Source organism: Kitasatospora sp. NPDC048662, assembly GCF_055587065.1.
Map to the genome: position 1 here is coordinate 56359 of NZ_JBVJHA010000011.1, position 113345 is coordinate 169703.

At 72.4% G+C, this 113345-nt stretch carries 104 protein-coding genes, 8 tRNA genes and 1 riboswitch (2 of these 113 only partly in view); of the genes, 77 read left to right on the forward strand and 35 right to left on the reverse strand.

What is annotated here, in order from left to right:
- Both ACZ6R9_RS25805 and ACZ6R9_RS25810 read right to left on the reverse strand, forming a co-directional pair.
- A protein-coding gene (locus tag ACZ6R9_RS25805; protein ID WP_465540614.1) for an NtaA/DmoA family FMN-dependent monooxygenase crosses the window boundary here: on the reverse strand, window positions 1–636 show its beginning. It extends 711 nt beyond the left edge of the window; the window shows 636 of its 1347 coding nt (coding positions 1–636); the start codon lies at window positions 634–636; its stop codon lies off the left edge, out of view.
- A 53-nt stretch (window positions 637–689) separates the two neighbouring features.
- On the reverse strand, window positions 690–1619 hold the full coding sequence (locus ACZ6R9_RS25810) for a ribokinase (protein WP_465540616.1): 930 nt from the start codon (window positions 1617–1619) through the stop codon (window positions 690–692).
- A 290-nt stretch (window positions 1620–1909) separates the two neighbouring features.
- Here ACZ6R9_RS25810 and ACZ6R9_RS25815 point away from each other — a divergent pair, with 290 nt between their 5' ends.
- Window positions 1910–2902, forward strand: a complete 993-nt coding sequence (locus ACZ6R9_RS25815; protein ID WP_465540618.1) for a LacI family DNA-binding transcriptional regulator — start codon at window positions 1910–1912, stop codon at window positions 2900–2902.
- 159 nt (window positions 2903–3061) lie between these two features.
- Here ACZ6R9_RS25815 and mgtA read toward each other — a convergent pair whose 3' ends face one another.
- The 4 genes from mgtA to ACZ6R9_RS25835 form a co-directional block, all read right to left on the reverse strand.
- A complete protein-coding gene (gene mgtA, locus ACZ6R9_RS25820) occupies window positions 3062–5719 on the reverse strand; it encodes a magnesium-translocating P-type ATPase (RefSeq protein ID WP_465540620.1) in 2658 nt (885 codons plus the stop codon).
- Between the two features lie 32 nt (window positions 5720–5751).
- Window positions 5752–6258: a universal stress protein gene (locus tag ACZ6R9_RS25825; protein ID WP_465540622.1), complete on the reverse strand. Its 507-nt coding sequence runs from the start codon at window positions 6256–6258 to the stop codon at window positions 5752–5754.
- A gap of 54 nt (window positions 6259–6312) precedes the next feature.
- A complete protein-coding gene (adhP, locus tag ACZ6R9_RS25830) occupies window positions 6313–7329 on the reverse strand; it encodes an alcohol dehydrogenase AdhP (RefSeq protein WP_380487237.1) in 1017 nt (338 codons plus the stop codon).
- A 150-nt stretch (window positions 7330–7479) separates the two neighbouring features.
- Complete coding sequence (locus ACZ6R9_RS25835) at window positions 7480–8352, reverse strand: universal stress protein (protein WP_465540624.1); 873 nt, start codon at window positions 8350–8352, stop codon at window positions 7480–7482.
- 319 nt (window positions 8353–8671) lie between these two features.
- Between ACZ6R9_RS25835 and ACZ6R9_RS25840 the strand changes: the two genes are divergently transcribed.
- Window positions 8672–9520 (forward strand): universal stress protein, encoded by an 849-nt coding sequence (locus ACZ6R9_RS25840; RefSeq protein WP_380487240.1) that lies wholly within the window; start codon window positions 8672–8674, stop codon window positions 9518–9520.
- A 586-nt stretch (window positions 9521–10106) separates the two neighbouring features.
- Window positions 10107–10568, forward strand: a complete 462-nt coding sequence (locus tag ACZ6R9_RS25845) for a hypothetical protein (protein WP_380487242.1) — start codon at window positions 10107–10109, stop codon at window positions 10566–10568.
- Window positions 10569–10625: 57 nt separating this feature from the next.
- Here the strand turns inward: ACZ6R9_RS25845 and ACZ6R9_RS25850 are convergent, their stop codons facing one another.
- The 5 genes from ACZ6R9_RS25850 to ACZ6R9_RS25870 all read right to left on the reverse strand — a co-directional run bounded on the left by ACZ6R9_RS25850 (window position 10626) and on the right by ACZ6R9_RS25870 (window position 13303).
- Window positions 10626–11744: a TolB family protein gene (locus ACZ6R9_RS25850; RefSeq protein ID WP_465540626.1), complete on the reverse strand. Its 1119-nt coding sequence runs from the start codon at window positions 11742–11744 to the stop codon at window positions 10626–10628.
- Between the two features lie 28 nt (window positions 11745–11772).
- The gene (locus tag ACZ6R9_RS25855) at window positions 11773–11895 is read right to left on the reverse strand and encodes a hypothetical protein (protein ID WP_465540628.1); all 123 of its coding nucleotides are present in this window, start codon (window positions 11893–11895) and stop codon (window positions 11773–11775) included.
- Window positions 11896–11918: 23 nt separating this feature from the next.
- Window positions 11919–12659, reverse strand: a complete 741-nt coding sequence (locus tag ACZ6R9_RS25860) for a VOC family protein (protein WP_465540630.1) — start codon at window positions 12657–12659, stop codon at window positions 11919–11921.
- Between the two features lie 119 nt (window positions 12660–12778).
- Window positions 12779–12880, reverse strand: a complete 102-nt coding sequence (locus ACZ6R9_RS25865) for a zinc-binding dehydrogenase (protein WP_465540632.1) — start codon at window positions 12878–12880, stop codon at window positions 12779–12781.
- Window positions 12881–12898: 18 nt separating this feature from the next.
- On the reverse strand, window positions 12899–13303 hold the full coding sequence (locus ACZ6R9_RS25870) for a nuclear transport factor 2 family protein (protein WP_465540633.1): 405 nt from the start codon (window positions 13301–13303) through the stop codon (window positions 12899–12901).
- Between the two features lie 92 nt (window positions 13304–13395).
- Here ACZ6R9_RS25870 and ACZ6R9_RS25875 point away from each other — a divergent pair, with 92 nt between their 5' ends.
- Window positions 13396–13983 (forward strand): TetR/AcrR family transcriptional regulator, encoded by a 588-nt coding sequence (locus ACZ6R9_RS25875; protein ID WP_465540635.1) that lies wholly within the window; start codon window positions 13396–13398, stop codon window positions 13981–13983.
- Between the two features lie 7 nt (window positions 13984–13990).
- Here the strand turns inward: ACZ6R9_RS25875 and ACZ6R9_RS25880 are convergent, their stop codons facing one another.
- Complete coding sequence (locus tag ACZ6R9_RS25880) at window positions 13991–15187, reverse strand: WD40 repeat domain-containing protein (protein WP_465540637.1); 1197 nt, start codon at window positions 15185–15187, stop codon at window positions 13991–13993.
- Between the two features lie 105 nt (window positions 15188–15292).
- Here ACZ6R9_RS25880 and argC point away from each other — a divergent pair, with 105 nt between their 5' ends.
- The 7 genes from argC to argH all read left to right on the forward strand — a co-directional run bounded on the left by argC (window position 15293) and on the right by argH (window position 23045).
- Entirely contained in the window at window positions 15293–16321 is a 1029-nt protein-coding gene (gene argC, locus ACZ6R9_RS25885; protein WP_380487256.1) for an N-acetyl-gamma-glutamyl-phosphate reductase, read from the forward strand.
- A gap of 14 nt (window positions 16322–16335) precedes the next feature.
- Window positions 16336–17490 (forward strand): bifunctional glutamate N-acetyltransferase/amino-acid acetyltransferase ArgJ, encoded by a 1155-nt coding sequence (argJ, locus tag ACZ6R9_RS25890; RefSeq protein ID WP_465540746.1) that lies wholly within the window; start codon window positions 16336–16338, stop codon window positions 17488–17490.
- Between the two features lie 22 nt (window positions 17491–17512).
- Window positions 17513–18445, forward strand: a complete 933-nt coding sequence (argB, locus tag ACZ6R9_RS25895; RefSeq protein WP_380487258.1) for an acetylglutamate kinase — start codon at window positions 17513–17515, stop codon at window positions 18443–18445.
- Entirely contained in the window at window positions 18442–19659 is a 1218-nt protein-coding gene (locus tag ACZ6R9_RS25900; RefSeq protein ID WP_380487260.1) for an acetylornithine transaminase, read from the forward strand. Before argB ends, ACZ6R9_RS25900 begins: the two co-directional genes overlap by 4 nt.
- 25 nt (window positions 19660–19684) lie before the next feature.
- Entirely contained in the window at window positions 19685–20230 is a 546-nt protein-coding gene (locus ACZ6R9_RS25905; protein WP_380487262.1) for an arginine repressor, read from the forward strand.
- A gap of 108 nt (window positions 20231–20338) precedes the next feature.
- On the forward strand, window positions 20339–21532 hold the full coding sequence (locus ACZ6R9_RS25910; protein WP_043908647.1) for an argininosuccinate synthase: 1194 nt from the start codon (window positions 20339–20341) through the stop codon (window positions 21530–21532).
- 91 nt (window positions 21533–21623) lie between these two features.
- Window positions 21624–23045 carry an argininosuccinate lyase gene (gene argH / locus ACZ6R9_RS25915; protein ID WP_380487264.1) on the forward strand — a complete coding sequence of 474 codons (1422 nt, stop codon included), beginning with the start codon at window positions 21624–21626 and terminating at the stop codon, window positions 23043–23045.
- 47 nt (window positions 23046–23092) lie between these two features.
- On the opposite strand, the gene ACZ6R9_RS25920 is transcribed toward argH, so the two are convergent.
- Both ACZ6R9_RS25920 and ACZ6R9_RS25925 read right to left on the reverse strand, forming a co-directional pair.
- Window positions 23093–24361, reverse strand: a complete 1269-nt coding sequence (locus ACZ6R9_RS25920; RefSeq protein WP_465540639.1) for a VanZ family protein — start codon at window positions 24359–24361, stop codon at window positions 23093–23095.
- 73 nt (window positions 24362–24434) lie between these two features.
- Window positions 24435–24920, reverse strand: coding sequence for a hypothetical protein (locus tag ACZ6R9_RS25925; RefSeq protein ID WP_465540640.1), 486 nt, complete (start codon window positions 24918–24920; stop codon window positions 24435–24437).
- Between the two features lie 348 nt (window positions 24921–25268).
- Here ACZ6R9_RS25925 and ACZ6R9_RS25930 point away from each other — a divergent pair, with 348 nt between their 5' ends.
- The 11 genes from ACZ6R9_RS25930 (at window position 25269) to ACZ6R9_RS25980 (ending at window position 40187) form a co-directional block, all read left to right on the forward strand.
- On the forward strand, window positions 25269–26633 hold the full coding sequence (locus ACZ6R9_RS25930; RefSeq protein WP_380487269.1) for an FAD-binding oxidoreductase: 1365 nt from the start codon (window positions 25269–25271) through the stop codon (window positions 26631–26633).
- A gap of 291 nt (window positions 26634–26924) precedes the next feature.
- The gene (locus tag ACZ6R9_RS25935) at window positions 26925–27416 is read left to right on the forward strand and encodes a GNAT family N-acetyltransferase (RefSeq protein WP_380487271.1); all 492 of its coding nucleotides are present in this window, start codon (window positions 26925–26927) and stop codon (window positions 27414–27416) included.
- 421 nt (window positions 27417–27837) lie between these two features.
- Complete coding sequence (locus ACZ6R9_RS25940; protein ID WP_465540642.1) at window positions 27838–28881, forward strand: methionine ABC transporter ATP-binding protein; 1044 nt, start codon at window positions 27838–27840, stop codon at window positions 28879–28881.
- Window positions 28878–29657, forward strand: coding sequence for a methionine ABC transporter permease (locus ACZ6R9_RS25945; protein WP_465540644.1), 780 nt, complete (start codon window positions 28878–28880; stop codon window positions 29655–29657). The genes ACZ6R9_RS25940 and ACZ6R9_RS25945 overlap by 4 nt, the downstream gene beginning before the upstream one ends.
- A gap of 69 nt (window positions 29658–29726) precedes the next feature.
- A complete protein-coding gene (locus ACZ6R9_RS25950; protein WP_380487277.1) occupies window positions 29727–30563 on the forward strand; it encodes a MetQ/NlpA family ABC transporter substrate-binding protein in 837 nt (278 codons plus the stop codon).
- A gap of 155 nt (window positions 30564–30718) precedes the next feature.
- A complete protein-coding gene (locus tag ACZ6R9_RS25955; RefSeq protein WP_465540646.1) occupies window positions 30719–31345 on the forward strand; it encodes a GNAT family N-acetyltransferase in 627 nt (208 codons plus the stop codon).
- Window positions 31346–31507: 162 nt separating this feature from the next.
- Entirely contained in the window at window positions 31508–32746 is a 1239-nt protein-coding gene (gene cbiE, locus ACZ6R9_RS25960) for a precorrin-6y C5,15-methyltransferase (decarboxylating) subunit CbiE (RefSeq protein WP_380487281.1), read from the forward strand.
- A 405-nt stretch (window positions 32747–33151) separates the two neighbouring features.
- Window positions 33152–37015 carry a nicotinate-nucleotide--dimethylbenzimidazole phosphoribosyltransferase gene (cobT, locus tag ACZ6R9_RS25965; RefSeq protein WP_465540648.1) on the forward strand — a complete coding sequence of 1288 codons (3864 nt, stop codon included), beginning with the start codon at window positions 33152–33154 and terminating at the stop codon, window positions 37013–37015.
- Between the two features lie 126 nt (window positions 37016–37141).
- Window positions 37142–38371: a uroporphyrinogen-III C-methyltransferase gene (cobA, locus tag ACZ6R9_RS25970; RefSeq protein WP_380487285.1), complete on the forward strand. Its 1230-nt coding sequence runs from the start codon at window positions 37142–37144 to the stop codon at window positions 38369–38371.
- Between the two features lie 195 nt (window positions 38372–38566).
- Complete coding sequence (locus ACZ6R9_RS25975) at window positions 38567–39370, forward strand: TrmH family RNA methyltransferase (protein WP_465540651.1); 804 nt, start codon at window positions 38567–38569, stop codon at window positions 39368–39370.
- Between the two features lie 64 nt (window positions 39371–39434).
- Window positions 39435–40187 (forward strand): hypothetical protein, encoded by a 753-nt coding sequence (locus tag ACZ6R9_RS25980; RefSeq protein WP_465540652.1) that lies wholly within the window; start codon window positions 39435–39437, stop codon window positions 40185–40187.
- Window positions 40188–40202: 15 nt separating this feature from the next.
- Here ACZ6R9_RS25980 and ACZ6R9_RS25985 read toward each other — a convergent pair whose 3' ends face one another.
- From ACZ6R9_RS25985 to ACZ6R9_RS26025, 9 genes are all read right to left on the reverse strand, one after another.
- Window positions 40203–40571 (reverse strand): hypothetical protein, encoded by a 369-nt coding sequence (locus tag ACZ6R9_RS25985; RefSeq protein ID WP_380487291.1) that lies wholly within the window; start codon window positions 40569–40571, stop codon window positions 40203–40205.
- A 71-nt stretch (window positions 40572–40642) separates the two neighbouring features.
- The gene (locus tag ACZ6R9_RS25990) at window positions 40643–41200 is read right to left on the reverse strand and encodes a hypothetical protein (protein WP_380487293.1); all 558 of its coding nucleotides are present in this window, start codon (window positions 41198–41200) and stop codon (window positions 40643–40645) included.
- Between the two features lie 80 nt (window positions 41201–41280).
- On the reverse strand, window positions 41281–43206 hold the full coding sequence (locus tag ACZ6R9_RS25995) for a serine/threonine-protein kinase (protein ID WP_465540654.1): 1926 nt from the start codon (window positions 43204–43206) through the stop codon (window positions 41281–41283).
- Between the two features lie 868 nt (window positions 43207–44074).
- Window positions 44075–44149: transfer RNA gene (locus ACZ6R9_RS26000), tRNA-Val, on the reverse strand.
- A 35-nt stretch (window positions 44150–44184) separates the two neighbouring features.
- Window positions 44185–44256 (reverse strand) — tRNA-Val (locus ACZ6R9_RS26005).
- Window positions 44257–44291: 35 nt separating this feature from the next.
- Window positions 44292–44363: transfer RNA gene (locus ACZ6R9_RS26010), tRNA-Val, on the reverse strand.
- A gap of 33 nt (window positions 44364–44396) precedes the next feature.
- Window positions 44397–44471: transfer RNA gene (locus ACZ6R9_RS26015), tRNA-Val, on the reverse strand.
- A gap of 37 nt (window positions 44472–44508) precedes the next feature.
- A tRNA-Cys gene (locus tag ACZ6R9_RS26020) sits at window positions 44509–44582 on the reverse strand.
- A 64-nt stretch (window positions 44583–44646) separates the two neighbouring features.
- Window positions 44647–44719, reverse strand: a tRNA-Gly gene (locus ACZ6R9_RS26025).
- 310 nt (window positions 44720–45029) lie between these two features.
- Between ACZ6R9_RS26025 and ACZ6R9_RS26030 the strand changes: the two genes are divergently transcribed.
- From ACZ6R9_RS26030 to ACZ6R9_RS26040, 3 genes are read left to right on the forward strand one after another with little or no spacing between them, the layout of a single operon-like run.
- Window positions 45030–46046, forward strand: a complete 1017-nt coding sequence (locus tag ACZ6R9_RS26030) for a chorismate-binding protein (protein ID WP_465540747.1) — start codon at window positions 45030–45032, stop codon at window positions 46044–46046.
- Between the two features lie 22 nt (window positions 46047–46068).
- Window positions 46069–46887, forward strand: coding sequence for an aminotransferase class IV (locus ACZ6R9_RS26035; protein WP_380488950.1), 819 nt, complete (start codon window positions 46069–46071; stop codon window positions 46885–46887).
- Window positions 46888–46936: 49 nt separating this feature from the next.
- Window positions 46937–47779 (forward strand): GNAT family N-acetyltransferase, encoded by an 843-nt coding sequence (locus tag ACZ6R9_RS26040; RefSeq protein WP_465540656.1) that lies wholly within the window; start codon window positions 46937–46939, stop codon window positions 47777–47779.
- A gap of 55 nt (window positions 47780–47834) precedes the next feature.
- Here ACZ6R9_RS26040 and ACZ6R9_RS26045 read toward each other — a convergent pair whose 3' ends face one another.
- From ACZ6R9_RS26045 to ACZ6R9_RS26055, 3 genes are all read right to left on the reverse strand, one after another.
- Window positions 47835–48323, reverse strand: a complete 489-nt coding sequence (locus ACZ6R9_RS26045) for a DsbA family protein (protein WP_380488948.1) — start codon at window positions 48321–48323, stop codon at window positions 47835–47837.
- A gap of 127 nt (window positions 48324–48450) precedes the next feature.
- Window positions 48451–49044: a CGNR zinc finger domain-containing protein gene (locus tag ACZ6R9_RS26050; RefSeq protein ID WP_465540658.1), complete on the reverse strand. Its 594-nt coding sequence runs from the start codon at window positions 49042–49044 to the stop codon at window positions 48451–48453.
- A 258-nt stretch (window positions 49045–49302) separates the two neighbouring features.
- On the reverse strand, window positions 49303–49716 hold the full coding sequence (locus ACZ6R9_RS26055; RefSeq protein ID WP_030056266.1) for an SsgA family sporulation/cell division regulator: 414 nt from the start codon (window positions 49714–49716) through the stop codon (window positions 49303–49305).
- A gap of 400 nt (window positions 49717–50116) precedes the next feature.
- Between ACZ6R9_RS26055 and ACZ6R9_RS26060 the strand changes: the two genes are divergently transcribed.
- Window positions 50117–50188, forward strand: a tRNA-Val gene (locus ACZ6R9_RS26060).
- Between the two features lie 213 nt (window positions 50189–50401).
- Window positions 50402–50473, forward strand: a tRNA-Val gene (locus tag ACZ6R9_RS26065).
- Window positions 50474–50544: 71 nt separating this feature from the next.
- Here the strand turns inward: ACZ6R9_RS26065 and ACZ6R9_RS26070 are convergent.
- Entirely contained in the window at window positions 50545–51318 is a 774-nt protein-coding gene (locus ACZ6R9_RS26070; RefSeq protein WP_465540660.1) for an exonuclease domain-containing protein, read from the reverse strand.
- A gap of 257 nt (window positions 51319–51575) precedes the next feature.
- On the opposite strand from ACZ6R9_RS26070, the gene thrS reads away from it, so the two are divergent.
- Both thrS and ACZ6R9_RS26080 read left to right on the forward strand, forming a co-directional pair.
- On the forward strand, window positions 51576–53555 hold the full coding sequence (gene thrS / locus ACZ6R9_RS26075) for a threonine--tRNA ligase (protein ID WP_380487994.1): 1980 nt from the start codon (window positions 51576–51578) through the stop codon (window positions 53553–53555).
- 132 nt (window positions 53556–53687) lie between these two features.
- Entirely contained in the window at window positions 53688–54245 is a 558-nt protein-coding gene (locus ACZ6R9_RS26080; protein WP_043908607.1) for an HIT family protein, read from the forward strand.
- A gap of 74 nt (window positions 54246–54319) precedes the next feature.
- Here ACZ6R9_RS26080 and ACZ6R9_RS26085 read toward each other — a convergent pair whose 3' ends face one another.
- Window positions 54320–55963 carry a hypothetical protein gene (locus tag ACZ6R9_RS26085; protein ID WP_465540662.1) on the reverse strand — a complete coding sequence of 548 codons (1644 nt, stop codon included), beginning with the start codon at window positions 55961–55963 and terminating at the stop codon, window positions 54320–54322.
- Between the two features lie 165 nt (window positions 55964–56128).
- Between ACZ6R9_RS26085 and ACZ6R9_RS26090 the strand changes: the two genes are divergently transcribed.
- Window positions 56129–56551, forward strand: a complete 423-nt coding sequence (locus ACZ6R9_RS26090) for a thiol-disulfide oxidoreductase DCC family protein (RefSeq protein ID WP_380487999.1) — start codon at window positions 56129–56131, stop codon at window positions 56549–56551.
- Between the two features lie 4 nt (window positions 56552–56555).
- Here the strand turns inward: ACZ6R9_RS26090 and ACZ6R9_RS26095 are convergent, their stop codons facing one another.
- Window positions 56556–58571: an elongation factor G gene (locus ACZ6R9_RS26095; protein ID WP_465540664.1), complete on the reverse strand. Its 2016-nt coding sequence runs from the start codon at window positions 58569–58571 to the stop codon at window positions 56556–56558.
- A gap of 127 nt (window positions 58572–58698) precedes the next feature.
- On the opposite strand from ACZ6R9_RS26095, the gene pgsA reads away from it, so the two are divergent.
- From pgsA to ACZ6R9_RS26180, 17 genes are all read left to right on the forward strand, one after another.
- Entirely contained in the window at window positions 58699–59355 is a 657-nt protein-coding gene (gene pgsA / locus ACZ6R9_RS26100; protein WP_380488003.1) for a phosphatidylinositol phosphate synthase, read from the forward strand.
- Window positions 59352–60257, forward strand: coding sequence for a phosphatidylinositol mannoside acyltransferase (locus ACZ6R9_RS26105; RefSeq protein ID WP_380488005.1), 906 nt, complete (start codon window positions 59352–59354; stop codon window positions 60255–60257). Before pgsA ends, ACZ6R9_RS26105 begins: the two co-directional genes overlap by 4 nt.
- Window positions 60254–61426 (forward strand): glycosyltransferase family 4 protein, encoded by a 1173-nt coding sequence (locus tag ACZ6R9_RS26110; RefSeq protein ID WP_380488007.1) that lies wholly within the window; start codon window positions 60254–60256, stop codon window positions 61424–61426. Before ACZ6R9_RS26105 ends, ACZ6R9_RS26110 begins: the two co-directional genes overlap by 4 nt.
- Window positions 61427–61453: 27 nt before the next feature.
- On the forward strand, window positions 61454–61816 hold the full coding sequence (locus ACZ6R9_RS26115) for an isomerase (RefSeq protein WP_380488009.1): 363 nt from the start codon (window positions 61454–61456) through the stop codon (window positions 61814–61816).
- A gap of 19 nt (window positions 61817–61835) precedes the next feature.
- The gene (locus ACZ6R9_RS26120) at window positions 61836–62381 is read left to right on the forward strand and encodes a hypothetical protein (RefSeq protein WP_380488011.1); all 546 of its coding nucleotides are present in this window, start codon (window positions 61836–61838) and stop codon (window positions 62379–62381) included.
- A 155-nt stretch (window positions 62382–62536) separates the two neighbouring features.
- Window positions 62537–63448 carry a pyridoxal 5'-phosphate synthase lyase subunit PdxS gene (gene pdxS / locus ACZ6R9_RS26125; RefSeq protein ID WP_380488013.1) on the forward strand — a complete coding sequence of 304 codons (912 nt, stop codon included), beginning with the start codon at window positions 62537–62539 and terminating at the stop codon, window positions 63446–63448.
- A 123-nt stretch (window positions 63449–63571) separates the two neighbouring features.
- On the forward strand, window positions 63572–64180 hold the full coding sequence (pdxT, locus tag ACZ6R9_RS26130) for a pyridoxal 5'-phosphate synthase glutaminase subunit PdxT (protein WP_380488015.1): 609 nt from the start codon (window positions 63572–63574) through the stop codon (window positions 64178–64180).
- A gap of 91 nt (window positions 64181–64271) precedes the next feature.
- Window positions 64272–65027, forward strand: a complete 756-nt coding sequence (locus tag ACZ6R9_RS26135) for a YebC/PmpR family DNA-binding transcriptional regulator (RefSeq protein ID WP_380488017.1) — start codon at window positions 64272–64274, stop codon at window positions 65025–65027.
- 122 nt (window positions 65028–65149) lie between these two features.
- On the forward strand, window positions 65150–65851 hold the full coding sequence (ruvC, locus tag ACZ6R9_RS26140) for a crossover junction endodeoxyribonuclease RuvC (protein WP_465540669.1): 702 nt from the start codon (window positions 65150–65152) through the stop codon (window positions 65849–65851).
- Between the two features lie 126 nt (window positions 65852–65977).
- Window positions 65978–66589 (forward strand): Holliday junction branch migration protein RuvA, encoded by a 612-nt coding sequence (gene ruvA, locus ACZ6R9_RS26145; RefSeq protein ID WP_465540671.1) that lies wholly within the window; start codon window positions 65978–65980, stop codon window positions 66587–66589.
- Window positions 66590–66648: 59 nt separating this feature from the next.
- A complete protein-coding gene (ruvB, locus tag ACZ6R9_RS26150; RefSeq protein WP_465540672.1) occupies window positions 66649–67722 on the forward strand; it encodes a Holliday junction branch migration DNA helicase RuvB in 1074 nt (357 codons plus the stop codon).
- A gap of 184 nt (window positions 67723–67906) precedes the next feature.
- Window positions 67907–68305, forward strand: coding sequence for a preprotein translocase subunit YajC (yajC, locus tag ACZ6R9_RS26155; protein ID WP_380488025.1), 399 nt, complete (start codon window positions 67907–67909; stop codon window positions 68303–68305).
- Between the two features lie 153 nt (window positions 68306–68458).
- A complete protein-coding gene (gene secD, locus ACZ6R9_RS26160) occupies window positions 68459–70240 on the forward strand; it encodes a protein translocase subunit SecD (RefSeq protein ID WP_380488027.1) in 1782 nt (593 codons plus the stop codon).
- Between the two features lie 3 nt (window positions 70241–70243).
- Window positions 70244–71344, forward strand: coding sequence for a protein translocase subunit SecF (secF, locus tag ACZ6R9_RS26165; RefSeq protein ID WP_380488030.1), 1101 nt, complete (start codon window positions 70244–70246; stop codon window positions 71342–71344).
- Window positions 71345–71368: 24 nt separating this feature from the next.
- Entirely contained in the window at window positions 71369–71923 is a 555-nt protein-coding gene (locus ACZ6R9_RS26170) for an adenine phosphoribosyltransferase (protein WP_380488032.1), read from the forward strand.
- 201 nt (window positions 71924–72124) lie between these two features.
- Window positions 72125–74416 carry a RelA/SpoT family protein gene (locus ACZ6R9_RS26175; RefSeq protein ID WP_380488034.1) on the forward strand — a complete coding sequence of 764 codons (2292 nt, stop codon included), beginning with the start codon at window positions 72125–72127 and terminating at the stop codon, window positions 74414–74416.
- Window positions 74417–74504: 88 nt separating this feature from the next.
- Window positions 74505–75296: a hypothetical protein gene (locus ACZ6R9_RS26180; RefSeq protein ID WP_380488037.1), complete on the forward strand. Its 792-nt coding sequence runs from the start codon at window positions 74505–74507 to the stop codon at window positions 75294–75296.
- A gap of 664 nt (window positions 75297–75960) precedes the next feature.
- Here the strand turns inward: ACZ6R9_RS26180 and ACZ6R9_RS26185 are convergent.
- Together ACZ6R9_RS26185 and ACZ6R9_RS26190 are read right to left on the reverse strand one after the other, a co-directional pair.
- A complete protein-coding gene (locus ACZ6R9_RS26185) occupies window positions 75961–77190 on the reverse strand; it encodes a DUF349 domain-containing protein (protein WP_380488039.1) in 1230 nt (409 codons plus the stop codon).
- Between the two features lie 206 nt (window positions 77191–77396).
- Window positions 77397–78146 (reverse strand): peptidylprolyl isomerase, encoded by a 750-nt coding sequence (locus ACZ6R9_RS26190; RefSeq protein WP_380488041.1) that lies wholly within the window; start codon window positions 78144–78146, stop codon window positions 77397–77399.
- Window positions 78147–78371: 225 nt separating this feature from the next.
- Between ACZ6R9_RS26190 and ACZ6R9_RS26195 the strand changes: the two genes are divergently transcribed.
- From ACZ6R9_RS26195 to rpsD, 8 genes are all read left to right on the forward strand, one after another.
- Entirely contained in the window at window positions 78372–79079 is a 708-nt protein-coding gene (locus ACZ6R9_RS26195) for an MBL fold metallo-hydrolase (protein ID WP_465540677.1), read from the forward strand.
- Window positions 79080–79090: 11 nt separating this feature from the next.
- A complete protein-coding gene (gene hisS, locus ACZ6R9_RS26200; protein WP_380488046.1) occupies window positions 79091–80362 on the forward strand; it encodes a histidine--tRNA ligase in 1272 nt (423 codons plus the stop codon).
- A complete protein-coding gene (aspS, locus tag ACZ6R9_RS26205) occupies window positions 80359–82149 on the forward strand; it encodes an aspartate--tRNA ligase (RefSeq protein WP_380488048.1) in 1791 nt (596 codons plus the stop codon). The genes hisS and aspS overlap by 4 nt, the downstream gene beginning before the upstream one ends.
- A gap of 178 nt (window positions 82150–82327) precedes the next feature.
- Window positions 82328–82834, forward strand: coding sequence for a GNAT family N-acetyltransferase (locus ACZ6R9_RS26210; RefSeq protein ID WP_465540680.1), 507 nt, complete (start codon window positions 82328–82330; stop codon window positions 82832–82834).
- A 164-nt stretch (window positions 82835–82998) separates the two neighbouring features.
- Window positions 82999–83775 carry a polyphosphate kinase 2 gene (ppk2, locus tag ACZ6R9_RS26215; RefSeq protein ID WP_380488136.1) on the forward strand — a complete coding sequence of 259 codons (777 nt, stop codon included), beginning with the start codon at window positions 82999–83001 and terminating at the stop codon, window positions 83773–83775.
- A 72-nt stretch (window positions 83776–83847) separates the two neighbouring features.
- The gene (locus ACZ6R9_RS26220) at window positions 83848–84453 is read left to right on the forward strand and encodes a hypothetical protein (protein ID WP_380488052.1); all 606 of its coding nucleotides are present in this window, start codon (window positions 83848–83850) and stop codon (window positions 84451–84453) included.
- A gap of 123 nt (window positions 84454–84576) precedes the next feature.
- Window positions 84577–85926 carry a replication-associated recombination protein A gene (locus ACZ6R9_RS26225; RefSeq protein WP_380488054.1) on the forward strand — a complete coding sequence of 450 codons (1350 nt, stop codon included), beginning with the start codon at window positions 84577–84579 and terminating at the stop codon, window positions 85924–85926.
- Window positions 85927–86243: 317 nt separating this feature from the next.
- Window positions 86244–86858: a 30S ribosomal protein S4 gene (rpsD, locus tag ACZ6R9_RS26230; protein ID WP_035860039.1), complete on the forward strand. Its 615-nt coding sequence runs from the start codon at window positions 86244–86246 to the stop codon at window positions 86856–86858.
- An 84-nt stretch (window positions 86859–86942) separates the two neighbouring features.
- Here the strand turns inward: rpsD and ACZ6R9_RS26235 are convergent, their stop codons facing one another.
- Entirely contained in the window at window positions 86943–89018 is a 2076-nt protein-coding gene (locus ACZ6R9_RS26235) for an ATP-binding protein (protein ID WP_465540682.1), read from the reverse strand.
- Between the two features lie 252 nt (window positions 89019–89270).
- On the opposite strand from ACZ6R9_RS26235, the gene ACZ6R9_RS26240 reads away from it, so the two are divergent.
- The 16 genes from ACZ6R9_RS26240 to nicT all read left to right on the forward strand — a co-directional run bounded on the left by ACZ6R9_RS26240 (window position 89271) and on the right by nicT (window position 106640).
- On the forward strand, window positions 89271–89747 hold the full coding sequence (locus ACZ6R9_RS26240) for a DUF948 domain-containing protein (RefSeq protein ID WP_380488058.1): 477 nt from the start codon (window positions 89271–89273) through the stop codon (window positions 89745–89747).
- A gap of 6 nt (window positions 89748–89753) precedes the next feature.
- Entirely contained in the window at window positions 89754–90188 is a 435-nt protein-coding gene (locus tag ACZ6R9_RS26245; protein WP_380488060.1) for a DUF6167 family protein, read from the forward strand.
- The gene (alaS, locus tag ACZ6R9_RS26250; RefSeq protein WP_380488062.1) at window positions 90188–92854 is read left to right on the forward strand and encodes an alanine--tRNA ligase; all 2667 of its coding nucleotides are present in this window, start codon (window positions 90188–90190) and stop codon (window positions 92852–92854) included. The genes ACZ6R9_RS26245 and alaS overlap by 1 nt, the downstream gene beginning before the upstream one ends.
- Window positions 92851–93342 (forward strand): Holliday junction resolvase RuvX, encoded by a 492-nt coding sequence (gene ruvX / locus ACZ6R9_RS26255; RefSeq protein ID WP_465540685.1) that lies wholly within the window; start codon window positions 92851–92853, stop codon window positions 93340–93342. The genes alaS and ruvX overlap by 4 nt, the downstream gene beginning before the upstream one ends.
- Window positions 93343–93430: 88 nt before the next feature.
- Window positions 93431–94624: an endolytic transglycosylase MltG gene (gene mltG, locus ACZ6R9_RS26260; protein ID WP_465540687.1), complete on the forward strand. Its 1194-nt coding sequence runs from the start codon at window positions 93431–93433 to the stop codon at window positions 94622–94624.
- 110 nt (window positions 94625–94734) lie between these two features.
- Entirely contained in the window at window positions 94735–96729 is a 1995-nt protein-coding gene (gene mltG, locus ACZ6R9_RS26265) for an endolytic transglycosylase MltG (RefSeq protein WP_465540689.1), read from the forward strand.
- 78 nt (window positions 96730–96807) lie between these two features.
- Window positions 96808–97632, forward strand: a complete 825-nt coding sequence (locus ACZ6R9_RS26270) for an ABC transporter ATP-binding protein (RefSeq protein ID WP_380488070.1) — start codon at window positions 96808–96810, stop codon at window positions 97630–97632.
- A gap of 443 nt (window positions 97633–98075) precedes the next feature.
- Window positions 98076–98900, forward strand: coding sequence for a shikimate dehydrogenase (locus tag ACZ6R9_RS26275; RefSeq protein ID WP_380488137.1), 825 nt, complete (start codon window positions 98076–98078; stop codon window positions 98898–98900).
- A gap of 181 nt (window positions 98901–99081) precedes the next feature.
- Window positions 99082–100266 carry a chorismate synthase gene (gene aroC, locus ACZ6R9_RS26280; protein WP_380488073.1) on the forward strand — a complete coding sequence of 395 codons (1185 nt, stop codon included), beginning with the start codon at window positions 99082–99084 and terminating at the stop codon, window positions 100264–100266.
- Window positions 100263–100784 carry a shikimate kinase gene (locus tag ACZ6R9_RS26285; RefSeq protein WP_380488076.1) on the forward strand — a complete coding sequence of 174 codons (522 nt, stop codon included), beginning with the start codon at window positions 100263–100265 and terminating at the stop codon, window positions 100782–100784. Before aroC ends, ACZ6R9_RS26285 begins: the two co-directional genes overlap by 4 nt.
- Before the next feature lie 71 nt (window positions 100785–100855).
- On the forward strand, window positions 100856–101944 hold the full coding sequence (gene aroB, locus ACZ6R9_RS26290) for a 3-dehydroquinate synthase (protein ID WP_380488078.1): 1089 nt from the start codon (window positions 100856–100858) through the stop codon (window positions 101942–101944).
- On the forward strand, window positions 101941–102390 hold the full coding sequence (aroQ, locus tag ACZ6R9_RS26295; protein WP_380488080.1) for a type II 3-dehydroquinate dehydratase: 450 nt from the start codon (window positions 101941–101943) through the stop codon (window positions 102388–102390). Before aroB ends, aroQ begins: the two co-directional genes overlap by 4 nt.
- A gap of 73 nt (window positions 102391–102463) precedes the next feature.
- Window positions 102464–103297, forward strand: a complete 834-nt coding sequence (locus ACZ6R9_RS26300; protein WP_465540693.1) for an AAA family ATPase — start codon at window positions 102464–102466, stop codon at window positions 103295–103297.
- A gap of 324 nt (window positions 103298–103621) precedes the next feature.
- Window positions 103622–104428, forward strand: a complete 807-nt coding sequence (locus tag ACZ6R9_RS26305) for an Fpg/Nei family DNA glycosylase (RefSeq protein ID WP_380488084.1) — start codon at window positions 103622–103624, stop codon at window positions 104426–104428.
- A 96-nt stretch (window positions 104429–104524) separates the two neighbouring features.
- On the forward strand, window positions 104525–105217 hold the full coding sequence (locus ACZ6R9_RS26310) for a DUF6445 family protein (RefSeq protein WP_380488085.1): 693 nt from the start codon (window positions 104525–104527) through the stop codon (window positions 105215–105217).
- 80 nt (window positions 105218–105297) lie between these two features.
- Window positions 105298–105493, forward strand: a riboswitch (cobalamin riboswitch).
- Window positions 105494–105545: 52 nt separating this feature from the next.
- The gene (nicT, locus tag ACZ6R9_RS26315; protein WP_465540695.1) at window positions 105546–106640 is read left to right on the forward strand and encodes a Nickel transporter NicT; all 1095 of its coding nucleotides are present in this window, start codon (window positions 105546–105548) and stop codon (window positions 106638–106640) included.
- A 7-nt stretch (window positions 106641–106647) separates the two neighbouring features.
- Here nicT and ACZ6R9_RS26320 read toward each other — a convergent pair whose 3' ends face one another.
- Window positions 106648–107493 (reverse strand): EamA family transporter, encoded by an 846-nt coding sequence (locus tag ACZ6R9_RS26320; RefSeq protein ID WP_465540696.1) that lies wholly within the window; start codon window positions 107491–107493, stop codon window positions 106648–106650.
- A 125-nt stretch (window positions 107494–107618) separates the two neighbouring features.
- Between ACZ6R9_RS26320 and ACZ6R9_RS26325 the strand changes: the two genes are divergently transcribed.
- Window positions 107619–108197, forward strand: coding sequence for a helix-turn-helix domain-containing protein (locus ACZ6R9_RS26325; RefSeq protein WP_380488091.1), 579 nt, complete (start codon window positions 107619–107621; stop codon window positions 108195–108197).
- Between the two features lie 129 nt (window positions 108198–108326).
- Here the strand turns inward: ACZ6R9_RS26325 and rpmG are convergent, their stop codons facing one another.
- Window positions 108327–108491 (reverse strand): 50S ribosomal protein L33, encoded by a 165-nt coding sequence (rpmG, locus tag ACZ6R9_RS26330; protein ID WP_380488094.1) that lies wholly within the window; start codon window positions 108489–108491, stop codon window positions 108327–108329.
- A 134-nt stretch (window positions 108492–108625) separates the two neighbouring features.
- On the opposite strand from rpmG, the gene ACZ6R9_RS26335 reads away from it, so the two are divergent.
- The 4 genes from ACZ6R9_RS26335 to ACZ6R9_RS26350 all read left to right on the forward strand — a co-directional run bounded on the left by ACZ6R9_RS26335 (window position 108626) and on the right by ACZ6R9_RS26350 (window position 111739).
- Window positions 108626–109732 (forward strand): aminopeptidase P family protein, encoded by a 1107-nt coding sequence (locus ACZ6R9_RS26335; protein ID WP_465540698.1) that lies wholly within the window; start codon window positions 108626–108628, stop codon window positions 109730–109732.
- 69 nt (window positions 109733–109801) lie between these two features.
- The gene (gene efp, locus ACZ6R9_RS26340) at window positions 109802–110365 is read left to right on the forward strand and encodes an elongation factor P (RefSeq protein ID WP_035859967.1); all 564 of its coding nucleotides are present in this window, start codon (window positions 109802–109804) and stop codon (window positions 110363–110365) included.
- 2 nt (window positions 110366–110367) lie between these two features.
- On the forward strand, window positions 110368–110805 hold the full coding sequence (nusB, locus tag ACZ6R9_RS26345) for a transcription antitermination factor NusB (protein WP_380488099.1): 438 nt from the start codon (window positions 110368–110370) through the stop codon (window positions 110803–110805).
- Window positions 110806–110917: 112 nt separating this feature from the next.
- Complete coding sequence (locus ACZ6R9_RS26350) at window positions 110918–111739, forward strand: thioesterase family protein (protein WP_465540700.1); 822 nt, start codon at window positions 110918–110920, stop codon at window positions 111737–111739.
- 22 nt (window positions 111740–111761) lie between these two features.
- Here the strand turns inward: ACZ6R9_RS26350 and ACZ6R9_RS26355 are convergent, their stop codons facing one another.
- Window positions 111762–112826 (reverse strand): 2,3-butanediol dehydrogenase, encoded by a 1065-nt coding sequence (locus ACZ6R9_RS26355; protein ID WP_465540702.1) that lies wholly within the window; start codon window positions 112824–112826, stop codon window positions 111762–111764.
- A gap of 288 nt (window positions 112827–113114) precedes the next feature.
- Between ACZ6R9_RS26355 and ACZ6R9_RS26360 the strand changes: the two genes are divergently transcribed.
- Window positions 113115–113345, forward strand: partial view of a hypothetical protein gene (locus ACZ6R9_RS26360; protein WP_465540703.1) — the 5' portion only. It continues 654 nt past the right edge of the window; only the first 231 of its 885 coding nucleotides appear in the window; its start codon is at window positions 113115–113117; its stop codon lies off the right edge, out of view.

Genomic DNA, 113345 nt, shown 5'->3' on the forward strand with positions numbered 1-113345 from the left:
CGTGTTGCCGTAGCCGTGCGAGCGGAAGTACGGGCCCTGGTGCTCGACCAGGTGCACCTTCGCCGGGTCGGCGAACCGGCCGGCCTTGTCCTTCTCCAGGGCGTCCGGCTCCCAGGCGCCCTCCCAGTACTTGTAGACCAGGTCGAGGAAGTCCTCGGCCATCGCGTACCGGTCGTCGTGCGCCACCATGTCCATTCCGAAGGCCTTCACGGCGGTGTCGGCGGTGCCGGTGGTGACGATGTTCCAGCCCAGCCGGCCGCCGGACAGCTGGTCCAGGGTGGCCAGGCGGCGGGCGAACCCGTACGGCGGCTCGACCAGCACCGAACCCGTCACCACCAGGCCGAGGTCGGTGGTCGAGGCGAGCAGCGCCGAGGCGATCACGAACGGGTCCAGGCGCGGCAGGTCGAGGGTCTCCTCGGTGGCGATCGGCGGGCGCACCCCGTTGATCTCCGACCAGCCCCAGGCGTCCGCCAGGAACAGGAAGTCCAGCTTGGCGTCCTCGCAGAGCTGCGCGACCTCGCGCCAGTAGCCGAGAGTGTCGAACAGGTGCCGACGGCTGTCGGGGTGGCGCCAGGTGGCGGTGCCGCTCGCGTTGGTCTGGGCGTTCTCGAACAGTCCGAGCTTGAGGCTGCGCATGGGTGTTCTCCGTTGAACTGGTGATGCCTGGGAGCAGTAAAGTCTGTGTGACGTCAGTGAGCTGACGGTACGTCAGAGTCGGTCGGGGGAGAGTCGAGCTGCGCCGCGAACGGCATCGAGGACTGCGCGCCGAGCCCGGTGACGGCCAACGAGGCTGCCCGGACGGCGCGTTCGGCGGCGGCGAGCAGATCGGCGCCGCGGGCGAGGGAGTCGGCGAGCGCCCCGCAGAAGGTGTCGCCGGCGCCGACCGTGTCGACCGCGTCCACCTCGGGGGCGGGCAGGTGGACGGCGGGCCGGCCGGCCTGCTTGACCAGTGCCCCGTCCACGCCGAGCGTCACCACCACGGCCCCGCAAGGCAGTTGGGCATTCTCCAGCAGCTCGCGGGCGCCGTCGGGGCCGGTCGGACGCTCGACGCCCAGCAGGGTGGCGAGCTCGCCCAGGTTGGGGACCAGGACGTCCACCGCCGCCAGCACCTCCCGTTCGACCGGCCGGGCCGGGGCCGGGTTGAGGACGACCGTGCCGCCCTGCTGCCGGGCCCGCAGTGCTGCGGCGGCGACCACCTCGGATGCGATCTCGTGCTGCAGCAGCAGCACATCGCTCGCGGAGCCCGCGAGCCGCTCCGGCAGGTCGGCGACCGTGAGCGCCGCGTTCGCGCCCGGGTTGACCACGATGGTGTTCTCGCCCGCCCGGTCGACCACCACCGAGGCGATCCCGGTGCTGGCGTCCTTGGCCGGGAGCACCGCCGCGACGTCCACACCCTCGGCGGCCAGCGCCCGCAGAATCGGTTCCGCGTCCGCCCCGACCCGGGCCACCAGCCGCACCCGCGAACCGAGCCGGGCGGCCGCCACGGCCTGGTTGGCACCCTTGCCGCCGACACCCTCCACGAAGCCCTCCGCGAGCACGGTCTCGCCGGGTCGCGGCAGGTCCTGAACGGTCAGCACAAGATCGCGGTTGACCGAACCGACGACGGTGATGGACGGCATCTGTGCTCCTTGGGAGCTCCTCGGGAGATCGATTTCCCACACTCTGGCCCAGGCCCCGCCGACCGTCAAGTACCCTCGTGCTGCGCATTCCGCCAGCTCGGACATACCGGTCCGCCGCCGCCCGATCCGAGACCGCGCCGACATCGTTTCGACACCGAACCCGCGTCGGCGCCGCACCACGACCCCACCCGACACCGCACCAGCACCGGCCCCGACACCGCACCACGACCCCACCCGACACCGCACCAGCACCGTTCCCGACACCGTTTCCGACCGGGGAGGACCCCCACGTGACAGCGCCCCGACTCCTCGACGTGGCCGCAGCCGCCGGCGTCTCCCGCGCGACCGCGTCACGCGTCCTGGCCGGCACCCCGCGCAACGTCGACCCCGCACTCGCCCGCCGCGTCGAGGACGCCGCCCGCGAACTCGGCTACCGCACCAACCACTCCGCGAGGGCGCTGCGCACCGGCACCACCGGCACCGTCGGCGTGGTCGTCCCCTCCCTCGCCAACCCCTACTTCGTCCAACTCGCCGACGCCATCGCCCAGCAGGTCCGCGCCGCGGGCGGGCAGTTGGTCGTCTCCGACGCCGCGAACTCGGCGCAGATCGAGGCCGAGCAGATCGAGACCCTGCTCGGCGGACGGGTGGACGGGCTGGTCGTCGTCCCCGTCTCGGCCGCCGCCTCCGGCCCCGCCGTACGGGCCGCCGCCGAGCGGGCGCCGGTGGTCCTGTTCGACCGCTGGGCGGGCGGCTCCGGCACGGTCGCGGTCACCCTCGACAATGCCGCCGCGATGCTACTGCTCCTCGACCACCTCGACGCCCTCGGCCGCCACCGGATCGCCCTGGTCGCCGCCGATCAGGCGTCCTCCTCCGGCGCCGAACGCCTCGCCGCCTTCACCGCCGCCCGCGGCGAGGACGCCACCACCGTCCTGCTCCCCAGCTTCACCACCGACGCCGGCCGCACCGCCGGGCGGCGGATCGCCGAGCAGCGCGACGGCATCGACGCCGTCGTCTGCGGCGCGGACGTCCTCGCCGTGGGCCTGGTCAGCACGCTGCAGCGTTCGGCGGTGTCGGTGCCCGGGGAGATCGCCGTCACCGGCTTCGACGACACCGAGATACTCGAACTGCTCGACCCGCCGATCACCTCCATCCGCCACCCGCTCGCCGCGATGGCCGAACGCGCCCTGACGCTTCTTCAGGCCCCCGCCAGGGAACGGACCGAGACCGTGGAGCGCTTCGCCCCGCAGCTGGTCGTCCGGGCCTCCACCGACGCGAACGCCTGACGGCGCGTCGGGCGGGCGCCTGCCCGGCTGAACGGTGGCCGCCTCCCCGGCGGGGCCGAACACCGGTGGACCTCGATGCGGCCGCCACCATGGTGCTCGCCTGCCCGCGCGCCGGTCACCGTCCTCGGCGCGGCGCGGCGGCATGCCGAGGCGCCCGGCTCAGCTCAGCGGCCCGGGGTGGCTGAAGCGGCTGGCCCTGCGGTGGATGCGGTGGGCCTGCTGCCGGTGGCGGGGTGCGCGCGGCAGCTCCACGGCGGCGGGGCGGGTGAAGAACCACCGCTTGACGCCCTCGATCAGGACGAGGTAGACGACGACCATCGTCACCAGGGCGAGGAAGAAGGCGGGCGGCAGAGCCGTGAATCCCAGCGTCGCGGCCACGGGTGAGAACGGGAGCGCGACGCCCAGGGCCACCACACCGAGCGACGCGGCCAGCAGCGGGATGCTCGGGCGGCTGCGCAGGAACGGGATCCGGTGGGTGCGGATGGCGAAGATCACCAGGGTCTGGGTGGCGAGGGATTCCACGAACCAGCCGGAGCGGAACAGCTCGGGCCCGGCGTGGAAGACGCCGAGCATCACCCAGAAGGTGAGGAAGTCGAAGAGCGAGCTGACCGGGCCGAAGCACAGCATGAAGCGGCGGATGAAGGCGATGTCCCAGTGCGAGGGGGCGCGCAGCTGCTCCTCGTCGACCCGGTCGGTGGGGATGGTGAGCTGGCCGGTGTCGTAGAGGAGGTTGTTGAGCAGGATCTGCGAGGGCAGCATCGGCAGGAACGGCAGCACCAGGGAGGCGCCGGCGGCGCTGAACATGTTGCCGAAGTTGCTGGAGGTGCCCATCAGCACGTACTTGATCGTGTTGGCGAAGATCCGCCGGCCCTCGGCGACGCCCTCGGCGAGCACACCCAGGTCCTTCTCCAGCAGGACGGCGTCGGCGGCGTCCTTGGCCACGTCGGTGGCGCTGTCCACGGAGACGCCGATGTCGGCGGCGTGCAGGGCCAGTGCGTCGTTGACGCCGTCGCCGAGGAAGCCCACGGCCCGGCCGCTGCCGCGCAGGGCGCGCACGACGCGGGCCTTGTCGTCGGGGGAGACCCGGGCGAAGACGGTGGCCTTGGCGGCGGCGTCGGCCAGTTGCTCGTCGCTCAGGGCGGAGATCTCCCGGCCGGTGAGGGTGGTTCCGGCGGGCAGTCCGAGGTCGGCGCACACCTTCTCGGCCACCACCGGATTGTCGCCGGTGCAGATCTTGACGGTGATGCCGAGGTCGGCGAGCCGGCGCAGGGACTCGGCGGCGCCCTGCTTGGGCGGGTCGCGGAAGACCAGGAACCCGGCCAGGTGCAGCCCGGTCTCGTCCCGCGTCGCGATCGCGTCGAGGCCGTCGGCGTCCTTGGCGGCCACCGCGACGACCCGGTGGCCGGCGGCGAAGAGGCCGGTCAGTACGGGGGCGGCCTCGGCGGGGACGGCGGCGCAGCGGGCGAGCACGGCTTCCGGCGCGCCCTTGGTGACGAGTACCCGGGTACCGTCCGGCCGCTGGAGGAGGGCGGAGGAGAGCTGACGCTCGTGGTCGAAGGGAAGGCCGGCCAGCCGTCGGTGTCCGGCCGTCAACGCGGCGGCTCCGGGGGCCTGCCAGAGTGCGGTGTCCAGGGGGTTGTCGCCCAGGTGCTCGCCGTCCAGGTCTCCTTCGGTGGCGAGCAGGCCGAGCAGCAGCACGTCCTCCCCGGCGGCGCCGGCGGGGTCGAGGGCGCTCTCGAAGGTGATCCGGCCCTCGGTGAGGGTGCCGGTCTTGTCGGTCACCAGGATGTCCATGTCGCCGAGGTCCTCGATGCACACCAGGCGCTTGACCAGGACCTTGCGGCGGGCGAGGCGGCGGGAGCCCGCTGCCAGGCTGGTGCTGACCACGGCGGGCAGCAGCTGCGGGGTGATCCCGACGGCGATGGCCAGCGAGAACAGCAGAGCGTCCAGCAGCGGCCGGTGCAGCACCGTGTTGATCACGAAGATGCCGGTGGTGAGGACGGCGGCGACCTGGAGCAGGAGGACCGAGAACCGGCGCAGGCCGACCTGGAACGCGGTCTCCGGCTGCCGCTCCCCGAGGCCGAGCGCGATCCGGCCGAACTCGGCGCGCCCGCCGGTGGCGACCACCACCCCGGTGCCGCTGCCCGCGTGCACCACCGTGCCCATCAGCGCGCAGCACGACAGTTCCGCCAGCTCCGGTTCGCCGTCCACCGCCGCCAGGTCCTTGTCCACCGGGGCGGATTCGCCGGTGAGGATGCTCTCGTCGCACTGGAGGCCGGTGCGTTCCAGCACCCGCACGTCGGCGGGCACGATCTGGCCGAGGGCCAGCCGCACCACGTCGCCGGGGACCAGGCCGGTGACATCCACCTCCTGCTCGTGGCCGTCGCGCAGCACCACGGCGGTGCGCCGCACCTGCGAGTGCAGGGCCTGCGCGGCCCGTTCGGCCCGGTACTCGTTGGCGAACCCGAGGGCGACGCTCAGCAGCAGGATCACGCCGATGATCACCGCGTCGGTGCGCTCGCCGAAGAAGAACGACACCACCGCGGCGGCCAGCAGCAGGAGCAGCAGGGCGCTGCGCAGCTGGCGGCCGAGCACCGCCAGGGCCCGCACCTGGTGGGTGCGGACCGCGTTGGGGCCGCCGGCCGCGAGCCGCCGCCCGGCTTCCGCGCCGGACAGCCCGGCGCGGGTGCTGCCCAGGCGGGCGAGCACCTGCGCGGCGTCCTGCGTGGCGGCCTGGCGGGCGGGCATCCCGGCGGCGGTGTCCTGCTGCCCGGCAGCCGGATGCACCGGGCCCGGCAGGGTGAGGGTCCGGTGCATCGGCTGGAACTCCTGTCCGTTGGGGGTTCGGGTCACCGACCGGTGGCGGGCACGTCGGTGTGCTCGGCGCGGGCGGTGTCGCGGGCGGTGTCCTGCTGTTCAGTGTCCCGGACGACGACGACCGGGCAGGTGGCGTGCTGGACGCAGTGCTGGCCGACCGAGCCGAGCAGCGCCCCGGTGAAGCCACCGTGGCCCCGGCTGCCGATGACCAGGAGTTCGGCACCCTTGGCGGCGTCCAGCAGGACGCGGGCCGCGTTGCCGCGCTCCACCCGGCGGCTTATCCCGACCGGGTGGGCCGGGTCCTTCTCCTCCTCGGCGACCTGGGCGAGCGTCTGCTCGGCGGCCGCGGTGAAGTCCGCGTCGGTCAGCGTCATTCCCCAGCCGTAGATGGCCGGGAACTCCCAGGAGATCACCGCTTCCACGGTGGCACCCGTCAGGGCCGCCTGGCGTACTGCCCAGCGCAGGGCGGCCCGGGACGCCTCCGAGCCGTCCACCCCCACCACGATGCGCCGCTGTGCCGTGCTGCCGGTCCCGTTCATGCTGGTGTCCTTCCGATCGCTGGGTTGTCGGGTTGTGCGGTTGCGCGGTGCGGTTCAGTCGCGCAGGTCGAAGACGAGGCGGGCGGCGACCTTGCCGTCCAGGACCTCGGTGATGCAGGCGTTGACGTCCTCCAGGCGACGGCTCTCGCGGATCACCCGGGTGCGGCCGAGGGCGTGCAGGGCGAACACCTCGGCGAGGTCCTGGCGGGTGCCGACGATGGATCCGACCACCTTGGTGCCGTTCAGCACCGTCTCGAAGACCGGCAGGGTCAGCTCGCCCTCGGCGGGCAGCGCGACCAGGACGAGGGTGCCGCCGCGCCGCAGCGCGCCGTACGCGGCGCGGAAGGAGTCGTTGCTGACGGCGAGGGCGATCGCCGCGTCCGCCCCGCCGAGCCGCTGCACCTCGGCGGCGACGTCCTGGACCCGGGCGTCGATCACGTGGTCGGCGCCGAGCTCGCGGGCGAGGGCCAGCTTGTCGTCGGTGACATCGACCGCGATGGTCTCGGCCCCGAAGATCCGGGCGTACTGCAGCGCCAGGTGGCCGAGGCCGCCGATGCCGGAGACCAGGACGCGGGTGCCGGGCCGGGCGCCGGAGACCTTGAGCGCCTTGTAGGTGGTGACGCCGGCGCAGGTGAGCGGAGCGGCGTCCAGCGGATCGACCCCGTCGGGGACGGGGACGACGTAGTCGCCGTGGGCGACGGCGTACTCGGCGTAGCCGCCGTCCACCGAGTACCCGCTGTTCTGCTGGCTGGTGCAGAGGGTCTCCCAGCCGTCCACGCAGTGGTCGCAGCGGCCGCAGGCCTCGGCGAGCCAGGGGATGGCGACCCGCTCGCCGACCCGGACGTGCCGCACGTTCTCGCCGGTCGCCTCGACGATGCCGACTCCCTCGTGCCCGGGGACGAACGGCGGGTTCGGCTTGACCGGCCAGTCGCCGCGGGCGGCGTGGATGTCGGTGTGGCACAGCCCGCAGGCCTCCAGCCGGACCAGCACCTGGTGCGGTGCCGGGGCCGGCACCGGCCGGTCCTCGATGACGAGCGGTGCGGTGAAGTCGCGGACGACGGCGGCCTTCATGGTGTTCCTGCCCTTCGTACGGAACGGCGGCGGTTTCCGGTCCGCGCCGGTTCTGCTATGTCTCCATCCCACCGCCCGGGCCCGCCGTTCACAGGGGTCGAGCGGTGCACTCGCGGCGGGCTGAAGGTCCCCGGCCGCCGAGGCCGCTGGTCACCGGGGCTGCGCCGGGTCGTGCGGGACGATGGCCACCGGGCCGTGGGCGTGGTGGACGACCGCGTGTGCCAGGTGTCCCAGGTGCGGCGCGGCCAGCGGATGCGCGGGGGCGCGCCGGCCCAGGACCACCAGGGAGGCGTTGCGCGAGGCCTCCAGCAGGGCCCGGGACGCGTCCCAGCCGGTCACCTCCGCCACCGTGCGCACCCCGGGGAACTTCTCCTGCCACGGGGCCAGCGCGTCCTGCAGGCGGACCGTCTTCGCCTCCACCAGCGACCGCCGGATCTCCGCCGGTTCGATCGGGGCGTCGGTCCGCAGCGGCCCGCGCGGCTCCGCCCCGCCCTCCAAGGCCCGCAGCACGGCCCCGCGCCGGGCGGCCTCCTCGAAGGCGAACCCGAGGACGGCGCCGGACGGCCGCTCCCCCCGCACGCCGACCACGACCTCGCCGGGGCCGTCCGGGTCCGCGGCGCCTGTCGGCACCAGGACGACCGGGCACCGTGCCTCCGCGGCCGTGCGCAGCGCGACGGAACCGAGGAGCCGCCCGGCGACCTGGCCCGATCCCCGGGAACCGAGCACCAGCAGCCACTGCTTCTCACCGGCGGCGGCCAGCACGGACCACGGCTCGCCGGGGATCTCCTCGCAGGAGACCTCCAGCCCCGGCAGGGCGTGCACGAGTTCGGCCCGGAGCGCCGTCACGGACTCCGGCAGCCGGTGACCGGCCGGTTCGCGGTGCCCGAAGGCGCTGCCCGACGGCGCCGCCACGTACACCAGCCGGAGGGCGACGCCGCGCCGGAGCGCGTCGGCCGCCGCCCAGCGGGCCGCTGCGGCGCTCTCGGCAGAGCCGTCGACACCGGCCACGACGGAATCGCACATGGTGAACCTCCAGGGGGTGCGGATGGTCCGGGCGGCGGTCCGCCCGGCCTCGTGCTCCCGTCAGCGTCGCCGCGGCCCCGGCCGCCCGGACAGGGGTCGGAAGCCCCCGGCAGGTCCCGAAGGTCCCACGGGCCGTCGCCCGTCCCGGGCGGCCCCGCCGGACGGCCCGCACCGGCGCCCCGACCGGGCGGGACCATGGACCCGGCCCCGGGGCCGGGCAGGCCCTGGACTCGGAGGGGGCGCCTCGGCCAGGATGATCACGGACCCCCGGCGACCACGCCCGGGGCCGCCCCGAGCAACGGAGAGCAGGGACACCGCCATGGGCACGTTCGTTCTGGCCGGCACCGACGGTTCGGCCGAGAGCACCGCCGCAGCGCACTGGGCGGCCGACGAGGCGCTGCGCCGCGGCCTCGCCCTGCGCCTCGTCCACGCCTGGACCTGGGAGGACGACCTGCACGCCGATCCCAGCCAGCCGGCGTCCGTGCGCACCCTGGCGGAGCGCATGCTGGCCGACACCGCGCAGCAGGTGCGCGAGGCCCATCCGGGGCTGGAGCTGCACACCGGCCTGCTGACCGGCGGCGAGCCCGCCGCCGACCTGGTCGCCGCCGCCGCCGAGGCGGAGCTGCTCGCCGTCGGTTCGCTGGGCCTGGGCCGCTTCGAGGGCCTGCTGGTGGGGTCGATAGGCCTCGACGTCGCGGCGCGCTGCGAGGTGCCGGTCGTGCTGGTGCGGGCCGCGCAGCCGCAGCCGGGCGAGGCCCCCGGCGAGGTGGTCGTCGGGATCGACACCCACGCCCCGGCGGACGCCGTCGTCGAATTCGCCTTCCGCGCGGCCGAGGCCCGCGGCGCGGTGCTGCGCGCCGTCCACGGCTGGACTCCGCCCCCGGTCTGGGGCTACGCGGGCGGGGTGGCGCCGGAGACCGAGACCGAACAGTTCCGCGTCCTCGAGGCGGAACTGCTCACCCAGGCGCTCAGCGGGTGGCGGGCCAAGTACCCGCAGGTCACGGTGGTCGAGGACAGTCGGATCGGCAGCGGTGCCGGGGCAGTGGTGGACGCCTCCGCCGGCGCCGCCCTGGTGGTGGTCGGCCGCCGCCGCCACCGCCTGGGCCGGGTCGCCCACGCGGTCAGCCACCACGCCAAGTCGCCGGTCGCCATCGTCCCGCACGACTGACCCGACGCACCTGCCCGGCGCGTGGCCGGACAGCAGAACGCCCCGCTCGGCGCTTGCCCGAGCGGGGCGTTGCCGCTGTCGGGTCGCCCGCCGGGCCGGGCCTGGTTGACGGTGGCCCCATCGGCGCAGGTGCCTGACGTATCGTCAACTGGCTCTCCCCTGGCCCTGGTTGCATCACACCACCGAGGGCCGACGCGGGTCCGTCGGGTCGATCGCCTGCTCGTCGAAGAGCTGCTCCAGCGCCTCGTGCCCGTGCGTGCGACGGAACGCGATCTCGCTGGCCCCGCCGTGACGATCCGCAGTCCAGGGACGGCCTCCGGGCGGTGCGGGTGCACGTGCTGGGCGGCGGCGGAACGGACCTCGTGGCCCGCGAAGAAGGCCCGGACGTGCGACTCCACGGCCTCGGCCGGCTGCTGATCACGCGGTACTTCGAACATGCCCGCGATGGTCGCATGCCCGCGCCGGGCGCCACCCGCTCCCGTGCTCGGAGGCTTGAGTACCCGTACTCAGGCAGGGCCCGCCGGCGCCCGACGATACTTCGGGTACGTCGGGACTTCAGGGCCCGACCGCGACGGAGGGGAACATCATGAAGCGTGCGCGATTCGCGTGGGTGGCCGCGGTGGCGGCCGTTGTGGTGGCGGCGGGACCGGTGGCCGCCGGCGCGGTTCAGAGCGGGGACACCGACCGCGGGACGCCCGGAACGGGGGAGATCCTGCCGCACCCCGGCCCGGACGGGCTGATCTGGATCCCGGACTGGATCGGCAACGGCGGAGCCGTCACCGGCGGCGCCTTCCAGGGCGGCCCGCCCGTCACCGTCACGGTCGGCTGCCAGGGCGGCAACGGCAGTGCCGGTGAGGCGCGAGTCACCTACACGCCGTACTACGGCGACACCACCCCGGTCGAGTTCACCGTCTCCTGCCCGGCGGACACCGTCGGCCGGGGCTCGACCGTGGTGACGGCCGAACAGGGCCGGTCCTTCTCCGTCCAGGTGGAGACCTCGTCCCCCGACGTGCACTGGGGCCTGACGGTCACCCAGCCGGACGCCTGACCGGCGCCGGGCCGCACCGAACTGCTGCACCGGGGCGGCCCGGACCGGCCAACTGCCTTACGACATGGCCTGGTTGTCGTCGAGCTCCTGGTACTCCCAGGTTCCGCCGCCATCGGTGTACACCAGGTGTTCCTCCAACTCGCCCTCCAGCGGCACCTCGTCCGTCTCCGCCAGGAACACCGTGACGTCATCGGTCGGTTCGGGCACGGGGGCCGCCGGGCGCACCGACAGCAGGGCCAGTTCGCCGTTCGTGCGGGCGACCAGCAGGTCGCCGCTCGCGGTGGCGGCCAGCGCGGACACCGGGGCATCGGCCGGGAACGCGTGCTCGGTGGTTTCCTGCGCCTCGACGTCGAGTTCGAGCAGCGAGCCGGTGGGAGTGCCGATCCACAGCACGCCGGGCCGGGCGTCCCAGGCGAGGTTGTCGGGCGGCCACGGCTCCGACCGGTCCTCGGAGAGCGTCCTCGTCAGGACCCTTCGCAGGGAGGGGAACGCGAAGACGTCGACCGATTCGAAGTAGTCGTTGCCGCGGATCGCGAGGTGTCGCCCGTCGGCGCTGAACAGCGGGGTGCCGTAGCCGTCGGCGGTGAAGACCAGCGCATGCCGCAGCTGCCGCATCGCCTGGGCGTCCCCGTCGCCGGGCCGGGCGAACAGGCAGAAGGTGGCGGCCTGGTCGCTGACCAGGGTGGCGACCAGCTCCCCGGACGGGTGGACACCGACGCCGGTGTCCCAGTACGGGCCCGGAGTGGCGGCACCGGTGGCGAGATCGAGAACGTGCGAGCTGTCGCCGGACGGCTTCGCCCACAGCGCGCGGCCGTCCGGGCTGAACGCCAGGTGGTGGTAGACGGCCGGGGCCTGCTCGGCTGCCGCCGGACCGTCGGGCGTCCAGCGCGTCAGGGTGTTGCCGTCGGCGACGACGAGCAGGGGCTGTTCGGGATGCCACGCCACCGGGGGCGGGCCGTCGGGCCGCCACCAGTCGGCCGGATCCGGCTCGGGCGCCAACCCGAGGTCCACGGGAGCGAGTTCGCGCACCTGCCCGCCACCGCAGTCCCAGATCCGGACCAGGCGGCAGCCCGTTGCCGCGCCGGCCACCAGCGGAAGCCGGGGGTGGCGGGTGAGCCGCTCGGCGGGGAGCCGGTCGTCGGCCGACAGGCGGGCCAGCAGGGCGAGTTGGGTCATGGCGGCACCGTAGCGGCGGGGTGTGACGTCAGCGCCGGATCCGGACCGGACTGCGCGAGGTCCTGGCCGTGGTGGATTCCACCTGGCTCAGCAGCACGTCGATGGACCTGCGCAGGTCGGCGAGGGAGATGGACAGCGGCTCACCCGTCATGGCGCCATCCTGGCGGACCGGCGTCAGTGCGGGGCGAGCACGCAGAACTCGTGGCCGTCCGGGTCGGTGAGGACCGTCCACGGCACCTCGCCCTGGCCGAGGTCGAGGGGCGTCGCGCCGAGCGCCCGGACGCGGGCGACCTCCGTGGACTGGTCGTCGCCGGGGTGGGGCAGCAGGTCGAGGTGGAGGCGGTCGGGGGCGGTGCGGCCGTCGGAGGAGCGGAGGAACTCCAGGTAGGGGCCGGTTCCGGTGGCGGCGCGCAGCGACGCGTGGTCGTCGGCGACCTCGTGCACCGTCCAGTCGATCGCTTCGCCCCAGAACCGGGCCATCTCCCGGGGGTTCGCGCAGTCGACCACGATCGCGGCGATCGGGCCGGTGTCCCGGTAGACCTCGCGGGGCTCCAGTACGCAGAACTCGTTGCCCTCGGGGTCCGCGAGGACCGTCCACGGCACCTCGCCCTGGCCGAGGTCGACCGGCGTCGCGCCGAGCGCCAGCAGGCGGGCGATCAGCTCCGCCTGGTGGGCCGGGGAGGCGGTGGCGAGGTCGAGGTGGGTGCGGTTCTTGACGGCGGACTTGCCCTCCGGGACGGGCACCAGGTCGAGGGCGACCGCGACCGGATCCGGCCAGACCGGCTCGCCGGGCGGCGCGACGTACGTGGTCACGCCGGGATGGTGGGCCGTCCAGCCGAGGGCCTGCGCCCAGAAACGGCCGAGCGCCACCGGGTCGACGGCCTTGACGATCAGATGGGCGGGTCGCAGTGCCATGCCGGCGATCCTATGCACCGCGACCCGCGCCGGGCTGATCGGACGTCACGTCGTGACTGCGACCCGGAGCCGCGTGCCCGGGCAGCCCCGGCGCGGTACCGGCGGACCCGGGCCGTCGGTCACGCCCGGTGACTGACGATCACCTTGCCGAAGGCGGCTCCTGACGCGTAGTGGCGAAAGGCCTCCGGGGCTTCGCCGAACGGGAAGACCCGGTCGATCACCGGGCGCGGCCGCCGCTGCTACGCATGGGCGGACACCGGGCCGTCGGCGGCCGGCGGGAGGGCATCGCCGGTCTTGCTGTAGCCGAGGGCCTCCACGATCAGGCCGTCCTCGACGCGCATGAGGTTCACGCCCCGCACGGAGTCGGCGGGCCCGTCGCCGAAGCGGTAGCGCCAGCGGATCGTCGCGCGGTCGCCCGCCACGGTGACGTCCTCGGGCCGGAACTGGGTGGTGCGGTCGGCCGCGAGCGCCCGCCAGAAGGCGAGGCAGGCCTCCCGGCCTTCGAGGCGTTCACCGTCCGGTGCCGGCTGGATCGCCTCCATGACGCAGTGCTCGCCCAGCAGGTCGTCGAGGGCGTCGGGGTCGTGGTGGACGAAGGCGTGGTTGAAGCGGTCGATGACATCGGTGGTCGTGCGAGCAGGCATGAGGATCCACTCCGTCGTAGATAGAACGGTCGGTCTACCAGGAATGTATAGAACGGTTGATCTACCGGTCAACCACTGGCAGGCTGGCACCCATGAGCACCCGGACGGAACCAGGACCGCGCGAGCGCCTGCTGGAGGCGGCACAGGAACTGACCTACCGCCACGGCGTCGGTGTGGGGGTGGACGCCCTGCTGAAGGGCGCGAATGCGGCCCGCCGCTCCCTGTACGAGCACTTCGGCGGGAAGGACGGCCTGATCGCCGAGGTCCTTCGCCGGAGCGCCGCCGAGGACGAGGCCGCGTACCGGCAGACCATGGCCGGCGCCGGCGACGATCCGCGCGAGCGCCTGCTTGCCGTCTTCGACAAGCTCGCCGACGTCGTCACCGGGCCGGACTTCCGAGGCTGCCGGTACCTCGCCGCCGACCTGGCCCTGGCCGACCCCGACCACCCGGGCCACGCCGTCACCCGCTCCTACCGGGCGCGCGTGAGCCGGCTCCTGGCGGCCGAACTAGTCCGGCTCGGCCATCCCCGCCCGGACCGCGCCGCCGATCAGCTGCTGCTCCTGATCGACGGAGCCCTGGCGGCCGCGGCCACCCGCCCGGACACCGACCCGGTCGCCTCCGCGCGGGAGCTGGCCGTCCAGATCCTCGAAGCCGGGACGGCCCGGCCCGCCCGGGGCTGACCGGACGTCAGGTGGCCCGAGCGCCCCGGAACCGGTTCATGCCGGCCTGGATCCGCAGCCAGGTCGGATCGCCGGGGCCGGTCTCGGTGACTTCCGCGAGCTCGTCGTCCGTCCAGCTGCGGGTGCCGTCGGTGACGGTCAGGTGCTCCTCCAGCTCGCCGTCCAGGGGTGCGTCTTCCGTTCCCGCGAGGAACGCCGCGACGTCGTCGTTCGGTTCGACGGCGGGCGCGACGGGCGCGGGCCGCACCGACAGCAGGACGAGTTCGCCGTCGTCGCGGGCGACCAGCAGGTCGCCGCCGGCGGTGGCGGCCAGGGCGGCGATCGGGGTGCCGTCGGGGGAGGCGTGCTCGGTGGCTTCCTGGGCCTCGACGTCGAGTTCGAGGAGCGAGCCGGTCGGCGTGCCGATCCACAGCACGCCGGGCCGGGCGCCCCAGGCGAGGTTGTCGCGCGGCCACTCCACGGAGCGGCCCTCGGCGAGCGTCGTCGACAGGACCTTCCGCAGCGAGGGGAAGGCGAAGACCTCCAGCATGTCCACGTACGCGTTGCCGCGGATCGCGAAGTGCCGTCCGTCGGAGCTGAACAACGGGGCGCCGTAGCCGTCGCAGTCCAGGATCAGCGCCTGTCGCAGCGTCCGCATCGTCGCCGCGGGAGCGTCGCCGGGGCGGGCGAACAGGCAGTAGGTGGCGCCCTGGTCGCTGGCCAGGGTGGCGGCCAGCTCGCCGGACGGGTGGACGGAGACGCCGGTGTCCCAGGGCCGGGCGGTGCCGGTGACCGCGCCGGTGGCGGGGTCGAGGACGTCCGAAGCCGCCCAGCCCTGGTCGGCGGAGGGCGTGGCCCACAGCGTGCCGCCGTCCGGGCTGAACGCCAGCGCGTCGTACGCCGTCCCGGCGGGGGTGCGCACCGGATCCGACGACCCGTCGGGGGTCCACCGCAGCAGGAACTCCCCGTCGGCCACGGCCAGCAGCGGCAGGTGCGGATGCCAGGCCACCGCCTGCGGCGCCGAGTCGCCCCAGGGCGCGGTGCCCGGCTCGACGTCGAGCGCGGCAAGCTCGCGCAGCCGCCCCTCGCCCCAGCCGAAGATGCGGACGGTACGGCAGTCGGTCGACGTGCCGACGGCCAGCGGCAGCCGCGGGTGGCAGCTCAGCTGCTCCACCGGGAAGTCGCTGTCGTCCAGTAGGCGGTCCAGTACGGCGAGTTCGGTCATGGCGGCAGGCTAGGACGGGTGTACGACAGCCGGTACGACAGTCGTCATCCTTGCATGATTTTGCTGGACTGCGTATATTCATGCTGGGCTTCAGGAGGGAATGCCATGGTATTGCGAGTTGCCGTCGCCGGAGCGAGCGGATACGCGGGCGGTGAGGTGCTGCGCCTGCTGCAGGGGCATCCGGAGGTGGAGATCGGGGCGCTGACCGGCGGCTCCAACGCGGGTCAGCGCTTCGGTGCGCTGCAGCCGCACCTGATCGGGCTGGCCGACCGGGTGCTGGAGCCGACGAACGCGCAGACGCTGGCGGGGCACGACATCGTGTTCCTCGGCCTGCCGCACGGCCAGTCCGCCGAGATCGCCGCCCAGCTCGGCGAGGACGTCCTCGTCGTGGACCTCGGCGCCGACCACCGGCTGAGGTCGGCGGCCGACTGGGAGCAGTTCTACGGCTCCCCGCACGCCGGCACCTGGCCCTACGGCCTGCCCGAACTGCCGGGCCACCGTGACGCGTTGAAGGGCAGCAGGCGGATCGCGGTGCCGGGCTGCTACCCGACGGCCGTGACGCTCGCGATGTTCCCGATGTTCGCCGCGGGCCTGGCCGAGCCGGAGGCGGTGATCACCGCCGCGTCCGGTACCTCCGGCGCCGGAAAGGCCGCCAAGGCGCACCTGCTGGGCAGCGAGGTGATGGGCTCGATGAGCCCGTACGGCGTCGGCGGCGGCCACCGGCACACCCCGGAGATGGCGCAGAACCTCACCCCGCTCGCGGGCGAGCCGGTCACCGTCTCCTTCACCCCGACGCTCGCGCCGATGCCGCGCGGCATCCTCGCCACCTGCTCCGCCAAGGCGAAGCCCGGCACCACGGCCGAGAAACTCAGAGCCGCGTACGAGCAGGCGTACGGCGACGAGCCGTTCGTCCACCTGCTGCCCGAGGGCCAGTGGCCGCACACCTCCTCGGTCTACGGCTCGAACGCGGCCGTGCTGCAGGTGGTGCTGGACGAGCACGCCGGGCGGATCATCGCGATCAGCGCGATCGACAACCTGGTGAAGGGCACCGCCGGTGGCGCGGTGCAGAGCATGAACATCGCCCTCGGACTGCCCGAGGAGCTCGGCCTCCCGCTGAACGGAGTCGCACCATGACGGACACCCAGAACATCGGCGTCACCGCGGCGAAGGGCTTCCGCGCGGCGGGCGTCACCGCCGGCATCAAGGCGTCCGGCACCCCGGATCTCGCGCTGGTCGTCAACGACGGCCCGCTGCACGCCGCCGCCGGCGTGTTCACCTCCAACCGGGTGCACGCCGCGCCGGTGAAGTGGTCGCGGCAGGTGCTGAAGGACGGCGAGCTGACCGCCGTCGTCCTCAACTCCGGTGGCGCGAACGCCTGCACCGGCCCGGAGGGCTTCCAGGACACCCACGCCACCGCCGAGAAGGTCGCCGCCGAACTCGGCGTCGGCGCGATCGAGGTCGCGGTCTGCTCCACCGGCCTGATCGGCGTCCGGCTGCCGATGGACAAGCTGCTGCCCGGCATCGAGCAGGCCGCAAAGGCGCTCGGCACCACCGGCGGCGAGGCCGCCGCGATCGCCATCAAGACCACCGACACCGTGCACAAGACCGCCCAGGTCACCAGCCCGGCCGGCTGGACGGTCGGTGGCATGGCCAAGGGCGCGGGCATGCTCGCCCCGGGCCTGGCCACCATGCTGGTCGTGGTCACCACCGACGCCGTGGTCGAGTCCGCGCAGCTGGACGCCGCGCTGCGCGACGCCACCCGCACCACCTTCGACCGGGTCGACTCCGACGGCTGCATGTCCACCAACGACACGGTGCTGCTGCTCGCCTCCGGCGCGTCCCAGGTCACCCCCGAGCAGGCCGAGTTCGCCGAGGCCGTGCGCACCGTCTGCGCCGACCTGGCCCGCCGGCTGATCGGCGACGCCGAGGGCGCGTCCAAGGACATCCGGATCGACATCGTGAACGCCGCCACCGAGGACGAGGCCGTCGACGTCGCCCGCACCATCTCCCGCAGCAACCTGCTCAAGTGCGCCATCCACGGCGAGGACCCGAACTGGGGCCGGGTGCTGTCCGCGATCGGCACCACCTCCGCCGCCTTCGACCCCGACCAGCTGGACGTCGCCATCAACGGCGTCTGGGTGTGCCGGAACGGCGGCGTCGGCGAGGACCGCGACCTGGTCTCCATGAAGGGCCGCGAGGTCGTCATCACCGCCGACCTGAAGGCCGGCCGGGCCAGTGCCAGCATCTGGACCAACGACCTGACCGCCGAGTACGTGCACGAGAACAGCGCCTACTCCAGCTGACCCGGGGGAATCGACACAAGCCATGCAGATCGCACCCAAGGGCGAACAGGCCCGCAGCAACGCCGCCCTGCCCAAGGCCCGCACCCTGATCGAGGCGCTGCCCTGGCTGGAGCGCTTCCACGGCAAGACCGTCGTCATCAAGTTCGGCGGCAACGCCATGGTGGACGAGGACCTGAAGGCCGCCTTCGCCCAGGACGTGGTCTTCCTCCGCTACGCCGGCCTGCACCCCGTCGTGGTGCACGGCGGCGGCCCGCAGATCAGCGCCCAGCTCGACCGGCTCGGCCTGGAGTCCTCGTTCACCGCCGGCCTGCGCGTCACCACCCCCGAGACCATGGACGTGGTCCGGATGGTGCTCGCCGGACAGGTCCAGCGTGAACTGGTCGGCCTGCTCAACGCCCACGGCCCGTTCGCCGTCGGCATGACCGGCGAGGACGCCCACACCATGACCGCCGTCAAGCGCTACGCCGTGGTCGAGGGCGAACAGGTCGACATCGGCCTGGTCGGCGACATCGTCAACATCGAGGCCGGCGCGGTCAAGGCACTGATCGCCGACGGCCGCATCCCGGTGATCTCCTCGATCGCCCGCGGCGCCGACGGCCACGTCTACAACATCAACGCCGACACCGCCGCCTCCGCCCTGGCGTCCGCGCTCGGCGCCGAGATGCTGGTCGTACTCACCGACGTCGAGGGCCTCTACAAGGACTGGCCGAACTCCGACGACGTGATCAGCCAGCTCAGCGCCTCCGAACTGGAGGAGATGCTGCCGACCCTGGCCAGCGGCATGCTCCCCAAGATGGAGGGCTGCCTGCGCGCCGTCCGCTCCGGCGTGGGCACCGCCCGCGTGCTGGACGGGCGGGTCCAGCACAGCCTGCTGCTGGAGATCTTCACCGACGAGGGCATCGGCACCATGGTCGTGCCCGACGACGAGACCACCGTTCTGGGGGGCCTGGCATGAGCAACGAACCGGTCAGCAGCAACGCGTCGATCACCGAGCGGTACCGGCACACCCTGATGCACAACTACGGCACCCCGCGCATCCCGCTGGTCCGCGGCGAGGGCGCCCTGCTGTGGGACGCCGACGGCAACGAGTACCTCGACCTGGTCGGCGGCATCGCCGTCAACGCGCTCGGCACCGCGCACCCGGCGATCGTCACCGCCGTCACCGAGCAGATCGCCACCCTCGGCCACGTCTCCAACCTGTTCATGGCCGAGCCGACCATCCAACTCGCCGAAAAGCTCGTCGAGTTGGCCGGCCGCCCGGCCCGGGTGTTCTTCTGCAACTCCGGCGCCGAGGCCAACGAGGCCGCCTTCAAGATCTCCCGGCTGACCGGCCGCACCCACCTGGTCTCCGTCCAGGGCGCCTTCCACGGCCGCACCATGGGCGCCCTCGCGCTCACCGCCCAGCCCGCCAAGCAGGAACCCTTCAAGCCACTGCCCGGCGAGGTCACGCACGTCCCGCTCGGCGACATCGAAGCCCTGCGCCAGGCCGTCACCACCGACACCGCCGCCGTCTTCATCGAGCCCATCCAGGGCGAGAACGGCGCCATCCCGATGCCCCCGGGCTACCTGTCGGCCGCCCGCGAGATCACCCGCGCCACCGGCACCCTGCTGGTCCTGGACGAGATCCAGACCGGCATCGGCCGCACCGGCCACTGGTACGCCCACCAGGCCGAGGACGGCGCCGACCCGGACATCGTCACCCTCGCCAAGGGCCTCGGTGGCGGCCTGCCGATCGGTGCCGTGCTCGCCTTCGGCGACACCGCCGAACTCCTCGCCCCCGGCCAGCACGGCACCACCTTCGGCGGCAACCCCGTGGTCGCCGCCGCCGGCCTCGCCGTGCTGCGCACCATCGAGGAGCAGGGCCTGCTGGAGCACGCCACCAAGCTCGGCGAGCGCCTGCGCCACGGCATCGAGGCGATCGGCGACCCCCTGGTCGCACAGGTGCGCGGCAAGGGCCTGCTGCTGGGTATCGTGCTCACGCAGCCCGTCGCCGCCCAGGTCCAGGCCGCCGCGCAGGACGCAGGTTTCCTGGTCAATGCGGCCGTCGCGGACGCCGTACGGCTGGTTCCGCCGCTGATCCTGACCGAGGAGCAGGCCGACCGGTTCCTCGCCGCACTGCCCGCGATCCTCCGAACGGTCCGCGAAACGGCCCCCGACGCGAACAGCTGAGCGTCTTTCAGGAGAATCTTCAGTTATGACCGAACCCCGCCCCGAGTCGACCGCGGCACCCACGCCGCAGGTCCCGCAGACCCGCACCGCGCGCCACCGCCGCATCGTGGACCTGCTGACCCGTCAGCCCGTCCGCTCGCAGAGCCAGCTGGCCAAGCTGCTCGCCGACGACGGCCTCGTGGTCACCCAGGCCACCCTCTCCCGGGACCTGGACGAACTCGGAGCGGTGAAGATCCGCAACCGGGACGGCGCGCTCATCTACGCCGTCCCGGCCGAGGGCGGCGACCGCACCCCGCGCGCCCCCATGGGCGAGTCCGCCAGCGAGGCCCGGATGGCCCGGCTGGCGGGCGAGCTGATGGTCTCCGCGACCGCCTCCGGCAACCTGGTCGTGCTGCGCACCCCGCCCGGCGCCGCCCAGTTCCTGGCCTCCGCGATCGACACCGCCGAGGTGTTCGAGATCATCGGCACCATCGCCGGCGACGACACCGTCCTGCTGATCAGCCGCGACGCGGCCGGCGGCCAGGCGCTCGCCGACCACCTGATGCAGCTCGCCCAGGCCAAGTCGCAGTAGCCCTCCACCCCTTTCCGTTCCACCGAGTGCCACCGGTTTGGCAATGCATACGCACTCGTGCATACTTATGCCTAACGCCGCATGAAACCTGTACTGAAGGAGAAAGCCGTGACTGAGCGCGTCGTACTCGCCTACTCGGGCGGTCTGGACACGTCCGTCTGCATCGGCTGGATCGCCGAGGAGACCGGCGCCGAGGTCATCGCCGTCGCGGTCGACGTCGGCCAGGGCGGCGAGGACCTGGAGGTCATCCGCCAGCGCGCGCTCGACTGCGGCGCCGTCGAGGCCGAGGTCGCCGACGCCCGCGACGAGTTCGCGAACGAGTACTGCCTGCCCGCCCTCAAGGCCAACGCCCTCTACCAGGGCCAGTACCCGCTGGTCTCCGCGCTGTCCCGGCCGGTGATCGTCAAGCACCTGGTCGCCGCCGCGCAGAAGCACGGCGCCACCACCGTCGCCCACGGCTGCACCGGCAAGGGCAACGACCAGGTCCGCTTCGAGGTCGGCATCCAGTCGCTGGCCCCGAACCTGAAGTGCATCGCCCCGGTCCGCGACTACGCGATGACCCGCGACAAGGCGATCGCCTTCGCCGAGGCCAAGAACCTCCCGATCGTCACCACCAAGAAGAACCCGTACTCGATCGACCAGAACGTCTTCGGCCGCGCCGTCGAGACCGGCTTCCTGGAAGACATCTGGAACGCCCCGATCGAGGACGTCTACGAGTACACCCAGAACCCGGCCACCCCGCGCGAGGCCGACGAGGTCGTCATCACCTTCGACGCGGGCGTCCCGGTCGCCATCGACGGCCGCAAGGTCTCCGTCCTGCAGGCCATCGAGGAGCTGAACAAGCGGGCCGGCGCCCAGGGCATCGGCCGCCTCGACATGGTCGAGGACCGCCTGGTCGGCATCAAGTCCCGCGAGATCTACGAGGCCCCCGGCGCGATCGCCCTGATCACCGCCCACCAGGCCCTGGAGAACGTCACCGTCGAGCGCGAACTCGCCCGCTACAAGCGGCAGGTCGAGCAGCGCTGGGCCGAACTGGTCTACGACGGCCTGTGGTTCTCCCCGCTCAAGCGCGCCCTGGACGGCTTCGTCAACGAGGCCAACCAGGCCGTCTCCGGCGAGATCCGGATGGTCCTGCACGGCGGCCGCGCCGTCGTCAACGGCCGCAAGTCGGACCAGTCGCTGTACGACTTCAACCTCGCCACCTACGACACCGGCGACACCTTCGACCAGTCCATGTCCAAGGGCTTCATCGAGATCTTCGGCATGTCCTCGAAGATCGCCGCCCGCCGCGACCTGGCCTGATCCCTCCCGCAGTACCCGCCCCGGTCGCCGTATCCGCCACGGCGGCCGGGGCACCGCCACACCCAGACCCGCCTTCGAAGGAGCCCACGCGATGACCGCCGAACAGCCCGCAGACGTCCGCCTCTGGGGCGCGCGCTTCGCCGACGGCCCCTCCGAGGCCCTCGCCAAGCTCTCCGCCTCCGTCCACTTCGACTGGCGGCTCGCCCCCTACGACATCGCCGGCTCCAAGGCCCACGCCCGGGTGCTGCACCAGGCGGGCCTGCTCAGCGACGAGGAACTCACCGGCATGCTCGGTGGGCTGGACCAGCTGCTGGCCGACGTCGCCTCCGGCGCCTTCGTCGGCACCGTCGCCGACGAGGATGTGCACACCGCCCTGGAGCGCGGCCTGCTGGAGCGCCTCGGCGCCGACCTCGGCGGCAAGCTGCGGGCCGGCCGCTCGCGCAACGACCAGATCGCCACCCTGTTCCGGATGTACCTGCGCGACCACGCCAAGACCATCGGCGCGCTGATCCTCGACCTCCAGCACGCCCTGGTCGGCCTCGCCGAGGCCCATCCGAACACCGCGATGCCCGGCCGCACCCACCTCCAGCACGCCCAGCCCGTGCTGTTCGCCCACCACGTGCTCGCCCACGTCCAGTCGCTGGGCCGGGACGCCGAGCGGCTGCGCCAGTGGGACACCCGCACCGCCGTCTCCCCGTACGGCTCCGGCGCGCTGGCCGGCTCCTCGCTGGGCCTCGACCCGCAGGCCGTCGCCGCCGAACTCGGCTTCGAGCGCGGCTCGGTGGGCAACTCCATCGACGGCACCGCCTCCCGCGACTTCGTCGCCGAGTTCGCCTTCGTCACCGCGATGATCGGCATCAACCTCTCGCGGATCGCGGAGGAGATCATCATCTGGAACACCAAGGAGTTCGGCTTCATCACGCTGCACGACGCCTTCTCCACCGGGTCGTCGATCATGCCGCAGAAGAAGAACCCCGACATCGCGGAGCTCGCCCGCGGCAAGTCCGGCCGCCTGATCGGCAACCTGACCGGCCTGCTCGCCACCCTCAAGGCGCTGCCGCTGGCCTACAACCGCGACCTCCAGGAGGACAAGGAGCCGGTCTTCGACTCCTGCGACACCCTGGAAGTCCTGCTCCCGGCCTTCACCGGCATGATCGCCACCCTCACCGTGCACCGCGAGCGCCTCGAAGAGCTCGCCCCCGCCGGTTTCTCGCTCGCCACCGACATCGCCGAGTGGCTGGTCAAGCAGGGCGTCCCGTTCCGCGTCGCGCACGAGGTGGCCGGTGCCTGCGTGAAGGTCTGCGAGGCCGAGGGCATCGAGCTGTCCGACCTGACGGACGAGCAGTTCGCCGCCATCTCCACCCACCTGACGCCGGACGTCCGCACCGTCCTGTCCGTCCACGGGGCCATCGCCTCCCGCAACGGCCGCGGCGGCACCGCCCCCTCGGCGGTCGCCGTGCAGCTCGCCGAGATCAAGCAGGACCTGGCCGTCCAGCAGGCCTGGATCGGCTAGCCCGCAAGGCAAAGGGGGCCGGACGGGTCGTCCGGCCCCCTCTCTCGTCAGCGGCTCGCGTTGGCGACGATCTCCTCGCCGGTGAGCGCGTCAACGACGTACGGCCTTCCGGGCACGGCGGGGTCGGGATCGACCAGCAGAGTGACCGCCCAGCACGCCCGCCAGCGGCCGCCCGTCCTCAGCGCCAGCAGGAACGCGCCCTTGACCGGCCCGGAGTGCTTGGACGTCACCGCCGCGATCGCCGCCTCCTTGGTGACGGTCACCGCGGGCAGCTCCGGGTCGGCGACGATGCGCGAATTGACCTGGGCGACCAGGCCGCCCGGGTCCACGTCGATGTCCAGCCGCATCGGCAGCAGCAGCCCGTCGGCCCGGAAGCGCCGGTACTGCACGGTGCGCCGGGCGGTCGCCGGGTTCGCCCGGTAGACGTCCACGTTGGCACCGCTCGTGACACCGGGGAACCACTTCGCCGCGAACGCGTCCGCCGCCGCCCGGGCCTCCTCGTCGTTGCCGCCGGTCGGTGGGGCGAACGAGATCAGCGACCCGTAGACGAGCCGGCCCGACGGCCATTCCAGCCGGAAAATGCCGGTGGCGGTGGTGACGACGAGCTCCTCCGGCGTCTCGCCCATTGCCGCCGAGTGCTTCACATTGATCACCGCCGTGCCCGGTCCGTACAGCAACTCCGCGTTCCGGCGGGCGAGTTCGAGCTGCTTCGTGTCGTGGACCGGGGACAGCGCGGCATCGCTCCAGGTCGGCGTCACCGCCGCCCGCTGCACCACCGCCACCGGCACCAGTAGGACCACCAGCGCCACCGCACCGAGCGACCACTCCCGCTGCCCCGGCCACGCCCGCCGCAGTGCCAGCGCCAGTGCCACCCCCAGCAGCGCCCCGGCGGAGTTGGCCACGAAGTCGCCGGAGTCGCAGGCCCGGCCGATCCCCGGCGTCAGCGACTGCACGGTCTCGGTGACGGCCGACCACCCGACGCACCCCGCGAGCACCAGCACCGGCCGCCGCGTCGCGTGCGCGGCGAAGAACGCCAGCGGAACGAACATCGCGACGTTCATCAGCCCCTGCTGGGTGCCGAACGCCGCCGCGAAGTCCCGGCTGTACAGGCACATCTGCGACGCCGACCCCGACCCGCCGGTCGGGTACAGCGTGGCCGCCAGCACCCCGGCCAGCGACACCCCGCCGAGCACCGCCGACCAGCGGGGCCACCCGCGGGCCTTCCCGAGGAAGAACGACAGCGCCCCGAGCAGCAGGGCGGTGACCAGGAACGCGGGCAGCAGGCCGGGGTTCCCGTTGAGGATCGCGCGAATCATTGAGCATCCAGGTCGGCAGGGAAGGTACGAACGGCCCGCGCCCCCTTCGGGCGCGGGCCGCGGACGGAGCGTGTCAGCACATGTACACCGGCGGGGTCTGGAACGGCCCCTGGCCCTCCACGTCGAGGATGCCGACCACCTGTGCGCAGTAGTCGATGGTCTGGTTCTGCCAGCGGAAGTACTTGGTCTGGCCCGCCGACTGGGTGAACTTGCCCTGGTCGTACAGCGTCCCGTGGCCGGCGTTGTACGCGAAGCGCGCGGTGATCGTTCCGCCGCCGGTCTTCTCGAAGGTGTCGTGTATGTCGTTGCCGAAGTTCGTGCCCTGGTAGACCCCCACATACAGGGTGCCGTTGGTCAGCTTGGTGCAGGAGACCTCGTAGTTGCAGTTGCCCCCTGCCTCCTGGACACCCTTGGCGGCCGGCTCGGTCACGGCGACGGAGGCCGAGCCGATCAGCTTGCCCGGCTGCTCCTCCGCAGAGGCGGTGGTGGCCGCTCCGGACAGGGCCAGAACGGAGACCGCCGCGGCAGTGGTCGCGGCAAGACGGTGAACGAGTCGCATACTTCCCCCACAGAAAAGAAGGTGAATGAAGGCGGTGCTCTGGGCGGCCGCGGCGGATTTCCCCCGGGCCGGGACGATGATGTCCGGGTGCGTACGAGGACAGCAAGCAGGCCTGGCTTGGCCGAACATGGCAGTTGTGACCATCCGTGACAGTGTGGTGGCGGACCGAAATGGGGCATCCGCGACGGATGGCGGGATAATTCGTTCGCATGATCACCGTCCGCGAGAATGATCAGTGACGGGCATCACTCCGGCAAAGCGCCGCTATTGCCTTCGTCATCAGCTTCCGGATTCCACCCCTCCGATTCCGGTGGAGCGGGCGGCGCGGGCCCGGCCTAGGCTGGATCCATGTCCGATGCAGCCGTGGCGCTTGCCGAGGGGTTCCGGGGCGAGATCGTGGTGCCCGGGGACGCCGGGTACGACCGGGCGCGGGAGGTGTGGAACGCGGCGGTGGACCGCCGGCCCGAGGTGATCGCCCGGTGCACCGGGGTCGCGGACGTGCTCCAGGCCGTCGTGGTGGCCCGCGAGCACGGCCTGCCGGTGGCCGTCCGAGGCGCGGGGCACAGCCTGGCCGGGCTCGGGACGGGCGAGGGCGCGATGCTGATCGACCTGTCCGGCCTGACGGGGGTGCGGGTGGACCCGGAACGGCGGACCGCCCGGGCGCAGCCCGGTGCGACCTGGGGCGGGTTCGACCACGAGACGCAGGCCTTCGCGCTGGCCACGCCCGGCGCGCCGTACTCGGCGGCGGGCATCGCCGGGACGACGCTGGGCGGTGGCATCGGCTGGCTGACCCGGGCGTACGGGCTGACCTGCGACAACCTGGTGGAGGCGGACGTGGTGACCGCCGAGGGCCGGCTGCTGACGGCGAGCGCGGCCTCGCACCCGGAGCTGTTCGCCGGGCTGCGCGGCGGCGGCGGGAACTTCGGGGTGGTCACCTCGTTCACGTACCGGCTGCACCGGGTGGGCCCGCACGTGCTGTGCGGGGCGCTGTACCTGCCGGGGGAGGCGCTGGCGGCGACGGTGGCGGCGGTGCGGGACTTCATGGCGCAGGCCCCGGACGGGTTGACGGTGGCCTGTGAGTTCGGCCACCCGCGCGGGGTGCCGGAGCTGCCGTCGGGGGCGGCGGTGCGGATCGGCCTGTGCTGGGCCGGCCGGGCCGATCGCGGCCGGGAGGTGGTGGCGCCGCTGCGCGCACTGCCGGGCGTGGTGGCGGACACCGTGCAGACCCGCCCGTACACGCTGTGGCAGCAGATGCTGGACCCCGGCCGGGGCCCGGGCGCGGGCGTGTTCGGCCGGTCGGAGTTCCTGTCGGTGCTGGACGACGCGGCGATCGGCCGCCTGGCCGAGCAGGTGGCGGCCCTGCCCTCGCCGGACGCGCACGCCCAACTGGCGTTCCTGGGCGGCGCGGTGGCCCGGGTGGGCGCGGAGGACAGCGCGTACACCTACCGGCAGGCCCCGTACCTGCTGAGCGCGGTGGGCCGGTGGACCACCGGCCCGGCGGAGCCGCAGGTGGCATGGGTGCGGCAGTGCCTGGAGGCGATGCGGCCGTTCTCCTCGGGCGGGGCGTACGTGAACCTGATGGGTGTGGAGGGCCAGGGGCCGGTGGTGGAGGCCTACGGGCTGGCGAAGTACGAGCGGCTGGTGGCGCTGAAGGACCGCTACGACCCGGGGAACCTGTTCCGGGTGAACCAGAACATCCGCCCGAGCGGGTGACGGCCGGCCCGCGCCGGGGGGAGGCGTGACGCTCGCCACGTCGGGCGTCCGGGAGGTTGAGAACAGCGGTCGGCTGGGTAGAGCGGTGGCGAACGTCTCTCTTGACCGTGGTCCGACCGTCCGGATGCTGAGCGTGAGCGCGTCAGTTCCGGTCCGTCAGGCCACCGTCCGGTGGGACGTGTCGCGCTTTTCCCGGGCCGGGCCGATCCCCGTCCGGGCACACCTCGGACAAGGCCGGTGCCAGACCCTCACTCGTGCGCGCCGGGCGATTGACGATGGAGGCCCCCGCACATGGGCATGAGTGTGATCATCGCAGCGGCAGGACCTGATGAAGCGGAGCAGATCCTCAAGCTCCAGTACCTCGGCTACCAGAGCGAGGCGGAGCTGTACAGCGACTGGACCCTCGAACCGCTGACCCAGAGCCTGGAGAGCCTGAAGACCGAACTCGCCGGGCACCGCGTCCTGGTGGCCCGCCTGGGCGAGGAGGTGGTCGGCTCGGTGCGCGGCTCGGTGGACGAGGCCGGGGTCGGCCGGATCGGCAAGCTGGTGGTGCACCCGCGGATGCAGCGGCACGGCCTCGGCCGCCGCCTGCTGACCGCGCTGGAGGCACAGCTCGCCGAGGACGGCGCCGCCCGCTTCGAAGCGTTCACCGGCCACCGCAGCCTCGGCAACATTCGGCTGTACCAGAGCCTCGGCTACCGCGAGACCGAGGTGCGCGAGGTCTCCCGCCGGCTGTCGATCGTCACCCTGGCCAAGTCCGGCGAGACCTCGCTGGCGGCCTGAACCACCCATTTCGGCACCCGCCCCGGACCGGGGTCGGGTGCCGTTTCCCTTGCCCCGCAAGGGTCGTGTCCACATGTCGGACGGTACGTCCTGGGAGTTGGGACGTTCACCAATTGTCTGATTTACTGGGTTCCATGACCACGACGACGACATGCATCCCCACCGGCGCGACGCCGGCAGGTGAGCGACGCATGTGCCGTCGAATGTGTTGTCGCTGAGAGCCTTCGCCCAGCGCACCCGCTGACGTCCCGTCCCGCCGATGACTCGCCAGGGCCACGCCACCCCGCGCGGCCTGTCCGACCGGCAGCCCTGACCGACCCGACGACAGCCCCCCGATCCTCTTCCCGGCACCAGGTGCCGTTCCCCGCCATTGCCGCGGATGCCCCAACGGTCGTCCGCCGACGAACAAACGGAAGCAGCTGTGATCACCACCAAGGACCTGACCAAGGTCTACCGTTCCCGGGGCCGTGACGTCCTGGCGCTGGACAGCGTCGACCTGCACGTGCGGCAGGGCGAGGTGTTCGGGGTCGTCGGCACCAGCGGCGCCGGCAAGTCCACCCTGATCCGATGCATCAACCTGCTGGAGCGGCCCACCTCCGGCACCGTCACCGTGGACGGCGTCGAGCTGACCGCGCTGGCCGGCAGCGAACACCGGGCCGGCCGCGAACTGCGCGAGGCCCGGCGCCGGATCGGCATGGTGTTCCAGCACTTCAACCTGCTGTCCTCGCGCACCGTGCAGCAGAACGTCGAACTCCCGCTGGAGATCATCGGCCTGGACCGGCACGACCGCCGCCGCAAGGCCGCCGAACTGCTCGACCTGGTCGGCCTCGCCGACAAGGCCCGCAGCTACCCCGGCCAGCTCTCCGGCGGCCAGAAGCAGCGCGTCGGCATCGCCCGCGCCCTGGCCGGCGACCCCAAGGTGCTGCTCTCCGACGAGGCCACCAGCGCCCTCGACCCGGAGACCACCCGCTCGATCCTGGGCCTGCTGCGCGACCTCAACCAGCAACTCGGCCTCACCGTGCTGCTGATCACCCACGAGATGGACGTCATCAAGTCGGTCTGCGACTCCGCGGCCCTGATGCGCGGCGGCAAGGTCGTGGAGAGCGGACAGCTCACCGACCTGCTCGCCGACGGCCACTCGCGGATCGCCCGCGACCTGTTCCCGCTCGGCGACCTCGGCTCCGGCGCCGTGTCGCTGGGCGCGGGCGACGACCACACCGTCCTGGAGATCACCTTCCAGGGCGACGCGCCCGCCCAGCCGTTCGTCTCCCAGCTGGCCCGCACCTACCAGATCGACATCAACATCCTCGGCGCCGCCGTGGAGACCATCGCCGGCCGCCTGGTCGGCCGCATGCGGGTCGAACTGCCCGGCAGCCACACCGACAACGTGGTGCCGATCGGCTACCTGCGCCAACAGGGACTCCAGGTGGACGTCCTCGACCTGTCGAACGGAGCGGCGGCATGACCTGGGACCGGATGCAGCAACTGTTGTGGCCCGCCACCTGGGAGACCCTCGGGATGGTCGGCATCGCCGGCCTCGCCACCCTGGCGATCGGCCTGCCGCTCGGACTGCTGCTGGTGCTCACCGACAAGGGCGGCCTGCTGCAGAACCTCGCCGTCAGCCGGGTGCTCGGGGTGATCGTCAACGTCGGACGCTCCATCCCGTTCGTCATCCTGATCGTCGCGGTGGTGCCGTTCACCAAGCTGTTCACCGGCACCTCGCTCGGCTGGCAGGCCGCCACCGTCCCGCTCGCCATCGGCGCCATCCCGTTCTTCGCCCGGCTGGTGGAGACCGCGCTGCGCGAGGTGAGCGGCGGCCTGGTCGAGGCGCTCAAGGCGATGGGCGCCGGCACCGGCACCATCGTCCGCAAGACCCTGCTGCCGGAGAGCCTGCCCTCGCTGGTCTCCGCCGTCACCACCACCCTGATCGCGATGATCGGCTACTCCACCATGGCCGGCGTGGTCGGCGGCGGCGGACTCGGCGACCTCGCCGTCCGCTACGGCTACCAGCGCTTCGAGACCGCCTTCATGTGGGTCATCGTCGCCGAACTCGTGATCATCGTCACCGCGCTGCAACTGCTCGGCGACCTGATCGCCCGCCGGCTCTCCCACCGCGGCAACTACCGCAGCCCGCTGAGCCTCTTCCGCTCCGCGAAGGCCGCGAAGGCCGCGCCGCGCGCGGAGAAGAGCGCCGAGGAGAGCACCGAGGCGATCGAAGAGGACCTCGTCTCCTCGCACTGAACCACCGCTCCCCACCGGAGCGGCCCCCGGCCCACCCGGGCCGTTCGCACCCGCAGAAAGGCACTTTTCGTGCGTAAGTTTCTGAAGACCACCGTCCTGACCGCCACCGCCGCCGGCCTCGTCGCCGGCCTCACCGCCTGCTCCAGCGGCGGCTCCGACTCCGCCGCCCCGGCCGACCCCAACAAGCCCCTGGTGGTCGCCGCCAGCTCCACCCCGCACGCGCAGATCCTCAAGTTCGTGCAGGACAACCTGGCGGCCCAGGCCGGTCTCAAGCTGGACATCAAGGAGGTCAGCGACTACGTGACCCCCAACACCTCGGTCCAGGACGGATCCGCGGACGCGAACTTCTTCCAGCACCAGCCCTACCTGGACGACTTCAACAAGAAGAACGGCACCGACGTGGTCTCCGTCGAGACCGTCCACCTGGAACCGCTCGGCGTCTACTCCAAGAAGGTCAAGAGCATCGCCGACCTCAAGGACGGCGCCCAGATCGCCGTCCCGAGCGACGCCACCAACGAGGGCCGGGCACTCAAGCTGCTCGCCGACAACAACATCATCACCCTCAAGGACGGCGCCGGCACCACCGCCACCGCCGACGACATCGCCTCCAACCCCAAGCACCTGAAGTTCAAGGAGCTGGAGGCCGCCCAGCTGCCGCGCTCCCTGGACGACGTGGACGCCGCCGTCATCAACGGCAACTACGCGCTCGGCGCCAACCTCAAGCCGGCCACCGACGCGCTGGTGCTGGAGAAGGCCCAGGGCAACCCGTACGCCAACATCCTGGCCGTCAAGAAGGGCCACCAGGACGACCCGCGGGTCAAGAAGCTCGCCGAGCTGCTGCACTCCGACGCCGTCAAGAAGTACATCGACGACACCTTCCAGGGCGCCGTCATCCCCGCGTTCTGAGTCACCCGCTGAATCACCGTCAGCCCCCGCGGTGCCCCCGGCCTCCCCGCCGGGGGCACCGTGCCGACCAGCCGCCAGGACCGGAACAGGTACGCTGACACGCCCGACAAGGGCGGGGCGTACGGTGTGTCCACGACCCGGCGAGGAGAGACGGCATGGTTGCGAACTTCCCCGAGACAGCCATCAGCACCGAAAGGCTGCTGCTGCGCGCCCTTGAGGACCAGGACGCCCCCGGCCTGACCGCGATGCTCTCCGACGAACTCGTCCAGACCTGGACCGAGCACCCCCGGCCCTACACCCAGGCCGACGCCCACGACCTGATCACCCGTCAGGCACCCGAGCGCCGCACCCGGGGACGCGGAATCGTTTTCGCCGTCACCGAACACCTCACCCAGCGTCTGGTCGGACTCCTCGAACTCGACCGCACCGACTGGCACTTGCGCGCCACCGAGATCCGCTGCGTCACCGCCCCCTGGGCCCGCGGCGAGGGCTACGCCCCCGAAGCCGTCCTCGGCACCGCCCAGTGGCTGTTCGAGGACCGCGGCTTCCAACGCCTCGAACTGCGCACCGCCGCCGGCAACACCGCCGCCCAGCAGGTCGCCCAGAAGACCGGCGCGATCAGCGAAGGCGTCCTGCGCAACGCCGCGATAGTCCGCGGCGGCGAATGGGGCCCCGGCCCGGAGGAACACACCGACCTGATCGTGTGGAGCCTGCTCCCCGAAGACCTCGACCCGCCCGAACCCGCCCACCCCGCCGACCAGCACCACACGCTGCGCCACTGACCGGCGCCCACCCCGCGCCGCTGAGCGCGCCCCCCGGCGCGTGCCACTGCTCCGCACCACCCCGGCCAGGCGGTAGCCTCTGCCCAGGGAACACCGGCGGCGGAACCACAGCACCGGCACACCCACCAGGGGCGGAACACGGCATAGGGAGAACAGCCGCAGATGGCTGACCGGATCACGGTCATCGGGTGGGACGGCACCCCACTGACCCAGGCAGCCGCCGGCGCACTCGCCGCAGCCACCCTGGTCGCCGGAGCGGGCTACCAGCTCGCCGCACTCCCCGTCCCCGAACGCGCCGAACGCATCGGCCTCGCCGACCTGCGGGCCGCCGCCCGCCGCCTCGCCGACCACCGCGGCACCGCCGTCGTCGTCGCCGAGGGCGACCCCGGATTCTTCGGCGTCGTGCGCACCCTGCGCCGCCCCGAGTACGGCCTCGAACTCGAAGTGCTGCCCGCCGTCTCCTCGGTGGCCGCCGCCTTCGCCCGGGCCGGCATGCCCTGGGAGGACGCCCAGGTGGTCTCCGCCCACGGCGGACGACTGCGCCGCGCCGCCAACATCTGCCGCGCCCACCCCAAGGTCGCCGTCCTCACCACCGCCGACGCCGGACCCAGCGAACTCGCCCTGATGCTGCGCGGCGTCCCCCGCACCTTCGTGGTCTGCGAAGCCCTCGGCACCCCCGAGGAGGACGTCACCGTCCTCACCTCCGAACGCGTCCCCGACCACGACTGGCGCGACCCCTCCGTCGTCCTGGTCATCGGCAACGTCCCACCCACCGAGGCCGCCGCCGGCTGGCTGGCCGGCAAACCCCTCGACCACCCCGGATCGCAGCGCGGCTGGGCACTCCCCAACCGGGCGTACGCCGGCGCGGACGCCGACACCAGACGCCCCCGCGCACTGCCCCCGCACGTCCGCGCGCTGGCCCTCGCCCGCCTCGCACCCACCCCCGGCGACCTGCTGTGGACCGTCGGCGCAGGTGACGGCGCCCTCGCCGTCGAGGCCGCCCGGTTCGGCGCCGCCGTGGTCGCCGTCGAAGCCGAACCCGCCGACTGCGCCCGGATCACCGCCAACGCCCGCAAGGCCGGCGTCGAGGTCGAGACCGCCACCGGCACCGGACCCGACGTCCTCGGCGCCCTCCCCGAACCCGACGCCGTCGCCGTCGAACACGGCGGACCCGCCATGGTCCGCGCCGTCGTCGCCCGCAAACCCGAACGTGTCGTCGCCGTCGCCCGCAGCCTCGCCGAAGCCGGCGAAACCCGGCAGATCCTCGACACCGCCGGCTACCGCACCGACGGCCTGCTGCTCCAGTCCGCCCCGCTGCGCGCCGAACCGGCCGCCGGCGCCGGACCCTCCTTCGGGCGCGGCGACTACACCCTGCTGATCTGGGCCGAACCGCACGACTGACCGTCAGGCCCGGGCGGTACGGTGATCCCCGTCGCATCCGGACAGGGTTTCGAGAACGGTTCGGTCGCGGCCGGTAGGGTTTCCCCGGGGCGCAATTCGTCACGGCAGCACCGTGTCCGATCCGGCATGATTACGGCCGATTTGACGCACTGCAACCCGAACAGCCCGCTTCGCGGGCATTCGACGCGGTGCGCACCTGCCCGGAAGAATGCCGTGAGGGTCCGAAAGCGGCCGCGCCGTCGTGCCGGTTGCCCGGGGCTGTCGTTGTTTCTGATGGCACGCCACCCCTGAGGGTGACGACCGATGGAGTAAGGGACGGGTCGGTGCGGCTCCGCCCCGGCGAAGTGGGCGGGGCCTCCGGGACACCCGCCAAGGACGCGCAAGCGGCCTGGAAGGAGCATTGACATGACCGACGGCGGCCACGCCCCCCACGCCGGTCCCCTCGCGCCCGAAACCGGGCCCGGCGGGCCCGCGCCGGAGCACCACCTCGGCGCGCCCCTTCCGCCCGCTGCCGGATGGCACGGCGAGCAGCGGCCCGCCTACACCTTCCTCGACCAGCCCGACGGCGACGAGGAGGACGACGTTCTGCTGATGCCCGGCCCCCAGACCGCCTGGGGCGATGCCGTGCACGGCACCGTCGAGGCGACCGAGGCCGCCGACGCCCCGGCAGCCGCCGCCGAACCCGTCACCGAACCGGCCGCCGAGCAGCCGCCCGGTACCCCCGTCGAGCCGTCCTGGCCGCCGCTCGCGCCGCCGGTGCTCACCGCGGAGCCGGGCGCCGAACCGGCGGAGCCGGTGGCGGAGAGCACTCCGGTGGCCGGCACCCCGCAGGTCGCGGCCCCGCAGGCGCAGCCGGCTGCCGCCCCGCTGCTGACGCCGCCTCAGCAGCGCCGCCCGCTGCACGCCGGCCCGCCGATCCCGGACCCGTCGCTGATGACCGGCCAGGTCCCGGTCCGCTCGCTGGCCGACCGCGGCCCGTCCACCCCGGGCGGCACGCCCGCGTTCGGGGTGCCCGTGGTCAACGCCGAAACGGTGCAGCAACCGCAATCGCAACCGGCCCAGCCGCAGGCCGTACAGGCCCAGCCGGTGCCGGTGCCCGCACAGGCCGGACCCGCACAGGCCGGACCCGCACAGGCCGGACCCGCGCAGGCCGCCGCGCAGGTGCCCGCGCCCGTGCAGCCGCAGGTGGTGGAGGCCGCTGCGGCCGCAGCCGTCGCCGAGCCGGTTGCCCCGGCCGAGCCGGTCGCGCCCGCCGAGGAAGCGCCCACCGGGGACGCGCCCGCCGGGGAGCCGGAGGCCGCCGTCGCGCAGCCGATCGCCGTCGAGCCGGTGGCCGCCGAGCCGATTGCGGTCGCTCCCGCCGCCCCCGTCGCGGCCGAGCCCGAGCCCGCTGTCGCCGAGGCCCCCGCGCAGCCCGCGCCGGAGGCCGTGGCGGTCCCCGCACCCGCCGCGAACCTGGCGCCCGTGTTCGTGGAGCCGGTCGAGTCCGCCGCCCCCGTGAACACCCCGGCGCCCACCGCCGAGACCGCCCCGGTCGCCGAGACCCCGGCCGCCGAGACCCCGGCCGCCGAGACCCCGGCCGTGGAGCAGCCCGCTGCCGCAGAGCCGGTGGCCGAGGCACCCGCCACCGAGGCGGCCCCGGTGGAAACTCCGGCTGCCGAAGAACCGGCCGCCGAAGCCCCGGCCGCCGAAGCCCCGGCGGCCGAGGCCCCGGCCACTGAGGCCCCGGCGGCCGAGACGCCTGCCGCCGAGCCCGAGGCCAAGCCGGTTGCCGCTGAGCCCGTCGCGGCCGAGCCGGTCGCGGCCGAGGCGGCTGACGCGCCGTCGGAGCCGCAGCCCGAGGCCGCCGCCACTGACGCCCCGCCGGCCGAGCAGCCGGGGGCCGCCGCCGAGCAGCCCGCCGAGCAGCCCGCGCCGCAGGCCGCCGATGCGCAGGCGCCCGAGGGCGAGGCCGCGGAGCAGCCGATCCCCGCGCAGGCCACGAAGTCGGGCGGACGGGGTGCGCACCGCCGCATCTCGGCGTTCCTTGCCGCGCCCGCCGGGCTGCCGCTGCTGACGCCCGAGACGCCGTCGGCCGAGCCGCAGCCCGCCACCGAATCCGTCGAGGCCACCGCGACCACCGCGACCACCGAGGCCGTCGAGGCCGCCGCGCCGACCGAGGAAGCGCAGGCCGTCGCGCCCGCGCAGGCGGCGGAGGCCGAGACCCCGGCCGAACCCGCCACCGAGACGCCGGCACCCGCCGCCGAGCCGACCCCCGAGGCCACCGCAACCCCGGAACCCGCTCCCGAGGCCGAGCCCGCCGCCGAACCGGAGGCCGCGCCGCAGCCCGCCGAAGCTCCCGAGCCCACCACCTCCGAGGAAGCCCCGGAGGCCGCCGAGACCCCCGAGCCCGTTCCCGTCGAGACCGCCGAGACCGCCGACGCCGCCACCGAGCCCGCCGCCGAGGCCGAGCCCGACGCTGCGTCCGTCCCCACCGAGACCGCCGACGTCCCCGCCGAGCCTGAGGAGCCCCGCGGCCCCGCCGCGCCCGGCTTCGACGAGGCGGGCCGGGAGGCCGTGCATCAGGTGATCCGCGAGCGGCGCGACGTCCGCAACGGCTTCCGGCCGGACCCGATTCCGCACGAGGTGCTGATCCGGGTGCTGGAGGCGGCGCACACCGCGCCGAGCGTCGGCTACTCGCAGCCGTGGGACTTCGTGGTGATCCGGTCCGCGAAGACCCGCAGGAAGATGCACGAGCTGGCGGAGCGTCAGCGCGAGGCGTACGCGGACTCGCTGCCCAAGGGCCGGGCGAAGCAGTTCAAGGAAATCAAGATCGAGGCGATCCTGGAGACGCCGGTCAACATCGTGGTGACCGCCGACCGCACCCGCGGCGGCCGGCACACGCTGGGCCGGCACACCCAGCCGCAGATGGCCCCGTACTCGGCGGCCCTGGCGGTGGAGAACCTGTGGCTGGCGGCCCGCGCCGAGGGGCTGGGCGTCGGCTGGGTGAGCTTCTTCGACGACGAGGAGCTGGTCCGCGAACTCGGCCTGCCCGAGCACCTGGAGGTCGTCGCCTACCTGTGCGTCGGCTTCGTGGACGCGTTCCCGGACGAGCCGGAGCTCCAGCAGCAGGGCTGGGCGAAGAAGCGCCCGCTGTCCTGGGTGGTGCACGAGGAGCAGTACGGCAACCGCGCGCTGCCCGGCGAGGAGCCGCACGACCTGCTGTCCGACACGCTGCGCAGCATCCGCCCGCTGGACGCCAAGGCGCTCGGCGAGGCGTGGGACCGGCAGAAGCGGATGACCAAGCCCGCCGGGTCGCTCGGCGTGCTGGAGGTCATCGCGGCGCAGCTGTCCGGCCTGGCCCGCCAGTGCCCGCCGCCGATCCCGGAGCCGGGTTGTGTGGCGATCTTCGCCGGTGACCACGGGGTGCACGCCCAGGGCGTGACGCCGTGGCCGCAGGAGGTCACCGCGCAGATGGTCGGGAACTTCCTGGCCGGGGGAGCGGTGGTCAACGCGTTCGCCGCGCAGGTCGGCACCGAGGTGTGCGTGGTGGACGTCGGTGTGGCCGCCGAACTCCCGGACGCCATCCAGCAGGGCCGCACCACCGGCCTGCTGCCGCGCAAGGTCAAGCCCGGCACCGACGACATGACGCAGGGCCCGGCGATGAGCCGCGACGAAGCCGTCCGCGCGATCGAGGTCGGCATCGAGACCGCCCGCGACCTGGTCGCGGCCGGCAACAAGGTGCTGATCACCGGCGACATGGGCATCGCCAACACCACCGCCTCCGCCGCGCTGATCTCGGTGTTCACCGAGACCGACCCGGCCGAGGTGACCGGACGCGGCACCGGCATCGACGACGCCACCCACACCCGCAAGGTCGAGGTGATCCGGCAGGCCCTGGAGCTGCACAAGCCGGACCCGGCCGACCCGATCGGCGTGCTCGCCGCCGTTGGCGGGCTGGAGCACGCCGCGCTCGCCGGGTTCCTGCTCGGCGCGGCCTCACTGCGCATCCCGGTGATTCTGGACGGCGTCATCGCCGGCTCGGCCGCACTGGTCGCCAAGGCCATCGCGCCGGAGGTGCTGGCCGCCTGCATCGCGGGGCACCGCTCCGCCGAGCCGGGCCACCAGACCGCGCTCGCCAGGCTCGGCCTGCGCCCGCTGATCGACCTGGACCTGCGCCTGGGCGAGGGCACCGGTGCCCTGCTCGCCCTGCCGCTGGTGCAGAGCGCCGCCCGGGCGATGCACGATGTAGCCACCTTCGACTCCGCCGGAGTCACCGAGAAGGCCTGATCCACCACCGGCGTCCGGCCCGTCCCCGCTGTTGAAACGGGACGGCCGGACGCCGGCCCGTACCCGGCCCGAGGGCGCGTCCGGTACGGGGTTCCCGCACCGCCGCCCACCCAGGAGCTCCCGCCGATGACCGCGCCCCACCCGCACCCGTCCACCCAGGGCCTCACCCCGTACCCCGTCGGGCTGCTGCTGGCCGGCCGCCGCGTCGTGGTGATCGGCGGCGGCCAGGTCGCCCAGCGCCGCCTGCCCGCACTGATCGCCGCCGGCGCCGACCTGCACCTGATATCCCCGTCCACCACCCCGGCCGTCTCCGCGATGGCCGACGCCGGTGAACTCACCTGGCACCAGCGCCCGTACCAGGACGGCGACCTCGCCGACACCTGGTACGTGCTGGTCGCCACCGACGACCCGGACGTCAACACCGCGGTCTCCGCCGAGGCCGAACGCCTGCGGGTGTTCTGCTCCCGCAGCGACGACGCCTCCGCCGCCACCGCCTGGACGCCCGCCTCCGGCCACGACGCCGGTGCGACCGTCGCCGTCCTCACCGGAGACCCCCGGCACTCCGCCGCGCTGCGCGACTCCATCGTGGCCGGCCTGCGCGACGGCTCCCTCGCCGCCCGCCAGTACCGCGCCCGCGGCGCGGGCGTCGCCCTGGTCGGCGGCGGACCCGGCGACCCCGATCTGATCACGGTGCGCGGCCGCCGCCTCCTCGCCGACGCCGACGTGGTGGTCGCCGACCGGCTCGCCCCGCGCGAACTGCTCGCCGAACTGCCGCCGCACGTCGAGGTGATCGACGCCTCGAAGATCCCCTACGGCCGCTACATGGCCCAGGAGGCGATCAACCAGACCCTGATCGACCACGCCAAGGCGGGCAAGTTCGTCGTCCGCCTCAAGGGCGGCGACCCGTACGTCTTCGGCCGCGGCGGCGAAGAACTCCTCGCCTGCCTGGACGCCGGCGTACCTGTCACCGTCGTCCCCGGCATCTCCTCCTCGATCAGCGTCCCCGCCGCCGCGGGCATCCCCGTCACCCACCGCGGCCTCACCCACGAGTTCACCGTCATCTCCGGCCACGTCGGCCCCGGCGAACGCTCCCTCACCAACTGGCAGGCCGTCGCCGGCATGACCGGCACCCTGGTCCTCCTGATGGCCGTCGACAAGATCGCCAAGATCGCTGCCGAGCTGTTGAAGCACGGCCGCCCCGCCGACACCCCCGTCGCCGTCGTCCAGGAGGGCACCACCACCGCCCAACGCCGCATCGACGCCACCCTCGCCACCATCGGCGAAACCGTCCTCACCGAGGGCATCAAGCCCCCAGCGGTCATCGTCATCGGCGACGTGGTGAACGTCCTGGGGTAGCGATCGAGAGCCCCGCCAGGGGCTCGGGGAACGGCGAGGCCAAGTCTGCGGTTGGTCACGGGGGCGCTGAGCGTTCCGTAGTTTCGGGCCCCCGCCGTAAGGCCCGCCCGCCACAGCCGCGACCAACCGCTCCGAGTCCCTGGCTTCGCACCCACCAGCCCCTGAAGGGCCGCTCCGACGTGCGAAAATCATCAAGTGTCTGAGCCATCCACCGTCACCGACGCCGCCGACCCCCGGCTGAGCGACTACACCGACCTCACCGACGTCGAGCTCCGCCGTCGGCGCGAACCGGCCGAGGGCTTGTTCATCGCCGAGGGCGAGAAGGTGATCCGCCGCGCCCTTGCCGCGGGCTACCGCATGCGGTCGATGCTGCTCACCGCCAAGTGGCTCGGCGTGATGTCCGACGTGATCGCCGACACCGACGCCCCCGTCCACCTCGTCGAACCGGCCCTCGCAGAGCGCGTCACCGGCTACCACGTCCATCGCGGCGCCCTCGCCTCGATGGAACGCAAGCCCCTGCCGACCGCCGCCGAGGTCCTCGACGGCGCCCGCCGGGTTGCCGTGCTGGAGGGCCTGGTCGACCACACCAACCTCGGCGCGATCTTCCGCTCGGCGGCCGCTCTCGGCATGGACGCCGTGCTGCTCTCCCCGGACTGCGCCGACCCGCTCTACCGCCGCGCCGTGAAGACGTCCATGGGCGCGGTGTTCTCCGTCCCGTACGCCCGCCTCGATCCGTGGCCGGATTCTCTCGCTGCGGTCCGCGAGGCCGGCTTCGAACTGCTCGCGCTCACCCCGTCCGGCGCCGAGGACTTCACGGTCGCCAAGTCCCATCTCCTCCCCAGGGCGGCCCTGATGCTGGGCGCCGAGGGCGACGGCCTCACCCCGAAGGCCCTCGCCGCCGCCGATCAGCGGGTCCGCATCCCGATGGCACACGGCATCGACTCCCTCAACGTCGGCGCCGCCGCCGCGATCGCGTTCTACGCGGTGAATCACGGCTGACTCCCGCCGCTACAACGGAAGTTGAGGGTTCCGCGCCGGGCAGATCTACGGTAGACATGGCGCCATGATCACCAACGGCGCCGCCGCTCTCCGCCGCCTGACGTTCCCGGGCTTCCGCGGCCCGATCCTGGTCGCGGCCATGCTGACCGCCGTCGTGGCGCTGCCGGACGGGCGACTGCACAACCAGTTCACGCTGCTCCCGCTGTTCATGATCGGGCTCGCCTTCCCCCTGCTGCTGATCGGCGTGGTGGTGGTCGGCGCGACGGTGTCCTGGCCGCTCACCCGGCTGCGTCGCCCCGGCACCAGCGCACTGCTCGGCGTCGCGCTGGGCTGTGCCGCCGTCGTGCTGGGCATCAGCGTCCCCGGCCAGGACATGGCGCTGCTCAGCGTCGGCGTGCTAACCCTGATCGGCCTGCCGTTCGCCTGGCTGCTGTGGCAGCAGTGGCCCGTTGCCGGGCCCGCCGGAGGCCCGGCCGGCCGTTGGCGCTGGGCGGTGGCTCCGCTGCTGGTGGCCGCCACCGCGCTGACGGTCACCCAGACCGACCCGGCCGAGGCCCGCTTCGCGCTGGCCCGCCCGGCACTCACCGACTGGGCCGAACACGCCCTGGCCACCCACGAGGCGCGCCCCGAATGGGTCGCGGGCTACCGTCTCGCCGAGACCGAAGTTACCCACGACGGCGTCAAGTTCGCCATCGCCGGCACCGGCCTGTTCGCCCACCACGGCTACGCGTACTTCCCGTCCGGCGCGCCCGCATTCGGCTACTACACCCCGCTGGGCAACGACTGGTACGAGTGGTCCGGCCCCGACCGCTTCTGACGGCCCGAAGCGTCCTCAGAGCGCCTTCAGCACCGTCTCGTCCGCCGCGTCCAGCACGTACCCGTTGTCGAAGCGGACCCGGACGGACACCTGCGGCCCGCGCTCGCCGTACGCCTCCCAGTGCGGCTCCAGGGACGCGATCTGCCCCTCCAGCGCCTTGCGGCTCTCCGCGGGCATGGTGTGCCCGTAGTCGTCGAACAGCGCCCGCAGCCGCTGGTACTCGCGGACCTCCTCGGACGGCGGCACCTCGGCCACCTGCTCGACGGTGCCCTCGACACCCGCCGCCAGCAGCAGGAACCCGACTGCTGCCTCCCCGTCACCGAACGCCTCACCCAGCGTCAGATCCGTCACCAACGTGACGCGCTGCCCTGCCACCAGCGTCATTGCTCCGCCACCTCCCGGCTCGCCGTGCACTGCGGATCATTATCCGCCGCCACCGGCCACCGGCCCGCAGGTCAGGCCGCGCGACGCGCCGCCGGAGGCGATATCGGCTGCGGCGCGGGCCGCCGCGGGTTGTGGTGGCGGCGGCCCGTCAGGTCGCCGACCCGCAGCACCAGGTCGGGGGCCGGGGGAGCGGGCCAGAGCGTCAGGCGGTGTTCCTCGACGGGGCGGGCGGCGGTGTCGGTCTCCCGGCCGCGGTCGCGGCCCCGGGTCTGCACCCGGACCCGGTACCAGCCGCGGCCGGCGTGCGCCAGGTTGCCCGCCTCGGTGATGTCCACGCCGTCCCAGGCCCGCAGCCGCAACTCGCCGCTGCTGTACAGGGACAGCTCCACCGCGCTCTCCCACTCCGGCCCGGGCTCGGCCGGACGTTCCGCCGCGCGCTCCACGCCGAGCCGGATCAGCCCGGTGTGGGTGCCGCACAGCACCGTCAGGTGGTCCGGGCACCCGGCCGCCACCCCGTTGCCGTGGAACAGCCGGGCCAGCGCATGCGCGTCCCAGCCGTCCGGCAACTCCGGGCCGTACAGGAAATACTGGCAGTACGCGACATGCATCGCGTCGGTCGTCCACATCATGCGGCACATGCTCCCGCCGGGCACTGACAGACCGTCACCGGCAGTTGAACGGCGGGCCCCAGGCGGGCCCCAGGCGGGCCTCAGTTCCCGGACACGCCCGCGCCCGGCCAGGACTCCTCCAGGCTGCCGTCCTGCCGGACGGTGTAGCGGGTCGAGGAGACCGCGCCGGTGCGGTCCACCCGCTCCTCGCGGATCAGGGCGCCGTTCTCCACCCGCCACACCGCCCCTGCCTCGGGGTTGGCGGTGGACGCCCGGCCGCCGATCAGCACCGGGGCGTCGCCCGTGAAGCCGTACAGCTGCACCAGGTCGACGGGGACGGAGCCCTCCACCCGGCGCAGCACCACCAGCGTCGCCGGGGCGTCCCGGTAGCGGGCCGGCAGCACGGCGGTCAGCGTGACGGGCGCGCCCGCGTCGGTCGAGTGGCCCTCGCGCAGCTGGATGGCCGGTCCGACGGACGGGTCCGGGTAGCTGCGGTTGAGCCAGTCCACGGACGGCGGGCTGCCGAGCGCCGGGCCCAGGCCCGAGCCGCCGTGGCCGACGGTGTTCAGGCTGTCCACCGACAGCGTCGCGCCCGAGGTCGGCTTCACGGGGGCGGTCGCCGTCGGCGCCGGCCCGAGGCTGTGCGTGGCACGGCTCTCGCAGCCCTGCGCGACCGCGATGGCCAGCGCCACCCCGAGCGTCACGGTGACGAACACCACCAGCCGCTGGCGCATCAGCCGCTGACGTGCCGTCGGCCGGGTGGTGCCCATGGGACGTCCGGGCGGGGGAGTGCGGTCGCGGCCGGGCACCGGGGTGCGCTCCCGCCCGGCGGGGGCGGCGGGCCGGCGCTCGCGCACCGTGTCGCCGTCCCGGACCGGGCGCCGCACCCGCTCGGTGCGGGCGTCCGGACGTACCTCCGGCCGGGCCGTCGCGGGCGCGGCCGCCACCGGCCGTCCCCCTGCCACCGCCGCACCGTCGGCATTCGGCGGCGGTACGGGGGACGGGCGGACGGGCGGCGCACCGGCCGCCGCGCGCGGAGGGTCGGCGGGACGGCGGCCCGCGCCGGGAGCGGCGGCGCCCTGCGGGCCGGCCGGGCGGCGCACCGGCGCACCGTCCGGCCGCCCACCGGCCGGGCCCTCCGCCGGGGCGGTCGGCGCGGGCACGGGCCGCTCCTCGGCGCGGGCGGCGGCCCGGGCGGCCCGGCCGCCCCCGCGCGCGGCGAGCTCGCTCAGCCGCTCGTGCAGCGCGGCCGCCGGCGGGCGCTCGGACGGCTCCTTGGCCAGGCAGGCCGCGACCACCGGGGCCAGCACCGGCGGAATCCCGGACAGGTCAGGCTCCTCGTGCACCACCCGGTACAGCATCACCTCGGACGAGGCGCCCGACCCGAACGGCGACTCCCCGGTCAGCGCGAAGGCCAGCGTCGCCCCGAACGCGAACACGTCGGTGGCGGGCGTCACCGCCGCGCCGCGCACCTGCTCGGGCGCCAGGAAGCCGGGCGAGCCGACCGCCGTGCCGACGTGGGTGAGGGTGGACGCGCCGCGCGACCAGGCGATGCCGAAGTCGATGATCCGCGGGCCCTTGGGAGACAGCAGGATGTTCGACGGCTTGAGGTCGCGGTGCACCACCCCCGCCTCGTGCACCTTCACCAGTCCGTCGGCCAGCGCCGCGCCGATCCGCGCCGCGTCCGGCCAGGCCAGCGTGCCCTCCTCGGAGACCTGCTTGTACAGCGAGGGCCCGGGCACGTACGCGGTGGCCAGCCACGGGCGGTCGGCCTCGATGTCGGAGCCCATCACCCGGGCCGTGCAGCCGCCGCGGATCCGGGAGGCCGCCGCGATCTCCCGGGCGAACCGGGTGCGGAACTCGGCGTCCTCGGCGAGTTCGGCGCGGATCAGCTTCAGCGCGACCCGCTGCCCCTTCCGGTCCGAACCGAGGAAGACCACGCCCATCCCGCCGGCTCCCAGCCGCCGGTGCAGCCGGTACGGGCCGACGATGCGGGGGTCCTCACGCCGCAGCCGCATCATTGCCATTTGCCCGTACCCGTTCCCGTTCCGTCAGCCTGTGGGGTGAGGCCCCGTCGGATTTGGGGCATCGTCAGACAACTGTCTCGGCACAGCTTACGGACTGGTAGTGGCCCCGTGCCGACACGCAACACTGGAACCGCCGGTCGGATTGTCAGATCGCGGTGAGTGGCGCACCGCCAAACCCCTTGCCCCACCGGCAATCCGGCGCTCCCCCAGGGGGCACTGTCAGGGTCGCCTAAGGGGTCCGCGCACTCCCGTCTCCGACTCCAGGCGTACATCGCCCCGTCTCTCCTCCTACCAGCGGAGGCGATCAGAACGGTACGACGGCATGACGATCCGGAAAGCCGTTCCGCCTACCGTTGTTCACAGCGAGGACGGCCCCGCTCGTCCCCCGAGAATGACCGTCCTCGCTGCCAAGCAGTACCACCCGTCCCCGACCCGACCGCAGCACCGCAGCCCGGCAGGAGCACAGCAGACATGGCACCGCTCAGCAGAGCCCATCGCCGCCGGCCACTGTCTTCGCACCCCGCGGAGACCCGGCACCCGATGATCGCCCTTGCCATTGCCCTGCCCTGCGCGATCCTGCTGATGGCCCTGTTCGGGGTGTGGGACCAACTGGCGATCCAGACCCAAGCGGTCGCCGACCTGATCGGGCGCTGACCCCCCATGGGGTAGGGGTCTTCGCCGGCCGGAGCAACCCTCATCAAGTCGTGGACGGACGAAATGAGTGGCGCAGGCTGCAGCTCCGGCTCACCCGGTGGCCGGGAACAACACGTCGGTGAGGGCGTGTTGTTCCCGGCCATTCCCATGTCTGCCGCTGCACCCGCAAATGCCGAGAGCCGCCGTCCGAATATCGGACAGCGGCTCTCAAGTGTGGTGCGCGATACTGGGATTGAACCAGTGACCCCTACCGTGTCAAGGTAGTGCTCTCCCGCTGAGCTAATCGCGCGGGGTCGGTCCGAAGACCAAGGATCCGAAGATCAGTGCGCGATACTGGGATTGAACCAGTGACCCCTACCGTGTCAAGGTAGTGCTCTCCCGCTGAGCTAATCGCGCGGGGTTGATCCGGAGATCAAGGATCCGAAGATCAGTGCGCGATACTGGGATTGAACCAGTGACCCCTACCGTGTCAAGGTAGTGCTCTCCCGCTGAGCTAATCGCGCGGGGGTGTCAGGCGCTCCGAGGAGCCTTGCCTGTGGTGCGCGATACTGGGATTGAACCAGTGACCCCTACCGTGTCAAGGTAGTGCTCTCCCGCTGAGCTAATCGCGCAGGGAGGACCACCCGGTCGGAACCGGGCGGTGCCTCTTGGAGGTGGAGACGGGATTTGAACCCGTGTACACGGCTTTGCAGGCCGTTGCCTCGCCTCTCGGCCACTCCACCAGGCAACTTCGAAGAACGATCTTACCCGTTCCCCTTGGAGAACGACCTTACCTGTTCTCCGTCGAGCGGACGACGAGATTCGAACTCGCGACCCTCACCTTGGCAAGGTGATGCTCTACCAACTGAGCCACGTCCGCCTGTCTCCCTGGAAGCTCTTCCGGTTTTCCCCGGCTGCGCTCCCTGGCGACGTGTTGAACTCTAGCGGATTCCCGGCCCAGCTGAAAAATCCGTTCCCGCAGCGTGGCGCGGTGGTGGCCGCCGGATGCCCAACCGTCGGGCCCGACCGGAACGTTCCAGCAGGCCCGCGACCTAGACTTTCGGTACCGGGGCGATCCCCCGGCGCCCACGCCCGCGCCCGCGCGGGCGCCACGGGCAGCACCGCAATCCGCGAATCCGCGCAGGAGAACCGTGTCCGGCCGCACCGCCCCGCTCAGCCCCCACCAGCCGATGGCCCGCTTCGCCGGACGCCTCGCCACCGGTCTGCGGGAAGTCACCCACGACCCCGCCGCCCTCGACCGCGGCGGATTCTGGGCCGTCGCCCACGACTTCGAGGGCCGCCTCACCTGCGCCCGCTTCGAGGACGTCCGCCCCGACCCCGCCCCGCCCGCCACCCACAACTGGCGCGGCCCCGCCCCCGACAGCTGGCACACCTCCCTCGACGCCGACGCCTACCGCGCCGGAGTGCGCCGAATCCGCGAACACATCGCCGCCGGCGAGGTCTACCAGGCCAACCTCTGCCGGGTGTTGAGCGCACCGCTGCCCGACCCCGAGCGCACCGACATCGACGCCCTCACCGGCCTGCTCGCCGCCCACAACCCCGCGCCGTACGCAGGAACCGTCCGGCTCCCCGACCACGGCGTCGAAATCGCCACCGCCTCACCCGAGCTCTACCTGAGCCGGCACGGCCGCACCGTCCGCTCCGGCCCGATCAAGGGCACCGGCCGCACCGAACACGACCTGCTCGACAAGGACCACGCCGAGAACGTGATGATCGTCGACCTGGTCCGCAACGACCTCGGCCAGGTCTGCGACACCGGCACCGTCACCGTCCCCGACCTGTGCGCCGTCGAGAAGCACCCCGGCCTGGTCCACCTCGTCTCCACCGTCGAAGGACGCCTGCACGCCGACGCCGGCTGGCCGCGACTGTTCGACGCCACCTTCCCGCCCGGCTCCGTCACCGGCGCCCCCAAGAGCAGCGCCCTGCGCATCATCCGCGCACTGGAGACCGCCCCCCGCGGCCCCTACTGCGGCGCCATCGGCTGGGTCAACGCCGACCGCGGCGAGGCCGAACTCGCCGTCGGAATCCGCTCGTTCTGGATCGAACGGGACAGCGGCCGGCCCGTCCTGAAATTCGGCACCGGCGCCGGAATCACCTGGGACTCCGACCCGGACCGCGAATGGCGCGAAACCGAACTCAAAGCCGCCAGGCTGGTGGCGATAGCCTCCACCGGCACCCCCGCCTGAGACGTCAAGGAGCACCGCGCCGATGATCTGGGTCAACGGAACCCTCACCACCGAGGACGAGGCCACACTCTCCGTCCTCGACCACGGACTCACCGTCGGCGACGGCGTCTTCGAAACCGTCAAGGCCGAGAACGGCCGGCTCTTCGCACTCACCCGCCACCTCGACCGCCTCACCCGCTCCGCACGCGGCCTCGGTCTCCCCGACCCCGACCACGACCAGGTCCGCGAGGCCTGCGCCGCCGTCCTCGCCGCGCAGCCGCTGCCGCTCGGCCGCCTGCGCATCACCTACACCGGCGGCCGCGCCCCGCTCGGCTCCGAACGCGGCGACAGCGCACCCACGTTGGTCGTCGCCCTCGGCAGCGCCCAGCGCCGGCCCGACACCACCGCCGTCGTCACCGTCCCCTGGCGCCGCAACGAACACTCCGCCGTCACCGGCCTGAAGACCACCTCCTACGCCGAGAACGTCATCGCCCTCGCCGCCGCCCACCGCGCCGACGCCAGCGAAGCCCTCCTCGCCAACACCGCCGGCCAACTCTGCGAAGGCACCGGCTCCAACGTCTTCCTGGTCCTCGACGGCCGCCTCCTCACCCCCACCCTCTCCTCCGGCTGCCTGGCCGGCATCACCCGCCGACTCGTCATCGACTGGACCGGCGCCGAAGAGACCGACGTCCCCCTCGAAGCCCTCGCCGAAGCCGAAGAAGTCTTCCTCACCTCCACCCTCCGCGACGTCCAGTCCGTCACCCGCGTCAACTCCCGCACCCTGCCCGCCATCGGCCCGGTGACCCGCAAAGCCATGGAGATCTTCGCCCACCACGCAGCCCGGAACAGCGACCCCGTCTGACCCAGGCCGGGTGCGGTAGAACTCGGGCGGCGGAGGGAAGGGAGCCGGTATGACTACCACGTTGCGGCCGGACGGGGCCGAGGAGGCCGCGGCCAACGACGGGCGGACGCGGCGCTGGCACATCATGGTGAACGGACACCCGGTCGGCGGCCTGCGGACGACCGCCTGGCCCGGAGAAGGGTTCTGTCCGGGCGAGATCAGCGAACTCGAGGTCACCGAGGGACGGCGGCGGGGCCGCGGCACCGTCGCCGTGCTCGCCGCCGAAGAAGTGCTGCGCTCCTGGGGATGCACCCGGGTCGACGTCATGGTGCCCGCCGACGCCGAGGCCGGCCTGCGGCTGGCCCACGCCCTCGGCTACACCGAGCGGATGCGCAACATGATCAAACCGCTCACCGAACTCCCGCAACTGCCACCGGGATTGACGGACCGCCGGATCGGACCGAAGGAGTACCCGGCCTGGGAACAGACCGCGATCGCGGGCTACCGGCAGGAGCTGATCGACTCCGGTCTCGGCGCGGCCGAAGCCACCGCGAAATCGGAGCACGACCACCGGCGCGCCCTGTCGGCCGGCCCGGACACCCCGGACACCGTGCTGCGCCAACTCCTCGACGCGGACGGAAACGTGCTCGGCTGCCTCTGGGTCGCCCTGCGCCAGGCCAGCCTGCCGGACGGCCGCCCACTGGCGTGGGTGATGCTGGTGGAGGTCGCCCCGGACCACCGCGGCCACGGCCACGGCCGCACCCTGATGCGGCTCGCCGAACGCGAATGCCTCACCGCCGGCGTCCACGACCTGGGGCTCAACGTGTTCGCCGACAACGGCGTGGCGATCGCGCTCTACGAATCGCTCGGCTACCAGGTCACCCTGCGCAGGCTCAGCAAGCCGCTGCTCTGAGCCCGGCCGCTCCGAAACGGGCCTGACCGCCCCGCCGCCACCGACACCGGGGAGGTCAGCCGCCCAACAGCTCGACGATCCGCTCCAGCAGCCCGTCCTGGGACTTGCCGCCGTCCAGCCGCTTGCCGGCCACCACGTACGTCGGGGTGCCCGTGACGCCGATCGCCCGGCCCTCGGCCACGTCCGAGTCGACCAGCAGCATGTGGCGGCCGTCGATCAGCGCGGTGTCCACCTCGTCCGCGTCCAGACCGGCCGCCCCGGCGATCTCCACCAGCGCCTGCGCCCCGTCGCGCTCCACGTCCTCCAGCCGGGCCAGCAGCGCCTCGACGAACGGCCAGCCGCGCCCCTGCTCGAACGCCTCGGCCGCGGCCTCCGCCGCCGGGTACGCGAACTTGTGCTTCTCCAGCGGGAAGTGCCGCACCTCGACGGTCAGCCCGTCACCGAAGCGGGCGCGCAGCGCGTGGATGTCCGCAAGCGCGGTGCGGCAGTCGGGGCACAGCAGGTCGCACCAGAACTCGACGCGGGGCAGGGAGGAATCGCTCATGCCCCAAGTCTCCCAGGTCCACAACCCCGCCCCGCCCCGACCGGCCCCGCCCCGCCCCGACCGGCCCCGCCCCGCCCCGACCGGCCCCGCCCCGACCGGCCCCGCCCCGACCGGCGGCGCGCAGCGGCTAGCGTCCGGCCGCCGCTGCGGCCGCCACCGCCCCGGCGGCCTCCGCCGAGCGCTGCCGGGCCCGGTACGCGGCCACGTGCAGCCGGTTGCCGCAGGTGCGGCTGTCGCAGTAGCGGCGGGAACGGTTGCGGGACAGATCGACGAAGACCCGGGCGCAGTCCGGCGCCTCGCAGCGGCGCAGCCGCTCCAGCTCGCCGGCCATCACGATGAACGCCAGCGCCATGCCCAGTTCGGCGGCCAGGTGCCGCCCGACCGCGGCGTGCGGGGCGAAGTAGTGGATGTGCCAGCCGTGGTGGTCGTGGTTGGTCAGCCGGGGCGTGGTCCCGGCGTCGGCGACCAGCGCGTTGACCAGCTCCGCGGCCCGCTCGACCGTGCCGGCCGAGAACACCTCGCGCAGCCGGTCGCGCAGCTCGTGCACCGTGGCCAGGTCGGCCGGACCGAGCGAGTCGATCTCGCTGATCTCCTGCCGGACCACGAAGGCGCGCAGCGCCGCCACATCGGGCAGCTGCTCACTGCCGCAAGCCTCCGGCGCGGTGTTCAGCAGCTCCACCAGGATGCTCAGCGCGCATTCGGTGTCATGGGTGATCAGCACGTGGGAACTCCTCACGCGGCGGCGGCCCGAGGGCCGCCGCGTCGGTCAACGCGGGGCCCGACTCTACCGGCCCGGGCCGCCGTTCGGGCCCGGACGCGGCTTAGCCCCGGGCGTCCGCTCCGGTGGGAGGGAACGCCCGGGGCCGGGCCCCGAGGCCGCCGGCGGGCGGCAGTGAACTGCGACCGTGCCCCCGAGTAGGACGGTGCGCATCGAGGCGATCCCGCCGCCGCGCGACGGCGGGCCGTAACTCGTTCGGGTTCAGCTCTCGGCGAGGATGTGGGACAGCTCCCGGTCGAGGTCGAAGTGACGGTGTTCGGTGCCGGGCGGCACCGCGGCGTCCGTCCGCTTGAGGAAGGACTCAAGCGCCCGGGCCGGGGCCTCCAGCAGTGCCTCTCCTTCCGGAGAGCTCAGGGCGATGCAAACCACGCCTTGACCGTGGCTGCGGGACGGCCACACCCGGACGTCGCCGGTACCGGTCGGTCGGTGCAGCCCCTCCGCGAGGAGGTCGCGGGCGAACACCCACTCCACGGTCTCGTCTGCTCCGGTGTGGAACGTCGCATGCACGGCATAGGGGTCGGCAGTGTCGTAGCGCAGGCCCGCGGGGACGGGCAGTGAGGACTCGCTGGACACGATGAGGCGCAGGTGCAGCTCGCAGCTGACCGTGGTGTTCATAAGCGCCAGGGCCTTTCGCTCAGTGTGCGCTCGGGGAATCGCACGTCGGCGAACGGACCATCCCACCTGAAAGCCCGGTGTAAACCCGTCTGTCCCGATTCCGGTGCGAGTCGTACCCCTTCCGGCGCATTGCGGAATCCCCCGAACGGCCCGGTCGGCCACCGCCCTGCCCGGTAACGGCAGGGATTACCGGCGGTCGCACCGGAGCGGCGGCCGGGTGGCTGGAGGAACGCACGAAGCTGCCGCCTCCGGACCCGCCCGGAGCGCCGCCCCGTCCGCCGCCCGCACGGCCGGCCCGGCCGACACCGCTGGTCGGGGCCCCGGGGTGCGGATCGGACGCGGCGAGGGGCGGGGGTGGTCGGAGCACCCGCGCAGATGGGGTAATGTTCTTTCTGCACCCGGGCGATTAGCTCAGCGGGAGAGCACTTCGTTCACACCGAAGGGGTCACTGGTTCGATCCCAGTATCGCCCACCGGAATGCAAAGGCGTGGGGCTCCGACTTGATTAACAAGTCGGAGCCCCACGCCTTTTCCGTGTTCCCACTCTCGAGTTCTGACGGGCATTCAACTGGCCCGCCCGGCACGGAAGCCATTCAACGGGCGGGCCCGGCACGGGATCTGGGGGGCCGTCGGGGAACGGATTGGATACCCGGGCCCAAGTAGTGCTACTGTTCATCTCGTTGCCCGGGCGATTAGCTCAGCGGGAGAGCACTTCGTTCACACCGAAGGGGTCACTGGTTCGATCCCAGTATCGCCCACCGAGCACAACGCGGAAGGCCCCGACCATCAGGTCGGGGCCTTCCGCGTTGCTGTCGTTGCTGTCGTCCCGTCAGGCCGCCAACTCGCAAGCGTGGCCCGGCTCCAGACGCTCACCGCACCGGCAGCGGGCCGGCCGCAGCGGCCACGCCGTGTCCACCCGCTCCGGCGTACCCGCCCGCTCGAACCAGCGCTCCAGGCCGCGCGCCTGCGTCGCGTGCCACACCGCCTGCCGCAGATGCAGCTCCGCCGGGGACAACCCGCCCAGCCGCTCCGCATGCCGGGACGCCACCGCCCGCACCAACTCCAGTGCCGCCAGCGCATCCGCCGCCGCATCGTGCGCACCCACCAGCGAGACCCCGTAGTGCCCGCACAGATCGGTCAGCGTGCGCCGGCCCTTGCGGTAACGGTCCACCTGCTTGTCCAGCACCCGCGGATCCAGCACCAGCAACTCCGCGCCACCCAGCACCTCCGCCAGCGAACCCGCCCCGTGCCGGCGCAACTCCCGGTCCAGCAACGTCAGGTCGTAGGGGGCGTTCATCACCACCAGCGGCACCCCCGCCCGGGACTGCTCGGCCAGCGCGAGCGCCACCTCCACCGCCACCGTGCGCGGCGGACGGCCGTGCGCCCGCACCCGCTCGTCGGAAATACCGTGCACGGCCCGGGCCTGCGCCGGAATGGGAACCCCCGGATTCGCCAGCCAACTGCGAACGGCCGCCGGGCCACCCGGAGCGGACTGCACCACCAGGGCGGCCGAGACGATCCGGTCCCGCTCGACATCCACACCCGTGGTCTCGGTGTCGAAAGACGCCAGCGGGCCGTGAAACCAGGAACCGAGCTGTGGCATGACGCCCCCTCAGACGCCGCGCGAACCCTTGCCGGGCGGCGCTGCCACCGAGGACCGGCGGAGCGCCGCGCCGTGTCCAAGTGATACCGCAGTTGATGGAAAGTCAACCGTGCCCGGCGCCCCCTTTGTGGCAGAAAGTGATCGAACGATCACCGCGGCCGCCACGGGCCTTGGCGACAGGGACCCGGCACGGCTCGGTACCATGCACAACGCAGCGGTTGTGCTGCACCCCATAGCCAGAACGTCAGGAGAGACCGGTGACGGACGTCCGGATCATCATCAACCGCGAACCCGATCGGGAAGAGCGCGTGGTGACCACGGGCACTACGGCCGCCGAGCTCTTCGCCGACGACCGCGCCGTGATCGCCGCCCGCGTCGGCGGCCAGCTCAAGGACCTCGCCTACGCCGTCCAGGACGGCGACGAGGTCGAGCCCGTCGAGATCTCCAGCCCCGACGGCCTCGACATCCTGCGGCACTCCACCGCGCACGTCATGGCCCAGGCCGTCCAGCAGGTCTTCCCCGAGGCCAAGCTCGGCATCGGCCCGCCCGTCCGCGACGGCTTCTACTACGACTTCGACGTCGAGAAGCCGTTCCACCCGGACGACCTCAAGACCATCGAGAAGCGCATGCAGGAGATCATCAAGCGGGGGCAGAAGTTCTCCCGCCGCGTGGTCACCGACGAGGCCGCCCGCGAGGAGCTCGCCAAGGAGCCCTACAAGCTGGAGCTGATCGGCCTCAAGGGCTCCGCCGCCACCGCCGGTGAGGGCGCCGACGTCGAGGTCGGCGCCGGCGAACTCACCATCTACGACAACATCGACCCCAAGACCGGCGAGGTCTGCTGGGGCGACCTCTGCCGCGGCCCGCACCTGCCCAGCACCCGGCACATCCCGGCGTTCAAGCTGATGCGCTCCGCCGCCGCCTACTGGCGCGGCAGCGAGAAAAACCCCATGCTGCAGCGCCTCTACGGCACCGCGTGGCCCACCAAGGAAGAGCTGAAGGCCCACCTCGACTTCCTGGAGGAGGCCGCCAAGCGCGACCACCGCAAGCTCGGCACCGAGCTCGACCTGTTCTCCATCCCCGAGCAGATCGGCTCCGGCCTCGCCGTCTTCCACCCCAAGGGCGGCATCATCCGCCGCACCATGGAGGACTACTCGCGCAAGCGGCACGAGGAAGAGGGCTACGAGTTCGTCTACACCCCGCACGCCACCAAGGGGAAGCTGTTCGAGACCAGCGGCCACCTCGACTGGTACGCCGACGGCATGTACCCCCCCATGCAGCTCGACGAGGGCACGGACTACTACCTCAAGCCCATGAACTGCCCGATGCACAACCTGATCTTCGACGCGCGCGGCCGCTCGTACCGTGAACTGCCGCTGCGCCTGTTCGAGTTCGGCACCGTGTACCGGTACGAGAAGTCCGGCGTGGTGCACGGCCTGACCCGCGCCCGCGGCTTCACGCAGGACGACGCGCACATCTACTGCACCCGCGAGCAGATGGCCGACGAGCTGGACCGCACGCTGACCTTCGTCCTGGACCTGCTGCGCGACTACGGTCTGAACGACTTCTACCTGGAGCTGTCCACCAAGGACCCGGAGAAGTTTGTCGGATCGGATGAGGATTGGGAGGAGGCCACCGCGGTCCTCGCCAGCGTGGCCGAGAAGCAGGGCCTCCCGCTGGTGCCGGACCCGGGCGGCGCGGCCTTCTACGGCCCGAAGATCTCGGTGCAGGCTCGGGACGCGATCGGCCGTACCTGGCAGATGTCGACCGTGCAGTTGGACTTCAACCTGCCGAACCGGTTCGATCTCGAGTACACGGCGGCGGACGGCTCGCGGCAGCGGCCGGTCATGATCCACCGTGCGCTGTTCGGCTCGATCGAGCGCTTCTTCGCGGTGCTGCTGGAGCACTACGCTGGCGCCATGCCGCCGTGGCTGGCCCCGGTCACCGTGACCGGCATCCCGATCACCGACGAGCATGTCCCGTACCTGCTGGACGTGGCGGCCGAGTTGAAGAAGCACGGGATCCGGGTCGAGGTCGACACCTCGGACGACCGGATGCAGAAGAAGATCAGGAATGCTCAGCGGGCGAAGACTCCGTACATGCTGATCGCGGGCAACGACGACGTCGAGGCCGGCGCGGTGTCGTTCCGCTACCGCAACGGCGAGCAGAAGAACGGCGTGCCGCGTGACCAGGCGATCGCCGAGATCGTTGAGGCGGTGCGGAGCCGGATCCAGGTGTGATGCTGTCCCCGTGTGAACGGGGGTGATCCACGCTCTGGCAGGTTGAGTTCCAGCTGAACGGTGGGACACGGTGCGGGGCAGTCTCCTTCGGGAGTCTGCCCCGTACTGCTTGGTTCGCGAGGTGTGGAGCATATGCTGGCGGGCATGACGAGTGAGCCGGAACTGCAGCGGGGCGTGGGGGAGCCGGACGGCTTCCGTCGCCTGTGGACACCTCATCGGATGGCGTACATCCAGGGCGAGAACAAGCCCACCGGGCCGGCTCCGGACGACGGTTGTCCGTTCTGTTCGATCCCGAAGCTGAGCGACGAGGACGGGCTGATCGTGCAGCGCGGCGAGTCGGTGTTCGCGGTGCTGAACCTGTACCCGTACAACGGTGGGCACTTGATGGTGGTGCCGTACCGGCACGTCGCGGACTACACCGAGTTGGACGGGCCGGAGACGGCGGAGCTCGGGGAGTTCACCAAGAAGGCGATGACGGCGCTGCGGGCGGCGTCGGGCGCGCACGGGTTCAACATCGGGATGAACCAGGGCGCGGCGGCGGGGGCCGGGATCGCGGCGCACCTGCACCAGCATGTGGTGCCGCGCTGGGGTGGGGACACCAACTTCATGCCGGTGGTGGGGCACACGAAGGTGCTGCCGCAGTTGCTGGCGGACACCCGGAAGGTGCTGGCCGAGGTCTGGCCGGTTTGATGCGGTGGTGAGCAACCGGCAGGGGCCGGGCGGGAGATGTTCCCGCCCGGCCCCTGCCGTCTGTGTGCCGGGGGTTATCCGGCGTCGTACTTGTCGGCGCGGAACGGGCGGGTGCCCTGCATCTCGGCGCGGATGATGTTGGAGCGGTTGGCGATCCGGTCGGTGGCGACGTCGTGCTCGTCGAGGAACTCGACGACGGCGGCGTGGATCAGGCCGACCACGGGGGTGGGGATGTACAGCGCGTCGTCGGACTTGAAGCGGCTGTTCCAGGCGGGGTCGGCCCAGGCCTGGCGCAGGCACAGGGGTTCGGGGAGGCCGATGGAGCCGCCGAGCCACTTCTGCAGGCTGGGAATCTTGTGGAAGGGGGCGCGGACGGCCTGCCGGACGATCTCGTCGTCGGTGACGATGGGGAGTTGGACGGTGCGGTTCTCCCAGAACCGGAGGGTCTTGGGGACGTCCTTCTCGGGGGTCTTGGGCTTGGCGCCGAAGTAGCCGGCGATCGGGCCGAGAGCGTGCGCGGTGGCGGTGACCTGGAGGCTGTGCGAGAGGACCATGATGCTGACCACCACGGTGGTGACCAACTGGCCCTTGTGCAGCACGAATTGGACGGCGATGCGGTGCCGGGTGTCGTTGCCGACGCTCTGCTTGTTGGCGAGTTCCGAGACGGCGAAGTCGCGCATCCGGTCGCCGTCCATCTCGGGGCCGGAGGGGCGGCCGATCTCGTCGGCGCCCTCGCCGATGTCCAGCACCGCCCAGTGGCTGATCTGCGGCTTGGGCAGGCCGCCGTTGGGGACTTCGCTGCCGCTGAGGGCGCCGAGGCGGTCGGTGATCCGGCGGGCGAGGTCCCAGACGTGGAAGGTACGGAAGTCGGGGTGGCCCTCGGCGGGGCGGAGGTCCTCGCGCAGTGACCACTCGGCCCAGCGGGCGCCGATGCCGAGGATGCCCTTGGTGTTGGCGTAGTGCTGGACGTTGGTGTTCTGTTCGCGGTTGAGACGCTCGAGGCCGGCCCGGAGTTCGTTGGCCTTCTTGTCGAGGTCGTCCTTGGGGACGGCCTTGGGGACGATGGCGGCCACCGCGTTGCCGCCGACCAGGTCGCCCCAGCGGGCGCGCTGCTGCATGACGGAGGTGACCACGGTGCGCCTGGCGAGGTACCAGCCGAGGACCGGGCCGATCATCATCACACGGCAGTAGAGGCCGAGCAGGCCGTGGGCCGGTGGCCGGATCGCCAGCAGCACGGCGAGGCCGGCGGCGACCAGCAGGGCGAGCGTGCCGATGAGCCCGTCCTTGGCGGCGGACTTCTTGGTGCCGAGCCAGGCCCGGGCCTGGTACGCGGCGAGCCAGATCAGCGTGCCGGGCAGGAAGAGCAGGCCGCAGACCACGCTGAGGGTGGCGAGCCGGCGGTCGCGGGCCTCGCGCAGGTCCTGGGCGGCGAGGCAGTGCTCGACGACCATGCGGACGTCGGTGCCGTGCGAGGGCACGATGGGTTTGCGGCCGCCGCCGAGGGTGCGGTCGATCAGGGCGCGGCTGAACGCCTCGCCGGCGCTGGGCCGGAACAGGGCGAACTTGCCGGGCTTGACCGAGACTCCGGCGAGCGCTTCGAGTTCGTTGTAGTCGCCGGTGCGATAGGCGGCGGAGGAGAACGCCTGGGTGACCGCGGTCTGATGACCGACGTCCGTCCGTGGTACCTGTGCGCCCGGCGTCATGTCGAGCTGAGTCACCTGAGCAGCTCCTCCTCCCCTGATGGTCTGCGGCAGGTTACCGCGTGGCGGCCCGACTGTGCGGATCATCAACTGATCCTTGGTCACATCTCGGCCGTCAAGGCTGGTTTCGGGAAGATGTTGCCCTGCCGGGGGGACTTCGACGCACGGGTTTAGGATCGCGCCATGACGAGTGCCTCCGCACCGGAGCCGGTGCTGGTTTTCGACGGTGATTGCGCGTTCTGTTCGAGCTGCGTGCGGTGGGCGGAGCGCTACCCGCGGCAGAGCCTGTCCTCGGCGGGGTGGGAGGCGGTGGCGTTCCAGTTCGCGGATCTGGAGGCGCTGGCGGAGTTCACCGGCGGGCAGGTGTCGCAGGAGCGGGCCTCCCGCGAGGTGTTGTGGATCACGCCGGACCGCAAGGTGTACGGCGGTGCGCAGGCGGTGGCGCGGCTGTTGATGCGGTCGGGCGGGCTGTGGGCGTGGGCGGGCGGCCTGTTGGCGCTGGCGCCGGTGCGGCCGCTCGCGGACGTGGCCTACCGCTGGGTGGCGCGGCACCGGGACCAGATGCCGGGCGGCACCAAGGCGTGTGCGCTGCCGCGCCGTTCGTAGCGGCTCAGCCCGCCGCGGCGTACTCGGCGGCGAGGTGGGCGGGCATCGGCGCGTGGCGCAGGTAGCTGCGGGTGAACTGGCCGGTTCCGTGCGACAGGGAGCGCAGGTCGAGCGAGTAGCGGGTGAGTTCGAGTTCGGGGACTTCGGCGCGGACCAGGCTCAGTCCCGGCCCGCCGATCTCGGTGCCGAGGACGTGGCCGCGGCGGGCGGACAGGTCGGTCAGGACGGCGCCCTGGTACTCGTCCGGCAGCAGCACCCGGACTTCGTCCACGGGTTCCAGGACCCGGACGTCGGTGTGGCCGGCGGCTTCCTTGAGGGCGAGTGCGGCGGCGGTCTGGAAGGCGGCGTCGGAGGAGTCGACGGAGTGTGCCTTGCCGTCGGTGAGGGTGACCCGGACGTCGGTCATCGGGTGGCCGTGCAGGCCGTGGGCGAGTTGGGCGCGGACGCCCTTCTCGACGGACGGGATGAAGTTGCGCGGGACGGAGCCGCCGACGACCTGGTCGACGAATTCGAAGCCGCCGCCGGGCAGGGGCTCCACGGTGAGGTCGCAGATCGCGTACTGGCCGTGGCCGCCGGACTGTTTGACGTGCCGGCCGTGGCCGCTGGCGGGGGCGGCGAAGGTTTCGCGCAGGGCGACCTCGTAGGGGACGGTCTCGACGTGGACACCGTGGCGGGTGGCGAGCCGGTCGAGGGTGACGGCGAGGTGGGCCTCGCCGGTGCACCACAGGACGAGCTGGTGGGTGTCGGGGTTCTGTTCGACGCGCAGCGCCGGGTCCTGGGCGGTGAGCCGGCCGAGGGCCTGGGAGAGCTTGTCCTCGTCGGCCTTGGAGCGGGCCTGGACGGCGGTGGGCAGCAGGGCTTCGGGCAGGGGCCAGGGCGGTAGCACGGTGTGGTCGGTGCCGAGGGTGTCGCCGGTGCGGGCGGTGGCGAGTTTGACGACGGTGACGAGGTCGCCGGCGACGGCCTGCGGGACGGGGCGCAGCTGGTGGCCGAAGGGGCTGTGCAGGGTGGTGAGGCGTTCCTCGGTGCCGTCGGGCAGGTGGGCGGTGGTGTCGGGGCGCAGGGTGCCGGTGAAGATCCGCAGCAGGCTGAGGCGGCCGAGGTAGGGGTCCTCGCCGGTCTGGACGATCTGGGCGGTGAGGGGGGCGTCGGGGTCGGCGGCGGGGAGGTCGTCGGCGCGGTCGGCGGGGGAGGGGAAGGCGGTGGCGGCCAGGTCGAGCAGGGCGTCGCAGCCGGTGCCGTCGGGGGCGGTGGCGAGGACGGGGTGCAGGGTGCCGGCCAGGAATTCGCGGCGCAGTCCGGCGGTGAGGGCGGCGGTGTCGAGGTCGGCGCCGTCGAGGTAGCGCTCCATCAGGGTGTCGTCCTCGCCGGCGAGGGCTTCGACCAGCCGGGCGCGTTCGGCGGTGAGGTCGCCGGGGTCCTCGGGGTGGCCGTAGGCGTGGCCGGTGAGCAGGTCGGTGGTGCCGTGCAGGTGGCCGTCGCGCAGGTCGGGGTGGTGCAGCAGGCGGACGGTGTCGGGGGTGCCGAGGGTGTCCTGGAGCATGCGCAGGACGTCGTCGAGGCGGACCCGGGTGGTGTTGAGGTGGGTGAGGGCGAGGGCGCGCGGCAGGTGGGCGGCTTCGCACTGCTGCCACAGGGCCTGGACGGGGCGGGCGACGGTTTCGTCGGCGGCGGAGTGCACGAACACGGCGGCTTCGGCGGCGCGCAGGGCGGCGTGGAGTTCGCCGGCGAAGTCGGCGTAGCCGGGTGTGTCGAGGACGTTGACGGTGAGGTCCTGCCAGGGCAGCGGGAGGAGCGCGAACTGGACGGAGCGCTGTTGCTGGTGCTCGATGTCCTCCCAGTCGGCGGCGGTGGTGCCGTCGGGCACGGTTCCGGGCCTGGTCAGGGCGCCGGCGGTGACGGCGAGGGCTTCGGCGAGGGTGGTTTTGCCGGCTCCGGCCGCCCCGACCAGGGCGAGGTTGCGGAGCCGGCCGGGTCGGTCGGCGGGCGTGGCGGGGGAGTGGGCTGTCCGGTCCGGCATGGCTGGCCTCCTGCCGCTCGATCAGCGTGGATACCATTGTCCAGCCGGGCGGGGCCATCCGCGCGGCCGCCCGGCGGGCAAGCGGCTCGCGGGTGCCAATCCGAGGAGCGGAGCGGACCGGAAGGCCATGCTCAACAAGTACGCGCGTGGCTTCTTCACACGTGTCCTCACCCCGTTCGCGGCGATGCTGCTGCGGTGGGGTGTCAGTCCGGATGCGGTCACGCTGATCGGAACGGCCGGTTCGGTGGCGGGCGCCCTGGTGTTCTTCCCGCGCGGGGAGTTCTTCTGGGGCACGATCACCATCACCCTGTTCATCTTCTCCGACCTGGTGGACGGCAACATGGCCCGCCAGGCGGGCCGGTCCAGCAAGTGGGGGGCGTTCCTGGACTCCACGCTCGACCGGGTCGCCGACGCGGCGATTTTCGGCGGCCTGGCGATGTGGTACGCCGGTAAGGGTGACAACAACCTGCTGTGCGCGGTGGCGATGTTCTGTCTGGCCAGTGGCCAGGTGGTGTCGTACACGAAGGCGCGCGGCGAGTCCCTGGGATTCCCGGTGAACGTGTCGGGGCTGGTGGAGCGGGCCGAGCGGCTGGTGATCAGCCTGGTGGCGGCCGGTTTCGCGGGCCTGCACAAGTTCGGGGTGCCGTACATCGAGTGGCTGCTGCCGGTCGCCCTGTGGGTGGTCGCGGTGGGCAGCCTGGTGACGGTGGCGCAGCGGATGCTGACGGTGCGCCGGGAGTCGGCGGAGCTGGAGGCGGCGGGCGCCGTCAAGGGGGGCGAATGAAGGAGCGGTTGGTCGACACGGCCTACGCGGCCGGCTGGGCGGGGCTGAAGCACCTGCCGGAGCCGATGGCCCGCGGCCTGTTCAACGTCATCGCGGATGTGGCGTGGCGGCGGCAGGGCAAGGGGGTGCGGCAGCTGGAGGCCAACCTGGCGCGGGTCCGTCCGGATGCGGACGCGGCGCGGCTGCGGGAGTTGTCCCGGGCCGGGATGCGCTCGTACATGCGGTACTGGATGGAGTCGTTCCGGCTGCCGACCTGGAGCCGGGAGCGGGTCGCGCAGGCGATAACGGTCAAGGGCCTGGACCAGCTGAACGAGGCGATGGCGGCGGGGCGCGGCGCGGTGCTGGCGCTGCCGCACATGGCGAACTGGGATCTGGCGGGCGCGTGGATCGCGTCGGCGGGCGGGTTCCCGTTCACCACGGTCGCGGAGCGGTTGAAGCCGGAGTCGCTGTTCGACCGGTTCGTGGCGTACCGGGAGAGCCTCGGCATGGAGGTGCTGGCGCTGACCGGCTCCAGTGTGTCGGTGGTGGGGACGCTGGCGCGGCGGCTGCGTGAGGGCAAGCTGGTGTGCCTGGTCGGTGACCGGGACCTGTCGGAGGCCGGGATCCAGGTGGACTTCTTCGGTGAGCCGACCCGGATGCCGGCCGGCCCGGCGGCGCTCGCGCAGCGTACGGGTGCGGCGCTGTTCCCGGTGACGCTCTGGTACGACGGGCCGGTGCTGCGTGCGGAGGTGCACCCGGAGGTGGTGCCGTCCGGCCAAGGGGAGCGGCAGGAGCAGGTCGCGGTGATGACGCAGGAGATGGCCGATGTGTGGGCGGAGTCGATCCGTGAGCACGCGGTGGACTGGCACATGCTGCAGAAGCTGTGGCTGGCGGATCTGACGCCGCGGAGGGCCGAGTCGTGAGGATCGGCGTGGTGTGCCCGTACGACTGGGACGTGCCGGGCGGTGTGCAGTTCCACATCCGGGACTTGGCGGAGCACCTGATCCGGCTGGGTCACGAGGTGTCGGTGCTGGCTCCGGCGGAGGACGAGGAGGCGCTGCCGCCGTACGTGGTGTCCGCGGGGCGGGCCGTCGCGGTGCCGTACAACGGGTCGGTGGCGCGGCTGAGTTTCGGCATCCTGTCGGCGGCGCGGGTGCGGCGCTGGCTGCGCGAGGGCCGGTTCGACATCCTGCACGTGCACGAGCCGAACTCGCCGTCGCTGTCGATGCTGGCGGCCTGGGCGGCGTCCGGGCCGATGGTCGGGACGTTCCACACCTCGAACCCGCGGTCGCGGGCGATGCTGGCGGCCTCGCCGATCCTGCAGCCGGGGCTGGAGAAGATGTCGGCGCGGATCGCGGTGTCGGAGTACGCGCGGCGCACCCTGGTGGAGCACCTGGGCGGCGACGCGGTGGTGATCCCGAACGGCGTGGACGTGCGGTTCTTCGCGGACGCCGAGCCGGAGCCGCGCTGGCAGGGCCGGGCGGACGCCGGCGGGCCGGGCACCATCGGCTTCATCGGCCGGATCAACGAGCCGCGCAAGGGCCTGCCGACGCTGCTGGCGGCGCTGCCGCGGATCCTGGAGGAGCGCCCCGGGGTGCGGCTGCTGGTGGCCGGCAAGGGCGACGAGGAGGAGGCGGTGGCCGGGCTGCCCGCCGAGGTGCGGGCCCAGGTCGAGTTCCTCGGCATGGTCTCCGACCACGACAAGGCCCGGCTGCTGCGCAGTGTCGACCTCTACGTGGCGCCGAACACCGGCGGCGAGTCCTTCGGCATCATCCTGGTCGAGGCGATGTCGGCGGGTGCGCCGGTGCTGGCCAGTGATCTGGACGCGTTCCGCCAGGTGCTGGACGGCGGCGCGGCCGGTGAGCTGTTCCCGGTGGAGGACGCGGACGCGCTGGCCGCGGCGGCGGTCAAGCTGCTCGGCAGCCCCGAACGGCTGCAGGCGCTGCGCGCGGCCGCGTCCCGGCACGTGCGGCGTTTCGACTGGGAGACCGTCGGCGCGGAGGTGCTGTCGGTGTACGAGACCGTCACGGACGGTCGTCCGCCGGTCGCCGAGGCCGAACCGTCCGGCTGGCGTTCGCGTCTTGGTCGTTGAACCACCCTGCTCGCGAGAGGTACCACCATGCCGCTGATCACCGTCGACTACACCGACCGGCTCGCCGACTGCCTGGACCGGCGCGGCTTCGGCCTGGCCCTGAACCGGCTGGCCGTGAAGCTGATCGACGCCAAGCCGGAGGCCTGCAAGACCCGTTTCCGGCGGACCGAGGAGGCGGTGGTCGGCGCGGACGCGGAGACCTTCGCGCTGGTGGTGATCGAGTTCGAGATCTTCCCGGGGCGTTCGCCGCAGGCCAAGGCGGCGCTCGCGGAGGCGGCGGTGGCCGCGCTGCCGGAGTACCTGGGGGCGGATCCGGGGGCGGTGCAGGCGGCCGTGTCGGTCACCGAGACCGACCGGGACTCCTACCGCTCGGCGGTCTTCGGCGGCTGAGCCGGTACCGTAACGCCCCGTGACTACCTGGATCTGGGCCCTCGCGGCCGTCGTACTGTTCGCCGTCTATCTGAGCTGGACGGCGGGCAGGCTCGACCGTCTGCACGCCCGGATCGACGCCGCCAAGGCCTCGCTGGACGCCCAGTTGCTGCGCCGGGCCTCGGTGGCGATGGAGCTGGCCACCTCCTCGCTGCTCGACCCGGCCGCGTCGATCCTGCTGCTGGAGGCCGCGCACGGGGCGCGGCAGGCGCAGGACGAGCAGCGCGAGGTGGCGGAGAGCGAGCTGAGCATCGCGCTGCGCGCCGTGCTGGACGAGCCGGAGCAGGTGGCGGCGCTGCGGGCGGCGCCGGGCGGCGAGGAGGCCGTGCGCGACCTGGTGGAGGCGGTGCGCCGGGTGCCGATGGCGCGGCGTTTCCACAACGACGCGGTACGGGCGGCCCGCGCGGTGCGTGAGCACCGGCTGGTGCGCTACTTCCGGCTGGCGGGGCGGGCGCCGTTCCCGATGGCTTTCGAGATGGACGACGAGCCGCCGACGGCGCTCACGCCGGAAGGTGCTCCCGCGTAGGCTGGGCACCGGGTCCGCCCACTGTTTCCCCCGTGGTGCTCTGGCCTGTTTGTCGTATGCCGTGTTTGGCGCTGGACCATGTGGCGTATGGGTCCGGACCCCCTCGGGCCTACGATAGGTCGATAGCACCGGTTCATCCCTGAGTGAGGTCTTACGTGTCCACCACCCCCACCACCGCAGACCAGCCGCAGATCGGTACCGCCCGGGTCAAGCGCGGCATGGCCGAGCAGCTCAAGGGCGGTGTGATCATGGACGTGGTCAACGCCGAGCAGGCGAAGATCGCCGAGGACGCCGGCGCGGTCGCCGTGATGGCCCTGGAGCGCGTGCCCGCCGACATCCGCAAGGACGGCGGCGTGGCCCGGATGTCCGACCCGAACATGATCGAGGAGATCATCAACGCGGTCTCCATCCCGGTGATGGCCAAGTCCCGCATCGGCCACTTCGTCGAGGCCCAGGTCCTGCAGTCGCTCGGCGTCGACTACATCGACGAGTCCGAGGTGCTCACCCCGGCCGACGAGATCAACCACTCCGACAAGTGGGCGTTCACCACCCCCTTCGTCTGCGGCGCCACCAACCTGGGCGAGGCCCTGCGCCGCATCGCCGAGGGCGCGGCCATGATCCGCTCCAAGGGCGAGGCCGGCACCGGCAACGTGGTCGAGGCCGTCCGCCACCTGCGCCAGATCAAGAACGAGATCGCCAAGCTGCGCGGCTTCGACAACAACGAGCTGTACGCCGCCGCCAAGGAGCTGCGCGCCCCGTACGAGCTGGTCCGCGAGGTCGCCGAGCTCGGCAAGCTGCCGGTCGTGCTGTTCTCCGCCGGTGGCGTGGCCACCCCGGCCGACGCCGCGCTGATGCGTCAGCTGGGCGCCGAGGGCGTGTTCGTCGGCTCCGGCATCTTCAAGTCGGGCGACCCGGCCAAGCGCGCCGCCGCCATCGTGAAGGCCACCACCTTCTTCGACGACCCGAAGATCATCGCGGACGCCTCCCGCAACCTGGGCGAGGCCATGGTCGGCATCAACTGCGACACCCTGCCGGAGTCCGAGCGCTACGCCAACCGCGGCTGGTAAGACTCGCGGGCCTTCCCGGCCCGTACCTCCCGGCTCCGGCCCGCCGCGCGAGCAATCGGCGCGGCGGGCCGCTCCGTGGGCTTTTCCGGCCCGTAGTTCGAGATGAAGAGGTAGTGACAAACCGTGAGCACCCCCACCATCGGTGTCCTCGCCCTGCAGGGCGACGTCCGTGAGCACCTGGTGGCGCTGGCCGCCGCCGACGCGCTGGCCCGGCCGGTCCGCCGTCCCGAGGAGCTCGCCGAGGTCGACGCCCTGGTGATGCCGGGCGGAGAGTCCACCACCATCTCCAAGCTGGCCGTGCTGTTCGACCTGATGGACCCGCTGCGCGAGCGCGTCCGGGCCGGCATGCCGGTCTACGGCACCTGCGCCGGCATGATCATGCTGGCGGACAAGATCCTGGACGGCCGGGACGACCAGGAGACCGTCGGCGGCATCGACATGACGGTCCGCCGGAACGCCTTCGGCCGGCAGAACGAGTCCTTCGAGACGGCCATCCCGTTCTCCGGAATGGCCGAGCCGGTCACCGGCGTGTTCATCCGCGCCCCCTGGGTCGAGTCGGTCGGCGCGGGCGTCGAGGTGCTGGCCGAGGTGCCCGCCGCCGACGGCCCGGACGCCCGGATCGTGGCGGTCCGCCAGGGCAACCTGCTGGCCACCTCCTTCCACCCGGAGCTGACCGGCGACCACCGCGTCCACGAGTACTTCGTCCGCATGGTCGAGGCCGCCGCGCGCTAGGCGCGACGTTGTGACCGTGTGCCACCCCGTGGTGCGGCACCGGTAAGATCTCCCCTGTTCATTTCCCATTGGCGACGAAAAGGAGCTGGCGATGTCCGGCCACTCTAAGTGGGCTACCACCAAGCACAAGAAGGCCGCGATCGACGCCAAGCGCGGCAAGCTCTTCGCCAAGATGATCAAGAACATCGAGGTGGCGGCGCGTACCGGCGGCGGCGACCCCGCGGGCAACCCGACGCTCTACGACGCCATCCAGAAGGCGAAGAAGAGCTCCGTCCCGATCGACAACATCAACCGGGCCGTCAAGCGCGGCTCCGGTGCGGAGGCCGGCGGCGCCGACTACTCGACGATCATGTACGAGGGCTACGGCCCGAACGGCGTGGCCGTCCTGATCGAGTGCCTCACCGACAACCGCAACCGCGCGGCCTCCGACGTCCGCGTCGCGATGACCCGCAACGGCGGCAGCATGGCCGACCCGGGCTCGGTGTCCTACCTGTTCAACCGCAAGGGCGTCGTGATCGTCCCCAAGGCCGACGGCGTGGACGAGGACAAGATCCTGGACATCGTGCTGGACGCCGGCGCCGAAGAGGTCACCGACCTCGGCGAGGCCTTCGAGGTGATCTCCGAGGCCACCGACATGGTCGCCGTCCGCACCGCCCTGGTCGACGCGGGCGTCGACTACGACTCGGCCGACGCCAACTTCGTGCCCAGCATGCAGGTCGAGCTGGACGCCGACGGCGCCCGCAAGATCTTCAAGCTGATCGACGCGCTGGAGGACAGCGACGACGTGCAGAACGTCTTCGCCAACTTCGACGTCTCGGACGAGATCATGGCCGAGCTGGACGCCTGAGTTCCGGCTTCGGTACCTCCGCCCGGTGGCTGCTCGCGGCCGCCGGGCGGAGGCGTGTCCGGGGACGCTTGTCCGTGGCCAGGGGTAGCCTTCGCAGGTCGGAGAGAGGTGGGGCAGGGCTCGTGCGAGTGCTGGGTGTGGACCCTGGGCTGACCAGGTGCGGCGTCGGAGTCGTCGAGGGGCTGCCCGGGCGGCAGTTGACGATGCTCGGCGTGGGCGTCGTGCGGACGCCGCCGGGGGACGACCTCGGGCCGCGGCTGCTCGCCGTCGAGCGCGGGCTGGAGGAGTGGCTCGACCGCTACTCGCCCGAACTCGTCGCCGTCGAGCGGGTGTTCGCGCAGCACAACGTCCGTACGGTGATGGGCACCGCGCAGGCCTCGGCCGTCGCCGTCCTGTGCGCGACCCGCCGGGGCATCCCCGTCACCCTGCACACCCCCAGCGAGGTCAAGGCCGCCGTCACCGGCTCCGGCCGGGCCGACAAGGCCCAGGTCACCGCCATGGTCACCCGCCTGCTCCGGCTCGACGCCCCGCCCAAGCCCGCCGACGCGGCGGACGCCCTGGCCCTCGCCATCTGCCACATCTGGCGCGGCGGCACGACCAACCGCCTGACGGCGGCCATCCGGGCCCACGAGAGTGGCCGGTGGCACAGCGGCGGAGGGGCGCGCGTTCAGGGGCGCTGGGGGTCCCCCCAGCGAAGCGAGGGGGCGGAACTGCGCGAAGCGGAAGACGTCACAGGGCAAGATCCGCCCGAGCAGCAGCCAGTCGCACCCCGGGCGGCGTACGGCAGAGTGCCGGGCCGGTCGCGCAGTTCCTCGCGCCCCTGACGGGCGCAGAACATGGGCTGCCCTGCGGGGAAGCGTGAATGCTTCGCGTGGCCGCGCCCCCGACGAGCTCCGCAAAACGACTTTCGGAGCTCGCACCTCCAAGCATCGAAAGGACAGTGCGAAGCCGTGATCGCCTTTGTGCAGGGGCCGGTTGCCATGGTCGGGGCCGGGGTGGCCGTGGTGGAGGTCGGCGGGGTGGGGATGGCCGTGCAGTGCACGCCGAACACGCTGGCGACCCTGCGGGTCGGGGAGGTGGCGCGGTTGGCGACGTCCCTGGTGGTCCGCGAGGACTCGCTGACGCTGTTCGGTTTCGCGGACGACGACGAGCGCGCGACCTTCGAGGTGCTGCAGGCGGCGCCGGGCGTGGGGCCGAAGCTGGCGCAGGCGATCCTGGGGGTGCACTCGCCGGAGGCACTGCGCGTCGCGGTGGCGAGCGGTGACGAGAAGGCGCTGATCGCGGTGCCGGGGATCGGCAAGGCGAAGGCGGCGAAGCTGCTGCTGGAGTACAAGGACAAGCTGGGCGCCCCGCACGGGACGGTCCCGGCGCAGAAGCCGGTCGCGACCGGCCCGGCGCCCTGGCACGAGCAGCTGCATTCGGCGCTGGTGGGCCTGGGCTACGCTCCGCGGGAGGCGGACGAGGCGGTGGCCCGGGTGACGCCGGAGGCCGAGGCGCAGGCCACGCCGGACGTGGGCGGGCTGCTGCGGCTCGCGCTGCGCGGGCTGAACCGCGCCCGCTGAACAGCGCCAAAGCGACCTGACGATCCGTCACCAAATCGACAATGGGGAGCCCTTTTCCGATGAATCCGTACGAGTCCGAGCCCGTTGACCGCCTGGTGACGGCGTCCGCCGACGGCGAGGACCAGGCGGTGGAGGCGGCGCTGCGGCCGCGGCTGTTGGAGGAGTTCATCGGCCAGGAGCGGGTGCGCGAGCAGCTCTCGCTGGTGCTGCAGGCGGCCCGTCAGCGCGGCGCCGCGCCGGACCACGTGCTGCTGAGCGGCCCGCCCGGGCTGGGCAAGACCACGCTGTCGATGATCATCGCGGCGGAGCTGAACGCGCCGATCCGGATCACCTCCGGTCCGGCGATCCAGCACGCCGGCGACCTGGCGGCGATCCTGTCCTCGCTGAGCGAGGGCGAGGTGCTGTTCCTCGACGAGATCCACCGGATGTCCCGGCCCGCCGAGGAAATGCTGTACATGGCGATGGAGGACTTCCGGGTCGACGTGATCGTCGGCAAGGGGCCGGGGGCGACCGCGATCCCGCTGGAGCTGCCGCCGTTCACGCTGGTCGGGGCGACCACCCGGGCCGGTCTGCTGCCGCCGCCGCTGCGCGACCGGTTCGGTTTCACCGGCCACATGGAGTTCTACGCGCCCGCCGAGCTGCAGCGGGTGGTGCACCGTTCGGCGGGCCTGCTGGACGTCGAGATCGACCCGGCGGGCGCGGCGGAGATCGCCGGCCGCTCGCGCGGCACGCCCCGCATCGCCAACCGGCTGTTGCGCCGGGTGAGGGATTTTGCGCAAGTCCGTCACGACGGTCTGATCACCCGGGAAATCGCCGCGCGGGCGCTGGAGGTGTACGAGGTTGACGCGCGCGGACTGGACCGGCTGGACCGCGCGGTGCTGGAGGCGCTGCTGAAACTTTTCGGCGGCGGACCGGTCGGTCTGTCCACGCTGGCGGTCGCCGTCGGGGAGGAGGCCGAGACCGTCGAGGAGGTCGCCGAGCCCTTCCTGGTAAGGGAGGGACTGCTCGCCCGCACCCCGCGCGGGCGGATCGCGACAGCGGCGGCCTGGCAGCACCTGGGGCTGACGCCTCCGCAGTCGGCCCGGGCGCCACGCGGGGCGCAGCCCGAACTGCGGGCGGACGGCCAGGCGTAACCGGGTTTGTTTATCGGCGGTTTATGTCCATGCCAAGGCTCGCCACTTTCGGCGCCACACTGGCATGCTTGGCGTTGTCCGTTCAGTGCGGGTCGCCTAGACTCCGCCGGACCGCCCCTCTCGCCCGACGGGCCGACGTACACGCACTGGCCATCCGACCGGTGGCCGACTAAGGACCCTGGCTGTGAAACTCATCCTTTTCGTTCTTCCGCTGCTGCTGATGCTGTTGCTGTTCCGTTCGCAGAAGAAGCGGCAGGACCAGATGCAGAGCGTGCAGAGCTCGATGCAGCCGGGGTCGGGTGTCCGCACCATCGGTGGCATGTACGCCCTGATCAAGGCGGTCAACGACGAGACGGTCGAGCTCGAGATCGCCCCGGGTGTGGTGGCCCACTACACCAAGGGCGCCATCGCGGCCGTCCTGGAGCCGCTCGAGTACGACGCGATCATCAACGGCCGTCCCGCCGAGGACGAGTCGGAGGATGGCGAGGCCGAGGCCGTCGAGGGCACGGACGCCGACGAGAAGCCGCTGAGCCTGTCCAAGGACGAGGCGAAGGCCGCCGTCGAGGCTCCCGAGAGCAAGTAGTACGGCCGGGGGGCTCTCTCCCCGACCAGCGGCATCCGCCGCAAGCCCACAGGACCTCTTGGGCCGCCGTGCGTCCGTCTCCTTCGGGCCCCCGCCGTGCGCGGGGGCCCGGGGCCGGCCGCCGGGCGGCATGGACAGGGAGAAACGAACAAGGTGGCAACACCCAAGTCGCGGTCGCGCGACGGATACCCGGGGCGGGCGCTGGCGCTCATCCTGGTGGTCACCGTCGGCCTGGTGGCCCTCATGTTCGGGACGGGCTACACCAAGCCGCGTCTCGGTATCGACCTCGCCGGTGGCACCAGCGTCACGCTGACCGCCAAGTCGGACGATCCTTCCGCGATCAACAAGGCAAACCTTGACACCGCGGTCGGCATCATCCAGAAGCGCGTCAACGGCATGGGCGTCTCCGAGGCCGAGGTCCAGACCCAGGGCAACAGCAACATCATCGTCAACATCCCCGACGGTGGTAACACGCAGCAGTCCATCGACAAGGTCGGTGACACCGCCAAGCTGTACTTCCGCCCGGTCCTGGCCGCCGCGCCGAGCGGCGTGAGCGCCCAGCCGCAGCCGAGTGGCTCGCCCTCTTCGGCGCCCAGCGGCTCGGCCAGCCCGTCCGCCTCGGGCAGCGCCTCCGCGCCCGCCTCGCCGAACGCCTCGTCGAGCAAGGCCGGCCGCGCCGTCTCCGGCGCCCTGCAGGCCGACCCGACCTCCTCCGCGAGCGGCTCCGCCTCCGCCCCGGCCAGCGGCTCGGCCGCCCCGAGCTCCGGTGCCAGTGCCCCCTCCCAGGCGGACATGACCGCCGCGCTGACCCAGGGCACCCCCCCGGCCGAGCTTCAGAAGCAGTTCGCCGCGCTGGACTGCTCGGTCAAGGAGCAGCGGAAGAACTACCAGCCCACCGACCCGGCCCAGCCGACCGTGGCCTGCTCGTACGATGCCGAACAGGGCCTCTGGTACAAGTTCGCGCTCGGCGGCGTCGCCGTTAACGGCCAGGACGTCACCAAGGCGCAGGCCGTGTACGACACCCAGAGCGCCAAGGGTTGGATGGTCGACCTGTCGTTCAACGACGCGGGCTCGAAGGCCTTCGCGGCCACCACCGGCAAGCTCGCCACCCAGCAGAGCCCGGGCAACCAGTTCGCCATCGTGCTGGACGGCCAGGTGGTCTCGCACCCGTACGTGTCCGAGTCGATCACCGGCGGCAGCGCGGTCATCTCCGGCACCTTCACCCAGGCCGACGCCAAGTCGCTGGGCAACGTGCTCAGCTACGGCGCGCTCCCGCTGGACTTCGTGAAGAGCGACGTCACCACCGTCTCCCCGCAGCTCGGCTCCGAGCAGCTGAAGGCCGGTCTGGTCGCCGGTCTGATCGGCATGATGCTGGTGGTCGTCTACTCGCTGGTCTACTACCGCGGCCTGGGCCTGGTCTCGATCGCCGGCCTGGCGGTCTCCGCGATCCTGACCTGGTCGATCATGAGCCTGCTGGGCGCCGGTATCGGCTTCGCGCTGAACCTGCCCGCGGTCTGCGGCGCGATCGTCGCGATCGGTATCACCGCCGACTCCTTCATCGTGTACTTCGAGCGCATCCGTGACGAGGTCCGCGAGGGCGCCCAGCTGCGTCCCGCCGTGCAGCGAGCCTGGCCGCGGGCCCGGCGCACCATCCTGGTGTCGGACTTCGTGTCCTTCCTGTGTGCCGCGGTGCTGTACCTGGTGTCGGTCGGCAAGGTGCAGGGCTTCGCCTTCACCCTGGGTCTGACCACGCTGCTGGACGTCGTGGTGATCTTCCTGTTCACCAAGCCGCTGATCACCCTGCTGGCCCGTACGAAGTTCTTCGCCAGCGGTCACCCGTGGTCCGGCCTGGACCCGAAGCGGCTCGGCGCCCGTCCGCCGATCCGCGGCTCCCGCCGCCGTCCCGCCCCCTCCCAGCAGACCCAGGAGGTCTGACCCATGTCGCTCCGCAACATCGGTCACCGCCTCTACCAGGGCGAGGTCTCGTTCGACTTCGTCGGCAAGCGGAAGATCTGGTACTCGATCTCCGCGGTGATCGTCCTGGTGGCCGCGATCGGCCTGGCCATGGGCCTGCACCTGGGCATCGAGTTCAAGGGCGGCTCGGTCTACACCGTGCACAAGCCCGGACTGACGGTGTCCCAGGCGAAGGACGCCGCCAACAAGATCACCGGCTCCAACACCGCGCTGGTGCAGACCACGGACAAGGGTGACGTCCGGATCCAGATCAGCGCCGAGGAGTCGGTGTCGGCGACGAGCTTCACCAAGGAGTTCTCGCAGGCCGTCGGCGTCGAGGAGAAGGACGTCAACGCCCAGGTGATCGGCCCCTCCTGGGGTGCCGACATCTCCAAGAAGGCGCTGACCGGCCTGGTCATCTTCATGGTGCTGGTGACCGTCTACCTGGCGATCGCCTTCGAGTGGCGGATGGCGCTGGCCGCGCTGGTCGCGCTGATTCACGACCTGCTGATCACCATCGGCGTCTACGCGCTGGTGGGCTTCGAGGTCACCCCGGGTACCGTGATCGGCTTCCTGACCATCCTCGGCTACTCGCTCTACGACACGGTCGTCGTCTTCGACACCGTGAAGGAGAACACCCGGGGCCTCACCAAGCAGTCCCGCCGCACCTACAGCGAGGCCGCCAACCACGGCCTCAACCAGACCCTGGTGCGTTCCATCAACACCACGGTCGTCGCGCTGCTCCCGGTCTCCGCCCTGCTGTTCATCGGCGGCGGCCTGCTCGGCGCGGGCACCCTCAACGACATCTCGCTGGCCCTGTTCATCGGCCTCGCCGCCGGTGCCTACTCCTCGATCTGCGTCGCCACCCCGCTGCTCGCGCAGCTCAAGGAGCAGACCCCGGAGATGAAGGCGCTGGCCAAGCGGGTCCTGCAGCGCCGGGCGTCCGAGGCCAAGGCGGCCGAGGAGGCCGAGGCCCGGGGCGAGGACGGGATGATCGAGGAGGAGATCGCGGCAGGTATGGTCGGACAGCGCAACCAGCCGACCAGCCGCTCCCGTGGCAAGGGACGGCCCTCCGGCAAGCGCTGAATCCGCGTCAGTTAAGGAACCCCCGTGACCTCCACCACCGACCCCGCCCTGTCCGAGCTGCTCAACAGCCGGATCCGGGACGTGCAGGACTACCCGAAGCCGGGCGTCCTGTTCAAGGACATCGCCCCCCTGCTGGCCGACGCCGAGGCGTTCGGCGCGCTGACCCGGGCGCTGGCCGAGCGGGCGAAGGAACTCGGCGCCACCAAGGTGGTCGGCCTGGAGGCGCGGGGGTTCGTCCTGGCCGCGCCCGCCGCGGTCGCGGCCGGAATCGGGTTCGTCCCGATCCGCAAGAAGGGCAAGCTGCCCGGCGCCGTGTTCTCCCGCTCGTACGACCTGGAGTACGGGTCGGCGACGCTGGAGGTGCAGTGCGACGCGTTCGCCCCCGGCGAGAAGGTGCTGGTGGTGGACGACGTGCTGGCCACCGGCGGCACCATCTCCGCCTCGCTGGACCTGGTCCAGGAGGCCGGCGCCGAGCTGGTGGGCGTCGTCGTGCTGATGGAGCTCGGGTTCCTGCCGGGCCGTGAGCGGCTGACCCCGCACCTGCACGGTGCGCCGCTGGAGACCCTGGTCGTGGTCTGAGCGAGAAGACCGCGTCGGAAGCCGCCCGGGAACAGATCCTGTTCCCGGGCGGCTTTCCATGTGGGGAGGGTCGGCCGGGCGCGGAAGGCCACCGTGCCGCCGGTACGATGAAGGTTGATCCGTCTGCACGTAGGAGTGTCCTTGCCCGACGAGGTTGTGCCCACGGCTGCGACTGCCAGTTCCCGCCCTTCGCCCGGCGGGATGCGGGCTCGCCTCGCTCGGCTGGGCGGACAGCGCAGTTCGATGGTCAACCCGGTGCTGGAGCCGCTGTTCCGGACCATCCGGGCCAACGACCCGAAGGCCGATCCGGCCCTGCTCAAGGACATCGAGCGGGCGTACGCGGTGGCCGAGAAGTGGCACCGCGGGCAGAAGCGCAAGAGCGGCGACCCGTACATCACGCACCCGCTGGCGGTGGCGACCATCCTGGCCGAGCTGGGCATGGACGCGCCGACGCTGATGGCGGGCCTGCTGCACGACACCGTCGAGGACACCGACTACGGCCTGGAGACGCTGCGGCACGACTTCGGCGACTCGGTGGCGCTGCTGGTCGACGGCGTCACCAAGCTGGACCGGGTGAAGTTCGGCGAGGCGGCGCAGGCGGAGACCGTCCGCAAGATGGTCGTCGCGATGGCCAAGGACCCGCGGGTCCTGGTGATCAAGCTCGCCGACCGGTTGCACAACATGCGCACCATGCGCTACCTGAAGCGGGAGAAGCAGGAGAAGAAGGCCCGCGAGACGCTGGAGATCTACGCCCCGCTGGCGCACCGGCTGGGCATGAACACCATCAAGTGGGAGCTGGAGGACCTGGCCTTCGCCATCCTCTACCCCAAGATGTACGACGAGATCGTCCGGCTGGTGGCCGAGCGTGCCCCGAAGCGCGACGAGTACCTGGCGACCGTGATCGACCAGGTGCAGGGCGACCTGCGCGGGGCGCGGATCACCGCGCAGGTGACGGGCCGCCCGAAGCACTACTACTCGGTCTACCAGAAGATGATCGTCCGGGGCCGGGACTTCGCCGAGATCTACGACCTGGTGGGCATCCGGGTCCTGGTCGACACCGTCCGCGACTGCTACGCGGCGCTGGGCACCATCCACGCGCGGTGGAACCCGGTGCCGGGGCGGTTCAAGGACTACATCGCGATGCCCAAGTTCAACATGTACCAGTCGCTGCACACCACGGTGATCGGTCCCGGCGGCAAGCCCGTCGAACTCCAGATCCGCACCTTCGACATGCACCGCCGCGCCGAGTACGGCATCGCCGCGCACTGGAAGTACAAGCAGCGGGCGGTGGCCGGCGCGTCCAAGGTGCGCACCGACACCCCGACCCACAAGCGGCAGCACGACAAGGCCGACGCGGTCAACGAGATGGCCTGGCTGCGGCAGCTGCTGGACTGGCAGAAGGAGACCGAGGACCCCAGCGAGTTCCTGGAGTCGCTGCGCTTCGACCTGTCCAGCAACGAGGTGTTCGTCTTCACCCCGAAGGGCGACGTGATAGCGCTGCCCGCGAAGGCCACCCCGGTGGACTTCGCGTTCGCGGTGCACACCGAGGTCGGCTGCCGGACCATCGGCGCCCGGGTGAACGGCCGGCTGGTGCCGCTGGAGTCGACGCTGGAGAACGGCGACACGGTCGAGGTGTTCACCTCGAAGGCGGAGAACGCCGGCCCGTCCCGGGACTGGCTGAACTTCGTCAAGTCGCCGCGGGCCCGGAACAAGATCCGCGCCTGGTTCTCCAAGGAGCGCCGCGAGGAGGCGATCGAGCAGGGCAAGGAGGCGATCGCCCGGGCGATGCGCAAGCAGGGCCTGCCGATCCAGCGAATCCTCACCGGGGACTCGCTGGTCACCCTCGCCCACGAGATGCGCTACCCGGACATCTCCTCGCTGTACGCGGCGATCGGCGAGGGCCACGTCGCCGCGCCGGCCATCGTGCAGAAGCTGGTCCAGGCGATGGGCGGCGAGGAAGGCGCGGTCGAGGACCTCGTCGAGACCACCACCCCGTCGCACCAGCCGCGTTCGATGCGTCGCCGGGCCAAGGGCGACCCGGGCGTGATCGTCAAGGGCGTGGACGACGTGTGGGTGAAGCTGGCGCGCTGCTGCACGCCGGTGCCCGGCGACCCGATCGTCGGCTTCATCACCCGCGGCAACGGCGTCTCGGTGCACCGCGCGGACTGCGTCAACGTCGAGTCCCTGCAGCAGCAGCCCGAGCGGATCATCGACGTCGAGTGGGCGGCCACCCAGTCCTCGGTGTTCCTGGTGGCCATCCAGGTGGAGGCGCTGGACCGCTCCCGGCTGCTGTCCGACGTCACCCGGGTGCTCTCCGACCAACACGTCAACATCCTGTCCGCGGCGGTGCAGACCTCCCGCGACCGGGTGGCGATGAGCCGGTTCACCTTCGAGATGGGCGACCCCAAGCACCTCGGCCACGTGCTGAAGGCCGTCCGCGGCGTCGAAGGCGTGTACGACGTGTACCGGGTCACCTCCGCCCGCAACAAGTAGCACCCCGCGCGAGCACTCCGCGTGCAGGCCGCCCCCGCCCCGCCGACACTGGCCGGGTGGGGGCGGCCCGCTCATTCCCGGAGGCACCGTGCACGCGATTCGGACGACGACGGCGGTGGCCGTCGCGGCGGCTGTTGCGGCCCTGACGGCCGGCTGCGGCGGCTCGGGGCACTCCGCCGGACCGGCCGCCGCGGGCAGCCCGGCGGCGGCCGGCCAGAGCGTCACCACCCCGGCCCCCGGCAGCGACAACGGGGTGGCCGGCCGATCGGCCGAGGAGATCCTCCAGCAGTCCGTCCAGGCCCTCACCGACGCCCACGCGGTCCGGGCGGTCGGCACGGTCGGCGGCGAGGGCCAGGCAATCACCATGGACCTGCGGCTGGACACCGCGGGCAACTGCACCGGCACGCTGGGCCAGGCCGGTGTGGGCAGCTTCCAGGTGGTGAAGGCCGGGCAGGAGCTGTGGGTCAAACCCGACCAGGCGTTCTGGCAGAGCCACGGCGGATCCGCGCTGGCCGACGCGGTCGGCGACCGCTACCTGAAGACCACCAGCGACGACCCCGACTTCGGCGACATCGCCGGCCTGTGCGACCTGGGCGCCCTCGCCGACCAGCTCGGCAGCACCGCGAGCGACCTCGCCAAGGGCGCCACCAGCACCGTCCAGGGCCGCCCGGCGATCGCCCTCACCCGCGGCACCGACAGCGGCACCGCCACCCTGTACGTGGCCACCGACGGGTCGCCGGTGCCGCTGCGGCTGGAGCAGTCCGTCGGCGCGGTCGAATTCAGCGAGTTCGGCACCCCGGTGCCCTCCGCCACCCCCGGCCCCGACCAGAGCGTGGACATCGACCAGCTCCAGCCCGAGGCCGGCCCCACCACGATCTGAGGGATCGCGGTCCTGGGCGGGCCGTGCCGCGCCACGGAGGCGCGTGTCCCTGATCGTGCGGGGGACGGGCTTCGGCGGGATCGAGCTGGGGGAGGGGGCGGCTGCCACCCCGGGCCTGCCGTGATCCTTCAGGAGGAGCAGGCGGCCGAGAGGATCGTCCATCCGCGCAGCGTGGCGTGGATCGTCGAGCGGAATGCGGCCTCGGCCGTGGGGCCGTCGAGGGCCCCGCCCAGTTCGAGAGTCAGCGGGTCGGCGCCGCCGACAGGTCCTGGAACAGGCCGGCGACGGCTCTGTCGCGCACCGCGCCGATCAGCCCGTCCTTGCCGCCGAACAAGGGGGCGTCGCCGCACGCCTGCACCGGGCGATCATCGCCGAGCCCGGCCCGATGGACGGCCCCACCGCACACCTCACCGGCCACGAGGGCCGGGAAACCGCACACGGCATCGCGCCCGCCCCGACCGGACCGCGATCGACCTACGTCCCCCGGTACGCCGTGGCCTTCGGCCTCATGCGACTCGGACTCCTCAGCCCCGACACCGGACTGATCGGACAGGCCGAAGGCGACAACGCGTTCACCGCCGCCGATCTCGGCAGCGACAACCGGGGCAGCACGACAAGGGGCCCGGCCGCCGAACGGCGACCGGGCCCCTCTGCCGAAGCCGTGTCAGGAGCTGAACTCCTGCAGCGACTTCTGCGCCTGGTCGAGCAGCGCCTGACGGCCCGCCAGCTCCGCCTCCAGCTTGGCGGCCTTCGACGTGTTGCCGGCCGCGCGGGCCTTGTCCAGGTCGGACTGCAGCTTGTCGACGGCGGACTGCAGCAGCGCGGTCATGCCGGTGGCGCGCGCCCGGGCCTCCGGGTTGGAACGCTGCCACTCGGCCTCCTCGGCCTCGCGGACGGCACGCTCCACCGTGGCCAGCCGGCCGTCCAGCTTCGGACGGGCGTCGCGCGGGACGTGACCGATCGCCTCCCAGCGCTCGGCGATGTCGCGCAGCGCGGCCTTGGCGGCCTTCAGGTCGGTGATCGGCAGGATCGCCTCGGCCTCGACCAGCAGCGCCTCCTTGGCCTTCTGGTTCTCGCCCTGCTCGGCGTCACGCTCGGAGAACACCGCGGAACGCGCCTGGAAGAAGACGTCCTGGGCGCCGCGGAAGCGGGCCCACAGCTCCTCCTCCGCCTCGCGCTGGGCGCGGCCGGCGGCCTTCCAGCGGGTCATCAGGTCACGGTAGGCGGCCGCGGTCGGGCCCCAGTCGGTGGAGTTCGCGAGCTGCTCGGCCTCGGCGACCAGCTTCTCCTTGACCGCGCGGGCGTGGTCGCGCTCCGAGTCCAGGGCCGCGAAGTGTGCCTTGCGGTGCTTGGAGAACACCGAGCGGGCGTGCGAGAAGCGGTGCCACAGCTCGTCGTCGCTCTTGCGGTCCAGGCGCGGCAGCGCCTTCCAGTTGTCGACCAGGGCGCGCAGCCGGTCGCCGGCCTCCCGCCACTGGTTGGAGTCGGCGAGCTGCTCGGCCTCGGCGACCAGCGCCTCCTTGGCGGCGCGGGTCTCCTCCTGGGCCTTCGCCCGGGCGGCCTTGCGCTCGCTCTGCCGGGTCTCGATCTCACCGGCCAGCGTGTCCAGGCGCTTGGTCAGCGACTCCAGGTCACCGACCGCGTGCGCCTCGACGACCTGCGAACGCAGGTGCTCCAGCGCGGTCTGCGCCTCCTTGGCGGCCAGGTCGGTCTTGCGCACCCGGTGCTCCAGGAGCGCGATCTCCGCCTCCAGGCCCTGGTACTTGCGCTCGAAGTAGGCGAGGGCCTCCTCGGGGGAGCCGGCCTGCCAGGAGCCGACCTGGCGTTCGCCGTCGGCCGTCCTCACGTAGACGTTCCCCTGCTCGTCGACACGGCCCCACGGGTCGCTGCTCACAGCGCCTCCTCCACATGACGCCACGCCCACGGGCGGGAGCGTCGTCCACAGTTGATGTGCGGCGGACCGATGGAGTCCGCCGTCCCGAGCCGTCGTTGTCGTGCCGAGGGTGACGGCCGACGGTGCTGGGCACCCTATACAACAGCAACATAGGCGACCAGCGCCGGTGCTGTCCGCATCCGGCGCCGGTCGATTTTCGCGGCGGGTCAGCCCTTGGCCGCGGTGACGGCCTTGAGGTCGACCGGGGTGGCCGGCGGGCCGTCCGTCTGGCCGCCCTTGACGCCGGCCTCGGCGACCTTCTGGAGCACGTCCAGGCCGCCGGTGATCTTGCCGAACGGGGTGTACTGGGGCGGCAGTTGGGTGTCCTTGTAGACCAGGAAGAACTGGCTGCCGTTGGTGTTCGGGCCGGCGTTGGCCATCGCCACGGTGCCCGCCGGGTAGGTCGCGCCGGTCAGGTTCTCGTCCTGGAACTGGTAGCCGGGGCCGCCGCGGCCGGTGCCGGTCGGGTCGCCGCACTGGAGCACGAAGATGCCGTCGGTGGTGAGCCGGTGGCAGGTGGAGTTGTCGAAGTACTGCTGACCCGCCAGGAACACGAAGGAGTTGACGGTGTGCGGCGCCTTCGCCGCGTCCAGCGAGAGGGTGACCTTGCCCACCGAGGTGTCCAGCGTCGCGGTGTACGGCGCCGCCGCGTCGATCGACATGGCCGGCTCGGCCGCCCACTTCTTGCCGCTCTCCGACGGGGCGGGCGCGGCGGACGCCTTCTTGTCGTCCTTCTTGTCCGAGCCGAACACACCGGCCGCGGTCGCTCCGACGCCCGCCAGCACCACCAGGGCCGCCACCGAGGCCACCACGACGTTGCGCTTCTTGCGCTTGGTCGCCGCTTCGGCGCGCGCCTGCATCTGGCGCTCGTACTTCTCGCGGGCGAGCTGTCGCCGCCGCTGTTCGCTGCTGACCACCGGCCGTGTCTCCTACTGCACTGTGGGGAGTGGGACTTGTGACTGTCGTGTGCGCATCGTCGCACCCGTCGGCGGCCAAGTGTAGGGACCCCGCGCGTCAGTACGGGATCAATGCCACATGAGAAAGGCCTGAACGCGCGCGGGAACCGGTTCGCCCGCGGCCCCGTGCCGCCGGTAGGCTGCGGGGGAAACAAGACCGCCACCGTTACGAAACGAAGGACTCGCGTGTTCGTCGCCGGATTCCCCGCCGGGGCCTGGGGCACCAACTGCTACCTGGTCGCTCCCGCCGCCGGTGAGGAGTGCGTGATCGTCGATCCCGGGCACGAAGCGGCAAGCGGCGTCGAGGAGTTGATCCGCGAGCACCGGCTCAAGCCGGTCGCGGTCCTGCTCACCCACGGGCACATCGACCACATCGCCTCGGTGGTCCCGGTCTGCGGCGCCCAGGGCGTGCCCGCCTGGATCCACCCCGAGGACCGGTACATGATGGCCGACCCCGAGAAGGCCCTCGGGCGCTCCCTCGGGCAGCAGCTGATGGGCTCGATCACCGTCGGCGAACCGGACGACGTCCGCGAGTTGACCGACGGCGGCGTGCTGGAACTCGCCGGCATGCGGCTCACCGTCGATCATGCGCCCGGCCATACCAAGGGGTCGGTGACGTTCAGGACACCCGCAGCTCAGGACATTCCTCCGGTGCTGTTCTCGGGCGACCTGCTGTTCGCCGGCTCCATCGGGCGTACCGACCTCCCGGGCGGAGACAGCGGCGCGATCATGCGCTCACTGGCCCGGGTGTGCCTGCCCCTCGACGACGCGACCGTGGTGCTCTCCGGCCACGGCTCGCAGACCACCATCGGCCGAGAGCGCGCCACCAACCCCTACCTCCAGCAGGCAGCAGGGGCGGTCGGCGCCCAGGCTTTCCCGCGACGAGGAATGTGACGGAAGAGAAGTTGAGCACCTTCACGGCCCCCAAGGGCACCTACGACCTGCTGCCCACGGTGAACTCCGCGGCCTACCTGGAGATCCGCGAGCGGCTGTCCGCGCCGCTGCGCCGCGCCGGGTACGGCTACGTCGAGACGCCCGTGTTCGAGGACGTCAAGCTGTTCTCCCGCGGCGTCGGCGAGTCCACCGACATCGTCACCAAGGAAATGTTCCGCATCGCCAAGCGCCCCGAGAGCAACGAGGACCTGGCGCTGCGTCCCGAGGGCACCGCCTCGGTGGTCCGGGCGACGCTGGAAGCCAACCTGCACAAGCTCGGCAACCTGCCGGTCAAGCTCTGGTACTCGGGCAACTTCTACCGCTACGAGAAGCCGCAGAAGGGCCGCTACCGGCAGTTCTCGCAGGTCGGCGCGGAGGCCCTCGGCGCCGAGGACCCGGCGCTGGACGCCGAGCTGATCATCCTGGCCGACGACGCCTTCCGCTCGCTCGGCCTGCGCGAGTACAAGCTGCTGCTGAACTCGCTCGGTGACGCGCAGTGCCGCCCGGTCTACCGCACCGCGCTGGTGGACTTCCTGACCGGCCTCGACCTGGACGCGGACACCCGCCGCCGCGCCGAGATCAACCCGCTGCGCGTCCTCGACGACAAGCGCCCCGAGGTGCAGGCCCAGCTGGTGGACGCGCCCATGCTGCGCGACTACCTGTGCGAGGACTGCAAGGCGTACGACGAGAAGGTCCGCGAACTGCTCACCGCCGCCGGTGTCGCGTTCGTCGACGACCCCAAGCTGGTGCGCGGCCTGGACTACTACACCCGCACCACCTTCGAGTTCGTGCACGGCGGCCTCGGCGCGCAGTCCGCGATCGGCGGCGGCGGCCGCTACGACGGCCTGTCCGAGATGCTGGGCGGCCCGGCGCTGCCCTCGGTCGGCTGGGGCCTGGGCGTGGACCGCACCTTCCTCGCGCTGGAGGCCGAAGGCATCGAGCTCGACCTGCCCGTCACCACCGAGGTGTACGCGGTAGCGCTCGGCGAGGAAGCCAAGAACGTGCTGTTCGCGAAGACCGTCGAGCTGCGCCGGGCCGGTGTCGCCACCGACCTCGCGTTCGGCGTCAAGAGCATCAAGAACGCCATGAAGTCCGCGAACAGGTCCGGAGCGCGCTTCGCCCTGATCGCGGGCGACCGGGACCTCGCCGAGGGCGTGGTCCAGCTCAAGGACATGGAGTCCGGCGAGCAGACCCCCGTCTCCCTGGAGGCGCTCGTCACCACCCTGAAGGAGAAGCAGCTGTGATCCGCACGCACGACGCGGGCACGCTCCGACCGGAGCACGCCGGCACCACCGTCACCCTGGCCGGCTGGGTGGCCCGCCGCCGTGACCACGGCGGCGTGGCCTTCATCGACCTGCGGGACGCCTCCGGCACCGTGCAGGTCGTGGTCCGCGACCTGGAGTCGGTGCACGGGCTGCGCTCCGAGTACTGCGTGAAGGTGATCGGCGAGGTCCGGGTCCGCCCCGAGGGCAACGAGAACCCGGACATTCCGACCGGCGCCGTCGAGGTCGTCGTCGAGTCCATCGAGGTGCTGTCCGAGGCCGCGCCGCTGCCGTTCCAGGTCGCCGAGTACGAGCCGGGTTCGGTCAACGAGGAGGTGCGGCTGCGCTACCGCTACCTCGACCTGCGCCGTGAGGGCCCGGCCCGCGCGCTGCGGCTGCGCTCGAAGGTCAACCACATCATCCGCTCGGTGATGGAGGCGAACGACTACCTCGACATCGAGACCCCGTACCTGACCCGCTCCACCCCCGAGGGCGCCCGCGACTTCCTGGTCCCGGTCCGCCTCCAGCCCGGCCACTGGTACGCGCTGCCGCAGTCCCCGCAGCTGTTCAAGCAGCTGCTGATGGTGGCCGGCATGGAACGCTACTACCAGATCGCCCGCTGCTTCCGCGACGAGGACTTCCGCGCCGACCGGCAGCCGGAGTTCACCCAGCTCGACATCGAGGCCTCGTTCGTCGACCAGGAGGACATCCTGGCCCTCGGCGAGAAGATCATCGCCGCGATCTGGCGCGAGGTGCACGGGTACGAGATCCCCAACCCGCTGCCGCGGATGACGTACGCCGACGCCATGTCGCGCTACGGCTCCGACAAGCCGGACGTCCGCTTCGGCCAGGAACTCACCGACCTGACCGAGTACTTCAAGGGCACCGAGTTCCGGGTCTTCCAGGCCCCGTACGTCGGCGCGGTCGTGATGCCCGGCGGCGCCTCGCAGCCCCGCAAGCAGCTCGACGCCTGGCAGGACTGGGCGAAGGCCCGCGGCGCCCGCGGCCTCGCGTACGTCCTGGTGGACGCCGAGACCGGCGAGCTGCGCGGCCCGGTCGCCAAGAACCTGTCCGAGGAGCACCTGGCCGGCCTGGCCGCCGCCGCCGGCGCCAAGCCCGGCGACGCGGTGTTCTTCGCGGCCGGCAAGAAGACCGCCTCGCAGGAGCTGCTCGGCGCGGCCCGCCTGGAGATCGGCCGCCGCTGCAACCTGATCGACGAGTCCCAGTGGGCCTTCCTCTGGGTCGTGGACTTCCCGATGTTCGAGCCGATCGAGGACGACAAGGGCGAGTTCCAGGGCTGGCACGCGGTGCACCACCCGTTCACCGCGCCCACCGCCGAGTCGCTCGCCACCTTCGACACCGACCCGGGCAGCGCGCTCTCCAACGCGTACGACCTGGTGCTCAACGGCTCGGAGCTGGGCGGCGGTTCGATCCGTATCCACCAGCGCGAGGTGCAGAAGCGGGCGTTCGACGCGATCGGCCTGTCCGAGGAGGAGGCCGCCTCGCAGTTCGGCTTCCTGCTGGACGCCTTCAACTACGGCCCGCCGCCGCACGGTGGCATCGCGCTCGGCCTGGACCGCGTGGTCACCCTGCTGGGCGGCTACGACACCATCCGGGACGTCATCGCCTTCCCGAAGACCTCCACCGGCGGCGACCCGCTGACCGGCGCCCCCACCCCGATCACCCCGGCCCAGCGCCGGGAGGCCGGTGTGGACGCCAAGCCCAAGGCCAAGGAGGCCGCCAAGGCGGAGGCCGAGCCCACCGCCTGACGCACCGTCCGACGCGCGGCGCCTGAAGCCGTCTGACGCACCGTCGAAAACTGACGGAACATCACAAAGATCACGATTCGTTCCGGCCCCGGCCGGTGCGCGCCCACCAGGAGTAGGCTCGCACCGCCCGGGGCCGGAACGCTGCACGACGGGGTGCAGGGCGCAAGAAGGGTCAAGGATGACCGTACGAACCAGAGTTGAACTCCCCAGCGACACCGCCGAGACCCGGCGCGTACACATGGCGGCCTTCCCAGGCCCCGAAGAGGCGGACCTGGTGGACGCGCTGCGCCGCGACCCCGCCTGGCTGCCCGAACTCTCCCTGGTCGCCGTCGATGCCCGCGAGGTCGTCATCGGCCACGCCCTGCTCACCCGGCTGAAGATCGGCAGCGGCAAGGGACTTGCCCTCGCACCCGTCGCCGTCGCCCCCGAGTGGCAGCGCAAGGGTGTCGGCAGCGCCGTGGTGCGGGCCGCGCTGACCGCCGCCGCGGAGGCCGGCGAGCGCGTCGTGGTGGTCCTCGGCGACCCCGGCTACTACGGCCGGTTCGGCTTCGCGCCCGCTTCCGAACACCGCATCAGCGGACCGTACGACGTCCCCGACATGTACTTCCAGGTGCTCACGCTGCCCGGCGCGGACCGCGTCCCGCACGGAGTCTGCCGTTACCCCGCGCCGTTCGACGAACTCTGACTCCATGCCGCCACTGGCCGTCGGCCGACCTGCGTCGACCACCGGCGGCCCGTAGCCTGAGTGATCGTCGGCGGCACGGTGAGCGAAAGGCATGCGAAGTGGCGGATCCCAAGCGAGGCAAGAAGTCCGGCGGCGCCAAGAGCGTTCGGCGCGTCCCCAAGGGGATCTACGAAACCGAACTGCTCCGGCTCCAGCAGGAACTGGTCAAGATGCAGGAATGGGTCCGCAGCGACGGCATCCGGATGGTCGTGATCTTCGAGGGCCGGGACGCCGCTGGCAAGGGCGGCGCGATCAAACGCGTCACCGAGTACCTCAACCCCCGCAACGCCCGGATCGTCGCCCTCCCCGCCCCCACCGAACGCCAGCGCGGCCAGTGGTACTTCCAGCGCTACGTCGAGCAACTCCCGGCCGCCGGCGAGATAGTGCTGTTCGACCGGTCCTGGTACAACCGGGCCGGCGTCGAGAAGGTGATGGGCTTCTGCACCGAGGAGGAGTACTGGCAGTTCCTCCACCAGTGCCCCACCTTCGAACGGATGCTCATCGAGGCGGGCATCGTGTTGCGCAAGTACTGGTTCTCGGTCAGCGACATCGAGCAGGAACGCCGTTTCCGTGACCGCCTCGACGACCCCATGCGGCAGTGGAAGCTCTCCCCGATGGACGTCGAATCCATCACCCGCTGGGAGGAGTACTCGCGGGCCAAGGACGAGATGTTCATCCACACCGACATTCCCGAATCCCCGTGGAACGTCGTTGACAGCGACGACAAACGCCGCGCCCGCCTCAACATGATCGCCCACCTGCTCTCCTCCGTCCCGTACCACGAGGTGGTCCGCCCCGCGATCACCCTCCCTCCCCGGCCCGAACCGCGCGGCTACCAGCGGCCGCCGCGCGACCTCCAGAAGTACGTCTTCGACCACGCCGCGACCCTGCTCGCGCGGTGACCGCCCCCGGTTGACCGGTGCGGTTCGGCGGGTTTGCGATGGAGGGGATCCCGCAACGGCTGGAGGCACTCCATGTATGTCCGCACCGTCTACGCCACCGGAGACCCTGCCCTGCTGGAGGACAGCCTCGACGCGCTGCGCGGCGAGTCCGTCGAACTCCTCTCCGCGCAGCCCGGCTATCGCGGCTACGGGCTCTTCGCCAACCGGACACTCGGCACCCTCACCATGGGCTCCTGGTGGGACACCCCCGAACACGAGGCCGCGAGTGACACCGCGCTGGCCGACCGCCGGGACACGCTGCTGGTGCCGTTCGCCGCGACCGTCGCCGTCAACCGCTGGGACGTCGCCGCAGCGGAACCCGGGCCCGCCGTCGAGAACGGGGGCTTCCGGCTGACCCGCTTCGCGTTCGACGAGGCGCGACTGGACGGGGTGGTGAAGGGCTTCGAGGAGAGCGGCCTGCCGGCGATCAGGGAGATCGACGGGTACGTGGGGGCCGCCATGCTCATCGACCGCGGGCGGTCGGTAGGAGTGGTCGGAACGATCTTCGCGGACCGCGGGGCGTTCGATGCCTCGCGCGGGGCCCAGGCGGCGGTGCGCGCGGCGGCGAGCAGGGCTTCGGGGACGGTGATCTACGGGATGGAGGAGTTCGACGTGGTGCTGCTGCACCGGCCGCAATAATGGTCCGCCGGGGCGCTTCCACGTGCAGGTCACCGTCCTGCGTCGCGATCTTGCGGACGTGGCGCGTTCCCCTTCGCGCAGTTCCCCGCGTCCCTGTTTTCCCGCCGTATAGGGTTGCGTCTCGTGGACGAGCCCGACCTTTTCACGCATGCAGCCGAGGAACGCCAGAGTGCCGAGCCGGGGCGCGCCCCGCTCGCGGTGCGGATGCGGCCGCGGACCTTGGACGAGGTGGCGGGGCAGCAGCAGTTGTTGAAGGAAGGGTCGCCGTTGCGGCGGCTGGTCGCGGGGGCCAAGGGGCCGGCGGCGACGAGTTCGGTGATCCTGTGGGGGCCGCCGGGGACGGGGAAGACGACTCTCGCGCATGTGATCAGCCAGGCGGTGGAGGGCCGGTTCGTAGAACTTTCGGCGATCACGCACGGGGTCAAGGAAGTCCGCGCGGTGATCGAGGGCGCCCGTCGGGCGGTCGGGATGACCGGGCGGGAGACGGTGCTGTTCCTGGACGAGATCCACCGGTTCTCGAAGGCGCAGCAGGATTCCTTGCTGCCCGCGGTGGAGAACCGGTGGGTGACGCTGATCGCGGCGACCACCGAGAACCCGTACTTCTCGATCATCTCCCCGCTGCTGTCGCGGTCGCTGCTGCTCACCCTGGAGTCGCTGACGGACGAGGACATTCGCGTCCTGCTGCGCCGGGCGACCACCGACGAGCGGGGGCTCGGCGGGAGTGTGGAGCTGGCGGAGGAGGCGGAGGACCACCTGGTGCGGTTGGCCGGGGGTGATGCCCGGCGGGCGTTGACCATGCTGGAGGCGGCTGCGGGGGCGGCGCTGGAACAGGGCGGGGGCGTGCTGACGCTGGCGGCGACCGAGACGGCGGTGAACAAGGCGGCGGTGCGGTACGACCGGGACGGCGACCAGCACTACGACGTGGCGAGCGCGCTGATCAAGTCGATCCGGGGCAGTGATGTGGATGCCACGCTGCACTACCTGGCGCGGATGATCGAGGCGGGGGAGGACCCGCGGTTCATCGCGCGTCGGCTGATGATCTCGGCGAGTGAGGACATCGGTCTGGCCGACCCGACGGCACTGCCGACGGCGGTCGCGGCCGCGCAGGCGGTGGCGCTGATCGGTTTCCCGGAGGCGCGGATCATCCTGTCCCAGGCGGCGATCGCGCTCGCGCTGGCGCCGAAGTCGAACGCCGCGTACCTGGCGATCGACGCCGCACTGGCGGACGTCCGGCAGGGCTTGGCGGGCGCGGTGCCGGCGCACCTGCGGGACGCGCACTACGGCGGGGCGAAGAAGCTCGGGCACGGGAAGGGCTACCAGTACCCGCACGACCTGCCGGAGGGCATCGCCGCGCAGCAGTACGCGCCGGACGCGGTGCACGGCAAGGAGTACTACAAGCCGACCAAGCGCGGGGGAGAGGCCCGGTACGCGGAGATCGCGGAGTGGACCAGGGCCCGGCTCAAGGGCGAGTGAACCCGGTCGTCGCAGCCTGTAGACTATTCGCAGTGTGTCCCGGGCCCGGGGTTCCGCGAGGAGCGACCGGCCGCACCAGCGGGGCAACCAACGGAGGCCTCCCGCAAGGGAGTTCTCCAGGAGCGGCGCGCACCGGTTTTCGGTGTCGCGGGCAGCCCACCACCTTTCCCGGTCGGTGGGCCTCTCGTGTGCAAGCACATAGTGCCCGGTCGCGGAGAGCGGCTGACCATCCGGCGACGGACGGTTTTTCTCCGGGCCGCGAGAAGCGTCCTCCGTCAACACCTGGTGACAGCCGTATCTGAACAGGAAAAGGAAACATGGCGAACCAGAAGCGCCCCAAGGTCAAGATCGCCCGTGCTCTCGGCGTTCCGCTGACCCCGAAGTCCGTCAAGTACTTCGAGGCCCGCCCGTACCCGCCCGGCCAGCACGGCCGTGGCCGCAAGCAGAACTCTGACTACAAGGTCCGTCTGACCGAGAAGCAGCGTCTGCGCGCGCAGTACGACCTCAGCGAGAAGCAGATGGCGCGTGCCTTCGAGGCCGCCAAGAAGGTCGAGGGCAAGACCGGTGAGGCGCTCGTCGCCCTGCTGGAGGTCCGCCTCGACGCCCTGGTTCTGCGTTCGGGCATCGCCCGCACCATCTACCAGGCCCGCCAGATGGTCGTGCACGGTCACATCGAGGTCAACGGCTCGAAGGTCAACAAGCCGTCGTTCCAGATGAAGCCGGGCTACGTCGTCACGGTGAAGGAAAAGTCCAAGGAGAAGGTCCCCTTCCAGGTGGCTCGCGAGGGTGGCAACGCCGGCGAGGGCCAGACCCCGAAGTACCTCGAGGTCAACCTGAAGGCCCTGGCCTTCCGCCTGGACCGCGCGCCGCAGCGCCGCGAGGTTCCGGTTGTCTGCGACGAGCAGCTGGTCGTCGAGTACTACTCGCGCTGACCCGCGAGCGGAACGCCCCCTCGGTCCTCGGACCGCGGGGGCGTTTCCCGTTTCCGGGCCCCCGGGGGCCGCCCCCGAACGGCCTCAGGCGCCGAGGGCGCGGCGGACGGCGGCGTCCAGGTCGAGGCCGGTGCCGAGGCGGAAGGCTTCCTCGTACTGCTGGCCGGTGAGGGCGGCGCGGGTGCGCCGGGCGCAGGCGCGGTGCGGGCGGCCGAAGGTGCGGGAGCCGAAGAAGGGCGTGCCGAGGTCCGTCCAGAGGCGGTGTGCGGCGCCTTGGAGGACGCGGGCCTGGTACGGGTCGGGGGTGGGGTCCTCGGCGGCGAGCAGGGCCAGCAGGTCCAGCGCGAGGACGGTGCCGAGGGGGTCGCGCAGCGGATGGGCGAGGCGGATCGACTCGCGGGCGAAGTCCCTGGCGGCCCGGGGCCGGCCGGACTGCCGGCGGGCCCGGGCCAGCGCGTACAGGCAGTACCCGTGCGCCCACTGCTCGCCGTGCTGCTCGCAGTGCTCGCGGGCGCGTTCGGCCCAGGCGGTGCCGTTCGGGCCGTCGCCGAGGGACAGGTGGGCCAGGGCGAGCCCCGCCATGGCCGTCAGGACGTGGGTGTCGAGTTCGCCGAGGGCGGTGTAGTGCCGCAGTGCCTCGTCGAGGAGTTCGGCGGCGCGGGCCGGGTCGTCGCCGAGCAGGGCGGCGCAGCCCCGGCGGTGGACGGCGTGGGCGAGGGCCCGCCGGTCGCCGGTGTCCAGGGCCTGGCGGTGGCACTCGGCGAGGGCCGGGCGGGCGCGGTCCTGGTCGCCCTGGAGGGCGGCGAGGTGGCCGGTGACCCAGAGGGCCTTGGCGCGGGCTTCGGTGGGTTCGGGGGCGCGGGCGAGGGCGCGGTCCAGCCAGTGGCGGCCCTCGCCGAGGCGGCCGGTGCCGAGCCAGAAGTACCAGAGGGTGCCGGCCAGGGCCAGGGCGGACTGTTCCTCGCCGGGTTCGGCGAGCGAGAACTCCAGGGCGGCGCGCAGGTTCGGGTGGGCGAGGCGGGTGCGTTCGGCGGTCTCGGCCTGCTGGGGGCCGAACCATTCGACCTCGCCCCAGGTGGCGACGGACAGGTACCAGTCGCGGTGGCGGCGCAGCAGCCGCCGGTGGTCCTCGCCGGTCCGCAGCCAGTGGCCGCCGTAGTCGCGCAGGGTGTCGAGCATCCGGAACCGGGCGGGTTCGCCGTCGCGGCGTTCCAGGACGGACTTGTCGGCCAGCGAGTCGAGCAGGGCGAGGATGTCGTCGAGGTCCAGCCCGTCGCCGGCGCAGACGTATTCGGCGGCGTCCAGGTCGAAGTCGCCGGCGAAGACCGACAGGCGGGCCCAGAGTAAACGTTCCTGCGCGGTGCAGAGTTCGTGGCTCCAGCCGATCGCGGTGCGCAGCGTCCGGTGCCGGGCCGGGGTGGTGCGGCCGCCGCCGGTGAGCAGCCGGAAGCGGTCGTCCAGCCGGGCCAGCAGTTGCTCCACGGACAGCGCGGGCAGGCGGCCGGCAGCCAGTTCCAGGGCCAGCGGGAGGCCGTCCAGGCGGCGGCAGAGCAGTGCCACCTCGGCGCGGTTGGCGGCGGCCAGGCGGAAGCCGGGGCGGGCGGCGGCGGCCCGGTCGGCGAACAGCAGCACGGCCTCCGAGTCGGCCCGGCCGGGGGCCGGCTCGACCGGCAGCGGGGCCAGCGGCAGCAGGTGCTCGCCGGCCGCCCGCAGTGACTGCCGGGAGGTGGCCAGCACCCGCAGCCCGGGCGCGGCGCACAGCAGCGTGTCGACCAGTTCGGCGCACGCTCCGGCCAATTGCTCGCAGCCGTCCAGCACCAGCAGCAGGCGGCGGTCGGCGAGCCGGTGGGCCAGCGCCTCCAGCGGCGCGCGGGCGGTGGGCCCGGCCGGCCCCAGTGCGGCCAGCACGGTGCGGCCGAGCAGCAGCCCGTCCCGCAGCCGGCCGAGCTCGGCGAGGTGCGCGCCGTCCGGGAAGCCGGGGGCCAGCCGGGCGGCGGCCCGCAGTGCCAGCCGGGACTTGCCGACGCCGCCCGGGCCGGTCACGGTGACCAGCCGGGAGCGGCCCAGCAGGGCGGCAAGGGCGTCGAGTTCGGCGGCCCGGCCGACGAACGCGGTGGCTTCGGCGGGCAGCCGGCCCGGCCCTCTCGACGCTGCCGCCATGCCGTCCAAGGGACGCCCCCGTCACTAGGAACCCGTTCGACCGGTGGGCCCGTACTCCGCGAGCCAACTCCCCAACGAGGTGACCGGGCGGTAGGTTACGCGCCGTGTTCGCACATCCGACCGGTTCGGAGCCGGGGCGGACCTGCCGATATCCGGTCGGGGAGCGGTCGGCAGTCACGGTAGGGTTCAACCCTGGGATTGCACCCTGAAATTGCACGAGTGTGACTGGCACAGGCGAGGGAGCGCGCGAAGGTGTCCGTGGGAGAGCTGGCCGGGCTGCTGGTCGCCGTCTTCTGGGCGGTCCTGGTCACCCTGCTCGCCGTGGTCCTGGTCCGGCTGTCCAGGGTGCTGCGGGAGGCCACCGTCCTGGTCTCCGCCGTCACCGAGCAGGCCGTGCCGCTGCTGCAGGACGCGAACGCCGCCGTCCGCAGCGCGCACGAGCAGCTGGAGCGGGTGGACGAGATCACCGCCAACGTCCAGGACGCCGCGGCCGACGCCAAGGCGCTGTCCTCCACGGTGGCCGCCACCGTCGGCGGGCCGCTGGTGAAGCTGGCCGCGTTCAGCTACGGCGTGCGCCGGGCCGTGAACCGGCAGCAGGCCGGGCCCGCGGTGCCGCAGCAGAGCGGTGAGCGCGAGGAACTGGCCCGGCTGATCCGGGCCGAGGTACGGGCCGCGACCGCGCCGCGCGGCGGGCTGCTGGCCCGGGTCCGCCGGGCCGTGAGGGGCTGACCGGCGATGGTGCGCAGGATCTTCTGGATGGCGGTCGGCGCGGGCGCCACCGTCTGGGCCATGAACAAGGCCAACGAGGCGGTGCACCGCCTCACGCCCGACTCGCTGTCCGGCAGCGCCGCCCGCGGCGCGCTTCAACTCGGCGACGCCGCACGGCAGTTCGCCCGCGACGTGAAGGCCGGCATGGTCGAGCGCGAGCAGCAGCTGCGCTCCGACCTCGGCCTGGACGGCACCGCGGTCGTCGAACCGCCCCGCCGCCGCACCCTCAGCGGCGCGGCCGGGTCGGGCGGGGACCGAGCTATCTCGGCGGCCCCGGGCTCCCCGGCCGCCGCCCTGCCCACGTCCCGCGGCACCCGCCGCACCACCCCCCAGGCAATCGTTGCCAAGCCCCGTCAGCGCGAGCTGCCGGGCCGCACGACCGATCGGAAGGACCCCCACTGATGGAGTCGGCAGAGATCCGCCGCCGCTGGCTGCGCTTCTTCGAGGAGCGCGGCCACACCGTCGTACCGTCGGCCTCGCTGGTCGCCGACGACCCCACCCTGCTGCTGGTCAACGCCGGCATGGTGCCCTTCAAGCCGTACTTCCTCGGCGAGGTCAAGCCGCAGTTCTCGCGCGCCACCAGCGTGCAGAAGTGTGTCCGCACCCTGGACATCGAGGAGGTCGGGAAGACCACCCGGCACGGCTCGTTCTTCCAGATGTGCGGCAACTTCTCGTTCGGCGACTACTTCAAGGAAGGCGCCATCAAGTTCGCCTGGGAGCTGCTCACCAGCTCCGTCGCGGACGGCGGCTACGGCCTGGACCCCGAGAAGCTCTGGATCACCGTCTACAAGGACGACGACGAGGCCGAGCAGATCTGGCGCGACGTCATCGGCGTCCCGTCCGAGCGGATCCAGCGCCTGGGCATGAAGGACAACTTCTGGTCGATGGGCGTCCCCGGCCCGTGCGGCCCGTGCTCGGAGATCAACTACGACCGCGGCCCCGCGTACGGCGAGGAGGGCGGCCCGGCGGTCAACGGCGAGCGCTACCTGGAGATCTGGAACCTGGTCTTCATGCAGTACGAGCGCGGCCACGGTGACGGCAAGGACGGGTTCGAGATCCTCGGCGACCTGCCGAGCAAGAACATCGACACCGGCCTCGGCCTGGAGCGCCTCGCCGCCGTCCTGCAGGGCGTCGACAACCTGTTCGAGATCGACACCAGCCGGATGATCCTCGACCGCGCCGCCGAGCTCACCGGCCACAGCTACGGCGCCGACCACAAGTCGGACGTCTCGCTGCGCGTGGTCACCGACCACTTCCGCACCGCGCTGATGCTGGTCGGCGACGGCGTCACCCCCGGCAACGAGGGCCGCGGCTACGTGCTGCGCCGCATCCTGCGCCGGGCGATCCGCAACATGCGCCTGCTGGGCGCCACCGAGCCGGTCGCCAAGGACCTGATCGACATCTCGATCAAGGCGATGGCCCCGCAGTACCCGGAGCTGGAGACCGACCGCAAGCGCATCGAGACGGTCGTGGTCGCCGAGGAGAACGCCTTCCTCCAGACCCTGCGCTCCGGCACCAACCTGCTGGACGCCGCGGTCACCGAGACCAAGGCCGGCGGCGGCGTGGTGCTCTCCGGCGAGCAGGCGTTCAAGCTGCACGACACCTACGGCTTCCCGATCGACCTCACCCTGGAGATGGCCGAGGAGCAGGGCCTGCAGGTGGACGAGGCCGGCTTCCGCCGCCTGATGCAGGAGCAGCGCGACCGCGCCAAGGCGGACGCCAAGGCGAAGAAGATGGGCCACGCCGACGTCGCCGCGTACCGCGAGGTCGCCGACAGCGCCGGCGCGTCCGTCTTCACCGGCTACACCGCCACCGAGGGCGAGGCCACCGTGGTCGGCCTGCTGGTGGACGGCGTCCCGTCGCCGGCCGCCGGCGAGGGCGACGAGGTCGAGCTGATCCTCGACCGCACCCCGTTCTACGCCGAGGGCGGCGGCCAGCTCGCCGACCACGGCCGGATCCGGCTGGACTCCGGCGCGGTCGTCGAGATCCGCGACGTGCAGCAGCCGGTGCCGGGCGTCATCGTGCACTCCGGCGGGGTGCTGTTCGGCGAGGTGGTGCTCGGCGCGTCCGCGTACGCCACCATCGACACCGAGCGCCGCCGGGCCATCGCCCGCGCCCACTCGGCGACCCACCTGACCCACCAGGCGCTGCGCGACGCGCTCGGCCCGACGGCCGCCCAGGCCGGCTCGGAGAACGCGCCCGGCCGCTTCCGCTTCGACTTCGGCTCGCCCGCCGCCGTGCCCGGCAGCGTGCTGATCGACGTCGAGCAGAAGATCAACGACGTGCTGACCCGCGAGCTCGAGGTCACCGCCGAGGTCATGACGATGGACCAGGCCCGCAAGCAGGGCGCCATCGCGATGTTCGGCGAGAAGTACGGCGACTCGGTCCGCGTGGTCACCATCGGCGACTTCTCCAAGGAGCTGTGCGGTGGCACGCACGTCGGCAACACCGCCCAGCTGGGCCTGGTGAAGCTGCTCGGCGAGTCCTCGATCGGCTCCGGCGTGCGCCGCGTGGAGGCGCTGGTCGGCGTTGACGCGTACAAGTTCCTGGCCCGCGAGCACACCGTGGTCTCCCAGCTCACCGAGCTGGTCAAGGGCCGCCCGGAGGAGCTCCCGGAGAAGATCTCCGGCATGCTCGCCAAGCTCAAGGACGCCGAGAAGGAGATCGAGAAGTTCCGCGCCGAGAAGGTGCTGCAGGCCGCCGCGGGCCTGGCCGAGGGTGCGGAGGACGTCAAGGGCGTGGCCCTGGTCGCCGCCCGGGTCGCCGACGGCACCGGTGCGGACGAGCTGCGCAAGCTGGTGCTGGACGTCCGCGCCCGGCTCGGCAACCGCCCGGCCGTGGTCGCCGCGTTCACCGTGGCCAACGACCGCCCGCTGACCGTCATCGCCACCAGCGAGGACGCCCGCGCCCGCGGCATCAAGGCCGGCGAGCTGGTCCGCACCGCGGCGAAGACGCTCGGCGGCGGCGGTGGCGGCAAGGACGACGTGGCGCAGGGCGGCGGCAGCAACCCGGCCGCGGTCGGCGAGGCGATCGAGGCCGTGCGGGCACTGGTGGCCGAGCGCGCGTGAGTGAGGATCACAGCGTCGAAGAGAAGGTCTTCCGGCGCGGCCGGCGGATCGCCGTGGACGTCGGTGACGCCCGGATCGGGGTCGCGGTCTGCGACCCCGACGGGCTGATCGCCACGCCCGTGGAGACCGTCCCCGCCGGGGGCCGCTCGCAGGCCCGGCTCAAGGCGATCGTCGAGGAGTACGACGCGATCGAGGTCGTCGTCGGCCTGCCGCGCTCGCTGAGCGGCAAGGAAGGCCCGGCCGCCGCCAAGGTCCGCGACTACGCGGGCCGGCTGGCCGCGCTGGTCGCCCCGGTCGGCGTGCGGCTGGTGGACGAGCGGATGACCACCGTCACCGCCGCCGCCGGACTGCGCGCCTCCGGCCGGTCCTCGAAGAAGGGCCGCTCGGTGATCGACCAGGCCGCGGCCGTGGTGATCCTCCAGGCCGCCCTTGAGACCGAACGGGTGAGCGGACGCGCACCCGGCGAGAGTGTCGAGCCGGTGGCCTGACCGGCCGGGGCTAGGTTCCGATCCGGGGCCCGTGCGGACGCGCGTCCGCACGGGCCCCGATCGCTGCCCGCCGCCGGGAGGCCCCGCCTTGACCGACCCGTACACCGCCCCCGGGCTCACCCCCGGCCACCTCGGCGCCCCCGTCCTCGAACCCGAGGGCGCCCCGCCCGGTCTGCCGTACGGTGTCGAACCGCCCGACCCCGGCCGCCTGCGCACCGGCGCGGCCTGCTGCCTCAGTGTGGCCGGCCTGCTCGGGGTGGCGACAGCCGCCGCCGTCGCGGTGTTCCTGGCCTGGCCCGAGGGCAAGAAACCCGCCCCCGACTTCACCGGCGCCGGCAGCGGCCGGGTGCAGGTCTCGGTGGCCCAGGGCGCCAGCATCACCCAGATCGGCAAGACCCTGACGGCCAAACACGTCATCGCCTCCACCCGGGCGTTCACCGAGGCCGCCGCCAAGAGCCCGGCCAGCAACCGGATCCAACCCGGCACCTACACCCTCAAGGAGAAGATGTCGGCCGGCGCCGCACTCAACGTGCTGCTCGACCCCGCCAACGCCAACGCCCTGACCATCCCCGAGGGCTGGCGCACGACCCAGATCTACGCCGCCATCGACACCCGGCTCGGCCTGGCCGCCGGCACCACCAAGGCCACCGTCGAGGAGCACCTCGCCGAACTCGGGCTGCCCGCCGACGCGACCGGTCACCCGGAGGGGTACCTGTTCCCGGCCAGCTACCCCATCACCGGCGACAGCACGGCACTCGGTCTGCTCCAGGAAATGGTGAAGGAAGCCAGCAGCGAGCTGGGCGGCGGCGCCGTCGCCGAGGCCGCCGCCGCGAACAACGTCACGCCCTACGGCCTGCTCGCCGTCGCCAGCCTCGCCCAGGCCGAGGCCGACAACCCCGAGGACATGACCAAGGTCGCCCGGGTCGTCTACAACCGGCTCGCCAGGAACATGCCGCTGCAGCTCGACTCCACCATCAACTACGCGCTCGGCCGCTCCACCCTCACCACTACCGTGGCCGACACCAAGCTCGACTCCCCGTTCAACACCTACGCCCACTCCGGCCTGCCACCCACCCCCATCGGCAACCCCGGCCGGGACGCGCTGCGCGCCGCGATCCACCCCGCCGACGGTGACTGGCTGTACTTCGTGACCGTCCAACCCGGGGACACCCGGTTCACCGACAGCGCGGACCAACATCGGAAGAACGTCGACGAGTTCAACGCACACCGCGCACAGAACCCGTCCCCGACCGACTCCGGCCCCTCACCTTCCGTTCCCTGAACAACAGGGAGTGACGCCCGTTGGCTACGCTGCGGTACGGTAACGTCTCCCAGAACGGGCGGCACTAGCACGCCGGTTCGACGGACACCCTGGACGCGGTAAGGGGATCGATGACTGATCAGAGCGGGCGCTACGGCGCCCAGGGCGACCAGGCGTGGTTCCCCGGTGAACAGCAGCAGCCTCCGTACGGCCAGCAGGACTTCGGCCAGCAGTATCCGCAGGGGTACCCGCAGCAGCAGGGTGTACCGCAACAGGGTGTGCCGCAGCAGGGGTTTCCGCAGCAGGGCGTGCCGCAGCAGCAGGTGCAGCAGGTGCAGCAGGTTCCGCAGCAGCAGATGCCGATGGGTGGCCAGGGTTACCCGCAGCAGCAGGGCTTCGTCCAGCAGCAGCCGCAGGGGTATCCGCAGCAGGGCGTGCCCCAGCAGGGGGTGACGCAGGGCGGTCAACAGCAGTTCGCGCAGCAGCAGTTCGTCCAGCAGCAGGGCTTCCCGGGTGGGCAGCCGATGCAGCAGCAGGTTCCGCAGCAGCAGATGCCGATGGGCGGGCAGGGCTACCCGCAGCAGCGCGGGGCGACGCAGGGCGGTCAGCAGCAGTTCGTCCAGCAGGGGATGCAGCAGCCGATACAGCCGGGGATGCCCCAGCAGGGCGTTCAGCAGCCGGGCATGCCGCAGCCGGGCATGCCGCAGCAGGTGCAGCCGCAGCCGGGCATGCCCCAGCAGGTGCAGCCGCAGCCGGGCATGCCGCAGCAGGTGCAGCCGCAGGTCGCGCCGCAGGCCCGGGTGGCCGAGCCGGCCGGTGGGCCCGGTCCGGACGGGATCGACTGGGAGGCGGAGGCCGCCGCGCTGGACAACCCGGGTTCGGCGCCCGCCGTGGCCGAGCCGGACGAGTACGACGAGCATGCGGGCGAGTCCGAGCAGTGGGCCGAGGACGAGTACGCCGAGGAGGAGGGCGGGACCGCCGCCTTCTTCTCCGAGCAGGACAACTCCCGCGAGGCCGAGCGCAAGCGCAAGGAGAAGGGCAAGAAGTCCGGCCGCCGCAACCGCGGCGCCTGCCTGGTGGTCGCCCTGGTGCTGCTCGGTGCGACCGGCGGCGCCGGCTGGTGGGGCTACGGCATGTACCAGGAGCGGTTCGGCCCGCCGCCGGACTTCGAGGGCGAGGGCACGGGCTCGGTCAACATCACCGTCGCCTCCGGCGCGGGTGGCGACGCGATCGGCAAGACCCTGAAGGACGCCGGCGTGGTCAAGAGCATCAAGGCGTTCAGCGTCGCGTACGAGAAGGACCCCAAGGGGCGAGGCATCCAGCCCGGCGTCTACACGATGAAGCACCAGATGTCCGCCGCCGCGGCGTTCAAGGTACTGCTGGAGTCGAACGGCGGCAACGCGCTGGTCATTCCCGAGGGCCTGAAGGCCGTGGAGATCTACGCCAAGATCGACGAGAAGCTGAAGCTCGACAAGGGCACCACCGCCAAGATCGCCAAGGAGCAGGCCGGCAGTCTGGGTCTGCCCGCGTACGCCAACAACAACCTGGAAGGCTTCCTCTGGCCGACCCGCTACTCGGTCGCCGACGGCATGAAGCCCGAGGAACTGCTGAAGCAGATGGTGACGAACGCCGTCCAGAAGTACAACGACCTCAAGCTGGACGAGGCGGCGCAGAGGATCGGCCTGAAGAACGCGTACGAGGTGGTGACCGAGGCCAGCATTCTGCAGGCCGAGGGCAACAACTCCGAGGACTTCGGCAAGATGGCCCGCGCCATCTCCAACCGGCTGACCACCAACGTCACCCAGCACAAGCTGGCCGTGGACACCACTCTCCAGTACTCGCTGGGCCGCACCAAGCTGACCGATCAGGAGATCAAGGACGGCTCGAACAAGTACAACTCGTACATTAACCCGGGACTGCCGCCGACCCCGATCAGCAACCCCGGCCAGGAGGCGCTCGACGCCGTCCTCAACCCGACGCCGGGCGACTGGGTGTTCTGGCTGGCCGTCTCGCCGCAGGAGACCAAGTTCGCGGTGACCGGCGCGGAGCACGCCAAGAACACCGAGGCGTGGTGCATCGGCAGGGGCAAGAAGTACGACGCCAAGAGCGTCACCTGCACGTCCTGACCGCAGAACACCGCCGACCGGTCCGGCAGGCGATACGGCTTTGCGGGTGGGTCGGGTGCAGCCGGTAGCGTGAGGCGCATGGAGACGTCGCAGAGCGTGGAGCACCCGGCCGGGGCACCGTTGCTGGAGGCCGAACGTGTGGATGTGGTCCGCGACGGGCGGTACCTGCTGAAGGACGTGTCGCTGACGGTGCGGGCGGGGGAGCACTGGGCGGTGCTCGGGGCCAACGGGGCGGGCAAGAGCACCTTGCTCTCGCTGCTGGGGGCGGTTCAGCATCCGACGGCGGGCCGTGTGAAGGTGCTCGGGCGGCAGCTCGGGCGGGTGGATGTGCGGGAGTTGCGGGCGCACCTCGGGCATGTGAATCCGCGGCATCCGCTGCGCTCGCCGTTGACGGTGCGGCAGGTGGTGCTGACCGGTGTCACGCAGTCGATCGAGCCGGATCCGTTTCGCAAGCCCACGGCCGAACAGCTCGACCACGCCGAGGAGTTGATCCACACGCTGGGCGTCGGGCACCGGGCCGACAGTGCCTGGACGACGCTCTCGCAGGGGGAGCGCGGGCGGGTGCTGATCGCCCGTGCACTGATGCCCGCGCCGCGGCTGCTGTTGCTGGACGAGCCCGCGACCGGGCTGGATCTGACCGCGCGCGAGCAGTTGCTGGAGAGCCTGGACGAGCTGCGCCGGCGCTTCCCGGAGGTGGCGTCCGTGCTGGTCACCCATCACCTGGAGGAGCTGCCGGAGACCACCAGCCACGCGCTGCTGCTGCGCGACGGCCTGGCCACCGCCGCCGGACCGGCCGCCGAGGTGCTCACCACCGAGTTGGTCTCCGAGTGCTTCCGGCACCCGATCCGGATCGGCCACAGCGAGGGCCGGTGGACGGCCCGCACTCGCCGGGGCGCCGTGTGACCGTCCGGGCCGCGGCTCGGGCGCTGCGCCCCGCGACGGATGCGGACCTGGAGGCATGGTCGAGCCGAGGGCGGCGGCGATGCGCCCCGGCCCGGAACGCCTCGCCCGCGACGGCGAGCACCGGGTCCGGCGCCGGATGTGCGACGGGTACCGGCCCGTGCGTACCTCGGCGCTGGAGGTGCCCGGCGTTCCGGCGCCGGCCGGGTGTCTGCCGCGCCGCCCGGGCGGGCAGCGGCCCGGCACGCCGGTGCCGCGTGGCCGCAGCCTTGGCGCCGTCGTGCTGTGCTCCGCTTTGGACGCCGCAGGGCCGGCCGTCCGGCCGGCTGTGCGGCGGGGCGGCCCCGTCCGGCGGCTGTACGGGCGGCGCGGCTTCGAGTGCGCGTCCGAGGGCCCGATCGACGTCAACCTGCATCGTCCCCCCCCACTCCCCGAAAGGCTGTTTCGTGACCAGTCCGCACCGGGCCGCCGTGCTCGGCTCGCCGATCGCCCACTCGCTCTCGCCCGCTCTGCACCGGGCCGGTTATGCCGCGCTCGGCCTGAGCGGGTGGCGCTATGACCGGTACGAGGTTGACGAGGCCGGGCTGGAGGCGTTCGTCACCGGGCTGGACGCCACGTGGGCGGGCCTGTCGCTGACCATGCCGCTGAAGCGGGCGATCCTGCCGCTGCTGGACATCGTCAGCGACACCGCGCGGGCCGTGGACGCCGTCAACACCGTGGTGTTCGGGCCGGACGGGCGGCGGCACGGTGACAACACGGATGTGCCCGGGCTGGTCAACGCGCTGCGGGAGCGCGGCGTCGAGCGGGTCGGGTCGGCGGCGGTGCTGGGGGCCGGGGCCACTGCCTCGTCGGCGCTGGCGGCGCTCGGGCAGATCTGCGACGGTGAGGTCACGGTGTACCTGCGCAGTGCCGAACGGGCTGCCGAGATGCGGGAGTTGGGGGAGAGGCTCGGGGTGGCGGTGCGCACCGCCGACTGGGCGGACTCGGCGCGGGCGCTGGCCGGGCCGCTGACTGTCTCCACCACGCCGGTCGGTGCCACCGACGGTTTCGCGGCGCAGCTGACCGGTACCCCCGGGGTGCTGTTCGACGTGCTGTACCACCCGTGGCCGACCGCGCTGGCCGCCGCCTGCCTGGAGCGCGGCGGCACGGTGCTGGGCGGGCTGGACCTGCTGGTGCATCAGGCGGTGCTGCAGTTCGAGCGGTTCACCGGCGTCGAGCGAGGCCCGCTTGCTGAGATGCGAGCCGCGGGCGAGGCGGCGCTGGCGTCCTGAGCTGCGGCTTCGGCACGGCGATTGCGGACGTTCGCTGTCCGCCACGCGGACCGGGCGCCCGGAGGACCCGCGGACGTGAAAGGATCGGTGCTTGCCCCGTCGCGCTCCGCGGCCGGGCAGGACGAGACGCCGGACCGGCCGCCGTTCACGGCGTGCGGGCCGCTGACGAAGGAGCTTTTCGGTGGGTAGCTTGCGCTGGCTGACGGCGGGGGAGTCGCACGGCCCCGCTCTGGTCGCGACGCTGGAGGGCCTGCCGGCCGGAGTGCCGGTCACCACCGCCATGGTGGCCGACGCGCTGGCCCGCCGGCGGCTCGGCTATGGTCGCGGCGCCCGGATGAAGTTCGAGCAGGACGAGGTGACCTTCCTCGGCGGTGTCCGGCACGGCGAGACCATGGGCTCGCCGGTGGCGATCATGGTCGGCAACACCGAGTGGCCGAAGTGGGAGCAGGTCATGTCGGCCGACCCGGTCGATCCCGAGGTGCTCGCGGGCCTGGCCCGCAACGAGCCGCTGACCCGCCCCCGCCCGGGCCACGCGGACCTGGCCGGCATGCAGAAGTACTCGATCGACGAGGCCCGGCCGATCCTGGAGCGCGCCAGCGCCCGGGAGACCGCGGCCCGGGTCGCGCTCGGCGCGGTCGCCCGCTCCTACCTGAAGGAGACCTGCGGCATCGAGATCGTCAGCCACGTGGTGGAGCTGGCCGCCGCCAAGGCCCCGGCCGGGGTGCTGCCGCTGCCCGCCGACGAGGCCCGGCTGGACGAGGACCCGGTGCGCTGCCTGGACGCCGACGCGTCGAAGGCGATGGTGGCCGAGATCGACCAGGCCCACAAGGACGGCGACACCCTGGGCGGCGTGGTCGAGGTGCTGGCGTACGGGGTGCCGGTCGGCCTCGGTTCGCACGTGCACTGGGATCGCCGCCTGGACGCCCGCCTCGCCGCCGCACTGATGGGCATTCAGGCGATCAAGGGCGTCGAGGTCGGTGACGGCTTCGAGCTGGCCCGGATCCCCGGTTCCCAGGCGCACGACGAGATCCTGCCGACCCCCGAGGGCGTCAAGCGCGCCAGCGGCCGCTCCGGCGGCACCGAGGGCGGCCTGTCCACCGGCGAGCTGCTGCGCGTCCGGGCCGCGATGAAGCCGATCGCGACCGTCCCGCGCGCCCTGCAGACGCTGGACGTGCGTACCGGCGAGCCCGCGAAGGCGCACCACCAGCGTTCCGACGTGTGCGCCGTCCCGGCGGCCGGCATCGTCGCGGAGGCGATGGTGGCGCTGGTGCTGGCCGACGCGGTGGCGGAGAAGTTCGGCGGCGACAACGTCTCCGAGACCCGTCGCAACGTGCAGTCGTACCTCGACAACCTGATCGTCCGATGAGCACCCCGGCTGTTGTGCTGGTCGGCCCGCCCGGCAGTGGCAAGTCCACCGTCGGGCGGGTCCTCGCGGAGCGGCTCGGCCTGCCGTTCCGCGACACCGACGAGGACATCGAACGGACGGCCGGCAAGCCCATCCCGGAGATCTTCGTGGACGAGGGCGAGCCGCACTTCCGGCGACTGGAACGCGAGGCCGTCGCAGCCGCCGCCGCGGACCACCCCGGCGTGCTCGCGCTCGGCGGCGGCGCCGTGATGGCCCCCGCCACGCGTGAACTGCTCGCCCCGCTGCCCGTGGTGTTCCTGGAGGTCGCGCTGGCCGACGCGGTCAAGCGGGTCGGCCTGGACGCCCCCCGTCCGCTGCTCGCGGTCAACCCCCGGGCCCGCTGGCGCGAGCTGATGGAGGCCCGCCGCCCGCTGTACCTGGAGGTCGCCACCGCCGTGGTCGACACCGAGGGGCGCACCCCCGAGCAGGTCGCCGACGCCGTACTCGAAGCACTGGAGCTGAAGAACCCCTGTGAGTGAGCGAAGCGAACGAGCCAATTGGACCGGCTGTTGTCACGAAGTGACCGCCGAGCGAAGCGAAGGTGGGAGCAATGAGTGACATCGTTCGGATTGCTGTCGCGGGCAGTGACGGCCACGCCCCGTACGAGGTGCTGATCGGGCACCAGCTGCTCGGCGAACTCGCCCCGCTGATCGGCCCGAAGGCCAAGCGCGTCGCGATCATCCACCCGGAGGCGCTGGAGGCCACCGGCGAGGCGATCCGCGAGGACCTGGTCGACCAGGGCTACGAGGCGATCGTCCTGCAGGTCCCGAACGCCGAGGACGCCAAGAGCGCCGAGGTCGCCGCGTACTGCTGGTCGGTGCTCGGCCAGACCGGCTTCACCCGCAGCGATGTGATCGTCGGCCTGGGTGGCGGCTCGACCACCGACCTGGCGGGCTTCGTCGCCGCCACCTGGCTGCGCGGGGTGCGCTGGATCTCGGTGCCCACCACGCTGCTCGGCATGGTGGACGCCGCGGTCGGCGGCAAGACCGGCATCAACATCGCCGAGGGCAAGAACATGGTCGGCGCCTTCCACCCGCCCGCGGGCGTGCTGGCCGACCTCGGCACCCTGGAGACCCTCGGCAAGCACGACTACGTCTCCGGCCTGGCCGAGGTGATCAAGGCCGGCTTCATCGCCGACCCGGTGATCCTCGACCTGATCGAGCAGGATCCGGCGGCCGCCACCACCCCCGCGGGCCCGCACACCCTGGAGCTCATCCGGCGGGCCATCCAGGTCAAGGCCGACGTGGTCTCCGGCGACCTCAAGGAGTCCGGCCGCCGGGAGATCCTCAACTACGGCCACACCCTCGGCCACGCCATCGAACGCAACGAGCGCTACAAATGGCGGCACGGCGCGGCGATCTCCATCGGCATGGTGTTCGCCGCCGAACTCGGCCGCCTGGCCGGGCGGTTGGACGACGCCACCGCCGACCGGCACCGCACCGTGCTGGCCTCGGTCGGCCTGCCGCTCAGCTACCGGGCGGACGCCTGGCCGAAGCTGCTGGACGCCATGAAGATCGACAAGAAGTCCCGCGGCGACCTGCTGCGCTTCATCGTCCTGGACGGTCTCGCCAAGACCTCCGTGCTGGAAGGCCCCGACCCGTCGCTGCTGGTCGCCGCGTACGCGGAGGTCTCCGGATGACCGCCCCCGTCCCGGTGCTGGTGCTGAACGGCCCCAACCTGGGCCGGCTGGGCTCCCGCGAACCCGACGTGTACGGCTCCACCTCGTACACGGGGCTGGTCGCACGCTGTGCCGCACTGGGTGCGCAGCTCGGTCTCGCTGTGGAGGTCAGGGAGACCAACTCCGAGGCGGAGATGGTCGGTTGGCTGCACCAGGCGGCGGACGCCAAGACACCCGTGGTGATCAACCCCGGTGCGTTCACCCACTACTCGTACGCGATGCGGGACGCCGCGGCGCAGCGCACCGCCCCGCTGATCGAGGTGCACATCTCCAACCCGTACAGCCGCGAGACCTTCCGGCACACCTCGGTCATCGCCGCGGTCGCCTCCGGCACCATCGCGGGCTTCGGCCTCGGCTCGTACGAACTCGCCCTGCGGGCGCTGGCCGAACAGTTGACCACCCGCTGAGCGCTGCGCGGCCCGGTGGCGGACTTGTGCCCGCCACCGGGCCGACGTGTACATTCGGCGCAGGGAGGTGACGGTGAGCCAGTACGCGCAGAGCCACCATCCGGGGGGCCAGGTGCCACCCCGCCCGGGGACGCCCCCGTATCCGACGGCCCCTCAACAGCCGTACCCCGCACCGGCACTGCCCGCCACCCAGGCCATCCCCACCCTCGGACCGATCGCCACCCGCCCCGACCGGCCGACCGTCCCGCTCAAGGCCGTCGCGCCCGGCGGTACCGGGCACTTCCTGCTCCCCAGCGGCGGCACCGTCCAACTCCCCGCCGCGCCACCGCCGATGCCCGCACCGGCAGCCCCGCTGCCCGTCGGACCGATCGCCGTCCTGCTGATCGGCGCGGCCGGCGCCGGCAAGACCACCGTCGCCCGCTACTGGGCCGAGCGCCGCCCCACCCCCACCGCGCACATCAGCCTCGACGACGTCCGCGAATGGGTCCAGGCCGGGTTCGCCAACCCGCAGTCCGGCTGGAACACCGCCTCCGAGGCCCAGTACCGCCTCGCCCGCCGCACCTGCGGCTTCGCCTGCCGCAACTACCTTGCCAACGGCATCTCCTGCATCATCGACGACGCCGTCTTCCCCGACCGCCCCGCGATCGGCCTCGGCGGCTGGAAACGCCACATCGGCCCCGGCATGATCCCCGTCGTCCTGCTCCCCGGCCTCGACCGCGTCCTCGCCCGCAACGCCCAACGCTCCGGCAACCGCCGCCTCTCCGACGACGAAGTCGCCCGCATCCACGGCCGCATGGCCGGCTGGCGCACCTCCGGCCTCCCCATCATCGACAACTCCAACCTCACCGTCCCCGAGACGGCCGCGGCGCTCGACCAGGCGATCCTGAGCCGGCTGCACCAACGCTGACCCCCTGCGGGGAGCTCCCTCCACCCGACCACACGACCCGAGACGAGCACAGCGCGAGGCCGCCCGGGGCAAACCGGCTGTGCGGGGGCTGTGGTGCGGGGTTTCCGCTGCGCGGAGGTTCGGCGGCCGGGGCCTTGGTTGTGTGGGTCTCTGCCGCATGGGTCTCTGCTGTGCAGGTTCTCCTCGTGCGGGCGTCCGCCGCGCGCTTGTGCTGGGTGGGGTGGTTGCGTCGCGGGTGGGCGGTGGGCCTCTGGGGTGAAGGGGTGTCGGTGGGGGCGGGGAGAATAGGGGGGTTGGACGGGATCGATCGAGGAGTTGACGCGGGTGCCCGAGGGGCATGTGGTGCATCGGTTGGCCGGGTTGAACGGGGAGCTGTTCGGGGGGCGGGCGGTGCGGGTTTCTTCGCCGCAGGGGCGGTTCGGGGAGGGGGCCGGGCTGCTGGACGGGCGGGTGCTGGACGTGGCGGAGGCGCACGGGAAGCATCTGTTCCTGGGGTTCGGGGACGACTGGCTGCATGTGCATCTGGGGTTGTACGGGAAGTACGAGTTCGGGGTGGGGGAGGCCCCGGAGCCGGTCGGGCAGGTGCGGTTGCGGATGGAGAACGAGAGCGGGTTCGCGGATCTGCGGGGCCCGACGGCGTGCGAGGTGATCACGCCGGGGGAGAAGGCGGCGTTGCACCGGCGGCTCGGGCCGGATCCGTTGCGGCCGGGCGAGGTGGGGGACGCCGCGTGGCAGCGGATCTCGCGGAGCGGGACGACGATCGCGGCGCTGCTGATGGACCAGAAGGTGCTGGCGGGTGTCGGCAATGTGTACCGGGCGGAGGTGCTGTTCCGGCTGGGTATCAGTCCGCACCGGGCGGGCCGTGATCTGCGTCGCGCCGAGTGGGACGCGATCTGGGCGGATCTGGTGGCGCTGATGCGTGAGGGGGTCGCGGCGGGGCGGATCGACACCGTCCGGCCGGAGCACACGCCGGAGGCGATGGGGCGTCCGCCGCGGGTGGACGACCACGGTGGTGAGGTGTATGTGTACCGGCGGCAGGACCAGCCCTGCCTGGTCTGTGAAACCCCGGTGCGGACCGAGGAGTTGGCGGCCCGGAACCTGTTCTGGTGCCCGCGCTGCCAGCAGTCCTGACGGGCCGTCATCACGGAGGGTAATGACAAAGCCTTGACGCAAGGTTGACCGGCCCTTGGGCGAGGGCCCCGGAGCGCGCTACCTATTGTCGGGTCCATGCCCGTGCAACCGTTCCGGGGCCCGCGCCCGACCCCGGCCCTTCCGGTCCTGCCGTACCGCAAGCCCACCAAGGGCCGCGACTACTGGGTGCTGGACGACGTCCTCCCGGACCCGGACGCGGTGCGCGCCCGGCACCTGGCCCGCACCGACTGGGACGAGGGGTACCCGCACAAGCCGGAGTCCTGGCCGGGGCTGCGGGCGATGCCCGGCCTGGAGCCGGACGAGTTGGCACACGTCGAGAAGCTGGTGCGGGAGACCGTGCAGGTGCCGCGGATCTGGGCGCTGAGCGAGGCCGAGGGCGGCACGTTCAACCACAACTGCGTGCAGGTGGTGGGGGCGGGGGAGTGCGAGCCGCGCCCGCACACCGATTCGCGTTCGCTGTGCCGCTACGCCGCCGTGCTGTACCTCAACCCGAACGTGCCGAAGCGGTGCGGGACGAGTTTCTACCGGCAGAGCCTGCCCGGGGGCCGGCTCGGCGGGAACACCGTGGTCGCCCCGCACAACAACCTGGTGGACGCGCTCGGCACCCGTTTCGTCCCGCCGGACTCGTTCACCGAGGACCTGGCCGTCCCGCACCGCTACAACCGGCTGCTGCTGTACACCGCCAACCTGATGCACACCGCCACCGAGTACTACGGCGCCACGCTGGACGAGAAGCGGATGACCTGCGTGTTCTTCTGGATGGCGTGACGCGCCGTCAACCGGCCGGGTGGGAGTGATCTGCGACACCCGCGGACGGGTCCGGTCTTGCCGCTGCGCCCGGGGCGGTTCTACGGTGGTCGGGCCGTGGTGTTCGGGAAGCCGGTGCACTGTGCCCGTCACAGGAGTCCGGAGCGGCCCTCGCCACTGTGATCGGGGAGTCGTCGGCTCCCACCTCGTGCCACTGGCCGTTCGCGGCCGGGAAGGCCGGGCGCCGACGCCGAACACCCCGTCAGCCAGGAGACCGGCCACGGCATCTCACGAAGTGATCCACGAGGTGCTGGAGCGTGATGCGCGGATGACCGCGTCCGATTCGACCATGCCCGGAAACGTCCCGGGCTCCCCTCTTCCTGCTTTCCGCTGGCGTCGCGAGGACACCTGGCGCACGGCCGGCCTGATGGCGGTGATCCTGGCCCTGCACGTGGCGGCGTTCGGGACGCTGCTGTTCCTGGTGGTGCCGGAGAAGTACCAGGTGGGTACCCAGGTGTTCGGGGTGGGCCTGGGCATCACCGCCTACACCCTGGGCATGCGGCACGCCTTCGACGCCGACCACATCGCGGTGATCGACAACACCACCCGCAAGCTGATGGCGGACGGCCGCCGGCCGGTCTCGGTGGGCTTCTGGTTCGCCCTCGGGCACTCCTCGATGGTGGTGCTGATGGCCGCGCTGGTGGCCGGCGGGGCCGCGCTGGCGGGCACGCTGATGGACAAGGACTCGACGACCCATCAGGTGCTGGGCACCATCGGCACCACCGCCTCGGGGGCGTTCCTGTACCTGATCGCGGCGCTCAACCTGGTGGCCCTGCTGGGCATTCTGCGGGTGTTCCGGGCGATGCGGGCCGGCGTGTACGACGAGGCCGAGCTGGAGAAGCACCTGAACTCCCGGGGCTTCCTGGCCCGGGTGCTGAACCGGGCGACCCGGTCGATCACCCGGCCCGGCCAGATGTTCCCGGTGGGCATGGTGCTGGGCCTGGGCTTCGACACCGCCACCGAGGTCACTCTGATGGTGATGGCGGGTTCGGGCGCGGCGTCCGGCGTGCCCTGGTACGCGATCGCCTGCATGCCGCTGCTGTTCGCGGCCGGGATGAGCCTGTTCGACACCCTGGACGGCACGTTCATGAACTTCGCCTACCAGTGGGCGTTCTCCAACCCCGTCCGCAAGGTGTACTACAACCTGACCATCACGGGGCTGTCGATCGCAGTGGCCTTCGTGATCGGCACCATCGAGCTGGTCACGGTGCTGCACGACAAGTTCGGGCTGGACGATCCGGTGTCCGGCTGGATCGCCGGACTGAGCCTGGACAACGTGGGTTTCGTGATCGTCGGCCTGTTCGTGGTGGTGTGGGCGGCGGCGATCGGCTACTGGCGGATCGCCCGCCGTTCCAAGGCGTTCTCCGGAGCGGGCACGTTCTGACGGAACGTCAACCGGCGGCCAGGATCAGCGTTCCGGCGACGGCCAGCCCGGCGCCGACCACCTGGACCCGCAGCAGGCGTTCCTTGAGCAGGCCGCGCGCCATCAGCGCCGTCACCACCGGGTAGAGCGAGGCCAGCACCGCCGCCACCGCGACCGAGCCCAGCTGGGTGGCGGCGGTGTACAGGCCGTTCGCGGCCACGTCGGCGACGCCGACGGCGGTCAGCGAGGGCAACGAACGGGCCGCGCCGCGCAGTTCGAGCGGCTCCCGGCCGGCGGCGGCGGCCAGCATGCCGATGCCGACCACCGCGTTGGTCAGTCGTTGCACGCACAGCGTCAGCAGCAGGCCGCCGTCGGCGCCGGCGTGCCCGATCAGGGCGAGCGCCGCGCCGAACGCGAACGCGGCGGAGAGGGTGAGGACCAGGACCCGGCGGCTCACGGCCGGTCCGCCGCGCTGCGGGCCGCCGGCCAGCGCGACCCCGGAGATCGCCACCAGGATCCCCAACCCCTGGACGGCGCCCGGCCGTTCACCGAGGAACAGGCCCACCCCGATCGGCACCAGCACGCCGACGGTGGCCAGCGGCGACACCACGCCCATCGGCCCGAGCGCCAGCGCCCGGTAGAAGGCGAGCAGCGCGATGGGCCCGATCACCCCGGCCGCGACGGCGTACCAGAGCGCGGGCCCGGCGTCCGTCCAGCCGCCGGTGGCGGTGACGGCCAGTACGAGGACCAGGGCCGCCGCGGTCTGCGAGAGCACCACCACGCCGAGCGCGGGCAGGCGGCGGGTGATCGCGCCGCCGCCGTAGTCGGCGACGCCCCAGAGCAGGCTGGCGAGCAGCGCGAAGGCGGCGCTCATGAGGGCGTCGGGCGGGGAGCGGGGGGCAGCATGATGGACTCCGCAGTACAGTCGGTGGATCTGTCCTGCCGCCGCAGCATAGTTCAGCCAACTGAACCGACCCAACTAAAATATTGGACTCAAGCGTGCCGGAACCCGATCTCGTCACCCAGGCCCTCGCCCGCAACCTCAAGCGGCTGCGCACCGAGCGCGGCCACACCCTGGACGCCCTCGCGGCCCGCTCCGGCGTCAGTCGCGGCATGGTGGTCCAGATCGAGCAGGCCCGCACCAACCCCAGTGTCGGCACCGTGGTCCGGCTCGCCGACGCCCTCGGCGTCTCGATCGCCCGACTGCTCGACTACGACGAGACCTCGGTGGTGCGGATCATCCCCGCCGAGGAGGCCGTGCGGCTGTGGAGCGGCCCGGAGGGCGGCAGCGGCATCCTGCTGAACGGCATCGAGGCCCCCGGCCCGCTGGAGCTGTGGACCTGGCACCTGCGGCCCGGCGAGACCCACGCCTCCGACCCGCACCCGGCCGGCACCGTCGAGATCGCCCGGATCGACGAGGGCGAACTCACCCTGGTCCTCGACGGCCGCGCCCACCTCATCCCGGCCGGCTCCACCGCCTCCTACGAGGCCGGCACCGCCCACAGCTATCGCAACGAGGGCACCACCGACTGCCGCCTCACCCTGGTGGTCTCCGTCCCGGCGCCGGCCGGCAAGTGACACCGGGCAAGTGCCACCGGCCCAGCGGCGCCGGGCAGGCGACACCCGGCAGGTGGCGCCCGGCGGCGGTTGAGCACGGCGAAGGGCCCCGGGAGTTCGCCGACTCCCGGGGCCCTCGCACGCCGGTGCTCAGCGGGTCTCGCGGAACTCCACGTGCCGCCCCGCCACCGGGTCGAACTTCCGCAGGGCGATCCGGTCGGGGTTGTTCCGCCGGTTCTTGCGAGTCACGTAGCTGAAGCCCGTCCCCGCCGTGGACCGGAGCGTGATCACCGGTCGCAGCTCGCTGCGCGCCATCTCGAACCTCCCAATCCCGGCAACGATTGCCGTTTTCAGGTGGCCACAACGCTTCCCCGGCCCGTCGCATTCCCGCCCACGATCGGGCCCGTCCCGACGGGCGGCCCCCCGGAGCGGTTCGTAGGCTCGGAGACATGTCCGACGCGCACGCCGCCCGACGCGAACGCCTCCGCGAGTACTGCAGCGCCTCCGGAGCCGATGCCGCGCTGATCACGCGCGCCGCCAACGTCCGCTACCTCGCGGGCTGTCCGCCGTGCGGTGCCGCGCTGCTGCTCACCCGGGAACGCGCGGTGCTGGCGCTGCCGCAGGACGTGCCGCCCGAGGAGTCGGTCGAGCGCGAGGTGGACGAGGAGGTGACGCGGCTGTCGGCGCCCGCCGAGACGGACGCCGCGGTCGCCGCCGCCGAGGCCGCCGCCCGGCTGCGGGTGCGGGACCTCGCCGTCGAGGAGCACGACCTGACGGTCGCCCGGCACCGCGCGGTCGCCCGCGAGGTCGAGCCCGCCCGGCTGCTCGACCTGGACCGGGCGGTGGAGCGGCTGCGGGTGGTCAAGGACGAGCACGAGCTCGCCGACCTGCGGATCGCCGCCGAGATCGCCGACCAGGCGCTCGGCGAGCTGCTCGAATCGATCCTGGTCGGCCGCACCGAACGCCACCTGGCGATGGAACTGGAGCGCCGGATGATCGACCACGGCGCCGACCGGGCCGCCTTCCCGGTCTCGGTCGGCACCGGCAGCCACTCCGGCCTGGAGCGCCACCAGCCCACCGACCGCCGGGTCGAGGAGGGCGATTTCCTCACCGTCGCCCTGGGCGCGCAGTACCGCGGCTACGGCATCTCGACCGCCCGCACCTTCGTGATCGGGGCCGCCCCCGCGTCCTGGCAGGTCGAGTTGCACCGCCTGGTCTTCCGGGCCCAGCGGGCCGGCCGGGAGGCGCTCGGGCCGGGCGTCGAGCAGCACGTCCCGGACGATGCGGCCCGGTCGATCCTGCAGGCCGCGGGCCACGGCGAGCACGCCGTCCACCCGCTCGGGCACGGCATCGGCCTGGAGATCAGGGAGGCTCCGCGCCTCGGGCCCGCCGACATGGGTAAACTGGACAATCGCGTGCCGGTCACCGTCGGTCCAGGAGTGCATCTCCCGGGTCGCGGCGGTGTCCGGATCGAGGACACGCTCGTGGTGCGGCCTCCCGAGGAGGGCGGGCCCGAGCTGCTCACCATCACCACCAAGGAGCTCCTCGCGCTGTAGCCCGACGGGCCGCGGCGGCGCTCTGCTTGGTGTTCTTTGACAGCGGACATATCAGGAGTAAGTGCGCCCGTGGCTACCACGAACGATCTCAAGAACGGCATGGTCCTCAAGCTGGACGGCGGCAAGCTCTGGTCCGTCGTCGAGTTCCAGCACGTCAAGCCCGGCAAGGGCCCGGCCTTCGTGCGCACCAAGCTGAAGGAGGTCCTCACCGGCAAGGTCGTCGAGAAGACCTTCAACGCGGGCATCAAGGTCGAGACCGCCAACGTCGACAAGCGGACCATGCAGTACTCCTACCGCGACGGCGACGCGTTCATCTTCATGGACATGGACACCTACGACCAGGTTCCGGTCGACTCCGCCACCGTCGGCGACGCCGCCAAGTACCTGCTGGAGGGCTTCGAGGCCCTGGTCGCGCAGAACGAGGGCGTCCCGCTGTACATCGAGCTCCCCGCCGCGGTCGAGCTGGTCATCTCCGAGACCGAGCCGGGCCTGCAGGGCGACCGCTCCACCGGTGGCACCAAGCCCGCCACCCTGGAGACCGGCGCCGAGATCCAGGTGCCGCTGTTCGTCACCACCGGCGAGAAGGTCAAGGTCGACACCCGCGACGGCAGCTACCTCGGCCGGGTCAAGTAATCGTGGCCGCTGCTCGCAGCAAGGCCCGCACCCGGGCCTTCCAGATCCTGTTCGAGGCGGACCACCGCGGCGTGGCCCCCGAGCGGGTGCTCGCCGACTGGATCGCGCGGGCGCGCGACCCCCGTCCGGACGAGGGCATTCCGCAGGTCGCGGAGTACACCATGCAGCTGGTCGAGGGCTACGCGCAGCACGCGCGCACCATCGACGACCTGATCTCCACCTACGCGGTGGGCTGGACGCTCGACCGGATGCCGATCGCCGACCGCAACGTGCTCCGGCTCGGCACCTACGAGCTGATCTGGGAGGACGGCACCCCCGACGCGGTCGTCCTGGACGAGGCCGTCGAGATCGCCAAGGAGTACTCCACGGACGAGTCGCCGGCCTTCGTGAACGGCCTGCTCGCCCGCTTCCTGGAGCTCAAGCCGACCATTCGTCGCTGAGCCCCGTACTGCCTGTTCGAAGGCCGTCGGACCTGTTGGTCCGGCGGCCTTCGCGCGTAAGCTACCGGCAAGTAATGTGTTTTGGCGTCTGCACGAAAGGGCGGCCTCAGCCATGCCGGAGACCACCAGCGAGTTCGACCGGGGCATCGCGCTCACCCCGCACCCCGACGAGCCCGGCCGCTACGACGGCGAACTCGGCGACGGCTGGCAGATCGGCGGCGGCGTCAACGGCGGACTGCTGCTCGCCTTCGCCGCGCACGCCCTCGCCCTGGAGGCCGGGCCCGGCCACCCGCACCCGCTGACCGTCAGCGGCACCTACGTCTCGCCGTCCCGCCCCGGCCCGGCCACCGTCCGCACCGAGATCATGCGCCGCGGCCGCACCCTGGCCACCGGCAGCGCGATCCTCTCCCAGGACGGCGAGGAGCGGCTGCGGGTCACCGCCGCCTTCACCGACCTCGCCACCCTCGACGGCGAGGTCGCCACCACCGCCCTGCCGCCCGTGATGCCCGCCCCCGAGCAGTGCATAGGGATCGAGCTCGCGCCCAGGGAACTCATCGCCCAGGCCGCCCTGCTGGAGCGCCTCGACCTGCGCCTGGACCCGGCCACCGTCGGCTGGGCGCTCGGCCGGCCGACCAAGGAGGGCCGCATCCAGGGCTGGTTCCGGCTCGCCGACGGCCGCGCCGCCGACCCGCTCTCGCTGCTGCTCACCGCCGACGCGCTGCCCCCGGTCACCTTCGACCTGGGCCGCCCCGGCTGGGCCCCCACCATCGAACTGACCGTCCACCTGCGGGCGTTGCCCGCCGCCGGCTGGCTGCGGGTCTCGCACGCCACCCGTAACCTGGCCGGCGGCTACTTCGAGGAGGACTGCGAGATCTGGGACGAGGACGGCCGCCTGGTCGCCCAGTCCCGCCAGCTCGCCAAGACCCCGCGCTGACCGGGGGCCGGCTCGGGGCAGGTCAGCGGCGGGGGTCGACCAGGATCTTGACGGCCGTCTCGTTGTGGTGGATGAGGGTCTCGAAGCCTTCGGTGACGAGGTGGTCCAGCCCGATCGTCTTGGTGATGAACGGCGCCAGGTCGATCCGTCCCTCCTGCACCAGCTTGATGGTCTGCGGGTGGGAGTTGACGTAGGCGATGGTGCCGCGCAGATCGACCTCCTTGAGGACGAGCTTCTGCATGTCGAGCGACGCCGGCTTGCCCCAGATCGAGATGACGGTGATCACCCCACCCGGCTTGATCGCGTCGAACAGCGTGTCGAGGACAGCGCTCACGGACGTCGCCTCGAACGCGACGTCCGCGCCCCGGCCCGCGGTGAGGCGGCGGACCTCCTCGACGACATCGGTGGCGGCCGGGTCGATGACGTGGTCGGCGGCCTTGGAGTCCAGCGCCTTCTGCCGGCGCAGCGAGCTGAGTTCGGAGACCGCGACCTCGACGCCCATCGCCTTGAGCACCGCGCAGGTGAGCAGCCCGATCGGTCCGGCGCCGCCGACCAGGGCGAAGTCGCCGGCCTTCGCGCCCGAGCGCTGGAACGCGTGGTACCCGACCGACAGCGGCTCGATCAGGGCCGCCTGGTCCAGTGGGAGGTCGCCGACCGGGTGCACCCACCGGCGCTCGACGACGATCTTCTCGGCGAGTCCGCCACCGCGCCCGGCCAGGCCGATGAAGTTCATGTCGGGCGACAGGTGGTAGACCGGGTTGCTCTCGCCGGTGTCGACGTCGGGGCGCAGGATGTAGGGCTCGACGACGACGCGGTCGCCCGGCTTCAGGTCGTCGACGCCCTCGCCCACCGTGTACACGACGCCGGACATCTCATGTCCGAGCGTCACGGGGGCACTCTCGCCCGAGACCGGGTGCGGGTGGCCGGCGGGCGGGACGAAGATCGGTCCGTCGAGGTATTCGTGCAGGTCGGTGCCGCAGATCCCGCAGTAGGCGACGTCGATGCCCACTGTGCCCGGCCGGACGGCGGGCTCCGCGATGTCTTCGATCCGGATGTCGCCGCGGTCGTAGTAGCGTGCAGCCTTCACTGGAAACCGCTCCTTCGGCTGGTTTCGGCTCACGGCCGCGGCGTCGCGCCCCGTCGTGAGCCGGGGCCCGTCGCAGCGCGGCCCCGTGCGGTCAATAGTCAAAACCTTGCGCCACCGGGCCCGGATCGGCCTCCCGGGCCGCCCGGCGCCCTCCGGCCCCATCTCGGCGGGCCACACCACGGACTTGACGGTCGGTTGCAGAGTTGTGACAGCCCGTGTGTGTGGGACGGGTGTGGGAGGGGAGAAGTCGGTCAGCAGTTGCTCGACCGAGATCCCCGGGAGCCACCGATGTCCAGGAACAGCCGCCGGCCGCGCCGTTGCGGTGCCGAGTCCTCGCGCCGCAGCGACGAGGCGTTCGTCACCGGGATCCTGACCGACGAGGCCGACTTCGCCCGGGCGCGGGAGTGGCAGCTCACCGACGCGCCGGACTACGGCACCTACCTGCGCGAGACCGCCGGACTGCTGGCCGAGGCGGTGGAGGGGTACGCGACGGTCCGGGCCCGGATGTTCCACCCGGAC

What these genes read in the sequence shown, in the direction of transcription:
- aroB (WP_380488078.1), top strand. Translation starts at nt 100,856, where the DNA reads ATGAGTGACATCGTTCGGATTGCTGTCGCGGGCAGTGACGGCCACGCC.
- ACZ6R9_RS25935 (WP_380487271.1), top strand. Translation starts at nt 26,925, where the DNA reads ATGGGCATGAGTGTGATCATCGCAGCGGCAGGACCTGATGAAGCGGAG.
- pgsA (WP_380488003.1), top strand. Translation starts at nt 58,699, where the DNA reads ATGCTCAACAAGTACGCGCGTGGCTTCTTCACACGTGTCCTCACCCCG.
- ACZ6R9_RS26320 (WP_465540696.1), bottom strand. Translation starts at nt 107,493, where the DNA reads ATGAGCGCCGCCTTCGCGCTGCTCGCCAGCCTGCTCTGGGGCGTCGCC.
- nicT (WP_465540695.1), top strand. Translation starts at nt 105,546, where the DNA reads ATGCCCGGAAACGTCCCGGGCTCCCCTCTTCCTGCTTTCCGCTGGCGT.
- ACZ6R9_RS25845 (WP_380487242.1), top strand. Translation starts at nt 10,107, where the DNA reads ATGAAGCGTGCGCGATTCGCGTGGGTGGCCGCGGTGGCGGCCGTTGTG.
- ACZ6R9_RS25900 (WP_380487260.1), top strand. Translation starts at nt 18,442, where the DNA reads ATGAGCAACGAACCGGTCAGCAGCAACGCGTCGATCACCGAGCGGTAC.
- ACZ6R9_RS25945 (WP_465540644.1), top strand. Translation starts at nt 28,878, where the DNA reads ATGACCTGGGACCGGATGCAGCAACTGTTGTGGCCCGCCACCTGGGAG.
- ACZ6R9_RS26115 (WP_380488009.1), top strand. Translation starts at nt 61,454, where the DNA reads ATGCCGCTGATCACCGTCGACTACACCGACCGGCTCGCCGACTGCCTG.
- ACZ6R9_RS25930 (WP_380487269.1), top strand. Translation starts at nt 25,269, where the DNA reads ATGTCCGATGCAGCCGTGGCGCTTGCCGAGGGGTTCCGGGGCGAGATC.
- ACZ6R9_RS26070 (WP_465540660.1), bottom strand. Translation starts at nt 51,318, where the DNA reads ATGCCACAGCTCGGTTCCTGGTTTCACGGCCCGCTGGCGTCTTTCGAC.
- ACZ6R9_RS25880 (WP_465540637.1), bottom strand. Translation starts at nt 15,187, where the DNA reads ATGACCGAACTCGCCGTACTGGACCGCCTACTGGACGACAGCGACTTC.
- ACZ6R9_RS26090 (WP_380487999.1), top strand. Translation starts at nt 56,129, where the DNA reads ATGACGAGTGCCTCCGCACCGGAGCCGGTGCTGGTTTTCGACGGTGAT.
- rpmG (WP_380488094.1), bottom strand. Translation starts at nt 108,491, where the DNA reads ATGGCGCGCAGCGAGCTGCGACCGGTGATCACGCTCCGGTCCACGGCG.
- ACZ6R9_RS26335 (WP_465540698.1), top strand. Translation starts at nt 108,626, where the DNA reads ATGTCCGACGCGCACGCCGCCCGACGCGAACGCCTCCGCGAGTACTGC.
- ACZ6R9_RS26350 (WP_465540700.1), top strand. Translation starts at nt 110,918, where the DNA reads ATGCCGGAGACCACCAGCGAGTTCGACCGGGGCATCGCGCTCACCCCG.
- adhP (WP_380487237.1), bottom strand. Translation starts at nt 7,329, where the DNA reads ATGAAGGCCGCCGTCGTCCGCGACTTCACCGCACCGCTCGTCATCGAG.
- ACZ6R9_RS26035 (WP_380488950.1), top strand. Translation starts at nt 46,069, where the DNA reads ATGATCTGGGTCAACGGAACCCTCACCACCGAGGACGAGGCCACACTC.
- argB (WP_380487258.1), top strand. Translation starts at nt 17,513, where the DNA reads ATGCAGATCGCACCCAAGGGCGAACAGGCCCGCAGCAACGCCGCCCTG.
- ACZ6R9_RS26235 (WP_465540682.1), bottom strand. Translation starts at nt 89,018, where the DNA reads ATGGCGGCAGCGTCGAGAGGGCCGGGCCGGCTGCCCGCCGAAGCCACC.
- ruvB (WP_465540672.1), top strand. Translation starts at nt 66,649, where the DNA reads ATGAATCCGTACGAGTCCGAGCCCGTTGACCGCCTGGTGACGGCGTCC.
- ACZ6R9_RS26210 (WP_465540680.1), top strand. Translation starts at nt 82,328, where the DNA reads ATGACCGTACGAACCAGAGTTGAACTCCCCAGCGACACCGCCGAGACC.
- ACZ6R9_RS25810 (WP_465540616.1), bottom strand. Translation starts at nt 1,619, where the DNA reads ATGCCGTCCATCACCGTCGTCGGTTCGGTCAACCGCGATCTTGTGCTG.
- cobT (WP_465540648.1), top strand. Translation starts at nt 33,152, where the DNA reads ATGACCGACGGCGGCCACGCCCCCCACGCCGGTCCCCTCGCGCCCGAA.
- ACZ6R9_RS25920 (WP_465540639.1), bottom strand. Translation starts at nt 24,361, where the DNA reads ATGATTCGCGCGATCCTCAACGGGAACCCCGGCCTGCTGCCCGCGTTC.
- mgtA (WP_465540620.1), bottom strand. Translation starts at nt 5,719, where the DNA reads ATGCACCGGACCCTCACCCTGCCGGGCCCGGTGCATCCGGCTGCCGGG.
- ACZ6R9_RS25835 (WP_465540624.1), bottom strand. Translation starts at nt 8,352, where the DNA reads ATGTGCGATTCCGTCGTGGCCGGTGTCGACGGCTCTGCCGAGAGCGCC.
- ACZ6R9_RS25875 (WP_465540635.1), top strand. Translation starts at nt 13,396, where the DNA reads ATGAGCACCCGGACGGAACCAGGACCGCGCGAGCGCCTGCTGGAGGCG.
- ACZ6R9_RS26245 (WP_380488060.1), top strand. Translation starts at nt 89,754, where the DNA reads ATGGTGCGCAGGATCTTCTGGATGGCGGTCGGCGCGGGCGCCACCGTC.
- ACZ6R9_RS26220 (WP_380488052.1), top strand. Translation starts at nt 83,848, where the DNA reads ATGTATGTCCGCACCGTCTACGCCACCGGAGACCCTGCCCTGCTGGAG.
- cbiE (WP_380487281.1), top strand. Translation starts at nt 31,508, where the DNA reads ATGGCTGACCGGATCACGGTCATCGGGTGGGACGGCACCCCACTGACC.
- ACZ6R9_RS25855 (WP_465540628.1), bottom strand. Translation starts at nt 11,895, where the DNA reads ATGACGGGTGAGCCGCTGTCCATCTCCCTCGCCGACCTGCGCAGGTCC.
- ACZ6R9_RS25955 (WP_465540646.1), top strand. Translation starts at nt 30,719, where the DNA reads ATGGTTGCGAACTTCCCCGAGACAGCCATCAGCACCGAAAGGCTGCTG.
- ACZ6R9_RS25870 (WP_465540633.1), bottom strand. Translation starts at nt 13,303, where the DNA reads ATGCCTGCTCGCACGACCACCGATGTCATCGACCGCTTCAACCACGCC.
- ACZ6R9_RS26080 (WP_043908607.1), top strand. Translation starts at nt 53,688, where the DNA reads ATGCTGGCGGGCATGACGAGTGAGCCGGAACTGCAGCGGGGCGTGGGG.
- ACZ6R9_RS26270 (WP_380488070.1), top strand. Translation starts at nt 96,808, where the DNA reads ATGGAGACGTCGCAGAGCGTGGAGCACCCGGCCGGGGCACCGTTGCTG.
- ACZ6R9_RS26095 (WP_465540664.1), bottom strand. Translation starts at nt 58,571, where the DNA reads ATGCCGGACCGGACAGCCCACTCCCCCGCCACGCCCGCCGACCGACCC.
- ACZ6R9_RS25825 (WP_465540622.1), bottom strand. Translation starts at nt 6,258, where the DNA reads ATGAACGGGACCGGCAGCACGGCACAGCGGCGCATCGTGGTGGGGGTG.
- ACZ6R9_RS26045 (WP_380488948.1), bottom strand. Translation starts at nt 48,323, where the DNA reads ATGAGCGATTCCTCCCTGCCCCGCGTCGAGTTCTGGTGCGACCTGCTG.
- ACZ6R9_RS25980 (WP_465540652.1), top strand. Translation starts at nt 39,435, where the DNA reads ATGATCACCAACGGCGCCGCCGCTCTCCGCCGCCTGACGTTCCCGGGC.
- ACZ6R9_RS25925 (WP_465540640.1), bottom strand. Translation starts at nt 24,920, where the DNA reads ATGCGACTCGTTCACCGTCTTGCCGCGACCACTGCCGCGGCGGTCTCC.
- ACZ6R9_RS26055 (WP_030056266.1), bottom strand. Translation starts at nt 49,716, where the DNA reads ATGAACACCACGGTCAGCTGCGAGCTGCACCTGCGCCTCATCGTGTCC.
- ACZ6R9_RS25985 (WP_380487291.1), bottom strand. Translation starts at nt 40,571, where the DNA reads ATGACGCTGGTGGCAGGGCAGCGCGTCACGTTGGTGACGGATCTGACG.
- argH (WP_380487264.1), top strand. Translation starts at nt 21,624, where the DNA reads ATGACCGCCGAACAGCCCGCAGACGTCCGCCTCTGGGGCGCGCGCTTC.
- cobA (WP_380487285.1), top strand. Translation starts at nt 37,142, where the DNA reads ATGACCGCGCCCCACCCGCACCCGTCCACCCAGGGCCTCACCCCGTAC.
- argC (WP_380487256.1), top strand. Translation starts at nt 15,293, where the DNA reads ATGGTATTGCGAGTTGCCGTCGCCGGAGCGAGCGGATACGCGGGCGGT.
- rpsD (WP_035860039.1), top strand. Translation starts at nt 86,244, where the DNA reads ATGGCGAACCAGAAGCGCCCCAAGGTCAAGATCGCCCGTGCTCTCGGC.
- ACZ6R9_RS26030 (WP_465540747.1), top strand. Translation starts at nt 45,030, where the DNA reads ATGGCCCGCTTCGCCGGACGCCTCGCCACCGGTCTGCGGGAAGTCACC.
- ACZ6R9_RS25990 (WP_380487293.1), bottom strand. Translation starts at nt 41,200, where the DNA reads ATGATGTGGACGACCGACGCGATGCATGTCGCGTACTGCCAGTATTTC.
- ACZ6R9_RS25905 (WP_380487262.1), top strand. Translation starts at nt 19,685, where the DNA reads ATGACCGAACCCCGCCCCGAGTCGACCGCGGCACCCACGCCGCAGGTC.
- ACZ6R9_RS25840 (WP_380487240.1), top strand. Translation starts at nt 8,672, where the DNA reads ATGGGCACGTTCGTTCTGGCCGGCACCGACGGTTCGGCCGAGAGCACC.
- mltG (WP_465540689.1), top strand. Translation starts at nt 94,735, where the DNA reads ATGACTGATCAGAGCGGGCGCTACGGCGCCCAGGGCGACCAGGCGTGG.
- secF (WP_380488030.1), top strand. Translation starts at nt 70,244, where the DNA reads ATGTCGCTCCGCAACATCGGTCACCGCCTCTACCAGGGCGAGGTCTCG.
- ACZ6R9_RS25850 (WP_465540626.1), bottom strand. Translation starts at nt 11,744, where the DNA reads ATGACCCAACTCGCCCTGCTGGCCCGCCTGTCGGCCGACGACCGGCTC.
- aroQ (WP_380488080.1), top strand. Translation starts at nt 101,941, where the DNA reads ATGACCGCCCCCGTCCCGGTGCTGGTGCTGAACGGCCCCAACCTGGGC.
- ACZ6R9_RS26105 (WP_380488005.1), top strand. Translation starts at nt 59,352, where the DNA reads ATGAAGGAGCGGTTGGTCGACACGGCCTACGCGGCCGGCTGGGCGGGG.
- ACZ6R9_RS25860 (WP_465540630.1), bottom strand. Translation starts at nt 12,659, where the DNA reads ATGGCACTGCGACCCGCCCATCTGATCGTCAAGGCCGTCGACCCGGTG.
- ACZ6R9_RS26040 (WP_465540656.1), top strand. Translation starts at nt 46,937, where the DNA reads ATGACTACCACGTTGCGGCCGGACGGGGCCGAGGAGGCCGCGGCCAAC.
- ACZ6R9_RS26135 (WP_380488017.1), top strand. Translation starts at nt 64,272, where the DNA reads ATGTCCGGCCACTCTAAGTGGGCTACCACCAAGCACAAGAAGGCCGCG.
- ACZ6R9_RS26310 (WP_380488085.1), top strand. Translation starts at nt 104,525, where the DNA reads ATGCCCGTGCAACCGTTCCGGGGCCCGCGCCCGACCCCGGCCCTTCCG.
- ACZ6R9_RS25995 (WP_465540654.1), bottom strand. Translation starts at nt 43,206, where the DNA reads ATGGCAATGATGCGGCTGCGGCGTGAGGACCCCCGCATCGTCGGCCCG.
- ACZ6R9_RS26175 (WP_380488034.1), top strand. Translation starts at nt 72,125, where the DNA reads ATGCGGGCTCGCCTCGCTCGGCTGGGCGGACAGCGCAGTTCGATGGTC.
- ACZ6R9_RS26285 (WP_380488076.1), top strand. Translation starts at nt 100,263, where the DNA reads ATGAGCACCCCGGCTGTTGTGCTGGTCGGCCCGCCCGGCAGTGGCAAG.
- alaS (WP_380488062.1), top strand. Translation starts at nt 90,188, where the DNA reads ATGGAGTCGGCAGAGATCCGCCGCCGCTGGCTGCGCTTCTTCGAGGAG.